General features: G+C 68.7%; 90 protein-coding genes and 3 tRNA genes (1 of these 93 running past the window's edge). 66 read left to right on the top strand and 27 right to left on the bottom strand.

Going from position 1 to position 93635, the window contains the following annotated elements; genetic code table 11:
* Positions 1 to 110: 110 nt before the first annotated feature.
* Together AB0M51_RS35260 and AB0M51_RS35255 are read right to left on the bottom strand one after the other, a co-directional pair.
* Entirely contained in the window at positions 111 to 788 is a 678-nt protein-coding gene (locus AB0M51_RS35260; RefSeq protein WP_363752366.1) for an alpha/beta fold hydrolase, read from the bottom strand.
* On the bottom strand, positions 785 to 1207 hold the full coding sequence (locus tag AB0M51_RS35255; protein WP_363752363.1) for a MarR family transcriptional regulator: 423 nt from the start codon (positions 1205 to 1207) through the stop codon (positions 785 to 787). The genes AB0M51_RS35260 and AB0M51_RS35255 overlap by 4 nt, the downstream gene beginning before the upstream one ends.
* Before the next feature lie 93 nt (positions 1208 to 1300).
* On the opposite strand from AB0M51_RS35255, the gene AB0M51_RS35250 reads away from it, so the two are divergent.
* Positions 1301 to 2191 (top strand): LLM class flavin-dependent oxidoreductase, encoded by an 891-nt coding sequence (locus AB0M51_RS35250; RefSeq protein ID WP_363752360.1) that lies wholly within the window; start codon positions 1301 to 1303, stop codon positions 2189 to 2191.
* A 22-nt stretch (positions 2192 to 2213) separates the two neighbouring features.
* On the opposite strand, the gene AB0M51_RS35245 is transcribed toward AB0M51_RS35250, so the two are convergent.
* A complete protein-coding gene (locus AB0M51_RS35245; RefSeq protein WP_344191448.1) occupies positions 2214 to 2753 on the bottom strand; it encodes an AAA family ATPase in 540 nt (179 codons plus the stop codon).
* Between the two features lie 84 nt (positions 2754 to 2837).
* Here AB0M51_RS35245 and AB0M51_RS35240 point away from each other — a divergent pair, with 84 nt between their 5' ends.
* Positions 2838 to 4088, top strand: coding sequence for a helix-turn-helix domain-containing protein (locus tag AB0M51_RS35240; protein ID WP_363752356.1), 1251 nt, complete (start codon positions 2838 to 2840; stop codon positions 4086 to 4088).
* On the opposite strand, the gene AB0M51_RS35235 is transcribed toward AB0M51_RS35240, so the two are convergent.
* Together AB0M51_RS35235 and AB0M51_RS35230 are read right to left on the bottom strand one after the other, a co-directional pair.
* On the bottom strand, positions 4050 to 4772 hold the full coding sequence (locus AB0M51_RS35235) for an isocitrate lyase/phosphoenolpyruvate mutase family protein (RefSeq protein ID WP_363752353.1): 723 nt from the start codon (positions 4770 to 4772) through the stop codon (positions 4050 to 4052). The genes AB0M51_RS35240 and AB0M51_RS35235 overlap by 39 nt on opposite strands.
* Positions 4769 to 5065, bottom strand: a complete 297-nt coding sequence (locus AB0M51_RS35230; RefSeq protein WP_363752350.1) for an antibiotic biosynthesis monooxygenase — start codon at positions 5063 to 5065, stop codon at positions 4769 to 4771. Before AB0M51_RS35230 ends, AB0M51_RS35235 begins: the two co-directional genes overlap by 4 nt.
* Before the next feature lie 161 nt (positions 5066 to 5226).
* Between AB0M51_RS35230 and AB0M51_RS35225 the strand changes: the two genes are divergently transcribed.
* Entirely contained in the window at positions 5227 to 6021 is a 795-nt protein-coding gene (locus AB0M51_RS35225; RefSeq protein WP_344191457.1) for a methyltransferase domain-containing protein, read from the top strand.
* On the opposite strand, the gene AB0M51_RS35220 is transcribed toward AB0M51_RS35225, so the two are convergent.
* Entirely contained in the window at positions 6004 to 6804 is an 801-nt protein-coding gene (locus AB0M51_RS35220; protein WP_363752347.1) for a TrmH family RNA methyltransferase, read from the bottom strand. The two genes, AB0M51_RS35225 and AB0M51_RS35220, sit on opposite strands and share 18 nt — an antisense overlap.
* Before the next feature lie 9 nt (positions 6805 to 6813).
* The gene (locus AB0M51_RS35215; RefSeq protein WP_363752344.1) at positions 6814 to 7881 is read right to left on the bottom strand and encodes a LacI family DNA-binding transcriptional regulator; all 1068 of its coding nucleotides are present in this window, start codon (positions 7879 to 7881) and stop codon (positions 6814 to 6816) included.
* Between the two features lie 222 nt (positions 7882 to 8103).
* On the opposite strand from AB0M51_RS35215, the gene AB0M51_RS35210 reads away from it, so the two are divergent.
* The 11 genes from AB0M51_RS35210 (at position 8104) to AB0M51_RS35160 (ending at position 22163) form a co-directional block, all read left to right on the top strand.
* On the top strand, positions 8104 to 9393 hold the full coding sequence (locus AB0M51_RS35210) for an ABC transporter substrate-binding protein (protein WP_344191463.1): 1290 nt from the start codon (positions 8104 to 8106) through the stop codon (positions 9391 to 9393).
* Between the two features lie 5 nt (positions 9394 to 9398).
* Positions 9399 to 10391, top strand: a complete 993-nt coding sequence (locus tag AB0M51_RS35205; protein WP_363752340.1) for a sugar ABC transporter permease — start codon at positions 9399 to 9401, stop codon at positions 10389 to 10391.
* Positions 10378 to 11259 carry a carbohydrate ABC transporter permease gene (locus AB0M51_RS35200; protein WP_344191467.1) on the top strand — a complete coding sequence of 294 codons (882 nt, stop codon included), beginning with the start codon at positions 10378 to 10380 and terminating at the stop codon, positions 11257 to 11259. Before AB0M51_RS35205 ends, AB0M51_RS35200 begins: the two co-directional genes overlap by 14 nt.
* A gap of 23 nt (positions 11260 to 11282) precedes the next feature.
* Positions 11283 to 12041: an SDR family oxidoreductase gene (locus AB0M51_RS35195; RefSeq protein ID WP_363752336.1), complete on the top strand. Its 759-nt coding sequence runs from the start codon at positions 11283 to 11285 to the stop codon at positions 12039 to 12041.
* A complete protein-coding gene (locus tag AB0M51_RS35190) occupies positions 12038 to 13879 on the top strand; it encodes a heparinase II/III family protein (RefSeq protein WP_363752333.1) in 1842 nt (613 codons plus the stop codon). Before AB0M51_RS35195 ends, AB0M51_RS35190 begins: the two co-directional genes overlap by 4 nt.
* A complete protein-coding gene (locus AB0M51_RS35185; protein ID WP_363752330.1) occupies positions 13872 to 15902 on the top strand; it encodes a hypothetical protein in 2031 nt (676 codons plus the stop codon). Before AB0M51_RS35190 ends, AB0M51_RS35185 begins: the two co-directional genes overlap by 8 nt.
* Positions 15903 to 16207: 305 nt before the next feature.
* Positions 16208 to 16552 carry a hypothetical protein gene (locus AB0M51_RS35180; protein WP_363752327.1) on the top strand — a complete coding sequence of 115 codons (345 nt, stop codon included), beginning with the start codon at positions 16208 to 16210 and terminating at the stop codon, positions 16550 to 16552.
* A gap of 31 nt (positions 16553 to 16583) precedes the next feature.
* Positions 16584 to 17636 carry a right-handed parallel beta-helix repeat-containing protein gene (locus AB0M51_RS35175; protein WP_363752324.1) on the top strand — a complete coding sequence of 351 codons (1053 nt, stop codon included), beginning with the start codon at positions 16584 to 16586 and terminating at the stop codon, positions 17634 to 17636.
* Complete coding sequence (locus AB0M51_RS35170; RefSeq protein WP_363752321.1) at positions 17636 to 18823, top strand: GDSL-type esterase/lipase family protein; 1188 nt, start codon at positions 17636 to 17638, stop codon at positions 18821 to 18823. Before AB0M51_RS35175 ends, AB0M51_RS35170 begins: the two co-directional genes overlap by 1 nt.
* Positions 18824 to 18850: 27 nt before the next feature.
* On the top strand, positions 18851 to 21160 hold the full coding sequence (locus AB0M51_RS35165) for a polysaccharide lyase 8 family protein (RefSeq protein ID WP_363752318.1): 2310 nt from the start codon (positions 18851 to 18853) through the stop codon (positions 21158 to 21160).
* Positions 21161 to 21182: 22 nt separating this feature from the next.
* Positions 21183 to 22163, top strand: a complete 981-nt coding sequence (locus AB0M51_RS35160; RefSeq protein WP_363752315.1) for an acetylxylan esterase — start codon at positions 21183 to 21185, stop codon at positions 22161 to 22163.
* Here AB0M51_RS35160 and AB0M51_RS35155 read toward each other — a convergent pair.
* Both AB0M51_RS35155 and AB0M51_RS35150 read right to left on the bottom strand, forming a co-directional pair.
* Positions 22126 to 23313: a hypothetical protein gene (locus AB0M51_RS35155; RefSeq protein ID WP_363752312.1), complete on the bottom strand. Its 1188-nt coding sequence runs from the start codon at positions 23311 to 23313 to the stop codon at positions 22126 to 22128. The genes AB0M51_RS35160 and AB0M51_RS35155 overlap by 38 nt on opposite strands.
* Positions 23314 to 23416: 103 nt before the next feature.
* Complete coding sequence (locus AB0M51_RS35150) at positions 23417 to 24415, bottom strand: LacI family DNA-binding transcriptional regulator (protein ID WP_363752309.1); 999 nt, start codon at positions 24413 to 24415, stop codon at positions 23417 to 23419.
* A 158-nt stretch (positions 24416 to 24573) separates the two neighbouring features.
* On the opposite strand from AB0M51_RS35150, the gene AB0M51_RS35145 reads away from it, so the two are divergent.
* The 4 genes from AB0M51_RS35145 to AB0M51_RS35130 are packed head-to-tail and all read left to right on the top strand — an operon-like array spanning position 24574 to position 29493.
* A complete protein-coding gene (locus AB0M51_RS35145; RefSeq protein WP_363752306.1) occupies positions 24574 to 26406 on the top strand; it encodes a beta-L-arabinofuranosidase domain-containing protein in 1833 nt (610 codons plus the stop codon).
* A gap of 2 nt (positions 26407 to 26408) precedes the next feature.
* Positions 26409 to 27719 carry an extracellular solute-binding protein gene (locus AB0M51_RS35140; protein ID WP_363752303.1) on the top strand — a complete coding sequence of 437 codons (1311 nt, stop codon included), beginning with the start codon at positions 26409 to 26411 and terminating at the stop codon, positions 27717 to 27719.
* Positions 27716 to 28660, top strand: a complete 945-nt coding sequence (locus AB0M51_RS35135; protein WP_344191492.1) for a sugar ABC transporter permease — start codon at positions 27716 to 27718, stop codon at positions 28658 to 28660. Before AB0M51_RS35140 ends, AB0M51_RS35135 begins: the two co-directional genes overlap by 4 nt.
* 2 nt (positions 28661 to 28662) lie before the next feature.
* Positions 28663 to 29493, top strand: a complete 831-nt coding sequence (locus AB0M51_RS35130; protein WP_344191494.1) for a carbohydrate ABC transporter permease — start codon at positions 28663 to 28665, stop codon at positions 29491 to 29493.
* Between the two features lie 11 nt (positions 29494 to 29504).
* On the opposite strand, the gene AB0M51_RS35125 is transcribed toward AB0M51_RS35130, so the two are convergent.
* Positions 29505 to 30713, bottom strand: a complete 1209-nt coding sequence (locus AB0M51_RS35125) for a TerC family protein (RefSeq protein ID WP_344191496.1) — start codon at positions 30711 to 30713, stop codon at positions 29505 to 29507.
* Positions 30714 to 30813: 100 nt separating this feature from the next.
* On the opposite strand from AB0M51_RS35125, the gene AB0M51_RS35120 reads away from it, so the two are divergent.
* On the top strand, positions 30814 to 31422 hold the full coding sequence (locus AB0M51_RS35120) for a TetR family transcriptional regulator (RefSeq protein ID WP_344191498.1): 609 nt from the start codon (positions 30814 to 30816) through the stop codon (positions 31420 to 31422).
* Positions 31423 to 31488: 66 nt separating this feature from the next.
* Entirely contained in the window at positions 31489 to 33003 is a 1515-nt protein-coding gene (locus AB0M51_RS35115; protein ID WP_344191501.1) for an FAD-dependent monooxygenase, read from the top strand.
* Here AB0M51_RS35115 and AB0M51_RS35110 read toward each other — a convergent pair.
* A complete protein-coding gene (locus AB0M51_RS35110; protein WP_344191503.1) occupies positions 32970 to 33533 on the bottom strand; it encodes an XRE family transcriptional regulator in 564 nt (187 codons plus the stop codon). The genes AB0M51_RS35115 and AB0M51_RS35110 overlap by 34 nt on opposite strands.
* 38 nt (positions 33534 to 33571) lie before the next feature.
* Between AB0M51_RS35110 and AB0M51_RS35105 the strand changes: the two genes are divergently transcribed.
* Positions 33572 to 34093, top strand: coding sequence for an N-acetyltransferase family protein (locus AB0M51_RS35105; RefSeq protein WP_344191504.1), 522 nt, complete (start codon positions 33572 to 33574; stop codon positions 34091 to 34093).
* A gap of 3 nt (positions 34094 to 34096) precedes the next feature.
* Here the strand turns inward: AB0M51_RS35105 and AB0M51_RS35100 are convergent, their stop codons facing one another.
* Positions 34097 to 34717 (bottom strand): M15 family metallopeptidase, encoded by a 621-nt coding sequence (locus AB0M51_RS35100; RefSeq protein ID WP_344191506.1) that lies wholly within the window; start codon positions 34715 to 34717, stop codon positions 34097 to 34099.
* 87 nt (positions 34718 to 34804) lie between these two features.
* Between AB0M51_RS35100 and AB0M51_RS35095 the strand changes: the two genes are divergently transcribed.
* Genes AB0M51_RS35095 through AB0M51_RS35085 form a run of 3 tightly spaced genes read left to right on the top strand, consistent with a single transcriptional unit; the run spans position 34805 to position 37104 of the window.
* Complete coding sequence (locus tag AB0M51_RS35095) at positions 34805 to 35467, top strand: response regulator transcription factor (protein ID WP_344191508.1); 663 nt, start codon at positions 34805 to 34807, stop codon at positions 35465 to 35467.
* Positions 35464 to 36552: a HAMP domain-containing sensor histidine kinase gene (locus tag AB0M51_RS35090; RefSeq protein ID WP_344191510.1), complete on the top strand. Its 1089-nt coding sequence runs from the start codon at positions 35464 to 35466 to the stop codon at positions 36550 to 36552. Before AB0M51_RS35095 ends, AB0M51_RS35090 begins: the two co-directional genes overlap by 4 nt.
* Before the next feature lie 42 nt (positions 36553 to 36594).
* Entirely contained in the window at positions 36595 to 37104 is a 510-nt protein-coding gene (locus tag AB0M51_RS35085) for a GNAT family N-acetyltransferase (RefSeq protein ID WP_344191512.1), read from the top strand.
* Positions 37105 to 37167: 63 nt separating this feature from the next.
* Here AB0M51_RS35085 and AB0M51_RS35080 read toward each other — a convergent pair whose 3' ends face one another.
* Both AB0M51_RS35080 and AB0M51_RS35075 read right to left on the bottom strand, forming a co-directional pair.
* Positions 37168 to 38139: a M23 family metallopeptidase gene (locus AB0M51_RS35080; protein ID WP_344191514.1), complete on the bottom strand. Its 972-nt coding sequence runs from the start codon at positions 38137 to 38139 to the stop codon at positions 37168 to 37170.
* Between the two features lie 669 nt (positions 38140 to 38808).
* On the bottom strand, positions 38809 to 39441 hold the full coding sequence (locus tag AB0M51_RS35075) for a DUF899 family protein (RefSeq protein WP_363752291.1): 633 nt from the start codon (positions 39439 to 39441) through the stop codon (positions 38809 to 38811).
* Between the two features lie 190 nt (positions 39442 to 39631).
* On the opposite strand from AB0M51_RS35075, the gene AB0M51_RS35070 reads away from it, so the two are divergent.
* The 3 genes from AB0M51_RS35070 to rpmG all read left to right on the top strand — a co-directional run bounded on the left by AB0M51_RS35070 (position 39632) and on the right by rpmG (position 40053).
* Positions 39632 to 39704: transfer RNA gene (locus AB0M51_RS35070), tRNA-Thr, on the top strand.
* Between the two features lie 44 nt (positions 39705 to 39748).
* Positions 39749 to 39822: transfer RNA gene (locus AB0M51_RS35065), tRNA-Met, on the top strand.
* A 63-nt stretch (positions 39823 to 39885) separates the two neighbouring features.
* Positions 39886 to 40053: a 50S ribosomal protein L33 gene (gene rpmG / locus AB0M51_RS35060; RefSeq protein ID WP_344191538.1), complete on the top strand. Its 168-nt coding sequence runs from the start codon at positions 39886 to 39888 to the stop codon at positions 40051 to 40053.
* A gap of 144 nt (positions 40054 to 40197) precedes the next feature.
* Here the strand turns inward: rpmG and AB0M51_RS35055 are convergent, their stop codons facing one another.
* The gene (locus AB0M51_RS35055; RefSeq protein ID WP_363752287.1) at positions 40198 to 40944 is read right to left on the bottom strand and encodes a (2Fe-2S)-binding protein; all 747 of its coding nucleotides are present in this window, start codon (positions 40942 to 40944) and stop codon (positions 40198 to 40200) included.
* Between the two features lie 70 nt (positions 40945 to 41014).
* Between AB0M51_RS35055 and AB0M51_RS35050 the strand changes: the two genes are divergently transcribed.
* From AB0M51_RS35050 to AB0M51_RS35010, 9 genes are all read left to right on the top strand, one after another.
* Complete coding sequence (locus AB0M51_RS35050; RefSeq protein WP_363752284.1) at positions 41015 to 41437, top strand: MaoC family dehydratase N-terminal domain-containing protein; 423 nt, start codon at positions 41015 to 41017, stop codon at positions 41435 to 41437.
* Positions 41434 to 41856 (top strand): MaoC family dehydratase, encoded by a 423-nt coding sequence (locus AB0M51_RS35045; RefSeq protein ID WP_363752281.1) that lies wholly within the window; start codon positions 41434 to 41436, stop codon positions 41854 to 41856. The genes AB0M51_RS35050 and AB0M51_RS35045 overlap by 4 nt, the downstream gene beginning before the upstream one ends.
* Positions 41853 to 42878: a UDP-N-acetylmuramate dehydrogenase gene (locus tag AB0M51_RS35040; protein ID WP_344191546.1), complete on the top strand. Its 1026-nt coding sequence runs from the start codon at positions 41853 to 41855 to the stop codon at positions 42876 to 42878. The genes AB0M51_RS35045 and AB0M51_RS35040 overlap by 4 nt, the downstream gene beginning before the upstream one ends.
* 87 nt (positions 42879 to 42965) lie before the next feature.
* Positions 42966 to 44267 (top strand): ABC transporter substrate-binding protein, encoded by a 1302-nt coding sequence (locus AB0M51_RS35035; RefSeq protein WP_344191548.1) that lies wholly within the window; start codon positions 42966 to 42968, stop codon positions 44265 to 44267.
* Positions 44267 to 45199 (top strand): sugar ABC transporter permease, encoded by a 933-nt coding sequence (locus tag AB0M51_RS35030; protein WP_344191550.1) that lies wholly within the window; start codon positions 44267 to 44269, stop codon positions 45197 to 45199. Before AB0M51_RS35035 ends, AB0M51_RS35030 begins: the two co-directional genes overlap by 1 nt.
* Positions 45192 to 46025, top strand: coding sequence for a carbohydrate ABC transporter permease (locus AB0M51_RS35025; protein WP_363752276.1), 834 nt, complete (start codon positions 45192 to 45194; stop codon positions 46023 to 46025). The genes AB0M51_RS35030 and AB0M51_RS35025 overlap by 8 nt, the downstream gene beginning before the upstream one ends.
* Entirely contained in the window at positions 46022 to 47401 is a 1380-nt protein-coding gene (locus tag AB0M51_RS35020; RefSeq protein ID WP_344191554.1) for a hypothetical protein, read from the top strand. The genes AB0M51_RS35025 and AB0M51_RS35020 overlap by 4 nt, the downstream gene beginning before the upstream one ends.
* 10 nt (positions 47402 to 47411) lie before the next feature.
* The gene (locus AB0M51_RS35015; RefSeq protein WP_363752273.1) at positions 47412 to 48332 is read left to right on the top strand and encodes a MurR/RpiR family transcriptional regulator; all 921 of its coding nucleotides are present in this window, start codon (positions 47412 to 47414) and stop codon (positions 48330 to 48332) included.
* A gap of 11 nt (positions 48333 to 48343) precedes the next feature.
* Entirely contained in the window at positions 48344 to 50554 is a 2211-nt protein-coding gene (locus AB0M51_RS35010; RefSeq protein WP_363752270.1) for an FAD-dependent oxidoreductase, read from the top strand.
* Here AB0M51_RS35010 and AB0M51_RS35005 read toward each other — a convergent pair.
* The 3 genes from AB0M51_RS35005 to AB0M51_RS34995 are packed head-to-tail and all read right to left on the bottom strand — an operon-like array spanning position 50551 to position 53182.
* Positions 50551 to 51201, bottom strand: coding sequence for a hypothetical protein (locus tag AB0M51_RS35005; protein ID WP_363752267.1), 651 nt, complete (start codon positions 51199 to 51201; stop codon positions 50551 to 50553). The genes AB0M51_RS35010 and AB0M51_RS35005 overlap by 4 nt on opposite strands.
* The gene (locus tag AB0M51_RS35000; protein WP_363752264.1) at positions 51198 to 51851 is read right to left on the bottom strand and encodes a 2'-5' RNA ligase family protein; all 654 of its coding nucleotides are present in this window, start codon (positions 51849 to 51851) and stop codon (positions 51198 to 51200) included. Before AB0M51_RS35000 ends, AB0M51_RS35005 begins: the two co-directional genes overlap by 4 nt.
* Positions 51848 to 53182: a hypothetical protein gene (locus AB0M51_RS34995; protein WP_363752261.1), complete on the bottom strand. Its 1335-nt coding sequence runs from the start codon at positions 53180 to 53182 to the stop codon at positions 51848 to 51850. The genes AB0M51_RS35000 and AB0M51_RS34995 overlap by 4 nt, the downstream gene beginning before the upstream one ends.
* Positions 53183 to 53447: 265 nt before the next feature.
* Between AB0M51_RS34995 and AB0M51_RS34990 the strand changes: the two genes are divergently transcribed.
* Positions 53448 to 53957, top strand: a complete 510-nt coding sequence (locus AB0M51_RS34990) for a hypothetical protein (protein ID WP_344191566.1) — start codon at positions 53448 to 53450, stop codon at positions 53955 to 53957.
* Here the strand turns inward: AB0M51_RS34990 and AB0M51_RS34985 are convergent.
* From AB0M51_RS34985 to AB0M51_RS34970, 4 genes are all read right to left on the bottom strand, one after another.
* A complete protein-coding gene (locus AB0M51_RS34985) occupies positions 53954 to 55324 on the bottom strand; it encodes a TrpB-like pyridoxal phosphate-dependent enzyme (RefSeq protein WP_344191568.1) in 1371 nt (456 codons plus the stop codon). The genes AB0M51_RS34990 and AB0M51_RS34985 overlap by 4 nt on opposite strands.
* Positions 55325 to 55387: 63 nt before the next feature.
* A complete protein-coding gene (locus AB0M51_RS34980; protein WP_363752257.1) occupies positions 55388 to 55987 on the bottom strand; it encodes a histidine phosphatase family protein in 600 nt (199 codons plus the stop codon).
* On the bottom strand, positions 55954 to 56988 hold the full coding sequence (locus tag AB0M51_RS34975) for an adenosine deaminase (RefSeq protein WP_363752254.1): 1035 nt from the start codon (positions 56986 to 56988) through the stop codon (positions 55954 to 55956). Before AB0M51_RS34975 ends, AB0M51_RS34980 begins: the two co-directional genes overlap by 34 nt.
* 82 nt (positions 56989 to 57070) lie before the next feature.
* Positions 57071 to 58264, bottom strand: a complete 1194-nt coding sequence (locus AB0M51_RS34970) for a pyridoxal phosphate-dependent aminotransferase (protein ID WP_344191574.1) — start codon at positions 58262 to 58264, stop codon at positions 57071 to 57073.
* Between the two features lie 279 nt (positions 58265 to 58543).
* On the opposite strand from AB0M51_RS34970, the gene AB0M51_RS34965 reads away from it, so the two are divergent.
* From AB0M51_RS34965 to rplA, 5 genes are all read left to right on the top strand, one after another.
* Positions 58544 to 58616: transfer RNA gene (locus AB0M51_RS34965), tRNA-Trp, on the top strand.
* A gap of 55 nt (positions 58617 to 58671) precedes the next feature.
* A complete protein-coding gene (secE, locus tag AB0M51_RS34960; RefSeq protein WP_344191576.1) occupies positions 58672 to 58914 on the top strand; it encodes a preprotein translocase subunit SecE in 243 nt (80 codons plus the stop codon).
* 512 nt (positions 58915 to 59426) lie between these two features.
* A complete protein-coding gene (nusG, locus tag AB0M51_RS34955; protein ID WP_344193506.1) occupies positions 59427 to 60146 on the top strand; it encodes a transcription termination/antitermination protein NusG in 720 nt (239 codons plus the stop codon).
* A gap of 12 nt (positions 60147 to 60158) precedes the next feature.
* Positions 60159 to 60590 (top strand): 50S ribosomal protein L11, encoded by a 432-nt coding sequence (gene rplK / locus AB0M51_RS34950; RefSeq protein WP_344191578.1) that lies wholly within the window; start codon positions 60159 to 60161, stop codon positions 60588 to 60590.
* A 76-nt stretch (positions 60591 to 60666) separates the two neighbouring features.
* Positions 60667 to 61389 carry a 50S ribosomal protein L1 gene (gene rplA, locus AB0M51_RS34945; RefSeq protein WP_344191580.1) on the top strand — a complete coding sequence of 241 codons (723 nt, stop codon included), beginning with the start codon at positions 60667 to 60669 and terminating at the stop codon, positions 61387 to 61389.
* Positions 61390 to 61472: 83 nt separating this feature from the next.
* On the opposite strand, the gene AB0M51_RS34940 is transcribed toward rplA, so the two are convergent.
* Positions 61473 to 62510, bottom strand: a complete 1038-nt coding sequence (locus AB0M51_RS34940; protein WP_363752248.1) for an alpha-hydroxy acid oxidase — start codon at positions 62508 to 62510, stop codon at positions 61473 to 61475.
* A gap of 229 nt (positions 62511 to 62739) precedes the next feature.
* Here AB0M51_RS34940 and AB0M51_RS34935 point away from each other — a divergent pair, with 229 nt between their 5' ends.
* Positions 62740 to 63861 carry a hypothetical protein gene (locus tag AB0M51_RS34935; RefSeq protein ID WP_344191585.1) on the top strand — a complete coding sequence of 374 codons (1122 nt, stop codon included), beginning with the start codon at positions 62740 to 62742 and terminating at the stop codon, positions 63859 to 63861.
* Here AB0M51_RS34935 and AB0M51_RS34930 read toward each other — a convergent pair.
* Positions 63851 to 64363, bottom strand: coding sequence for a hypothetical protein (locus AB0M51_RS34930; protein WP_344191587.1), 513 nt, complete (start codon positions 64361 to 64363; stop codon positions 63851 to 63853). The two genes, AB0M51_RS34935 and AB0M51_RS34930, sit on opposite strands and share 11 nt — an antisense overlap.
* 166 nt (positions 64364 to 64529) lie before the next feature.
* Here AB0M51_RS34930 and AB0M51_RS34925 point away from each other — a divergent pair, with 166 nt between their 5' ends.
* From AB0M51_RS34925 to AB0M51_RS34915, 3 genes are read left to right on the top strand one after another with little or no spacing between them, the layout of a single operon-like run.
* Positions 64530 to 65807, top strand: a complete 1278-nt coding sequence (locus AB0M51_RS34925) for a sensor domain-containing protein (RefSeq protein WP_344191589.1) — start codon at positions 64530 to 64532, stop codon at positions 65805 to 65807.
* Between the two features lie 13 nt (positions 65808 to 65820).
* Positions 65821 to 66468 (top strand): response regulator transcription factor, encoded by a 648-nt coding sequence (locus AB0M51_RS34920; protein WP_344193508.1) that lies wholly within the window; start codon positions 65821 to 65823, stop codon positions 66466 to 66468.
* Positions 66465 to 67163 (top strand): DUF4097 family beta strand repeat-containing protein, encoded by a 699-nt coding sequence (locus AB0M51_RS34915; RefSeq protein ID WP_344191591.1) that lies wholly within the window; start codon positions 66465 to 66467, stop codon positions 67161 to 67163. Before AB0M51_RS34920 ends, AB0M51_RS34915 begins: the two co-directional genes overlap by 4 nt.
* Here AB0M51_RS34915 and AB0M51_RS34910 read toward each other — a convergent pair.
* Genes AB0M51_RS34910 through AB0M51_RS34900 form a run of 3 tightly spaced genes read right to left on the bottom strand, consistent with a single transcriptional unit; the run spans position 67150 to position 70685 of the window.
* Positions 67150 to 67788 (bottom strand): bifunctional 4-hydroxy-2-oxoglutarate aldolase/2-dehydro-3-deoxy-phosphogluconate aldolase, encoded by a 639-nt coding sequence (locus tag AB0M51_RS34910; RefSeq protein ID WP_344191593.1) that lies wholly within the window; start codon positions 67786 to 67788, stop codon positions 67150 to 67152. The genes AB0M51_RS34915 and AB0M51_RS34910 overlap by 14 nt on opposite strands.
* Before the next feature lie 13 nt (positions 67789 to 67801).
* A complete protein-coding gene (locus tag AB0M51_RS34905; protein ID WP_344191595.1) occupies positions 67802 to 69382 on the bottom strand; it encodes a D-aminoacylase in 1581 nt (526 codons plus the stop codon).
* A 1-nt stretch (position 69383) separates the two neighbouring features.
* Positions 69384 to 70685, bottom strand: coding sequence for an amino acid deaminase (locus AB0M51_RS34900; protein WP_344191597.1), 1302 nt, complete (start codon positions 70683 to 70685; stop codon positions 69384 to 69386).
* A 132-nt stretch (positions 70686 to 70817) separates the two neighbouring features.
* On the opposite strand from AB0M51_RS34900, the gene AB0M51_RS34895 reads away from it, so the two are divergent.
* The 20 genes from AB0M51_RS34895 to AB0M51_RS34800 form a co-directional block, all read left to right on the top strand.
* A complete protein-coding gene (locus AB0M51_RS34895; RefSeq protein WP_344191599.1) occupies positions 70818 to 71780 on the top strand; it encodes a sugar kinase in 963 nt (320 codons plus the stop codon).
* Positions 71777 to 72511, top strand: a complete 735-nt coding sequence (locus AB0M51_RS34890) for an IclR family transcriptional regulator (RefSeq protein ID WP_344191601.1) — start codon at positions 71777 to 71779, stop codon at positions 72509 to 72511. Before AB0M51_RS34895 ends, AB0M51_RS34890 begins: the two co-directional genes overlap by 4 nt.
* 8 nt (positions 72512 to 72519) lie before the next feature.
* Positions 72520 to 72924, top strand: a complete 405-nt coding sequence (locus tag AB0M51_RS34885; RefSeq protein WP_344191603.1) for a RidA family protein — start codon at positions 72520 to 72522, stop codon at positions 72922 to 72924.
* A gap of 83 nt (positions 72925 to 73007) precedes the next feature.
* Entirely contained in the window at positions 73008 to 73817 is an 810-nt protein-coding gene (locus tag AB0M51_RS34880; RefSeq protein WP_344191605.1) for an IclR family transcriptional regulator, read from the top strand.
* Positions 73817 to 74998 (top strand): MFS transporter, encoded by a 1182-nt coding sequence (locus AB0M51_RS34875; RefSeq protein ID WP_344191607.1) that lies wholly within the window; start codon positions 73817 to 73819, stop codon positions 74996 to 74998. Before AB0M51_RS34880 ends, AB0M51_RS34875 begins: the two co-directional genes overlap by 1 nt.
* A 199-nt stretch (positions 74999 to 75197) precedes the next feature.
* On the top strand, positions 75198 to 75806 hold the full coding sequence (rplJ, locus tag AB0M51_RS34870) for a 50S ribosomal protein L10 (protein ID WP_344191610.1): 609 nt from the start codon (positions 75198 to 75200) through the stop codon (positions 75804 to 75806).
* A 64-nt stretch (positions 75807 to 75870) separates the two neighbouring features.
* Entirely contained in the window at positions 75871 to 76263 is a 393-nt protein-coding gene (gene rplL / locus AB0M51_RS34865; protein ID WP_344191612.1) for a 50S ribosomal protein L7/L12, read from the top strand.
* Positions 76264 to 76464: 201 nt separating this feature from the next.
* On the top strand, positions 76465 to 77412 hold the full coding sequence (locus tag AB0M51_RS34860) for an ABC transporter ATP-binding protein (RefSeq protein WP_344191614.1): 948 nt from the start codon (positions 76465 to 76467) through the stop codon (positions 77410 to 77412).
* A 115-nt stretch (positions 77413 to 77527) separates the two neighbouring features.
* Positions 77528 to 78301, top strand: coding sequence for an ABC transporter permease (locus AB0M51_RS34855; protein WP_344191616.1), 774 nt, complete (start codon positions 77528 to 77530; stop codon positions 78299 to 78301).
* Position 78302: 1 nt separating this feature from the next.
* Positions 78303 to 79133, top strand: coding sequence for an ABC transporter permease (locus AB0M51_RS34850; protein ID WP_344191618.1), 831 nt, complete (start codon positions 78303 to 78305; stop codon positions 79131 to 79133).
* Entirely contained in the window at positions 79130 to 80458 is a 1329-nt protein-coding gene (locus AB0M51_RS34845; protein WP_344191620.1) for an MCE family protein, read from the top strand. Before AB0M51_RS34850 ends, AB0M51_RS34845 begins: the two co-directional genes overlap by 4 nt.
* Positions 80455 to 81486: an MlaD family protein gene (locus AB0M51_RS34840; RefSeq protein WP_344191622.1), complete on the top strand. Its 1032-nt coding sequence runs from the start codon at positions 80455 to 80457 to the stop codon at positions 81484 to 81486. Before AB0M51_RS34845 ends, AB0M51_RS34840 begins: the two co-directional genes overlap by 4 nt.
* Positions 81483 to 82496 carry an MCE family protein gene (locus AB0M51_RS34835; protein WP_344191624.1) on the top strand — a complete coding sequence of 338 codons (1014 nt, stop codon included), beginning with the start codon at positions 81483 to 81485 and terminating at the stop codon, positions 82494 to 82496. Before AB0M51_RS34840 ends, AB0M51_RS34835 begins: the two co-directional genes overlap by 4 nt.
* Complete coding sequence (locus tag AB0M51_RS34830; RefSeq protein WP_344191626.1) at positions 82496 to 83683, top strand: MCE family protein; 1188 nt, start codon at positions 82496 to 82498, stop codon at positions 83681 to 83683. Before AB0M51_RS34835 ends, AB0M51_RS34830 begins: the two co-directional genes overlap by 1 nt.
* Positions 83680 to 84903 (top strand): MCE family protein, encoded by a 1224-nt coding sequence (locus AB0M51_RS34825; protein ID WP_344191628.1) that lies wholly within the window; start codon positions 83680 to 83682, stop codon positions 84901 to 84903. The genes AB0M51_RS34830 and AB0M51_RS34825 overlap by 4 nt, the downstream gene beginning before the upstream one ends.
* Positions 84900 to 86189 carry an MlaD family protein gene (locus AB0M51_RS34820; protein ID WP_344191630.1) on the top strand — a complete coding sequence of 430 codons (1290 nt, stop codon included), beginning with the start codon at positions 84900 to 84902 and terminating at the stop codon, positions 86187 to 86189. The genes AB0M51_RS34825 and AB0M51_RS34820 overlap by 4 nt, the downstream gene beginning before the upstream one ends.
* The gene (locus AB0M51_RS34815) at positions 86186 to 86677 is read left to right on the top strand and encodes a hypothetical protein (RefSeq protein WP_344191632.1); all 492 of its coding nucleotides are present in this window, start codon (positions 86186 to 86188) and stop codon (positions 86675 to 86677) included. The genes AB0M51_RS34820 and AB0M51_RS34815 overlap by 4 nt, the downstream gene beginning before the upstream one ends.
* A complete protein-coding gene (locus AB0M51_RS34810; RefSeq protein ID WP_344191634.1) occupies positions 86677 to 87327 on the top strand; it encodes a hypothetical protein in 651 nt (216 codons plus the stop codon). The genes AB0M51_RS34815 and AB0M51_RS34810 overlap by 1 nt, the downstream gene beginning before the upstream one ends.
* Before the next feature lie 278 nt (positions 87328 to 87605).
* On the top strand, positions 87606 to 91088 hold the full coding sequence (gene rpoB, locus AB0M51_RS34805; RefSeq protein ID WP_344191636.1) for a DNA-directed RNA polymerase subunit beta: 3483 nt from the start codon (positions 87606 to 87608) through the stop codon (positions 91086 to 91088).
* Positions 91089 to 91156: 68 nt separating this feature from the next.
* Positions 91157 to 93635: the 5' portion of a DNA-directed RNA polymerase subunit beta' gene (locus AB0M51_RS34800; protein ID WP_344191638.1), read on the top strand. It continues 1382 nt past the right edge of the window; the window shows 2479 of its 3861 coding nt (coding positions 1-2479); it begins with the start codon at positions 91157 to 91159; its stop codon lies beyond the right edge, outside the window.

Raw genomic sequence — 93635 nt, 5'->3', positions numbered from 1 at the left:
GGAAGTTAAGCCCTTCAGCGCCGATGGTACTGCGACCGGGAGGTCGTGGGAGAGTAGGACGCCGCCGGACATTCACACTGTTAAGGGCCACCCCCCACCGGGGGTGGCCCTTAACATTTCCCCAGACATCCACACACCGTGTGTGCGACCCGCCGGCCGTCAGGGGACGCGTCGCCCAGACCGCAGGTGCTGTGCGTCAATCCCTCGAACTCCAAGTACGTCACGCCGATCCCTTCGAGTACCGGCCGCAATCTGCAGAAGCGCCGGATCGCCGGATCGGCTGTTCCCATGTACGCCACCCGGCGCCCGGGATAGCACCTGAGCTCGTGATGCCAGTCGTACGACCGATAAGCCCGCCAGAACTCCAGGGCGGGCCGCGGCAGCCGCGGCTCCCGTTCCAGCCGCCGCATCTCCCCGTCGGTCAACATCTCGATCGGCGGCACTCCACCCATCACAAGCGCACTCGCCCGCTCCGTCGATCGCGCCACCATCGCCGCCATACAGGCCGTCTGTGAGAACCCCCAGACCCCGAACCGCTCGACGCCTTCCCGATCGAGTACGGCGATCACCTGCTCGCCGATGCTGCCGAAGTCGTACACGTCCGGTCGGTCGCTCGCCCCGAAGCCGACCGGGTGAACCTGGAAGACCCGGAACCGCTCCGCCAGGTAGTCACTGATCGCGTAGTCGAGCGGCCGGCGGTTGTTCTTCAGCAGCACGAGCGCCGCCCCAGAACCGCTGACCCGGTACGCGATTCGGGCGCCGGCCCGTTCGACGTACCGGTAAGTCACGGGAGGATGGACTGCAGGGCGGCGGTCACGGTGGCGCGGGTCCCCGCGGGGAGCGCGGCGGTCAGAGTGTTGATGCGGTCGACCACCGCGTCGTGGACCTGGTGGGCCAGCTCGAGACCGTCAGGCGTGAGCTCGATGCGGAAGGCGCGACGGTCGCCGGGAATCGGCGCACGGGCGACCAGGCTGCGGCGTTCCAGACGGTCGACCATGCTGGTGAGACTCGAGCGTTCGATGCTCAGGATGTGGCTGAGGTCGGTCATCCCCTGCGGCCCGGCGATCAGCACACACAACAGCCGGGCCTGCTGTGACGTCAGGCCGAGCGGCCGGCTGGTCTCGGCGTGCAGGTCCTGCAGCAGGTGCATCGTCTGCACCAGCGCGCTCGCCAGATGCGTGTCCTGAGCAGCCGTCGTCGTCACCATGCCTCCCATGGTAGTCCGTTGGACTAATAGTTTGCTGTTCTAAGTATCCGTGCTACAACTAGTTCGAACAGCAAACTATCTGAGGGAGTCGCCATGAACGTGCGGTTCGGATACGGATCGCCGGACTCGGTACAGGACGTCGCCGCAATCGTGCGGCTCGCCCAGCAGGCCGACGTCGACGGTCTCGACCACGTCAGCCTCGCCGACCACCCGTACGTCCCGGACATGCTCGACGGGTACGCCGCGATCGCCTTCATGCTCGGGCGGACCGAGCGGCTGTCGGCGTTCGTCAACGTCACCAACCTGCCGCTACGCCCTGCACCCGTTCTCGCGCGTACGGCGACCTCGCTGGCCGCGCTGTCCGGCGGACGCTTCATCCTCGGGCTGGGTGCCGGCGGTGCGTGGGATCGGATCACCACGATGGGCGTTCCCGAACTCCGCCCGGCGGAGGCGGTCGAGGCGTTCGAGGAGGCGATGCAGCTCGTCCACGGGCTGTCCGACGGTGGTACGCCGACGCCGACGAAGCACTACCCGATCGGCGCGCTCCGGCCGGCCGCCGTACCGGCACCGCCGATCTGGACCGGCTCGAACGGCCCGAAATCCCTTGCGGCCACCGGCCGGCAGGCCGACGGATGGATCCCCGGCCACGCCGCCGACTGGCTGAGCGACCGCTATCGCTGGTCCCGGCCGATCATCGACCAGGCGGCCTTGGCTGCCGGCCGTAAACCATCGGACATCGGCACGATCTACAACTTCCCCGGCACGATCACGGCAACCCCGCTCCGTCAGACCCGTGACGCCGAGGGGCGCTGGATCGGCGGCTCTCCCGCCCAGTGGATCGAGGAGCTGACCGACGCCGTCCTGAACCACAACGCCACCGGCTTCACCCTCTTCCCCCGCGGCACTGACCCGTACGAACTCCAGCTCTCCCGCTGGTCGAAGGACGTCGTCCCGGCCGTCCGCGCGGAGATCAGCCGGCAATGACCTCGTCCACCACGACCGGCCGTCAACGCGACAAGAAGGCCATGATCTGGTCGAGCGACGGCTCGGTGCTGGTGTCGACGGTGATCGCCGGGACCGGGAGATCCACCGACTGGAAGGCATTGTGGGTACGAACGCGCGCGTCCGCACCGATCTTCGCGTCCTCGTGGGCCGCCCGGCGGGGGTCGGACGCGGTCCGCGCGATGATCCGCTCGAGGGCGACCTCGGCGCTGGTCGTGCAGTGCACGATCCGGATGTCGGCGCGGCCGAGCAGCGGGCTCAGGCCCGGGTTCCACAGCCGGTCCTGGAAGGCGGCCTCCGCGACCACCGTCGTACCGCGTCCGACCAGCAGCCCGATCACGTCGAAGAACGTCGACAAGGTCCGCATCGTCAGCGGGTCGCCGGGGCCGGGCACGAACCCCGGGGTCGCGTGCGCCATGCCCTCCTTGATCTCGTCCCGGCAGATCGCCGGGCAACCGATCGCGGCCGCGATCCGGTGCGCCAACGTCGTCTTTCCCGTCCCGGGCGGACCACTCACCACGACCAGCATAGGTTTCGACTGCACTCGCCGTACCTTAGTCGCGACCGCGGTTACCCGGTGTAAAACGCGTGTCAGGAACTGTCGGTGCGGGTGCGTACCGTGTTTTCGGTGACGACGTATTCGGCGGTCCGGACGACCGGGATCTACTGCCGGCCGGGCTGCGGTGCGAAGCCGCTCGCGGAGAACGTCCGCACGTTCGAGCACCCCGCCGCGGCCGAGGCGGCCGGATATCGCGCGTGTCTGCGCTGCCGTCCGTACCGGATCGCCGGGACGGTTCCGGACGCGGCGCCCGAGTTGGTCTGCCGGGCCGTGCAGCTGATCATCACCGGGCTGCTGGACGAGGCCGGTGAGGCTGCGCTCGGTGCGCGGCTAGGGCTGTCGGTGCGGCAGCTGCGGCGGCTGTTCCACGAGCATCTCGGCGCCACGCCGGACCAGTTCGCGCGGTCCCGGCGGGCGCATTTCGCCCGTCGGCTATTGGACGACACCGACCTCGGGATCGCGGAGATCGCGTTCGCGGCCGGATTCGGGAGCCTGCGGCAGTTCAACCGGGCGATGCGGGAGGTCTTCCGGGCGTCCCCACGGGAGCTCCGCGAGCGTCGGCGTCGCGGCGATCGGCTCGCGGCCGACGGCGGTCTGGTACTGCGGTTGCCGTTCACGCCGCCGTACGACTGGCAGGCGATGTGCGACTTCCTCGGCGACCGGGCGATCCCGGGCGTCGAGTCGGTCGAGGACGGGGTGTACCGGCGGGTGGTCTCGCTGGACGGCCAACCCGGGATGCTCGAGATCGGCGCGGGCGGTGACGATCAGCTGCTGCTGCGGGCGCATCTCCCGTTCTGGGAGGGCGTCATCCACGTCGTCGACCGGGCCGCGCGGCTGGTCGCGGCGGATCGGGATCCGTTGTCCGCCCGCGAGCTGTCGGCGGCGGCTCGGGTCCTCGGCCCGCTCTCCGGGCAGGAGCGCACGAACGCCGCCGGACCCTCGGCGGCGTCGGCTGATGCTGCGGCGCTCGCCGGCGTCCGGGTGCCGGGAGCCTGGGCGCCGTTCGAGATCGCCGTACAGGCGGTGCTCCGGGACCGGCTGTCACCGGCGGAGGCGACGGACGCCCTGCACAAGCTGGTCGAGGTCCACGGCGTACCGGTTCCGGGCCTCACCCACGGCCTGACCCACGCCTTCCCCGGACCCGAGGCACTGACCTCCGCCCATCTCGTCGGCCCGCTCGCGACCGAAGTTGCTGAAGGCAACGTAATCCTCGAGCCGGCGGCCGGGCTCGTCCGGTCCCTCGAGACCGTGACGAGCAGGCCCGCCGCCCAGGAGATCGCCCTACGGCTCGAGGGTTTCGTAGGTGCCGCGCGTGAGTAGTTCCGTGGCCGCGGCCGTTGCCAGCGCGTACGCCGCGGACGTGATCGCCGGCCCGACGCTGATCCGCACCACGCCGGCCTCCGCGAGTTCACGCACGGACGGAGCGCCCGGGCCGACCATCACGTTGAGGGGGAGCGGCGATTCCTTCACCAGTGCGGCGATCGTCGGCAGGTCGACCACCCCGGGGACGAACAGCACGTCCGCGCCCGCATCGGCGTAGATCTTCGCGCGCTCGATCGTCCCGGTCGGGTCGCCGTACAGGTACGTGTCCGTCCGTGCGTTGATCACCAGTTCGTCGTCCACCGCCCGCGCCGCTCGGATCCGTTCGGCGTGCACCAGCGGATCGTCGAGTACCAGCGCCGTGCTGTCCTCCAGGTTCACCCCGGCGGCGCCCGCCTCGACGACCTCCCGCACCGTCCGCGCGACATCGCCGTACCCGGCCTCGACATCCGCCGTCACCGGTACGTCGACCGCGGCACAGACGGCCCGGACCGTCGCGACCGCGGTCGCCAGGTCGAGCCCGCCGGCGTCGTCCACCCCGTGCGCCCAGGCAACTCCCGCGCTCGTCGTCGCGATCGCCTGCGCACCGGCCGCCGCGATCGCCCGCGCTGAGCCGGCGTCCCACGCGTTCGGCAGCACGAGCGGGGGCTGGGCGTGCAGCTCGCGCAACCGCCGCGCGCTCACAGGCTCACCACCAGTTCGTGATCGACCTCGACGAACTCCACGATCAGCTCCGCGAACCGCCCCGCGATCAGCTCCCGGTACGCCGCCGACCCGGTGTGCGCGTCGTACGCCGCCTGGTCCGCGAAGTGCTCGACGAACAACAGGTAGTCGGGCGTCGCCGGATCCCGGTACACCCGGAACGACAACGTCCCCTCTTCCGCAGCCGGCCCGCGCGGCCCGAACTCCTCGACAATCGCCTCGGCGGCGGCCTGGTTGCCGTCCTTCAGCCTGATCGGAAACACCTTTGCCAGCATCACTGTCCTCCTCGGTGGTTTCCTCAAGGTTCGCCGGTGCGCGGCTGTTCGTCCGGCCATATTCGGTCATCGACGTCAGCTCATATGGTGAGACGATATGTCTCATTTGGCAAGACTCTGCGCTAGCGTGAGCACTGTTGGCGAAGGCAAAGGAGCCTGGGATGAACAACGTGTACACACACGGACATCATGAGTCGGTGCTGCGCTCGCACCGCTGGCGGACCGCGGAGAACTCCGCCGGATACCTGCTGCCGCACCTGCGTCCCGGGATGGCGCTGCTCGACGTCGGCGCCGGCCCGGGCACCATCACCGCCGACCTCGCTCGCCTGGTCGAGCCCGGCCGGACCACCGCGCTGGAGGCGAATGCCCCGGCGCTGGACATCACTCGGAAGGCGTTCGAGAACGTCGACGTCGACGTGGAGTTCGTGGTCGGCGACGTGCATGCACTCGAACTGCCCGACGACACGTACGACGTGGTCCACGCGCACCAGGTGCTGCAGCACGTCGCCGATCCGGTGCAGGCGCTGCGCGAGATGCGGCGGGTCTGCAAACCGGGCGGGATCGTCGCGGTCCGCGACTCCGACTACCACGGCTTCGTCTGGTACCCGGCATTGCCGGAGCTCGACGAGTGGATGGACCTCTACCAGCGGATGGCCCGCGCCAACAAGGGCGAACCGGACGCGGGTCGCCACCTGCTGGCCTGGGCGCATGCCGCCGGGTTCGAGCAGGTGGAGGCAACCACGTCCACCTGGACGTTCACCACCCCGGAGGACCGTGCGTTCTGGGGCGGCATGTGGGCCGACCGGATCCTGAAGTCCGCGCTCGCGGACCAGGCGCGCGCGGCCGGCGTACCGGAGGAGACTCTGGTCGCGATCTCACAGGCCTGGCAGACCTGGACGGCCGACGCCGACGGCTGGATCTCGATCCTGCACAGCGAGCTACTTTGCAGGGCGTGAGCGCTGCCGGGAGATCTCGTACAGCACCGCGGTCGCGGCGTTCGCGGCGTTGAGCGAACTGGCCGAGCCGGTGATCGGGATCCGCACCAGGTGGTCGGCCGCCTCCCGCCACGCCGTACTGAGCCCGGCCGTCTCGTTGCCGATCAGCAGCAGGACGGGCTGGGTGAAGTCGAAGTCGTAGACGTCGGTCGTGCCGTGCTCGTCGGTGCCGACCACCGCGACCGGCGACCGGCGTACCCACTCGAGCACCTCGCGATGCGAAGGCGCGCGGACGGCGGGGACCGCGAACAGCGAACCCGTCGTCGCGCGCACGGCCTTCGGGTCGTACACGTCCGCGGCGTGCCCGGTCACGATCACCCCGTCGGCGCCGAACGCGTCGGCGGACCGGATGACCGACCCGATGTTCCCCGGGCCGGTCGGCCGGTCGAACACCACCCCGAGGAAGTCCGGCCCGACCGGGATCCGGTCCAGGTCGTCGGCCGGAAGCGCGAGTACGGCGATCAGCTCGGGGTCGTCCTTCTCGCCGAGCTCGGCCAGCAGTTCGGGCGCCATCGCGACCCGCTCGACATCCGGCAGCCGCTGCAACAGGTCCGAAGCCCAGCGCGACAACGGCCGGGACGCGTCGTGAATGACGGTGTTGACCGGCCAACCGTTGTCGACGGCAACCGAAATCGGCCGGACGCCCTGAACCAGGAACTCGCCGGACCGCTGCCGCTTGGTCCGGTTGGTCAGTGACGCCTGCCAAACCTGGAACCTGGCGTTCCGCGTCGAGATCCGCTGCACAGCCTTACCCTACGCGGGCGCCGCCGTGGACTCGCGCACGATCAGCTCCGGACGGAACAGCAGGGACTGCCCTTGTGTCGGTCCGGAGTCGTCCAGCCGGGACCGGAGCTGTGCGAACGCGGCCGCGGCCATCTCCTTCATCGGCTGCCGGACCGTGGTCAGCGTCGGCGCGTACAGGTCCGCGAGCACGATGTCGTCGAACCCGACCACCGACACGTCCTTGCCGACCTCGAGGCCGCCGTCGCGCAGACCGCGGCAGACGCCGAGCGCGCACATGTCGTTGATCGCGACGATCCCGGTCGGCGGCTCCTCCAGCGCGAGCAGTTCGGCCGCGGCGGCGCGTCCCAGTTCGGAGGCCTCGACGTCGCCGAAGTCGTCGGCGTCACCCTTGACCGGTGCCCGGACGGACGTCGCCGGGTCGATTCCGACCTGCTCGAGTGCGGCCGTGAACCCGCGGTACCGCTCCTTGCGGTTCACACTCGCGAGCGCCCCGGACACGAACGCCAGCCGGCGGTGCCCGAGGTCGGTCAGATGCTTGGTCGCGAGCTGGCTGCCGATCGCGTTGTCGACGCTGATGCTCACCAGTGAGGCCGGATCGCCGGCCTGTGACGTACGGTCGAACGCCACCAGTTGCAGCCCGCGTTCCACCAGCGGCATCACGTGCTCGAGCGACGGCAGCGACGAGCACAGTACGACGCCGTGCACGCCGTCGGCCCACAGCTCCTCGATGTAGTCACGCTCGCGGCGAGGGTCGCGCTCGGAGTTGCAGAGCAGCACGTGGTACCCCTCGGCCAGCGCGGCGGACTCCAGGTGCCGGGCGAGCGCGCCCCAGAACGGGTTGCCGACCGACGGCACCACCAGTCCGATGGTGGTGGTCCGGCCGGTGCGCAGCTGCCGGGCGGCCCGGTTCGGGCGGTACCCGAGCTTGTCGATCGCGCGCTCGATCCGCTGCCGGGTCTCCGGCAGCATCCGGTGGTTGCGCCCGTTGAGCAGGTTCGACACCGTGCTCGGCGAGACGCCCGCCTCGGTCGCGACCTGCTGGATCGTCACCTCACCAGTTCTCAATTCACCGCCCACCCGCGCATTCTGTCACCCCGTGGCTCTGCCGTCTCGCAGTGCAACGATGCATCAGATTGAGTCTCCTGTCCAGTTTCAGTTGGTCGGCGGCGACCTCTTGACGGCCGACGAAATCCGTTCCTAGCATGCGGTGCATCGTTGCACCAGTCGTCTTGACTGAGTTGCTTCGAGCTGGTGCATCGATGCACCAGCCGACCTTCGCGGCACCACGAAAGGCGCGCCATGGAGTACACCCGCAGATCAGTCCTGACAGCCCTGGGGCTCGGCGCGGTCGCCGCCGCCACCGGGTGCTCCGCGTCGTCCGGCGGTAACAGCCAGGCGGCCGCGGACGGCCCGGTCGAAGGTGAGATCACGCTGCTCACCCCGCTGTTCGAGGGCAGTTCCGGCAAGCAGTTGCTCGAGGGCAAGCTGTTGCCGGCGTTCAAGCAGAAGAACCCGAAGGTCACCGTCAAGGTCGACTACACGAACTACAGCGCCCTGAACGAGAAGCTCACCACCAGCCTGGCCGGCGGTCTGATGCCGGACGTGGTGATGCTCGGCGTCGGCTGGATTCCGCCGTTCGCGCACAAGAAGGTGCTCGCGCCGCTGCCGGACGAGCTGGCCAAGCGGTACGACTACGAGGACCGCGTGCTCGAACCCTCCCGGTTCGAAGGCAAGCTGTACGCACTGCCGATGGTGCTGGACACCCGGATCGTCACGTACCGCAAGGACATGTTCGCCGAGGCCGGCATCAAGGCGCCGCCGAAGAACTGGGACGAGCTGCGGGCGATGGCGAAGGAACTGGCCCGCTCCGACGGTTCCGGGAAGCTGACGCGGGTCGGGTTCGACCCGTTCTCGATCGATCTCCGGCAGTGCTGGGAGACGTTCCTGTTCGCGAACGACGGCAACCTGTTCGACGAGAGCGGGCAGCAGGTGAAGTTCGACGACGACCGTGGTGTCGGGGCGCTGCAGCTGCTCCTGGACGTGATCAAGGACAAGTCCGCCGACTACTCGTTCAAGTCGTCCGCCGGTCAGCCGAGCACGCTGCAGCAGGGGCGGGCCGCGATGATGATGGCGAACAACTCGCTCTGGGTGCAGCTGCAGCAGCAGACCCCCGAGCTGCTGAAGGACGACAAGGTCGGCGCGTTCATCCTGGCCAACAAGGTCCCGGCGATGCTGCAGGGCGGCACGATGGTGTCCCGTTCGGCGTCGACCAAGCACGCGGCCGCGGCGCAGGCACTGGTCGAGTTCATGGGTACGCCGGAATCGATCCTGCCGACCGCCCAGCAGCGTGGCTCGGTGCCGGGCGTCCAGGACCTGCGAACCTCGGAATACGTGAAGGAAAACGGTTTCGTAAAGCTTGCCCTGGACAACATGAGCAAGGCCCGGTCCGAGGGCGGAACCGCTGCCTGGATGGAGATCCGGGAGAAGGTCAAGACCACGCTGGAGACCGCGGTGGTCGGCAAGAAGACCGCGAAGGAAGCGATCGACGACCTCGCGAACCTGAGCAAGGAAGCGATCTCCCGACTGTGAGCACCGTGTCGACCACCGAAGGCAAGTCTCTGTCCGGGTCCGGGGCCGGGCTCCGTTCGCGGTTCGGGTCCCGCCGCGGGTTGCCCGGCCTGCCCCCGCCGGCCGCGGCGCCTTCGACCGGCGGGAGCCTGGCCCGGTCGCGGCGGCGGGCCGGGCTGCTGATGGTCGCGCCCGCACTCCTGCACGCGCTGATCTGGATCGGCATCCCACTGGTCGCCGCGGTCGTGCTGAGCTTCACGTCGTACGACGTACTCACGCCGCCGCGGTTCACCGGGCTGCAGAACTTCCGTGATCTGTTTTCCGACAACGTTTTCCGCAGGGCCGTGCTGAACACCAGCATCTACACGTTCTTCACGGTCCCGGTAGCGATGGGGATCGCGCTGCTGATCGCGCTGATGCTGAACACCAAGCTGGCCGGACGGGCGATCTTCCGGACCGCGATCTTCATCCCGCAGGTCACCGCGACGATCGCGGTGGCGCTGGTCTGGCTGTGGATCTACGACCCGCGCGGCGGCCTCGCGAACGCCGTACTGTCGTTCCTCGGACTGGACGGGCCCGCCTGGCTGTCGTCGACGGACTGGGCGATGCCGGCGGTGATCGTGGTCGGCATCTGGCAGGGCATCGGGCTGAAGATGCTGATCTACCTGGCCGCGTTGCAGAGCCTGCCGGTCGACCTCTACGAGGCGGCGTCGGTGGACGGCGCGTCCAAGGTCCGCCAGTTCTTCAGCCTCACCCTGCCGCTGTTGCGCCCGGCAACGTTCTTCGTGTTCGTCACTTCGGTGATCGGGGCGTTCCAGTCGTTCGACCAGGTCTACATCCTGACCGACGGCGGCCCGGCGAACAGCACGACGATGATGACGTACGAGATCTACAAGTCCGCCTTCCGGGAGTTCCGGATGGGGTACGCGTGCGCGCAGAGCCTGGTGCTGTTCGCGTTGCTGCTGTTCCTGACCCTGCTGAACCGGCGGATCACCGGAGGTGACCGTGCCACCCGTTGACACCGTCGGGCGCGCCCGCGCCGGCCGGGTCGCGCTCTACCTGACGCTGATCGCGATCTCGCTGGTGATGATCGTGCCGTTCGTCTGGATGCTGCTGACCTCGGTCAAGACGCCCGGCGACATCGCCGCCGTACCGCCGCGGTTGCTGCCGTCGCACTGGGCCTTCGGCAACTATGCGGACGCGTTGCGCGCGGCGCCGTTCGCGACGTACGCGCGGAACAGCTTCGTGATCGCGGCGAGTCATACGCTGCTGAACGTGGTGATCGCGTCGATGGCCGGGTACGCGCTGGCCCGGTTGCGGTTCCGGGGCAGTTCGCTGATCTTCCTCGGGTTCGTCGGGGCGCTGATGATCCCGACGTACACGAAGATCCTGCCGGAGTTCCTGATCGTGCGGTTCATGCCGCTGTTCGGCGGGAACGACCTCCTGGGGCAGGGCGGCACCGGGTGGCTGGACACCTGGTGGGCGCTGATCATCCCGGGTGCGGTCAGTCCGTTCTCGGTGTTCCTGTTCCGGCAGTTCTATCTGGACCTGCCGGTGGAGCTGGAGGAGGCCGCGCGGCTGGACGGCCTCGGCGAGTTCGGGATCTACGCGCGGATCATGACCCCGCTGGTGAAACCGGCGTTCATCACGGTCGCGCTGCTCACCTTCGAGGGGTCGTGGAACAACTTCCTCTGGCCGCTGCTCGTGACCAAGAGCGACAGTCTGCGGGTGATCCAGGTCGGGCTGTCCGTGTTCCGCACCGAGAACGACACCCAGTGGGCGTTCCTGATGGCCGGGACGACGCTGGCCACCGTACCGATGGTGGTGCTGTTCCTGATCGGGCAGCGCTACTTCGTCCAAGGGTTCGCGAACGCGGGCATCAAATGACAATCACCTTAGGAGAACGTTCTATGGAACTGCAGGGGACACGCGCGCTGGTCACCGGTGCCGGGCACGGCATCGGCCGCGGCATCGCGCTCGGGCTGGCCGCGGCCGGGGCGGACGTCGTGGTGCACTACGGGACGTCCGCCGACGCCGCCGCGCAGACCGTTTCCGACATCGGGAAACTCGGCCGGAAAGCGATTTCGGTCGGTGCCGACGTGACGTCGACGGCCGACGTCGACCGGCTGCTCGACGAGGCCGTCGGATTCCTCGGCGGGCTCGACGTACTGGTCTGCAACGCCGGCCACCTGATCGGCCGGGTCAAGGTCGAGGAGATGACCGACGAGCACTTCCAGCAGGTGGTCGACGTCAACCTCGGCGCGACCTTCCGGACCACGCGGGCCGCGATCCCGCACCTGGCACAGTCGGCCAATCCCCGGATCATCACGATGGCCTCGCTCGCCGCGCACAACGGCGGCGGTCCGGGGTCGGTGGTCTACGCGGCGGCGAAGGCCGGGATCCGCGGGTTCACCAAGGGCCTGGCGAAGGAGCTCGGGCCGCGCGGCATCACGGTGAACTCGGTCGCTCCCGGGTACATCGCGGAAACCGCGTTTCATCAAACGTTTTCCACCGAGCAGGCACAGGCGAACATGGTCGCCGGCACCCCGATCGGCCGCGCCGGTCAGGTCGAGGACGTCGCGAACGCGGTTCGTTTCCTCGCCCTCCCCGCGTCCGGCTACCTCACCGGCATCACCATCGACATCGACGGTGGCACGTGGCCCCGATGAACCCACCGACCGAACGCGACGACCACCAGCCGCCCGCGACCCCGCCGCCTGTGAGCGGGGTCGGGCAGGAGGAGGTGCCGGCTAGCCCGCCGCCCGAGCGTGGGGCTGGGCAGGAAGACGTCCTGGTGGGTCCGCCGGCGGAGCGCGGAGGTTGGTGGCATGAGTATGTGTGTCCGGCGCACGGGGTCGAGTTGGAGCATGTCGGCTTCGCGTCCGGGGTGTTTCCGGCCGGCGGTGTCCCGTGTTCCTACGGCTGCCGGGTCGACACGCCGGCGGTCCGCGGCGCGTGGACGGTGCTGGCCCACCACTTCTGGGCCCGACGGATCCGCCTCCTCTCGTACGACGGCGCCGGCGCGGACCTGCTCACGTCGTACGCGCGGCTGTACCTCGACCTGACCAAGGAAGGCGAGCACGACCAGGCCCAGAACTGGATGCAACGCGGCCGCCTGTTCCATCAGGCACTCACCGACGCCGTGTGGGGCGTTCCCATCGCCCACGCGATCCGAACCCTCGCCACCCACCCCACCCACGCCTCTTCGACGCCCTCCACCTCGAACTCGGCTAGTGGACGGGGTCAGCTGGGCGAGACCTTGGGGATGCTCGACGACATGGTGGCCGGGGCGCGCCGGGCCCGGGACGCGATGGTTGCCCAGGACAAGTTCTCGTCGAACTACACCGCCTGGTTCAACGCCCTCGGCATCACCGCCGGCCAAGCAGCCGCCGCCCTCCGTGGAACGGAATGGGCCGGCGCCGACGAATGGCTGACCGGCGAGCACGGCCAGTTCGCCCACCTGGCCGCGTCCACCGGCGAGGACGGCTGGGAATGGGAGGGCAGCACGTACTACCACGGCTTCGTCCTGCGCGCGTACCTGCTGAGCCTGCGCGGCTGCGACCCGGCCACCGTCCCGGCCCGACTGGAGATGATGATCGCGGCGCTCGCCGACATCGCCACCTCCGGCGGCGTCCTTCCCGCCCTCCACGACGGCCCGTACCGCCGGGTCCCGCTCGCCCTCGAATGGCTCGAGATCGCAGCTCTCGCCCGCCAGTTCACGTCCGCCGTGGACCTCACCGCCGTCGCGACGCACGCCCGGGCGGAGGTCGGCGCGAGCTACGACGGCCTCGAGGACCGCTTCGACGGCTGGTTCAGCGGCCCGCCCCGCACGACCCTCGCGGACCGCGGACCCGACTCCACCTACGCCGTAGTCCGCACCGCCGGCATCCACGCGATCCTCGACCACGGCACGCACGGCGGATCGCACGGCCACCACGACAAACTCGCGCTGTACCTGTACGGCTCCACGACCCCCTGGCAGCCCGACCCCGGCCAGGTCCCGTACGGCCACGCCCAATGGCGTGCGCACTACAAGTCCGTCGTCTCACACCCGACGCTCCGCATCGACGGCCTCGAACCCGCCGAGGCGACGGGCGCCGTTTCCCGCAACGGAAACTCGATTTCCGCAACGGTTTCCGGCTGGTACGACGGTGTCCACGCAACCCGCGAACTGATTGCTGCCGACAACTACCTGCTCGACGTCGTCCGGGTGACGGCCGACCGCGAACGCGAGATCGTCCTCCAGTTCCGCCCCGACGTCGACCTGACCGTCGAGCTCGGCCCGCGCGCGACCCGCAGTACGTGGACCGGCGACGAGAAGCTCTACGGCTACCACCGCGGCGACGGCATTCCGGTCACCCGGCCCGGCCCCGGCCCGGCGGACGACCCGCAACGGACCCGGACCTGGATCGACTGGACGGTCACCGGTACGTCCGCGACCTTCTGCTCCGTGTACTCGACCGCCCCGATCGACGACGACCTCGCCGAGGTGATCACCGATGTATGACGTCCGCATCGACGAGCTGCGGAACGGCCTGGACGGACGGTACGCCGCCCAGTGGCGCCGGCTCCGTGAGCAGTGCGACTGGTACCGCACGCAGACCCCGCCGTCCGAGCACCCGTCCGCGAGCATCACGTACTTCGGCCCGGCCGCGGCGAATCTCGCACTCGCTTTCCGGCTGACCGGAAACGAGGGATACCGCGCCGAAGCCGCCCGCTGGATCTCCGCCGCGATCGGGTTCCCGCACTGGGGCAAGGCCCACATGCCCGACCACGACCTCGACGCCGGCTGGCTGCTGCACGGGCTCTCCCTCGCGTCGGGCTGGCTCGGCGACGACTTCGAGCTCGCCGCGGAACTGCGCGCCAAGCTCGAGTTGCAGGGAAGCCGGCTGTACGAGTTCGCCGTCGAGTCCGAGGGCTCCTGGTGGAGTTCGTCGTACTGGCAGAACCACAACTGGATCTGCTACACCGGGCTCGCCGCGGCCGGGTACGCGCTCGGACGTTCCGACTGGACCGAGCGCGCCAGGTCGAACTTCGCGACCGTGATCGAGTTGCTGCCTGCGGACGGGTCCGACATGGAGGGCGTCGTCTATTGGCGGTACGGCGTGCCGTGGCTGGCGACGTACCTGGATCTCCTGCAGGACCAGGAAGGGCTCGACTGGTGGAAACGCTGTTCCTTCCTGGCGAACACGTTTTCCTACCGGCTGCAGCAGTGTGCGCCCGGGTTCGAGGAGAACATCGACCACGGCGACTGCCACGACCGGCGGAGCGGGCACAGCGTCGCGCTCTACCGGAAGCTCGCGGCGGCGTACCGGATCGGCGAGGCGCAATGGCTTGCGGAAACCGTTTCCGAACGTTTCTTCTGGCGAGAGGCGTACGCGAGCGGTGTGAAGCCGGGCGTGATGCCCGAGGCGTACCTGGAACTGCTCTGGTACGACGACTCGCTGGCACCGGTCGATCCCGCGCAGAGCGCGCCGTTGTCGGCGTACTTCCCGGACCTCGGGCTGGTCACCGCCCGTACCGGATGGGACGACGAGGCAACGATGGTGTCGTTCAAGGCGGCACCGGGCGGCGGGCATCAGGCGTGGGAGACGTCGCACAAGCTGGATCGTGAACGCGGCTGGGACACGTTGAGCGCCGGGCATCATCACCCGGACTCCGGGTCGTTCGTGCTGACGTCACGGGGTGCGTTCCTGGCGGTGGACGAGGGGTACAGCAACCGCAAGCGGGCGGGGGACCACAACCTGATCCTGGTGGACGGGCAGGGGTTCGCGGACGAGGACCGGTACCACGTCTACAAGGGGATCCCGTACGAGCGCCAGGCGGAGATGGTCGACGTACTCGCCGCTGACGGCATGGCACACGCCACGGCCCGGATCGCTGCGATGTACCCGCCGGAGCTGGGCATCACGCGCCTCGACCGGACACTCGTCTTCACTCCGGGCGGCCGGGTCGTCCTCCTGGACCACTGCGCTGCCGACGCCCCGCGCGACTGGACGTTGCTGCTGCATGCGGACTGGCCGATCGAGTACGGCGAGGAGATCGCTCTGCGGTCGGGGTCCGCCCAGGCGTGGGTTCGGCTGCACACGTCGCTCGACGTGGAGCCCGCCGTCACCGAGGTGGAAGCCAACCCGACCTCGAGCACCCCCAGCCTCCGCCTGACCCGCACCATGCACACCCTCCGCGCCACCGCGCGCCAGACCACCACGGCAACCCTCCTCACCACGATCGAGCCGACCTCCGCCCTCCACCCAACTCCAGCGGCCGCTCGCTCTCTCCCCGTAACACGCGGCCACGCCATCACCTTCACCGACGAAACCGTGTTCCTGCCCGACGCCGCAGGCCGCCTGGACCCGCGTCCACCCGCAGCAGCTGGGCCGGCGGACGGTCAGGCCATTGCCGTTGGCGCCGACTCGCGCTCCCGAGCGGGCGGCGGCGCCCAGGCGGGCAATTGTGATGGTCTGGCGATCCGCGCCATCATCCAAACCCCCGGCCGTCGCATCACGATCCCGGCGGAGCACACACAATGACCGCCGCGTCCGCAGGCACTGCTGACCTCGCGGGAGCCGATCGGCCTGCGATGGCTGGACGGTCTGCCGTTGGTGCCTCGGTGGGGCGACGAGGGCTGGAGCTGTTGGGGTGGGTTGCTCAGCCGGCGGCGGCGGGGGTTGCCTTCGGGCTCTTGTGTTTGGGTGTAGTGACGTGGCTTCCGGCGTTGGCAGGGGTTGGGTTTGCGCTGGAGCGATGGCGGGTCGACGGGGACACGCGGTGCTTCACCGGAGTGTTCGTCGGTTGCCGTAGGTACTGGCGCCGGCTGCTGCCGCACTCGGCCCTGATGACCCTCGCCGCAGTGGTTGCTATCAGCAACTTGTCGTTCTTGGCCGGCCGCTCCGGCGTACTGGCCGTCGTCCTGTTCATGATCCACGTCGGCCTGCTGGCCGTCGCGGCCACCTACCATCTCGCGCTGGCCGTCGCCGCCGCCCGGAAACCGTCCGGTTCTGCCGCGGGATGGCGTCGTACGGCGTTCCGTCTCGCCTTCACCTCCGTCCCGCGTGGCACCGCGCTCCTCGGTGCCGCCATCGCCGCACCGGTCTTTTCGCTGGTGATTCCGGCAGGTCCGCTGCTCCTCGGCACCACCGTTCCGGTTCTGGTCGGCCTGCTCGTCGCCGACCGCGTATAGGCACCTCAACCGCCCTATCAGGAGGACAATCATGTCCAGAGCCGTCCCGATCCTGTTCCTCGGCCTCGCGCTGGCGCTGCCCGCAGTTCCGGCGCACGCCGCAACCGACTACTTCGTTGCCCCGTCCGGCAGCGACACCAACGCCGGCACGTCGGCGGGCACGCCGTTCGCCACGATTCAGAAAGCGCTTGATACCGCTCCGCGCGGCGCGACCGTGCACCTTGCCTCCGGCACCTACCTGCAGGATGTGGTGACCGTCCGCTCCGGGGTCACGATCACCGGCCCGTCGACGGCGGTGGTCAAGGGCGCCGGGAACTCGCGGATCGTCCAGGTGCAGCACGACGGCGTGACGCTGGACGGATTCACGATCGACGGGCTGCACGGTTCATCGTCGAGCATCGACGGGTACCGGGACAAGCTCGTGTACGTGATGAGCACGTCGCCCGGCGACGGCGTCGGCACGCTCACGATCAGGAACATGCGGCTGAAGAACGCCGGCAGCGAATGCCTGCGGCTGAGGTACCTGGTCACCAACGCCGACGTGCACGACAACACGATCGGGCCGTGCGGAGTCTGGGACTTCAAGTTCAACGACGGCGGCAAGAACGGCGAGGGGATCTACCTCGGCACCGCGCCGGAACAGCAGGGCGAGAACGGCGCGCCGGACGACCAGCCGGACCGCAGCCGGAACAACCGGATCCACGACAACACGATCGCGACGTACGGCAACGAGTGCGTGGATGTGAAGGAAAACGCCACGGAAAACGTTGTCGAGAACAATGACTGCAGTGAGCAGAAGGACCCGAGCTTGGGCGGCCTCGACGCACGCGGGAGCGGGAACACGTTCCGCTACAACACGATCCACGACAACACCGGCGCCGGTGTCCGCCTCGGCGGCGACACGGCAACCGATGGTACGGCCAACAATATCTACGGGAACGCGATCACGAACAACGCCGGCGGCGGTATCAAGTTCATGCGTACGCCGCAGGGCACGGTCTGCGGCAACACCATGTCCGGAAACACCGCCGGAAACTCGGTCGGAACGTACGGCGCCGACTACAACCCGACGGCAGCCTGCTGATGACGACACCGTCCCGGCGCACCATCCTCGCCGGAACGGCCGCGACCGCCCTTGGCGCTCTCCTCGGACGCACCGCCCTCGATACCTCGTCAACGGCAACCGGAGAGGCAGCCACCACACCCGGCACCATCCGGGCGGCGCGGCCGCGCTGGGTCACCAGTTGGGCGACCGCCCAGACGGCTCCGACTCCCACTGACCTCGACGCGAGCAGCGGCTTCACCAGAACCACGCTGCGGAACACACTCCGCCTCAGTGCCGGAACCGCCGCGGGTGCTTCCGGGTTGCGGCTGCGGTTCGCCAACCCGTTCGGCACATCGCCGATCGTCATCGGCCCGGCAACTGTTGCCGTCAGTTCGAGGCCGGAACGGCCGGTGCTCTTCGACGGCGAGCGGGAAGTGATACTCGCGGCCGGCGCGACCGTGGTGAGCGATCCGGTCGATCTCGTCGTACCGGACGGTGGAGATCTCCTCGTGACCACGTACCTCCCAGGGCCGACCGGTCCGTTGAGTTTCCACCGGAACGTGCATGCGACCGGATTCATCGGAGATCGTCCGACCAACTCGGTGTTCCTGCTCAACGGTGTCGACGTCGAAGCCAACGGACGTCCGACGCTCGCGGTACTCGGCGACTCGATCACCGAGGGCGTCGGTACACCCGACAACGCAAACCTCCGCTGGCCCGATCAGTACGCCGCCCGCTTCCGCCGCCGGCCCGCGGTGGCCAATCTCGGAATCAGCGGAAACCGTGTTCTGCTGGACGACGCGCGTTTCGGGCCGAGCGGGCAGTCCCGGTTCGACCGCGATGTGCTCGCCCTGCCGAACCTGCAGACACTGATCGTTTTCCTCGGCATCAACGACATCCAGCAGCCGCCGAGCCAGACCGATCCCCAACGGGTCCTGCGGGCCTACGAACAGTTGGTACGTCGCGCGCACGACCACGAACTGGACGTGGTCGGCGCGACGATCGGCCCGTTCAAGGGCTGGACCCGCTACACGCCCGAGCTCGACGAGGTCCGCAACAGCGTCAACGCCGTACTCCGCGAAGGCCGTCTCTTCGACGATCTGCTCGACGTCGACGCTGCCCTCCGCGATCCCGCTGACCCGGCCCGGCTCCGCCCCACCTTCAACAGCGGTGACGGCCTACATCCCAATGCCGCCGGCGCGAACGCCATCGCTCGTGCTCTGTGAGTCGTCACTCCTTCTGAGAGGACTCGTATGTCAGATTTCACCCTTCGTCGGCGCACCGTGCTCGGTGGTGCGCTTGGCGGTGCCGCGCTGCTCGCCTTACCCGCCCGCGGCTGGGCGAGCACCGGCACCGATGAACTTCGCCTGCGCTGGCAAACGCTGCTCACGGGCGGCCCGACGGTCGACCCGGCCGACCCGGACCTCGCGGTTGCGATCGCCCGGGTGGACCGGCTGGCACAGTCCGCTCTTGCCACGCTCGATCGTTCCGCGAACCGCACCACCCTCTGGCCCGACCTCGCAAGTACAACGCTTTCCAACCACGTCGCGTCGAGTTTCCGTCGCATCAAGCAGCTCGCGGTCGCCTGGGCCACCAACGGTTCGGTGTACCAGGGCAACGAGTCCGTCGCCGACGACATCCACGGCGCGCTCGAGTGGATGCACACCAACCGCTACAGCCCGACCCTCCCGCGGTACGACAACGACTACGACTGGGAGATCGGCGGCGCGTCCGCGTTCGCCGACACCTTAGTCCTGCTGTACGACGTACTCCCGGCCGACGTCCGTACGACGTACACGCAGGCGATCGACTACTACACGCCGGACCCGAACCTGTGGCGCGCGGACCGACAGATCGCGACCGGTGCGAACCGCGTCTGGATCGCCACGGTGGTGGCGACCCGCGCGGTCCTCGACGGCGACACCGCTGCGCTTACCCGGGTCCGGGACGCGATCAGTGATGTCGAGGGCAACGGCGCCAACAGCGTGCTGGCGTTCAACGACGCACCTGGCCGGGTCGACGGCACCGGCGAAGGCTTCTACAGCGACGGCTCGTTCCTCCAGCACTACAAGCACCCATACAACGGCGGCTACGGAAAAGAGCTCCTCGGCACGCTTTCCTCGCTGCTGTACCTGCTCGGCGGCACTGAATGGGCGGTCACCGATCCGGAGCTGGAGAACATCTACGGCTGGATCAACGACGCGTTCGATCCGTTGATGGTGCGCGGCGACATGATGGGCTCGGTCTGCGGCCGGGAGATCGCCCGCCCGAGCAAGCAGAACCATGCGGCGACCCAGACGATCATCGAGGGCACGATCCGGCTGATCCCGGCCGCGCCGGCCGAGCGGGCGGTCCAGCTGACCGCGCTGGTCAAGCAGTGGATCAACGAAGACGTTTTCCGAAACTTCCTGAAAGTGACCGATCCGGCGTCGCTCGTCGCCGCGCGTGGCATCCTCGCGTCGGCTGCGACCGCCCGCGGACCGCTGGTCCTGCACAAGCAGTACCCCCGGATGGACAAGGTCGCGCACCACCGCCCGGCGTTCACGATCGGGCTCAGCGCCTACTCGTCGCGGATCTACAACTACGAGTCGATCCAGAACGAGAACCTGCACGGCTGGCACCTGTCCGACGGGATGGTGCTGCTGTACGACGACGACCTCGGCCACTACTCCGGCGACTACTGGCCGACGGTCGACCCGTACCGGTTGCCGGGGACAACGGTCGACACCCGGCGGCTGGCCGACTCGTACGGTTTCCGCAGTACCAGCGAGGCGGACTGGGTCGGCGGTGTGTCCGTGCCGGGGCGGACGACTGGTGCCTACGGCATGGATCTGCGCGGGTACGGCACGAACCTGCGGGCATTGAAGAGCTGGTTCCTGGTCGACGACGTCATGGTGTGCATCGGCTCGGACATCACCGGCGACGGCGAGGTCGAGACGATCGTCGAGAACCGCAAGCTGCGCACCGGGAACGAGACCTTCACCTCGGCGCCGGGCTGGTGCCACCTCGAAGGCACCGGCGGATACGTGTTCCCGGACCGTACGCCGGTGCAGACGCTCCGCGAGGACCGGACTGCCACCTGGCGCGAGATCAACCTCAAGTACGGCACCGACGACGTAGTCACCCGTCCGTACCAGACCGTGTGGTTCGCCCACGGTACGGCGCCGGCCGGGCAGGGCTATTACTACGTCCAACTGCCGGCTGCGACGCTAGAGGAGACGAAAACGTTTGCCGGAAAGCTTCCGGTGCAACGGATTCGAGCGGACGGCACCGCGCACGCGATCCGCCTGCGCAACGTCCTGGCGGCGAACTTCTGGACCGCCGGCACGGCCGCCGAACTCACGGCCGACGGCCCGGCCTCGGTCGTGGTCGCCGGCAATTCCGTCGCGATCTCGGACCCGACGCAGACCCGCACCTCGGTCACCGTCGACCTCGACAAGCCGGGCCTGAACAGCCCCGTCACCGGCGACGGCGTAAGCGCCACCCGGCGCGACGGCGGCTGGCGAATCGTCGTCGACACCACCGACCGCCACGGCGCCGCCGCGGCTGTCACCTTCCACTGATCGCGAACGGAGAGGACTACGAATGCTCGTCGACATGCCGCTGGACCGGCTGCGGGAGTACCGCCCGGACCCAGAGGAGCCCGCGGACTTCGACGCGTTCTGGAAGCAGACGCTCGACGACGCGGCCGGACACCCGATCGACGCACGGTTCACGCCGTACGACGCCCGGCTGGCAACTGTCGAGGTCCAGGACGTGACCTTCAGCGGCTGGGGCGGGCAACCGGTGAAGGCGTGGCTCCTGCTGCCGCGCCACCGCACCGGTCTGCTGCCCGCGGTCGTGCAGTACATCGGCTACAACGGCGGCCGGGGGATTCCGTACGAGTGGCTGACCTGGAGCGCGGCCGGGTACGCGCACCTGGTGATGGACAACCGCGGCCAGGGCGGTGGAGGAAAAACGATCTCGGAAACCGCGGACATAGCGCCGGACGGCCACGGGTCGTCGGCGCCCGGGTTCCTGACCCGTGGCGTCGAAGACCCGACGAAGCACTACTACCGCCGGCTGATCACCGACGCGGTGCGGGCCGTCGACGCGGTCCGCAGCAGCCCGGACGTCGACGGCGACCGGGTTTCGGTCCTCGGCGGCAGTCAGGGAGGCGGACTCGCGCTCGCGGTCGCCGGTCTGCGCGCCGACCTGTCCGCGGCGATCGCCGACGTACCGTTCCTGTGCCATTTCCGGCGGGCGTCGCAGATCACCGACAACGGCCCGTACGCCGAGATCGCGCGCTGGCTCAAGGGCCACCGGTTCGAGGCGGAAACCGTGTTCGGAACGCTTTCCTACTTCGACGCGGTGAACTTTGCGGCCCGCGCGACCTGTCCCGCCTGGTTCTCGGTCGCGCTGATGGACAACGTGTGCCCGCCGTCGACGGTGTTCGCGGCGTACCACCGGTACGGTGGGCCGGCGGAGCTCGAGGTGTTCACCTACAACGGGCACGAGGGTGGAGCGGAGTACGACCTGCCACGGAAACTCAGCGCGCTCGCTTCCGTCTTCGGCCGCGATGTCTGAGCCGGACTGCACCCCAGAGCAGCAACGCGGGTAGCCACAGCAGCACCAACCACGGAAGCCGCCACCAGCCGGACGAGCCGTCGACCGCCGGCTGGTCGGTGGCGATCAGCGGCCGCGCGGACGCCGACCAGGCCAGGAACGCGTCGCCGATCGGTATCGCGCCGAACAGGTACCGCTTGGTCTTCAGGCCGGTGAACGGCAGCCCGACCAGCTCACCCGTCCGCGCCAGCCGGTCCGCCAGCGAATCGTGATGGACCCGCGCCGCACCCATCCCGACAACGGTTGCAGAAAGACTCATGCCCAGCACTAGAGGCCCCGAGTCCACGTCACCCTGCCCTGCGGTGCCCTCCGGGTACTCCCGAACCCCGAGCCCGGTGACGAACTTGTCCCTGAACAGCTGGTACTGCGATCGGGCGAACGTCGGATCGATGTCGACCAGAAAACGCTGGATCATCGCCTGGGACGAGCCGCGCGCAGCGGTCACCTGCGGCACAACCTGATGCGGCAGCAACCCGGTCGCCGGGTCCAGGTTGGTCTTCACGGTCGTCACCCAGTTCCGTGCGAGCTGCCCGAAGCGCGGCGCGACCACGGCGTCGTACAGCCGGAGGGACGCGATCGCGACGACCGAGTCGACCGGCCACGCCTGCCCCGGGTACGCCTCGAGAAACGGAGTTTCCGCGGTTCGGAAAGCGCTGGCGATCGCGACGGAGTCGCTGGTGAACCGGGAGCGGTCCGCCGCGTCCGACTGCCCGAGCGCGATCAGCCCGCCGCGCAACCAGTTCGACCAGCCGGCGTAGAAGACGCCGTACTGCGGCTTCAGCGACTTGTCGAACGGCGCTGTCCCGTCCGCCGAGTCGAGCCGGTCGAGCGCCCACCGCACCTGGATCGACGCGTCGGCGGCCCGCGCCGGATCGCTGACGCCGACCTGCACCCAGCTCAACCCGTACAGCACGTTCAGGAAGAAATACCCTTCCGGAAACTGTTTCTGCGCGTTTCGGTCCGCACCTTGCTCGATCTCCGTACGCAGGAACGCGAGCTGTTTCGGCACGCCCTGGGTGGGATCGGTCCACGGAAGGACCAGCCGTGCGGTGCCCACCCCTGCCACCACGGTGGCAATCACCGCCACGCCGATCACGAGCTTGCGCAGCACCTGGATCAATCTAGACGGTCTTCGGCAACGATCGGCGGACGAACGGATGACCATCCGGGTACTCGACCCGCCGATGGGGTCCCCGCCGGAAACGACGGGTGGGTCAGGTGCCGAGGGTGGACTCGCGGGTGATCAGGCGGGTGGGGAGTTTCAGGGGGCCGGGGCGGGGAGAGCCGGCGATGGCGTCGAGGAGGAGTTTGGCGGTGCGGCGGCCGAGCTCCTCGAGTTGCATGTCGACCGTGGTGAGGGGCGGGCGGCTGGCCAGCGCCATCACCGACCAGTTGTCGTACCCGGTGACCGCGATGTCGCCGGGGACCGAGCGGCCGAGCTCGCGGAGGCGGTCGCAGACGCCGCGGGCGATCTGGTCGCTGCCGCAGGTGATCGCGTCCACCTCCGGGTGGTCGCGGAGCAGTACGTCGACGGCCAGCCGGCCCCAGCGCTCGGTCCACTCGCCGTACAGCGGCGGCCCGGCGAACGTCGTACTCGCCGCCTCCTGGGTGGCCGCGGCGCGGACCCGGGCGCTGAGGTGGGACTCCGGCCCGGTGACGTGGGCGATCCGTTTCCGGCTGAGTGTGTGCAGATGCCGCACGGCGGCCGAGGCGCCGGCGTGGTCGTCGACGAGCACGGACGTGTCCGCGGGGTCGGTGGACGGGCTGAACGCATACACCACCGGGATCGGTACGTCGATCGGCTCCCGCGGCTCGACCCGGCGGCCGGTCACGATGATGCCGTCCACCCGGAGCGAGACCAGCGCCTTCAGATAGTGCTGCTCGCGGAGCGGGTCGTCGCGGGTGTCGCAGAGCACGAGCGCCATCTCGCCGGCGCTGAGCGCGTCCTCGGCGCCGAGCATGATCGGTATGCTGAACCGCCCCGAGCTGTCGGTGGTGATCAGTCCGACCGTGAAACTGCGCCCGGACGCCAGCGCGCGGCCGCGACTGTCCGGGATGAAGCCGAGCTCGTCCGCCGCCTGGCGGACCCGCTCGACGGTCGAGTCGCGCAACGGATAGTTCCCCTTGAGCGCCTTGGAGACAGTGCTCGCCGAGACCCCGGCCACGCTGGCCACGTCCTTGATCGTGGGTCGACGGGTGCTCCGTGACGCCATTTTCGCAACTCCTTTCCTGAGTTTCCGGCACAGTATCCCAAGCGTCGCGGACCGCCCGGAAGTTATCCACAGGTAAGGGTTGACCTGGCGACCTTGGGTGCCTACCTTCATCAAGGAAAACGTGTTCCGAAATTTCCTAAACTCAGGAGATACGCGCTATGACCTCTCGCAGCCCGGCCGCCACCAGCAAGGGCCGCAGGCAGCCCCTCGGACTCGGCCAGGTCAGCATCACCGGCGGCTTCTGGGCGCCGCGGCAGGCGCGGAACGGCGCCGACGCGATCCCCAGCGGCCAGGACCAACTGGAGAAGGCCGGCAACCTGCAGAACCTCCGGCTCGCCGCCGGCATCGGCGAGGGTGAGGCGATCGGCCCGGTGTTCGCCGATTCCGACGTCTACAAGTGGCTCGAGGCGGCCGCCTGGGAGTACGGGCGCAACCCCGACGACGAACTGCTCGGCCGGATCCGCGACCTGACCGCGGTGGTCGCCGCCGCGCAGCGCGAGGACGGGTACCTCGACTCGGTCGTCCAGCTCCGGTACGGCGACGAGGGCCGCTACCAGCAACTCGTCTGGAGCCACGAGCACTACTGCGCCGGCCACCTCATCCAGGCCGCCGTCGCGACGGTCCGCTGTACCGGGGAGCGCGAGCTGCTCGACGTGGCGATCAAGCTCGCCGACCACCTGTACGCGACGTTCGGCGACGGCAAGACGGTCGACGTCGACGGCCACCCGGTGATCGAGATGGCGCTCGTCGAGCTGTACCGGGAGACCGGTACGGCGACGCACCTGGAGCTCGCGAAGTGGTTCGTCGACGCCCGCGGTCACGGCATCATCGAGCGGCACGGGCACTCGCCGGCGTACTTCTCCGACCGGGTCCCGGTCCGCGAGGCGACCACGGTCGAGGGGCACTCGGTACGCGCGGTGTACCTGGCCGCGGGCGCTGCCGATGTCGCGATGGAGACCGGCGACACCGAGCTGCTCGACGCGCTGAAAGTGCAGTTCGACCACATGTGGTCGACCAAGACGTATGTGACCGGCGGGCTGGGCGCGCGCTGGGACGGCGAGGCGTTCGGCGACGAGTACGAGCTGCCGACGGACCGCGCGTACGCCGAAACGTGTGCTGCGATCGGTGGCATCCAGTGGGCCTGGCGGATGCTGCTCGCGACCGGCGAGGCGACGTACGGCGACGCGATCGAGCGGATGCTCTACAACGGTTTCCTGGCCGGGGTATCGCTTTCCGGAACGGAGTACTTCTACGTGAACCCGCTGCAGCTGCGCGGGGCGGCGTACCCGGACAACGGGCGCAGCCCGGCGCACGGGCGGCGCGGCTGGTTCGACTGCGCGTGCTGCCCGCCGAACATCATGCGGACGTTGTCCAGCCTGGACGGGTACCTGGCGACCAGCACCGACGACGCGATCCAGATCCACCAGTACGCGGCCGGCGTGATCAGGTCCGGCGATGTCGAGCTGACGGTCGACACGGCGTACCCGTGGGACGGCACCGTCCGCATCACGAGCGCCACGCCGGCCACGGTCGACCTGCGCATTCCGGCGTGGGCGGAGGGCGCGACGGTCAACGGACGGGCGGTCGACGCGGGAGGATACGCCCGGGCGGAGGGGACGGAGATCGAGCTGGTCCTGCCGCTCGACCCGCGGGTGGTGGGCGCGGATCCGCGGATCGACGCCGTCCGCGGATGTGTCGCGCTGGAGCGTGGGCCGCTGGTGTACGCCGTCGAGCAGGAGGACAACACGGCGAACGTCGACGATCTCCATCTGTTGCCTGAAGCACCTGTTGCTGAAGCGTCGGACCTGCTGGACGGTGTGACTGTGCTGAGAGCTCAGGGACGTGCCGGGACAGGACATCGACCGGGTTGGTCGTTCGTGCCCGGAGCGGATGACTCGGTCGGGGAGGCCGTCGAGGTGACCGCGGTTCCGTATTACGCGTGGGCGAACCGGGAGATCGGTGCCATGCGCGTCTGGCTGCCGCGGGCGTAGCGATGTTCACCCGGCGGAAGTTCCTCGGCCTCGGAGCCGCAGTGACCACGGCCGGCTTCGCGTCCAGCTGCAGCTCGGTGCTGCCCGAACCCGACGTCCAGGCGGCGGGGTTCGGGCAGGACTCGACCGGCACCGTGCAGGTGTGGTGCCGAGCGGCGACGCAGAGCGGTCTGACCGACCTGGTGAAGAAGTTCAACGCGTCCCAGCACCGGCTCACCGTCGAGCTGACGCCGGTGCTGGACGCGCAGTACGTGACCAAGCTGGCGACCGCGATCCGTGGCCGCAGCGTGCCGGACCTGGTCGACATCGACGACATCAACTCGATGCTGTTCATCTACCGCGATGCGTTCACGGACCTCACGGAACCACTTTCCGAACTCGCTTTCCGCGACAAGCTCAGCCCCGGCCACCTGCGGCTGGCGACCAAGGACAAGCGGGTGTACGGCGTGCCGTACCTGGCGGACAACTCGATGTTCTGGTTCAACACCGAGCTGTGCAACCGGGCGGACGTCGACCCGGACCAGGCCGTCGCGTCGTTCGGAAACCTGCTGGAAGCGGCCCGGAAACTCCGGAAACTCGGTGACGACATCTACGCCTGGAGCTTCCCGGCGAACAGCCCGGGCGCTCTCGGGTTCGTCGTCCAGCCGATGGTCTGGGCCGCGAAGACCGACCTGATCCAGGGCACGATCGGCAGTCAGTCCGGGCACATCGTCGGGAACGACGTGGTCCGGCAGATGCTCGAGCTGCACCGGCAGCTGTGGGTCGACGGCCTGGTACCGCGGGCGAACTTCTCCGACGACGCGTCCCGCTGGGGCAGCGACTTCCGGGCCGGAAAGGTCGGCATCTTCCCGTCCAACTACAGCGTGGTCGTTTCCGGATCCGATCCGGCGTTCCACAAGAAGGTGACGCCGCGGCTGCTGTCCGGGCCGGACGGCGGGTCCGCGTTCTTCGACGGCGGCGACAACATGTGCATCCCGCGCGGCGCGAAGAACGCCTCCGGTGCGTGGGAGTTCGTCCGGTTCGCGCTGGACCTGCCGCAGCAGATCGATCTGCCGGCCGGCGGGTACACACCTGTCCGGTCGGACGCGCGGACCGGCATGTTCGCCGAGAAGTATCCGCTCGCGACGTTGCCGCTCGAGCACATCGAGCAGGGATACGCACCGACAACGCTTTCCTACAACCTCCTCTACAACCAGCCGGATGGGCCGTGGTTGCAGATGTTCCGTCGCGCCGTGTTCGACGGCGAGCTGGAGGCCGCCATGAAGGAAGCACAGCAGAACTACGACCGCATCCTGCGTCAGGGGCAGGCATGAGTACCGGCGTCGAGGTCCGGAGCGCCCGGCCCGCGAACAGCGCCGGCAGGCCGCCACGCCGGATCGGCCGCGGCTCGCTCACCCATCCGTCGCGGACCGGCCTGTTGCTGGTCACGCCCGCGGTACTGTTCGTCGGCGTCTTCGTCCTGGTGCCGTTGGTCTTCGCGCTGGTGATCTCGCTGACCAACTGGCCGCTGATCGGGACGGTGAAGTTCAGCGGGCTGAAGAACTACACCGCGATCGTCTCGGACGCCGCGTTCGCCAAGTCCGTCCTGTACACGCTGCTCTACACGGTCATCGTGACGGGCCCGATCCTGGTGCTCGGCTACGCGCTCGCGGTCCTGGTACGCCGGAAACGCCGCGGGTCGACGCTGTTGCGAACCGTGTTCTTCCTGCCGTTCGTGGTCGGGCTGTCTACGCTCAGCTTCGTCACGGTCCTGGAGGCACAGCCGGAAAGCGGCATCATCAACGTCGTCCTCAAGGACCTCGGGATCACCGACGGTACGACGGCCTGGCTGGTGGACGGGCCGCTCGCCACCGGGCTGATCTGCGTCCTGGTCGTCTGGGCGGTGAGCGGTCTGACCATGATGCTGCTGATGGCCGGCATGCAGGCGATCCCGCGGGAGTACTACGAATCCGCCGAGCTGGACGGGGCCGGCTGGTGGAAGCAGGAACGCGAGATCACGATCCCGATCCTGCGCCGGACGATCGCGATGGCGGTGATCATCTCGGTGATCGGCTCGCTGCTCGCGTTCTCGCAGTTCTACATCCTCACCCGCGGTGGTCCGGGTACCGACACCACGACGGTTGTGCAGTACATCTACAACCGCGCGTTCGTCCAGTTGCAGCTCGGCGCCGCGACCGCGTTGTCGATCGTGCTGGTGATCGTGGTCGGCCTGGTCACCGCGGCCCAGTTCCGCCTGCTCCGGGAGAAGGACTGACGATGCGACTCAAGAACACGTTCTACGTGATCGGCGGCGGCGGTGCCTTCCTGGTCTTCGCCGTACCGTTGCTCTGGGCCCTCTTCCGGTCGGTGCAACCGAACGACGTGATCGTGGCGGCGCCGGACGCGAAAACGTTCTTCCACCTGACCTGGGACAATTTCCGGACTCTGATCGAGGGGCCGGGGAACCTGATCCGGGCAGTCGGCAACAGCCTGATCGTCGCCCTGAGTACCTCCGTGCTGACGATGCTGCTGGCGACGCTCGCCGGGTACGGGTTCGCGCGGTTCCGGTTCCGCGGCGGACCGGTGCTGTTCGCGCTCGTGGTGGTGTCGATGATGATCCCGTTCCAGGCGATCCTGACGCCGCTGTACCTGGAGATGAACGTCCTGCGGCTGACCGACAGCCTGCTCGGGCTGGTGCTGTTCTACACCACGGTGAACCTGCCGTTCGGCGTTTTCGTGATGCGGAACTCGTTCTCCTCGGTGCCGGCGGAGCTCGAGGACTCTGCCCATGTCGACGGTTGCGGAACTTTCCGAATGCTCGGTTCCGTACTTCGTCCGCTCATCACGCCGGGCGCTGCGACGGTCGCGTTGTACGCGTTCCTCGCGGCGTGGACGGAGTTCCTCGGGGCGTTGACCTTCCTGACCAAGGACAAGCTCTACACGTTGCCGGTCGCGCTGGTGAACGTTCAGGCCGGCGCGTACGGCGAGGTCAACTTCGGCTCGCTGGTGGCGGGAGCGGTGATCGCGATGATTCCGTGCGTCGTGCTGTACGTCGGGCTGCAGCGGTTCTATGTCTCCGGCCTCGCGTCGGGAGCCGTCAAAGGCTAGAAGGCCGGCTCTCAGAGGCTGGGCCGGATGACGTGGTCGGCGTGGGCGGTGGCGTGCGCTTCGCCGACCTGGCGGCAGAGGGCCATCAGATCTTCCTCGTTCAACACGTGCTGCTTGGCTTTCGGGCCGAGCTCGGTGATGTGGTCGCGGGCCCGCAGCAACCGCTGGAAGACCCGCTCCCGCTCCGCCGGGTCGTCGGTGTACTCGGGGTCGAGGTACGCGGTCGCGTCCCGGCGGATGTGGGCCATCGCTGTCTGCGTCCGGCCGCGGGTGCTGAACAGTGACGCGAAGATCGTGATCAGCAGCACGACCAGGATCACGGCCAGCGACAGGCCGGTGCTGATCTCGCCGACCTCGACGTGTTCGCCGTCGTTCACGAACGGCAGGTTGTTCTCGTGCAGGGCGTGCAGGATCAGTTTCGCGCCGATGAACACCAGGATCGCGGCCAGCCCGAACGACAGGTAGATCAGCCGGTCCAGCAGTCCGTCCAGCAGGAAGAACAGTTGCCGGAGGCCGAGCAGGCTGAACGCGGTCGCGGTGAACACGACGTACACGTTCTGGGTGAGGCCGAAGATCGCCGGGATCGAGTCGAGTGCGAACATCAGGTCGGTGGCACCGATCGCGACCATCACCAGCAGCATCGGCGTCAGCATCCTGCGCCCGTCGACCCTGGTGGTCAGCCGGTCGCCGTCGTACTCATCGGTGGTCCGGAACAGCCGGCGGGCCAGCCGGACGACCAGGTTCTGCGCCTGGTGTGACTCCTCGGTCTCCGGCTTGAGCATGTTCCCGGCGGTCAGCAGCAGCGCGATCCCGAACAGGTAGAACACCCAGGAAAACGTGTGCAGCAACGCGGATCCGACGAAGATGAACGCGGAGCGGGCGATCAGGCTGACCACGATCCCGACCAGCAGCACCTTCTGCTGGTTCTCCCGGGGCACCCGGAAGCCGGTCATGATGATCAGGAAAACGAAGAGGTTGTCGACCGACAACGCTTTCTCGGTGATGTACCCGGCGAAGTACTCCGAGCCCATCTGGGTCCCGCCGATCACCAGCGTGCCGAGGCCGAACAGGATCGCGATGCCGACGTACACCGCGGACCAGCCGGCCGCCTCGCGCAGCGTCGGCACGTGTGCGGAGCGGACGTGGAAGAAGTAGTCGAACAGCAACAGGCCGGCGATCGCCAGCAACGTCAGCACCCAGACCAGCGGGGACACGCTCATGTCCTAACCCAACCACGGCCGACCGCAGGGTCTGCCCACTTCCAACATTTTGCCTAAAAGGCATCTTTGCTCTTTAGGCAACTTCTGCTACCTTCGAGACATGGCCGAGGGTTTGCGGGAGCGGAAGAAGCGGGAGACGCGGATCGCCTTGAGCTGGGCGGCGGTCCGGCTCGCGGTCGAGCGCGGGTACGGCAATGTCCGGATCGAGGACATCGCCGCCGAGGCCGGGGTCTCGCTGCGGACCTTCCGGAACTACTTCGACAGCAAGGCGGACGCGATCGCGGCCCGCGAGGTCGAGCGCAGCCTGCGGATCGCCGAGGAACTGCGGGCGCGGCCGGCCGACGAGCCGTTGTGGGTGGCGATCCGCAAGGCGATCGAGTTGCACTTCGCGCTCGGCGAGGAGGGTCACGGCGGGCAGCGGCCGCCGGACGACAAGTGGCTCGCCGGGATCCGGTTGATGATGACCGAGCCCGCGCTCCAGGGTGCGATCGCCCGCGCGTACGCCCGGGTGGGTGACGAGCTCGCGGCCGCGGTCGCCGACCGGACCGGGACCACCGGGCTGTATCCGCGGCTCGTCGCCGAGGTCATCGGCGCCGCCCGGGCGGTCGTGATGGCGGAGTGGATGCGGGCCGATCCGCCGCGGTCGATCGCCGACCTGCTCGGCTCGGCCCTCGACCAGATCGAGGCCGGCCTGCCCGTCCCCGAATAACCGATGCAGCTACCTGACCCTGGCGAGCCGCCGGGGTGGTCAGGCATGCCCGAATGGAGGGGTCTTATGGACACGGATGTGGTGATCGCCGGAGCCGGGCCGAACGGTCTGATGCTGGCGAGCGAACTGCGGTTGGCCGGTGTCCGGCCGATCGTGCTGGAGAAGCTGCCGGAACGCAGTACGGTTCCGCGCGCGAACGGGTTGGTCGGCCAGGTCGTCCGGATGCTCGACCGCCGCGGGCTCTACGAGCGGTTGAGCGCGACGCCGGGAGCGCCGCAGCCGACGCCCGGTTTCGTGTTCGGCGCGATGCCACTGCGCCTGGAACTGCTCGAGGAGAACCCGGTCTACCTGCTCCAGGTGCCGCAGGTGCGAATCGAAGAGGTGCTGCAGGAGCGGGCGCTCGAACTCGGGGCAGAGATCCGGCGAGGGCACGAACTGCTCGGATTCACCCAGGATGCGGACGGTGTGACGGTGTCACTGTCCGGACCGGACGGGGAGTACCAGCTCCGGACCCGGTACCTGGTCGGCGCGGACGGCGCGCACAGCCAGACCCGGAAACTTGCCGGAATCGACTTTCCTGGCGTGACGAACGACTCGATGGTGTCCCGGACCGGAAGTGCCGCGGTGCCACCCGAATGGGTCGAGGACGGGCTGCTGAAGATTCCGGGGTACGGCGCTGTCCCGCCGTTCCTGCACCAGCGGACGGAGCGCGGGCTGTTCGTCTGGGCGCCGTTCCCGGGGCGGCTGCCGGGGATCAGCACGGGAGAGTGGGACACGCCGCCCGACGGTGAGATGACCTTCGAGGAGTTGCAGGCAAGTGCGGACCGGGTGCTCGGTGTCCACCTGCCGTTGGCCGTACCGACGGGTGACGGCGTCCGGCAGCTACGGCGGGTGGTCGGCGGAAACAGCCGGTTGGCGTCGCGTTTCCGTTCCGGCCGGGTGCTGCTGCTCGGGGATGCCGCGCATGTGCATTCGGCGATGGGCGGGCCGGGGCTGAACCTCGGCCTGCAGGACGCGGTGAATCTCGGGTGGAAGCTCGCCGCCGACGTGCAGGGCTGGGCGTCGCCGGGGCTGCTGGACACGTACGAGTCCGAGCGTCGGCCCGTCGGTGAGCGGGTCGTGATGCAGACCCAGGCGCAGTCCGCGCTGATTGCTCCGGGCAACGAGGTGACCGCGTTGCGGAAACTGTTCGGCGAGTTTCTGACCGACGCGGACAACGTGCAGCGGATCGCGAACCTGATGTCCGGCGCCGACATCCGGTACGGCGCCGGCGAGCATCCGCTGGTCGGTCGGTGGGCCCCCGATCTGCAGGTGGGCGACGTACCGCTGACCGAGCTGATGCGCTCGGGTCGACCGCTGCTCGTCGACCTGACACCGTCCGGAACGTTTTCCGGAACACGTGTTCCGGAGCAGATCGAGGTGCACGCCGCGCCGGGCGAGCAGCCGATCGCGCTGCTGATCAGGCCGGACGGGTACGTCGCCTGGGCCGCCGAGCAGGACGGTGACGCCGAGCGGGGCGGGCTACGGGACGCGCTCGAGCAGTGGTTTCAGCCGCGGCCCTTGACCAGCGCGACCAGGTAGCGGCACGCCGTCGTACCCGGATTGTGGAACGTCGTCGGGAGTGGTGCACCGAGCTGCAGACAGTCGCCGGTCTGCAGTTCGTGCACCTGCGATCCCTCGTGGAAACGCAGGTTTCCGTCCAGGATCCAGAGTTGCTGGTACTTGAAGATGTAGGCGTCGGCCGGGTACGAGACCGAGGCGCCGGGCGGTAGCTCGACTTCGACGAGTTCCAGCGGGCCGTCGGTCGCCGGTGACACCGCCCGCCGGCGATACCCGGTGGCCGGGTCGGTCCAGACCGGTTGATCGGTGGCTCGACGGAGCAACTCGTCGGTGTTCTCGGCGCGGGCGACCAGTTCGGACAACGTCATCCCCAGCGCACCGGACAGTTTTCCGAGCAGTACGGCGGTCGGCTGCGCCTCGCCGCGCTCGATCTTCCCGATCATCGCGCGCGAGACCCCGGACCGCTCCGCCAAGGCGTTCACGGACAGGTCTTGCGCGACCCGCGCGTGCTGCACGGTCGCGGCCAGAGAGCGAGACAGATCGTCAATCACGTTGCCACTATAGCGACAGTTGTGGCTACTATCGTGTCATGGTTCAGGTCAGAGACGCTTCGGCCGCGGACGCCGAAGCCTGCGCGGCGATCTACGCGCCCTATGTCACCGGCACCTCGATCACGTTCGAGCTCGAGCCGCCGACGGTTGCCGAGATGGCCGAGCGGATCACGAGGGCCGTCGCCACCCACGCCTGGCTGGTCCTCGAGGACGACGGCCAGGTCGTCGGCTACGCATACGGCGGCCCGATGAAGCCGCGCCCGGCGTACCGCTGGTCCTGTGAGGTCAGCGTCTATGTGAGTCCCAGCCACCACGGCAGGGGCGCCGGCCGCGCGCTCTATGAGGCACTCTTCGAGCGTCTCATCGCCCGGGGCTATCGCACGGCCGTCGCCGGCGTGACCCTGCCCAACGCGGCGAGCGAGGCGCTGCACAAGTCCTTGGGTTTCGAGCCCATCGGGGTCTACCGGAACATCGGCTGGAAGCACGACGCCTGGCACGACGTCGCCTGGTCCCAACGGCCCCTGTCCGAGCTTCCGGACCCGCCGGAAGAACCCCGCTAGTCACTACTTCTTCGTCGGGTCGGTCATCGGTGGGCACGAGTGGCCTGGCTCGGTGACGAGCTCGAAGTGCCAGATCTCGTTGGAGAGCGTCTGGCAGAGTCCGTAGCGGTTGCCCTTGCGGTTCAGCCAGTCGTCGGCGTCGGTGGGCCCGATGTCGACGGCGTGGCCGGTGACATGGTGTGACTCGTCCGGGTCGGCGACGTACTCCAGGGCCTTCTTCTTGCTGCCGTACTTGTGGATCGCCTTCTGCAGCAGCTCTTCCTGGTATTTCTTGCTGCGCCAGCCGGTGGTCACCTGCATCCGGATCCCGTCCGCCGTCATCGCGGTCTCGGCCTCCTGGACCGCCTTGCGGAGCGCGGGATCGAGCTTGGCGATCCCGGGCAGGTCGGTGTCGTAGGCCGACGTGTGATCGGGCAGAACACCGTCATCCGCGTTGGGTGGGCCCTTGTGCGCCGGGGCGGAGCCGGTGGAGCTTCCCGCGGACTTCCCGCCGGAGGAATGCGTTTCGTTCTGGGCGGAAACCGTTGTACAGGCGGCGACCGACAGACTGATGACTGCGGCAACGATCGCGAACCCGGCCAGCGCGCTCAGCCGGCGTTCACGACTGGTTCGTTCGGTGAGCATGCCGACAGTTCATCCGAGCGGATGTTGCCGGAACGTCTGGTGTTTCCGATACGTTTTCGATATCCGCGACCTGGTTCAATGGACGGTATGCGGGTGCTGGTCGTGGAGGACGAGGTCTATCTCGCCGAGGCGATCCAGGCCGGGCTGCGGCTGGAGGCGATCGCGGCCGATCTCACCTTCGACGGGAACGCGGCGCTGGCAGCGCTGACCGTGAACGACTACGACGTGGTGGTCCTCGACCGGGACCTTCCCGGGATCAGCGGTGACCAGGTCTGCCGCGAGATCGTTGCGCAGGGCCTCGGATGCCGGGTGCTGATGCTCACCGCGGCCGGCGACCTGGACGCCAAGATCACCGGGTTCGAGCTCGGCGCCGACGACTACCTGACGAAACCGTTCGAACTCCGCGAACTCGTGGTCCGGCTCCGCGCCCTGGTCCGCCGGCCGCTGGTCGCGACCCCGACCGTCATCGAGTACGCCGGGGTCCGCCTCGACCCGTTCCGCCGGGAGGTGCACCGCTTCGGGCGGTACGTGAAACTCACCCGGAAACAGTTCGCCGTACTGGAGCTGCTGATGACCGCGCGCGGCGGTGTGATCAGCGCGGAAACCCTGCTGGAGAAGGCCTGGGACGAGAACGCGGACCCGTTCAGCAACGCCGTACGGATCACGATTTCCGTCCTTCGGAAACGGCTCGGCGACCCGTGGGTGATCCACACCGTGCCCGGGGTCGGCTACCGCGTCGGGGAGAAATGAGCGGCGAACGGCTGCTCACCTGGCGGCCGCGACTGACCGTCCGGCTGCGGCTCACGCTGAGCTACGCCGGGCTGCTGGTGGTCTCCGGAGCAGTCGTCTCGTGCATCATCTGGCTGGTCTTCCGGATCGTCCCGAACTACCCGCTGACCGCCGCCAACCCGCGCGACCTGCGGGCCGGCCCGCCGCCGACGCGCGGCGAGATCCTCGACCTGGTGGTGAAGCTGTCCGCGTGGTCGCTCGGGTTCCTCGCGATCGTCGGGCTGGCCGGCGGCTGGTTGCTCGCCGGGCGGATGCTGCGGCCGCTGCAGGAGATCACCGCCGCGGCCCGGCGGGCGGCGAGCGGGTCGCTCGACCACCGGGTCGGGCTGACCGGGATCCGCGACGAGTTCACCGAGCTGTCGGACACGTTCGACGAGATGCTGGACCGGTTGCAGGCGGCGTTCGAGCAGTACCGGCGGTTCGCGTCGAACGCCTCGCACGAACTGCGGACACCGCATGCGGTGATGAAGACGATGCTCGAGGTGGCGCAGGCCGACCCGGAGCACCAGGACGTACCGGAGCTCGTGAAACGGCTGGCCGAGACCAACCAGCGCGGGATCGACATCGTCGAGACCCTGCTCAGCCTGACCGCGCTGGACAACCGGGAGATCGAGACCGATCCTCTGGACCTGGCCGCCGTCCTGCGGTCCGCCTGGCCGGCGCTGTCCGCGGAGGCGGCCGAGGCCGGTGTGACGCTGACCGCCGAGGTCTCCGAATCGGTTGTCGAAGGCAATGAGATCCTGCTGCACCAGCTGGTCACGAACCTGGTGCAGAACGCGATCCGGCACGGCGGCGGAACGGTTTCCGCACACGTTCTCCCGGGCCGCCTGGAGATCCGTAACGACGGCGACGTACTGGCCGCCGAACAGGTGCGGACCTTCGCCGAGCCGTTCGCGAAACGCCGGTACGGCGCCGGCCACGGGCTCGGGCTGGCGCTCGTCGCCCGGATCGTCGAGGTCCACCGCGGCCGGCTCGAGCTCACGCCGGAACCGGACGGCGGCCTGACCGCAACCGTTGTCCTGCCCGCGGCGAACCTGGACGGCTGATCCGGCAGGCAGTTGGCCCGGTCGAGGGGTGAGGATGGTCCGGTGACTGACGAGCGCCGTGCGGACGACCACCAGGTGACGGTACGACAGGCAGTCGAGGAGGACGACGCGGCGCTGCTCGCGATCGAGCGGGTCGCGTGGGACGCGTCGTCCGGGTTCCCGTCGTACGGCGAGACCCTGCAGGACACGTTCTTCAGCCGGAGCGGGCCGGAGGCGCATCTGGTGGCGGAGTACGACGGGGCCGTGGTCGGGTACGTCCGGCTGCAGGAGAAGTACCCGTTCCCGGAGGGTTCCGGCGTACTGGCGATCAACGGGATCGCGGTCGCACCCGAGGCCCGCCGGCTCGGCGTCGGCAACGCCCTGATGACCGCCACCACCGAGGAGGCTCGCCGCCGCGGAGCGCGCAAGATCACCCTGCACGTGCACGGCGTCAACGCCCCGGCGAGACACCTGTACGAACGCCACGGCTACATCGTCGAAGGCACCCACACCGCGGAATTCGTCATCGAGGGCGCCCCGGTGGACGCCCTCGACATGGCGAAGTTCCTCTGACGACCGATCACCGGCGAGGAGCTTCCAGAGCTCCGCTGGTCAGAGTAGGGGAAACGGCAGCGGCTACGGGTTGAGGCCGTGTTCGCGGAGCCAGGGTTCGGGGTCGATGGGGGAGCCGCCGCCGGGGAGGACCTCGAAGTGGACGTGCGGGCCGGTGGTGTTGCCGGTCATGCCGATCCGGCCGACCATCGAGCCGGCCTGGACCGAGTCGCCGACCGAGACGTCGAACTCGGACATGTGGCTGTACGACGTCACCGTGCCGTCGGCGTGCCGGACCTTCACCTGGCGGCCGTACGCGCCTTCCCAGTCGGCCTGGATGACCTCGCCGGCCATCACCGAGCGGACCGGCGTACCCATCGGGGCCGCGAAGTCGAGGCCGGTGTGGTTGTGCGCCCAGCGGCCGCCGGCCTGGTTGAACCGGGCGGTCAGGTGGTAGCCGGTGGTCGGCAGCACGATCTTCGGCGCCGCGGCGACGACGGCGGCCTGCTTGGCGGCCTCCGCCTGCTTCGCGATCGCGGCCTGCTTGGCGATCGCCGCGGCCTTCGCGACCGCTTCCGCCTTCGCGGCCGCGAGAGCCTTGGCGTTGTCGGCGGCCTTCTTCGCCGCGGCGGCCTTGGCGGCGGCCAGTGCCAGCGCCCGGCGCTGCGTCAGCGTCGCGGCTGCGGCGACCTGGTCCGCGTGCTGCTTGTTCGCGTTCGCCACGGCGGTCTTCTGCGCCGCGGCCAGTGACAGGTCGACCCGGGACAGGTCCCGGGAGCCGAGGTCGCGGCGGTCGATCCGGGCCGCGGTCAGCGCTTCGGCCTGCGCGGTGCTCAGCTGGGGTACGTCGTTCGCGGCGGCCGGGCCGGTTGCGGACGATGCGACCGCGACGGTCGTCGTCCCGGCAGCGGCCGCGAGCGCGGCGGTCAGACCGATCAGGTTGTTACGGCGAGTGAAACCGCGACGGGAGAACCGGTGCTTGGCCACCCGGCGCGAAGCAGCCGGGCGACTGGACGTCTGCCGATCTGCGTTCGGCGCGTCTTGGTGAGTGGGCACGAGAAGCCTTCCAGGGGAGGGAATCCGTCGATGAGGGGGTTCGACGGCTCAATGACCATAACGACGGGATCACGGACCGCCCAAACATCGGTCGCGAAAAGTTCAACGAAAACGAACACACTCCGTGAGGGACTCCTGTCGCCTGGTGGATGCCCGAGCGTGAGCGCAGTGGGCAAGAAACGCGCCGGATGCGTGACACGGATCACCCCGCGATTGGCGCGAAGCAGGCCCTTCGGACCGGTATAAGCGGTCCGGATATCGAGAGCTTTGCCGAAACGACACGAGCGACGAGATGTCGTCCTGGCCGGGGATGTGTCCGTGATCCTTGGGGCGGGTGGCGGCAACAAGCTGCACGAGTTACGTGAGCGGGAGATCCTCGGGCTGCGCTCGTAGGTCGGGTTCGTGTTCGTGTTCGAGACGTTCAACCTGTTCGCGCATCTGACCGTGCTGGAAAACGTTGCCCTTGACAACGAGGAGTTCGTTGCCCAGAGCCCCCGGGGTTGCGGGGGAGGAGATCCGCGTCTGCGCGTTCGTGAAGGCCAGGCTCCCGTGTCCCGACGTACGGGACCCTGGCCGGACTCCCGGTGGGCGAGACCGGGAGTCCGTTGAGACCTTCGTCGCGGAGGTCCTGCCGGTACTGCGTTCGGCGTACCCCGATCGCGTCCGGGATCAGCCGTACGTCGGCTCCTGCGGCCAGCCTTCGGGCGAGTCCTCCCACTCCTCCTGGCGGCCGTACGGAGCCAGGTCGCTGACGGTGGTGCTGAACAGCAGCCGGTCGACGCCGCGCTGGCCGGTCGAGTACGTCCGGTACACGGTGTCGCCGTCGCGGAAGAACATGTTCAGCAGGAACCCGCCGCCGGCGCCGCAGTCCGCGGAGAACGTCGTACCGGCCGAGGACGCGAACGGGATGTGCTCCCACCCCATCTGCTTCCAGTACCCGGTCATCTGGTCGAGCGGCATGTCGGAGACCGTCGCCCAGGCGATGCCGTTGGCGGCCAGGCCGGGGAGGTTGGCGACGTTCTTGGTGAAGTACGTGCAGCCCGGGCAGAAGTGGTCCGGGCCGGAGTGCATGAACTGGTAGAGCGCGAGCTGCCGGTGCTCGCCGAAGAGTTCCCGGAGCGTGACCGGGCCGTCCGGTCCGGCGAAGGTGTACTCGCCGAACTCCACCATCGGTAGCCGCCGGCGCTGGGCCGCGAGGCGGTCCTCGGCGCGAGTGGCCGCTTTCTCGGCCACCAGTAGCTCGGCTCGGGCCTGTTCCCACTCTTCGGCCGACACGATCGGGGGCATAGCTGTCTCGGACATGCTGTTCCTTTCGTAGGTCCTGCCCTGATGACGAAGCGGCTCCCGGGTTCTCGACATCGGATCCGGAAAATGGTCAGAACCACTGGTGCGGACCCGGTATGCTTTCCGGGACGGACTGAGGGGCCTGCACGGCGCTCCTGACTCGATTTCACATCGGGCCGGGGGACCGTGTAATCTCTCTCCTCGGCCCGCCCCTTTAGCTCAGTCGGCAGAGCGTCTCCATGGTAAGGAGAAGGTCTACGGTTCGATTCCGTAAAGGGGCTCTGAGAACGGCATCCCGTCTCCGGATGGGATGCTGAACTCATGCGGCGGGGTAGCTCAGGTGGTTAGAGCACACGGCTCATAATCGTGGTGTCGCGGGTTCGACTCCCGCCCCCGCTACCGACGCAGTATCTCGAGAGTGCGATCACCCAAGTTGCGTACTCATGACACGAAGAGGCAGCAGTGGCCAAGTCGACCGACATTCGCCCGAAGATCACGCTCGCGTGCACGGTGTGCAAGGAGCGGAACTACATCACCAAGAAGAACCGGCGGAACGACCCGGATCGTCTTGAGCTGAAGAAGTACTGCCCGCGCTGCAACGACCACACGGACCACCGCGAGACCCGCTGATCCCAGGTCCTCCCACAAGCCGCTCCGCACCGCCGGGGCGGCTTTGTGCTGTGCTCGCGAAAAGCAGGGGATGGTGGGCTCGCCCCGCTGATCTGCGCCGCTCCGGTTAGCTACCCCGCGCGGTCGGGGCGGGTTTGGTGGGTTTTAGGTGGTGAGGATGGGGCGGCCTGCTTCGTAGGCGGTGCGGCGGGTGGGTTTGGGGGTCAGGCAGCAGGAGCCGCAGAGGGTGCCGTTGGCGGCTTCGCTGGTGTAGTAGAGGCAGCACGTGTTCCGGAGGTAGACGAGCTTCCCGGCCGCCACCTCCACGTCACCCAACCGCGCCAGCCCACCGGGCGCCTTCGCCGCGAACGTCTGCCACCGCTCGAGCAGGTACGCCGGCTCCACCGTGACCTCCTCCCGCGTCGCCGCGCAGAACCCCATCGCGCACCCGGCCGCGACCCCGCCGTACACCTGCCGCAAACCTGCCCGGGTCCGCCGGTGCAGCTCCTCCGACAGCGGAAGCAGATGCTGCCGCAGTACGACGTCGTACAGCGTCTCCAGCCCGCCCGGCAGGAAGTCGGCCGAGCGTACGGCGACCGCCGCGATCCCGTGGCCGTCGTGCGGCCGGACCCACAGGTTCTGCGGGCGGATGTCCAGGACGTGCCCCTCGAGCGCCCACAGCAGCAGCGCGGCCGCCGGCGCCCGCCCGGCGTAGAACGAGATCATGCTGAGCGCGTTCGCATGCGCTGTCCGGTGGGAACTGGCCTCGTCGTCGCGCTTCAGCAGTTCGGTCAGCTCCGGGCTGCCGGGTTCGAGGATCCGGTCCACCCGCAGCCACTCGGAGCCCGTCGGCTCGCCGATCTCCACCCGGTACCGGGGCGCGTACTCCGCCAGCGCCGTCACAGCCGTCACGATCAACCTTCCGTCCGGAATCGTGGGCGGCGGAAACCCGCGCCATAGTCTGCCAGTAGGGTTAGCGGATATGACGATCGACGCCACGATGGTCGGCCGGAGTTACTCGGCCGCCGAGTCCTACCAGGTCGGCCGGGAGAAGATCCGGGAGTTCGCCGACGCGATCGGTGACGGTAACCCGGCGTACCGGGGCGATGACGCGATCGCACCGCCGACGTTCGCGTTCGTGATCGGCAGCCGGGCGCTCGAGCAGCTGCTGAACGACGAGGAGCTCGGCCTCCGGCTGGACCGGATCGTGCACGGCGCGCAGAAGTTCAGCTACACCCGCCCGATCAAGGCCGGCGACGAGATCGCCGCGACCGCCACCATCACCACCGTCCGCAAGGCCGGTCCCGTCGAGGTGATCATGTACGAGACCGCGCTGACCACCGTGGACGGCGAGCCGATCGTCACGTCGACGTCGACCCTCTCGCACAACCGGGCGGACGCATGAGCGAGCGAACGACGAGCAGAGTCGAGGTAGGCACCGAGCTTCCGCCGCTGAGCATCACGCTGCGGCGCGAGGATCTGGTCCGGTACGCCGGGGCCAGCGGCGACTTCAACCCGATCCACTGGAACGACCGGATGGCGGCCGCGCTCGGGCTGCCCGGTGTGATCGCTCACGGGATGCTGACGATGGCGTCCGCGGCCAGGGTGGTCACGGACTGGCTCGAGGACCCCGCTGACCTGGTGGAGTACGGCGTACGGTTCACGAAGCCGGTCGTCGTACCGGACGACGACAAAGGCGCGACGGTGACGTTCTCCGCGAAGGTGGACAAGGTCGCGGACGGTCTGGCCGAGATCGACATCACGGCGCTCGCCGGCGAGGAGAAGGTGCTCGGGCGCGCCAGGGCGGTCGTGCGGGTCCGGTGAAAACACACGTTTCGCTGGCCGGCCACACCACGCTGCGGGTCGGCGGGCCGGCCGACAAGTTCGTCGAGGTCACCACCGAGGAGGACCTGATCGCCGCGGTCCGGGACGCGGACGCGGTCCGGGAACCGGTGCTGCTGCTGTCCGGCGGGAGCAACGTGGTGATCGGGGACGACGGGTTCCGCGGGACCGTCGTGAAGGTCGCGACGTCCGGGATCCGGGTCGATGCGGACGCCTGCTCCGGCGCGATGGTGCACGTCGCGGCCGGGGAGGACTGGGACAGCGTGGTCCAGCGGGCGATCGCCGAGGAGTGGAGCGGCCTGGAGTCGATGTCCGGGATCCCCGGGCTGGCCGGGTCGACGCCGGTGCAGAACGTCGGCGCGTACGGGCACGAGGTCGCCGAGACGGTGGCGTCGGTGCGGGTCTGGGACCGCGTCGACGGCAGGGTGCGGACGATCTTCGCCGCGGACTGCGGGTTCGCGTACCGGAACTCCCGGTTCAAGGCGGACCCCTCGCGGTACGTCGTACTCGAGGTCGCGTTCCAGCTGAAGCTGGGCGACCTGTCGGCGCCGGTGGGGTACGCCGAGCTGGCGCGGGTGCTCGACGTGGAGCCGGGGTCCCGCGCGCCGATGACCGAGGTCCGCGAGGCCGTCCTCGGTCTGCGCCGGAGCAAGGGCATGGTGCTGGATCCGGCTGACCACGACACGTGGAGCGCCGGCTCGTTCTTCACCAACCCGATGCTCGACACGCCCGCCGAGGTCCCCGCGGGGGCGCCGCAGTGGCCGCAGCCCGACGGCCGCGTGAAGACCAGCGCCGCCTGGCTGATCGAACACGCGGGCGTCTCGAAGGGCTTCGCGATCGGCAACGCGGCGGTCTCCAGCAAGCACACGCTGGCGCTCACCAACCGCGGCCAGGCCACCGCCAAGGAACTCCTGACCCTGGCCACCCACGTCCGCGCCCAGGTCCAGCAGTCCTTCAACATCACCCTGGTCAACGAGCCGGTACTGGTGAACTGCTCGCTCTGAGCAGGCGCTGAAAAACTTTTGCACCGAGGTCTTCCCAAGGCTGGACGCGCTCGCTAATCTTTTGCGCAATCCGACGGGAGGTGAGTTGTGAGGCGCAAAAGATTTTCTCGGCGGGAGGTGCTCGCCGGGGTCGGCGCGGGGCTGGCTGCCGCCGTGGTGCCGGGGTGTTCCGGTGGCGGGGAGGGGCGCTCGGGCGCGCTGCAGGTGTGGGGCGGGGTGCCGGCGGCGTCGGGCCCGGCCGATGTGGTGAAAGCGTTCCAGCAGAAGTTTCCGCAGTACCAGGTGGAATACACGCGGTTCGTGAACGACGACCGCGGCAACCTGAAGCTGGACACCGCGCTCCAGGGTGGTGTCGACATCGACGTCTACTTCACCTACTCGCAGGGCGCGATGGCGCTGCGGGCCGGGTCCGGGCTGGCGGCGGACCTGACCGACCGGGTCGAGGCGGACCCGGAGCTCCAGGTGTTCCTCGACACCGAGAAGCCCCGGTCGTACATCGACAACGGCAGGGTGAAGGCGCTCGCCACCGCGCGCGAGCCGTTCTTCGTCCTGTTCAACGAGAAGCTCCGGCAGCAGGCAGGCGTCGAGCTGCCGCACGCGTGGACGATCGACGAGTTCCGCGCGACCGCGAAGAAGCTGACGACGGACAAGACGGTGGGGGTCTACACGATCCCGGACGTCGCCCGGATCGCCCTCGGCCCGAACTACTGGTACGACGGCGACCGATCGAACTTCGGCGACCCGCACTTCGAGCAGCAGTTCCGCCTGGGCCGCGAGATGATCGCCGACGGTACGGCGTTCCCGTGGACCGAGGTGCTGTCCCGGCACCTGGACGCGTACCAGCAGAACGCGTTCCTCGGCGAGGAGTTCCACCTCTGGTCGACCGCGCCGTTCAACCTGCGCTACCTGTACGACGGGAAGAAGTACCCGCACGACTTCAAGGTCGCGTTCGCGCCGTCGCCGACGGTGGACGGCAAGGACTGGAACGGCGGCTCGTTCAGCAACTTCATCATGATCAACCCGAAGTCGCCGAAGTTCGAGGCGGCCTGGGCGTTCGTGAAGTTCTGGCTGACCGAGGGCGCGACGCCGATGCTGAAGGGCGGCAAGATGCCCGCGCTCGGCAACGTCACCGACGACCAGATCGTGTCCGGAATGCTCGGAAAAGAGCCGGAAAAGTATTTCGACCTCGATTCCTTCCGCCGGGTCGTGCTGACCTCCGACCCGAAGCTCGCCACCGACACCCGGCTGACCGGGTTCCCGGAGATCACGCTCGCGGTCAAGCAGCAGCGCGACCTGTGCTGGATCGGCGAGAAGGACCCGGGCGTCGCGATCCGTGAGGTACGGCGGCTCGCCGACGCCGCGATCGCCCGGAACGAGAGGAGGCCCTGATGGCCACCGCCACGCTGGTGACGGCCGGTACGAAAGCGCGTTCCGAACCAGGCCGCGGGATTCGCCCGTCCGGCTGGATCGGCTTCCTGTTCGTCGCCCCGAACCTGCTCGGCGTCGTCGCGTTCACGCTGATCCCGCTGATCAGCGTCGTCGTCCTGGCGTTCACCGACTGGAACCTCGTCTCCGGTCTCGGCGGCATCACCTTCAACGGCATCGACAACTTCGTCGCGATCGCCCGCGACCCCGGGTTCTGGCACGCGATCGGCCTGACCCTGGTGTACGTCGTGGTGTCCGTCCCGCTGACGGTGATCCTCGGCCTGGGGCTCGGGATCGCGCTGAACCGGCCGCTTCCGGGGCGCGCCGTACTGCGGGCGATCTTCTTCCTGCCGTACATCGTGAACGTGGTCGCGGTCGGGATGACCTGGCTGATGCTGATGAACCCGAAGGCCGGCCTGGTCAACCAGGTGCTGGACGTGTTCGGGATCCGGCCGGGCTGGTTCGCGTCCTCGCACTGGGCGCTGCCGGCGCTGATCGTGATGGCGATCTGGGGCGGCGTCGGGTACTGCTCGCTGATCTACCTGTCCGCCTTGCAGGATGCGCCCCGGCAGCTGTACGAGGCGGCCGACATCGACGGCGCGTCGGCGTGGGCGAAGTTCCGCGTGATCACCTGGCCGTCGTTGCTTCCGACAACGATCTTCCTGCTGGTCACGCTGATCATCGGGGCGTCCCAGGGGTTCGGCCTGATCGCGTTGATCACCGCCGGCGGGCCGGGCGACGCGACCACCACGATCTCGTACTACATGTACCAGACGGGCTTCCAGTTCTACCGGTTCGGCTACGCGTCGGCGATCGGCCTGGTGACCTTCGTCGGCGTACTCGTGCTGACCTTGTTCACCTGGCGGGCGCAGCGCGGGAGGGCCCTCAATGACTAGACACAGCACGACCAGGTCGAAATGGGTCTGGGGCATCCCGTTGTGGATTCTCGCCATCGCTTTCCTGGCGCCGTTCGCGTGGATGATCTCGACCGCGCTGAAGCCGGACGTGGACGCGTACAAGATCCCGATGCAGTGGATCCCGCACCCGTTCCAGTGGGACAACTTCAGCACCGTGCTGAGTGGTGCGACCTCGGTGCTGCCGGCGTTCGGCCGCTCGGTGTTCGTCGCCGTACTGCGGGTCGCGGGGGAGCTGATCACCGCGACGATGGCCGGGTACGCGTTCGCGCGGATGTCGTTCCGCGGGCGGGACAAGCTGTTCCTGCTGTACCTGGCGACGGCGATCATCCCGGCGCAGTTGCTGCTGGTGCCCCGGTTCATCTACTTCCAGAAGCTCGGGCTGTACGACACGTTGTGGGCGTTGATCCTGCCCGGGATGTTCACCGTGCTCGGCACCTTCCTGATGCGGCAGTTCTTCGTCAGCCAGCCGTCCGAGTTCGCCGAGGCGGCCCGGATGGACGGCGCGAACGAGTGGCGGGTGTTCACCCGGATCTACTTGCCGTTGGCAACACCGGTGATGAGCGCGCTCGGCATCCTGGCGTTCGTCTGGTCCTGGAACGACTACGAGACGCCGCTGGTGCTGATCAGCAACCCCGACCGGTACACGCTGCCGCTCAGCCTGACCAACTTCGTCGACGAGCAGGGCCAGATCGCGCCGGGCCTGACGATGGCCGCCTCGGTGATCTCGATCGTGCCGGTGCTGCTCGTGTTCGTCGTCCTGCAACGGCGGTTCATCGCCGCCATGACCCATACGGGAATCAAATGACAACCAGCGTTTCCGGCGTTTTCCCGCATCTCGCCCAGGTCGGCGACTTCGGGCCGCCGCGCAGTGAACTCGGCGTCGGCTCGCTGATGCCGTGGAACGGGAAGCTCTACGTCCAGAACTACAACTCGCACAAGGCGGCCTCCGGCGGCGGCGTGAGTCTGCGCCGGATCGACGCCGACCTGTCGATGGAAACAGTTTCGGAAACCGTTGGCGTGGACGGGACGTACACGAACCGGTTCGTGCACTTCCCGACCTCGCGGCTGGTGCTCGGGCCGCACGTGATCACCGCGGACCACAAGATCGTCACGATCCCCGAGCTGCGGCCGCTCCGGGTCTGCGGTACGTCGCGGCACCTGACGAAGCCGGACACCCACGTCTACGTCCTCGCGATGGAGGGCGAGCTGTTCGAGCTCGACGTCACGACGTACGAGTGCACGCAGCTCTTCGACCTGAACGACGAGCTCGGCACCGACGGCGAGATGAAGGTGCACTACAAGGACTGCTACACGTCGTTCGGACGGCTGGTCGTCTGCTCGAACGAGTACTCCGAGCCGGAGTGGGCCGGCGACCGGTCGCGGGGCCGGCTGGCCGAGTACGACGGCACCTCGTGGAAGGTGCTGCGGGAGGACCCGTACACCGCGATCGGCGGGCGGCACGAGTTCGGCGGGACGATCTTCGCGACCGGGTGGGACCGGGCGTCGGCGATCCTCGAGGTGTTCACCGAGTCCGACCAGCGGTGGACGCGGTACCGGTTGCCGAAGGCGTCGCACTGCTTCGACCACAAGTGGCAGACCGAGTGGCCGCGGATCCGCGAGGTCGAGCACGAGCGGCTGCTGATGGACCACCACGGGATGTTCTACGAGCTGTCCCCGTGGGCGTACGGCGGCAGGATCTGGGGCGTGCGGCCGATCTCCACGCACCTGTGGGTGCTCGGCGACTTCTGCTCGTGGCGCGGCATGCTCGTCGCCGGCGCGGACAACGCCTCGCCGAGCCACGGGCTGAACCCGACGACCGCGGAACCGCAGTCCGGGTTGTGGTTCGGGAAGACCGACGACCTGTGGAGCTTCGGCAAGCCCGCCGGCTGGGGCGGGCCGTGGTGGGAGACACCGGTTTCCGCCGGCGTTCCGTCCGATCCGTACCTGATGACCGGCTTCGACGGGAAGTGCCTGCACCTGGAGAACTTCTCGGACACCGCGATGACGTTCACGGTCGAGATCGACTTCCACGGGCACGGCCGGTTCGGTGCGGTGGAAACGCTGACGGTCGAGCCCGGAAACGTGGTGTCACACGTTTTCCCGCCGGGTTTCAGCGCGCACTGGGTGCGGGTGGTGAGCGACACCGACGGTGTGGCGAGTGCCCAGTTCGTCTATACGTGACGATTACGGGATGGCAGACATGGAGAGAGCCGGTAGTCCTAGTCCGTTGCAGCTGGTCAAGCGGGCCCTGCCCGAGCTGAACGGGGCGATGCAGCGGGTCGCCGAGCACATCCTGGCGAACCCGGACGAGGTCGCGCGCGGCTCGATCACCAAGCTCGCCGGGGCCGCGCAGACCTCGGCCGCGACCGTGACGCGGTTGTCCACCCACCTCGGGTACGCCGGTTACCCCGCGCTCCGGGCCGCGCTCGCGATGGAGGTCGGGCGCGGCCTGGAGGCGGGCTGGACCAGCGACATCGGGCTGGCGATCGGCCCGGCCGACCCGCCCGAGCAGGTGCTGAACGTACTGGCGTCCACCCAGGCGAACGCGCTCCGGAACGCGCTGGCCGCGATCGACCTGGCCGCGGCCACCCGGGTCGCGGACGCGATCGCGGGCGCCCGCCGTACCCACATCTACGGCGAGTGGGGGGACGCGATCCCGGCGCGCGAGCTGTACATCCGGCTGCTCCGGATCGGCATCCCGGTGTGGTTCTTCGACGGCCCGAGCTCGTCGCAGATCGGCGCCGGGCTGCTCGGCGAGGGCGACGTCGCACTGACCGTGAGCCGCTCCGGGCTGGATCCGACCACGCTGGCGTTCGTCCAGCGGGCGAAGGCCGGGGGTGCGCTGACGGTCGCGATCACCGGCGTCGTCGACTCGCCGATCGGGCGGGACACGGACGTCGTCCTGGACACCGGGACGCTGAACGGCACCGCGTGGACCGAGTTCTTCGCCGGACGGGCGAGCGACGTACTGACCGCCGGGCTGCTGTTCGTGCTGGTGGCGCAGCGCGTCCCGGACCACCTCACCGCCAACCACCCGAACGGCCCGGGACAACCGGTCGTCCACCCGGACGCCGTCGTCCGTCCGGACATCTTCCTCCAACCAGACTCCTGAAAGGTTTGTGCATGCAGCAGCTCGAGGTCCAGTCCGATCTGACCGTCGTCGGCGGCGGGCTCGCCGGGATCTGCGCGGCGATCGGCGCCGCGCGGCAGGGCAGCACCGTGGCACTGGTACAGAACCGGTCGGTGCTCGGCGGCAACTCGTCCAGCGAGGTGCGGGTGTGGGTGTGCGGGGCGACCGCGCACGGCACCCAGAGCTTCGCGCGCGAGACCGGGATCATGGGTGAGCTGTTCGTCGAGAACCAGTTCCGGAACCCGCTCGGAAACCCGTATTACTGGGATCTCGTGCTGCTGGAAGCGGTCCGTGCGGAACCGCGGATCACGCTGTACCTGAACACCGACGTCCGTTCCGTCGAGGCGGACGGGGACGAGGTCCGGTCGGTGACCGGCTGGCAGATGGGGTCGGAGAAGGAGATCCGGTTCGTCAGTCCGGTGTTCGTGGACTGCTCCGGCGACGGGCTGGTCGGCGTACTGGCCGGCGCCGACTTCCGCACCGGACGGGAGCCGCGGTCGGAGTACGACGAGTCCTGGGCGCCCGACGTACCGGACTCGAACACGCTCGGCAGCACGATCCTCTTCTACAGCAAGGACGCCGGGGAACCGGTCCGTTTCGTGCCGCCGTCGTTCGCCCGGGACGTCACGGAAACCGCGATCCCGGAGCGCCGGGTGATCCGGACCGACCTGAATGGTTGCGCGTTCTGGTGGATCGAGTGGGGTGGCGAACTGGACGTCGTCGACGACAACGAGGCGATCCGGGACGAACTGCAGGCCGTGGTCTACGGGATCTGGGACTACATCAAGAACAGCGGCAACTTCGACGCGGACAACCTGACCCTGGAATGGATCGGGTCGGTGCCCGGAAAACGTGAGTACCGGCGTTTCCTCGGCGATCACGTGCTGACCCAGCACGACGTCCTCGAGCAGCGCGAGTTCGACGACCGGGTCGCGTTCGGCGGCTGGTCGATCGACCTGCACCCGCCCGGCGGCGTGTACGCGTCCGAGCGCGGCTCGAAGCACTGGTTCTCGGACGGCGTGTACCACATCCCGCTGCGTTCGCTGTACTCGCGGAACGTGCGGAACCTGTGGATGGCCGGGCGGAACATCAGCGCGAGCCACGTCGCGTTCGGGACCACCCGGGTGATGGCGACCTGCGCGGTGCTCGGCGAGGCCGCCGGGATCGGCGCATCCGTTGCCTTGCGCAACGGACTGACGCCGCGCGAGCTGGCGCACGACCGGTTCGGCCTGATGCGGACCGCGCTGACCCGTGCCGACGCGTCCGTCCTCGGCGTCGTCGACGACGACCCGGCCAACCTCGCCCTCTCCGCCACCGTCACCGCGTCCTCCACGCTCACCAGGCCCGCGCTCGAGGTCTCGTCCGGCACGCTGCCGCTGACCACCGACCTCGGCATGGTGATCCCGGTCGACCCGGCACTGGACGGTTTCGAACTGCTCGTCGACTCGAACGGCGGACCGCTCGCCGTCGAGCTCCACGACCCGGTGAAGCCGCAGAACTACCTGCCCGCCGAACTCGTCGACTCCTGCACCGTCGACCTGCCGGCCGGCGAGAAACGCTGGGTCCGGATCCCGCTGTCCTGGCGTCCGTCCCGTCCGTCCAACGCTTTCGTGGTGTTCCGGAAAACGCCGGACGTTTCCGTCCACACGGCGGCGACGGCACTCCCCGGCACCGTGCATTTCGCGCACCGCGATCCTGCGCCCGACGAGCAGTGGACCGAACAGTTCCGGGCCTGGAAACACATCCTCCCGCGCACCGGCCTGTGCTTCCGCCTCGGCGACACGACGGCGTACGCGCCGGATAAGGTCGTGGGCGGCTACTCACGCCCGTACGGCGGCCCGAACCTCTGGTCCTCCGAAGACCTGGCCTGGGACCCCACCCCCTGGCTCGAACTCAGCTGGCCCGAACCGGTCGAACTCTCCGAGATCGTGGTGATCCTCGACGCCGACGTCCAAGAGGACCTGATCAACCTCCACCACCACCGCACGCCCTTCGAGTCCCTTCCCACACTCCTCGCGGACTACACCGTGGAAGTCCGCAACGGAACCGGGCCGTGGCAACAGGTCGCCCAGGTCACCGACAACCACCACCGCACCCGGCATCACCCCCTGCAAACCCCCACCCGAGCCACCCACCTCCGCCTCACCGCCCAGCGGACCAACGGCGCCCCCAGAGCCCACGTGGTCTCGCTCCGCGCCTACTAATAGCGCCAGTCGAGCTCGTGCTCCTGCATCCAGTGCGCCAGAGGTTCGCCGGCTCTGGGTGACCTGGCCGCACCGGTCAGGAGGTCCGACAACACCTGGCTCGGTGCGGCCAGGCGTAGGCCGCTGGAGGTCTTGCGAGAGCGGGTGTAGACAACGTCGGATGCCGGTTCGGCGAGGACGATTGTTCTGTTCCTGGCGGGGACCAGTTCCCAGGTGTCGGCGGCCGCCTCGGCGTCCGGGGTGTAGATCACCGTAGGGCCGTCCGGGGTTTCCGGTTCCCAGTGTTGCGCTGCCTGGGTTCCGCTGAGTGCGTGGCGAACCGGATCGCCGGCGATGCGCTGGAGAAGGGGTGGAGCGCCGGGCTTGTTCCGCCAGTACGTGAGGCGAGCTTCGCCGCTGAAACGGAAGTCCTGGTTCCAGCGGCGGAGCAGTGCGAGCCAGTTGGGGACCGACACCACGCCGGGCGCCTGCCGCTCGACGAGTTCTTCCTGCTCGAGTAGGGCGATCACCGGACGGACCGCGGAGGCCTCGACACCGGTGGTCGTCACCAGGTCATGCGTTGTCCACAGGCTACGGAAGTCGAGCAGCGCGCGAATGACCAACGCCGCGCCGTCTCCGGACAACGAAGCGGGCGCGGTTGCGCTCATGACCCCGCTCCGGCGTCGTCGGCTGCCTGAGCTTTGCGACCGAGCGGCGCGGTAGCTCGCACCGTCCAGACGTACTGGTGGTTCTCCTGCCTCAGCTCGATCAGGCTGACGCCCGTGAGTTCGGTCGCGGCGGTCTCGCCGGCGTCGGCGTTCACGCGGAGCCGGAGGGGCTCGGCAGGAGCCTCCTTGTTCCAGTAGCCCAACGAGATATGAGGCTTGAGCTGGGGCAGCCTGGGGAGCGAATCGGTTCCCCAGACGTCCTGGATCGCGGCGCGAAGGTGGTCCTGGAGCCGACGCATCCGGTCGACCGGTGTGACTGGCAGTTGCAGGCTTTCGGCGTCGACGACGGCCGGCCCGACGCTGATCCCGAAGGGCCGGACGTAATCGAGCCGACGACGTACGGCCGTGACGATCAGTTCGAGATCCGACTCCGGAACCCGATCGGCGAACCCGACCCCTTGCATGGTCAGGTGCAGCAGCTCCGCCGGGACCGGCGAAATGCCGGCGAGCGACCCGATCAGGTGCTGATACGCGGCGTGCAGCTCGAGCAGCGCCGGGTCGCCCGGAAAGATGACGTGCCAGGTGTAGAAGGACCGCCCGGGACGCCAGTTCGGGTGCGAGCTCCAGTGATCCCGTACGTCGTCGCTCATCTCTGGTTACCTCTCGTACGAGCAGTGGTCGGACGGCCGGGAAGCCCCGGCTGCTGGGTGAACTCCACGATGCGGTCCCGCAGCAGGCGAGCCTTCGGGCTCCGTGCGTACGGTCCGGTGAGGACCGCCACCTCTGCGAGTCGTTGGAGCAGCGGCCGCACCCGATACTCCGGCGGCAGTTGGAGGACCGGCTCGGCTGCTTCCGACGCGCCGTCGAGTTCGCCCAGGAGGAGGCGGGCCTTCGCCTGTTGCAGCCGCGCCATGCGTTCGGAGCCGAGGTTGCGCACCGCGTATGGTGCGACCTCGAATTGGGCGACGCTGTGGTCGGCATGGTTCGCAGTGCGCTGCGCCTCGCCGAGCGCGAGGTAGGTGTCCGCCCAGAAGCCTTCGGCGCGTTCCGGCGTACACAGCAGCACACCGCCGGGCTCGGACTCCGCCGGACGGACGTTCAGCGTCTGGGCGATGTTGAGGAGTTCGCGGGCCTTGTCCGGGCGGTCCGCGCGCGCGAGGTCGACGGACGCCGCACTGGCAAGGAACAGCCGCGCCGTACCGGCCGCATAGCGCAGCCCGTCCTGGGCGTACTCGGCCGCACGGGCGAAATCGTCCTGCCAGAAGGCCGCGGTGTGTTGGGTCGCACGGATCCAGCCCCGGAGTACGTCGTGGTCCGCCGCCTCTGCGCAGGCCCACGCGGTACGGGTGTGGCTCTCGGCGATGTCGGGCCGGCCCAGGTCGACGGACATCCAGGCGAGCAGGGTGATCGCCCAGCCGGCGGCGGTGTAGAGGTCGCGGGACTGGCGGGGCGACTGGTTGCCGGCCAGCAGGGTGAACGTGCGGTCGCGAATCGCCCGGCTCTTGGCGAACAGGTGCCGGGTCGGGGTGCGGAGGTACGACTGGGCGATCCGCTCGATGTCCGCCTGGAGTTGCTCGACGGTGAGCTCGCCGACGTTGGACTCCTCGGCGTACGACAGCAGGGTGATCGACTCGTCGCCGGCGTTGACCACTTCGTCGTCGTGGCCGAGCATCGACGGCGGCGTCTGCTCCGGGTCGAACGTCGAGGCACCGGCCGGCGGGAAGAAGCCCAGTTCGTTGTCGGCGGCAACACGCAGGACGTGCCGCAGGCCGGAACGGTAGGCGGCACCCGGCCAGCGAACGGCGCCGCGTTCGAGCTTGGCGATGTAGTGGCCGTCGAGTTCGTACTTGACGTCGGTCGTCTCCCACAGCCAGGAGCAGATGGCATCGGCCAGCTCCCCGCGGGACATGTGTTCGCCCGGCGCGCGGAGTGACGGAGTGCGCTCGCGCGCTGCCCGTAACAAGTCGTTGGGCTCTGGCATGGCGGTAACTGTAAGGCGCCGAACACCCTCTGCGACGAGGAAAACCGAGGTTGTGGATGATCTGCCCCGGCATGCCCCGAGATGCCCCGAATCCCTGGGGAAAAAGGGGTTTCGCGGGTGGTGATGCGGAGATTGCAGCCCGCGTATACCGGTTCCGGGGCCGAGATCGGCTGGGGTGACGCTTGCTGAGCGTGAGCGAGGCGGGGCATCGCGGGGCATCCAGGGGAAGCCCCTCGGGGTGCGGGGTGCTGGTTAGAGTTGGCGGGTGGCCGAGGAAGCCGTTACTACGTTGCATGCCGAGTTGGCGCTGTTCGGGCGGGTGGAGGAAGGGTTCGCGCTGCTCGAGGTGTTTCTCGAGGTGGCGCGGGGGCGGTTGGGTGCGGTGGTGCTGGATCCGGTGGGGCTGCGGATGCCGGGGGAGATGACCGACGACCGGACGCTGGTGCAGAAGCTGATCGACGAGATCGAGCAGGAGTCGGTGGGGAAGGCGCGCGTGGCGGAGCGCGAGTACGACATGGACGACGAGCAGGCGCGGTGGGACTTCGTCCGGCTTGCGTACAGCTCGAACCAGGCGACGGTGTGGAGCCGGCGGCAGCGGACGACGTACTTCGAGGTGAGCGGGCGGGAGCGGGCGACGTACTGGCTGCCGGACAGTTTGAAGGCCGAGTACTTCGCGGCGTTGAGCGGGCGTGGGTGGGCCATCCCGGAGGGCTGGCTGACCGCTGTGGCCAGGCAGCCCAAACCGTGGTGGAAGCGCGGGTCGTGGTCCGGCTAGTTCAGGGCGGGGAGGCGGGTCAGGGCTGCGGCGACGGCTGACTGGATGTCGGCGTCGTCCCAGGTGCGGTCGACGATGGTGTTGGACAGGTAGGCGTCGTACGCGGCGAGGTCCAGGTGACCGTGGCCGCAGAGGGCGGTGAGGATGACCTTCTCCTCGCCGGACTCCTTGCAGCGCAAGGCTTCCTCGACCGCGGCGGCGAGCGCGTGGGTGGGTTCGGGGGCCGGGACGATGCCTTCCGTACGGGCGAACTGGACGCCGGCGGCGAAGCACTCGGACTGCGGCTTGGCGATCGCCTCGATCTCGCCGGTCTCGTACAGGTGGCTGATCAGCGGGCTCATGCCGTGGTACCGCAGGCCGCCGGCGTGGATCGGGTCCGGGACGAAGTCGTGGCCGAGCGTGTGCATCTTCATCAGCGGCGTCATCCCGATCGTGTCGCCGAAGTCGTACGCGTAGGTGCCCTGGGTCAGCGACGGGCACGCGGCCGGCTCGACGGCACGCACCACCGGGGACATCCGGCCGGCCCACTTCTCCCGCAGGAACGGGAACGCCAGACCGCCGAAGTTCGACCCGCCGCCGGTGCAGCCGACGATCAGGTCCGGGGTCTCGCCGGCCATCGCGAGCTGGATCAGCGCCTCCTCGCCGATCACGGTCTGGTGCAGCAGCACGTGGTTGAGCACCGAGCCGAGCGCGTAGTGCACCTCCGGGTCCTGCACCGCGGCCTCGACCGCCTCGCTGATCGCGATCCCGAGGGAGCCGGTGGACCCCGGGTCGGCGGCGAGGATCTGCCGGCCGGCGTCGGTGAGGTCCGACGGGCTCGGATGCACGGTCGCGCCGAAGACCTGCATCATCGTCCGCCGGTACGGCTTCTGGTCGTACGACGCGCGCACCTGCCAGACCTCGCAGTCCAGCCCGAACTGCGCGCACGCGAAGGCGAGCGCCGTACCCCATTGGCCCGCGCCGGTCTCGGTGGTGAGCTTCCGGACGCCGGCCTTCGCGTTGTAGTACGCCTGTGGGACCGCCGTGTTCGGCTTGTGCGAGCCGGCCGGTGAGACGCCTTCGTACTTGTAGTAGATGTGCGCCGGCGTATCGAGCGCCTTCTCCAGCCGATGTGCCCGGTACAGCGGGCTGGGCCGCCACAGCCGGTAGACGTCGAGCACCTCGCCCGGGATGTCGACGTACTGCTCCTGGGAGACCTCCTGGAGGATCAGGTCCATCGGGAACAGCGGCGTCAGGTCGTCGGGCCCGATCGGCTGCCCCGTCCCCGGGTGCAGCACCGGCGGCGGGGGCGTCGGCAGGTCGTGAAGCACGTTGTACCAACGCGTCGGCAGCTCGTCCTCTGGCAGCAGAATCTTCGTCGGCGTCATGTACGCAAAGTTATGCCCGCACCCCCGCCCCCACAATGACCCCAACCAGAACTCCACCAGCACTTACCCGGAACTCCCCAACCGCTCCACCACACCTGCCCGCACCCGATAGACCACGTCCGAGGGCTGCCGCGTATCGAGTGCCTCCGGCACGCCGAGCTGCCGCAACAGCATCCGCCCGATCATCTCGTGCGAGACGAGCAACGGCCGCCGTACGCCGAGCTGCTCGATCTCGGCCAGCACTCGCCCGGCGCGGACCTCGCCGTCCGCGTAGCTTTCCCCCTGCGGAAACCGGAACGCGTACTTGTCCTGCTCACGGACGGCCCGCTGCCCGGGCCACCTCGCGTCGATTTCCGTGGTCCCGAGGCCCGACCACAACCCGTGGTCGATCTCGGCCAGGTCGTCGATGACCTGGACGGCCAGGCTGAGCTCGCGGGCGATGATCGTCGCCGTTCGGTGTGCGCGGCCCAGCGGGCTGGTGAAGACGGCGTCGATCCCCTCGCCGCTGAGCAGTCGGCTGTTCCGGTTGGCCTGCTCGACGCCGGCTGGGGTGAGTGGGGAGTCCAGGCGGCCCTGACGGCGGCCGGCGACGTTCCACTCGGTCTGCCCGTGGCGGGCCAGGTAGGTCGTCAGGCGGGGACGGATGCTGGGGCGCCGAGCCATTCGTCGATCTCGGTGAGGAGGGACTTCTGGGTTGCGGGTGGGGCGGTGGAGGCGAGGACCGAGGAGCGGGCCAGGTCGGCCAGTTCGGGGTCGGTGAAGCCGTGGACGGTGCGGGCGGTTTCGTACTGCTCGGCGAGGCGGGAGCCGAAGAGGAGGGGGTCGTCGGCGCCGAGGGCGATCCGGGCGCCGGCCTCGTAGAGGCGGCGGAGGGGGACGTCCTCGGGACGGCGGTAGACGCCCAGGGAGACGTTGGAGGCGGGACAGACCTCGAGGGCGATCTGGGCGTCGACGATCCGCTTGAGCAGCTCGGGGTCCTCCGCCGTACGGACGCCGTGGCCGATCCGGCCGGCGCCGAGCTCGTCGAGGCAGGTGCGGACGGTGGCCGGGCCGCAGAGCTCGCCGCCGTGGGGTGCGGCCAGTAGGCCGGCGTTGCGCGCGATCCGGAAGGCCGGCTCGAACTCCGACGTCGTACCGCGGCGCTCGTCGTTCGAGAGGCCGAAGCCGACCACGCCGCGGCCGACGTACTGGGTGGCGAGGCGGGCCAGGGTGCGGGCGTCCAGCGGGTGCCGCGTGCGGTTCGCGGCGATGATCACCTGGACGTCGATCCCGGTCGACGCCGCCGCGTCCCGGGCGGCGTCCAGGACCAGGTCGGTGAACTCGGTGATCCCGTGGAAGCGGTTCGCGTACCCGGACGGGTCCACCTGGATCTCCAGCCAGCGCGAGCCGTCCGCCCGGTCGTCCTCGGCCGCCTCGCGGACCAGCCGGCGGACGTCGTCCTCGGTCCGCAGCACCGAGCGCGCGATGTCGTACAGCCGCTGGAACCGGAACCAGCCGCGCTCGTCGGCCGCCGACAGCTCCGGCGGCCAGTCGGTGCGCAGCGCGTCCGGCAGCCGGACGCCGTGCTTGTCCGCCAGCTCGACCAGCGTCAGATGCCGCATCGAGCCGGAGAAGTGCAGATGCAGGTGCGCCTTGGGCAGCACCCGCAGATCCCGCTGCGTCATCACAGAAGGTTACCGATCCACGGCGCCCGGAGAGAAATCGGACCTCCAGCACTCACCGAGTTGATAGTGGCCGGGGTCCATGTCAGCCGAGCAGTTTGGCGATTCGGGTGAGGCCCTCGGCCAGGTCGGCGTCGCCGAGGGCGTAGGACAGGCGCAGGTACCCGGGTGCGCCGAACGCCTCGCCCGGGACGACCGCCACCTCCGCCTCGTCCAGGATCAGGTCGGCGAGCTCCGCCGACGACGTCGGAGTCCGGCCCGCGATCTCCTTGCCGAGCACGCCCTTGACCGACGGGTACGCGTAGAAGGCGCCGGTCGGCTCCGGGCACTCGATGCCGGGGATCTCGTTGAGCATCCGGACCATCGTGCGCCGCCGCCGGTCGAACGCGACCTTCATCTCGTCGACCGCGGTCAGGTCCCCGGACACCGCCGCGAGCGCGGCCCGCTGGGCGACGTTGCAGACGTTCGAGGTCTGGTGCGACTGCAGGTTGGTCGCGGCCTTGACGACGTCCTTCGGGCCGATCATCCAGCCGACCCGCCAGCCGGTCATCGCGTAGGTCTTCGCGACCCCGTTCAGTACGACGGTCCTGTCCGCGAGCTCCGGCACCGCGACCGGGATCGAGGTCGCCCGGACGTCGCCGTACGTCAGGTGCTCGTAGATCTCGTCGGTGACCACCCACAGGTCGTGCTCGAGCGCCCAGCGGCCGATCGCCTCGACGGCCTCCGGGCTGTCGACGGCGCCGGTCGGGTTCGACGGCGAGCAGAACAGCAGCACCTTGGTCCGCGGGGTCCGGGCCGCCTCGAGCTGCTCGACCGTGACGCAGTAGTTCTGCGACTCGTCGGCGAGCACCTCGACCGGTACGCCGCCGGCCAGCCGGATCGCCTCCGGGTACGTCGTCCAGTACGGCGCCGGCAGCAGCACCTCGTCGCCCGGGTCGAGCAGGGTCGCGAACGCGTTGTAGACCGCGTGCTTGCCGCCGTTCGTGACCAGGACCTGGGACGCCTCGATCTCGTACCCGGAGTCGCGCCTGGTCTTGTCGGCGATCGCCTGCTTCAGCTCGGGCAAGCCGGCGGCCGGGCTGTACCGGTGGTTCTTCGGGTCCCGGGCCGCGGCGACCGCGGCCTCGACGATGTAGTCCGGCGTCGGGAAGTCCGGCTCGCCGGCGCCGAAGCCGATCACCGGCCGGCCGGCCGCCTTGAGCGCCTTCGCCTTGCTGTCCACCGCCAGCGTCGCCGATTCACTGATGGCGCCGATCCGCGCCGAGATCCTGGAACCCATACACCCATCCTGGCACCCGTCCGGCGCGGCACGAACCGGGTTTCACTGGTTGGCGTCCGGGAACACCCGGGGGGTGTGGTCCGTTGGCACGACGTGGAGGCTGTATGGTTCTCATCGCGGTGCGGCGCCCGGCCGGTAATCGGTACAGGGGTCGTGCGGGGAAGGGCCTCAGTTCGACCACGTGGCTCGGACCCCGTACACTTCTCTAGTCCGGGCGTTGATGGCCCTGATCCGGCATGCCCGAGATCAGGTCCGACGCGGCGTCCGGATGGATTGCAGAGGGCACTAGCTCAACTGGCAGAGCATCGGTCTCCAAAACCGAAGGTTGGGGGTTCAAGTCCCTCGTGCCCTGCAAATCCTGACCGGCGCAGGGCCGGTCAGGCCACCGCTAGCGAAAGAGGTAGGTCGTGACGGAGACGCGCACCCCGGCACCGTCCGGCGCCGGCAAGCCCGCCGAGGGCAAGCAGGGCAGGGGCCTGCTGCGCTTCTACCGGCAGGTGGTCGCCGAGCTCCGCAAGGTGGTCTGGCCCACTCGCAAGCAGCTGTCCACCTACTTCGTGGTCGTCCTGACCTTCGTGGTGTTCGTCATCGCGATCGTCTCGGTCCTCGACCTCGCCTTCGGCTGGGCGATGTTCAAGGTCTTCGGCTGAGGTACGCCGGCCACGACCAACTGTAGGTCCCGGGCCTCCCGGCCCGGCCTGAAACAGACAAGACCCCCGATGCACAGATGACGGAGTACGACGTGTCCGAGCGCGACGACGAGGTCCTCGACTACGAGGACGAGTTCGACGTATCCGACTCCGGCGACGACCTCGATCTCGACTTCGACGAGAACGCCACCGACGACGACCTGTTCGGTGACGACGACGATGACGACGACGACCCGTTCGCGGACCTCGACGACGAGGACGAGGGGGACGACGAGGACGAGGCCGAGACCGACGACGACGAGTACTCCGCCGACGACGAGGCCGAGACCCCGAAGCCGGACCAGGACACGTCCGACGACGAGCCGGTCGTGGTGGTCCCGGCGGCCGACGAGTCCGAGGTCACCGAGGTGGTGACCGCGGCGGACGTCGAGGACGCCGAGGAGGAGCTCGCCGACGAGACCGCGGAGACCGCGCCGCTGACCACCGCCGAGCCGGCCGTCGCGGCCGACGAGGTGGTCTTCTCGAGCGCCGGTGCCACGGACGAGTCCGACGACGCCGACGACGAGACCGACGTCGCGGAAGCGGAGCCTGAGCCGGAGCCGGAGGAGCCGGGCGACCCGCTCGAGGAGCTGCGCGCCCGGCTGCGGTCGCAGTTCGGCGACTGGTACGTCGTGCACACGTACTCAGGGATGGAGAACCGGGTCAAGGGCAACCTGGAGAACCGGATCAACTCCCTGAACATGGAGGACTACATCTTCGAGATCATCGTGCCGACCGAGGAGGTCGCCGAGATCAAGAACGGGCAGCGCCGGATGGTGAAGCGCACGGTGCTGCCGGGCTACGTGCTGGTCCGGATGGATCTGACCGACGAGTCCTGGTCGACCGTGCGGCACACGCCGTCGGTGACCGGCTTCGTCGGGAACAGCCAGAAGCCGGTCCCGCTCAGCCTCGAAGAGGTGGAGAAGATGCTCGCTCCGGCCGTCGTGGCGGCGGCCGAAGCGGCGGCAGCCGAAGCCGGTGCCGCACCCGCCAAGACCGCGGCCAAGAAGAAGGTCGAGGTCGCCGACTTCGGTGTCGGTGACTCGGTCATGGTGGTCGACGGGCCGTTCGCGACCCTGCACGCCACAGTCACGGAGATCAACGCCGAGGCCCAGCGGATCAAGGCCCTGGTTGAGATCTTCGGCCGGGAGACCCCGGTGGAACTCAGCTTCAACCAGATCCAGAAAGTCTAAGGACCCGACAGAATGCCTCCCAAGAAGAAGATCGCTGCCCTGGTCAAGGTGCAGCTCCAGGCCGGTGCCGCGACGCCGGCCCCGCCGGTCGGTACCGCGCTCGGTCCGCACGGCGTCAACATCATGGAGTTCTGCAAGGCGTACAACGCCCAGACGGAGTCCATGCGCGGCAACGTCGTACCGGTCGAGATCACGATCTACGAAGACCGTTCCTTCACGTTCGTCACCAAGACGCCGCCGGCGCCGGAGATGATCAAGAAGGCCGCGGGTCTGCAGAAGGGCTCCGCCGTTCCGCAGCGCGACAAGGTCGGCAAGATCAGCAAGGACCAGGTGCGCGAGATCGCCACCACCAAGATGCCGGACCTGAACGCCCGCGACATCGACGCGGCGATGAAGATCATCGAGGGTACGGCGCGCTCCATGGGCGTCGTCGTCGACGGCTGACCAGCACAACTTTTCACGCAGTAGTGGCAGGGCGAAGTGCCGCCCGGAGACCACACCCCAGAGAGGAACAGCAGTAATGGCACAGCGCAGCAAGGCTTACCGCGCCGCCGCGGAGAAGATCGACTTCGATCACCTGTACACGCCGCTGGAGGCGATCCGGCTGGCCAAGGACGCCGCCGGCAGCAAGAAGTTCAACTCCACCGTGGACGTCGCGATGCGTCTCGGGGTCGACCCTCGCAAGGCCGACCAGATGGTGCGCGGCACCGTCAACCTTCCGCACGGTACTGGCAAGACGGCACGGGTCCTCGTCTTCGCCACCGGCGACAAGGCCGAGCAGGCGAAGGCGGCCGGCGCCGACTTCGTCGGTGACGACGACATGATCAAGAAGGTGACCGACGGCTGGCTGGACTTCGACGCCGTCGTCGCCACGCCTGACCTGATGGGCAAGGTCGGCCGCCTCGGCCGGGTCCTCGGCCCGCGTGGTCTGATGCCGAACCCGAAGACGGGTACGGTCACCCCGGACGTGACCAAGGCCGTGTCCGACATCAAGGGCGGCAAGATCGAGTTCCGGGTCGACCGGCACGCGAACCTGCACTTCATCATCGGCAAGGCGTCGTTCGACGAGGCCCAGCTGGTGGAGAACTACAGCGCCGCGCTCGAGGAGATCCTCCGGCTGAAGCCGGCCAGCTCGAAGGGCCGCTACATCAAGAAGACGGTCTTCTCGACCACGATGGGTCCGGGTGTCCAGGTTGACCCCAACCTGACCCGCAACCTCGCCGAGGAGCAGGTCGAGGCCTGATCCCTCAGCATCCGAAAGCCCCCGCCACGGCGGGGGCTTTCTGCTGTTCGGCCGCCGAGTCGTGGCGATCGGCGGCGGTTCTGTCAGCGGGGTTCCGCGAGCAGGTCGGGGGTGAGAGCGGTCGGGTTCGGGGCGCCGGCCAGGCGCATGGCGTGGGTCAGTTCGTCGGTCAGGTCGGTCAGGAGGCGGGCTACTCCGGGGGTCGAGTCGACGGCGAGGGCCCAGAGGGCGGGGCGGCCGACGAAGACCGCGCGGGCGCCGAGGGCCAGTGCGGTGAGGATGTGCTCGCCGCGCCGGATGCCGCCGTCGACGTACACCTCGACGTTGCTGCCGGCAACGGCTTCGGCGACCTCGGGCAGCGCCCGCGCGGTCGGGATCGAACCGTCGAGCTGACGGCCGCCGTGGTTCGAGACGATGATGCCGGCGGCGCCGGCGTCGGCACATCGCTTGGCGTCGTCCCCGCGCAGGACGCCCTTGACGACGACCGGGAGACCAGTGCGTTCGGCGAGCCAGCCGATGACGTCCGGGTCCAGGTCGTCGGCCTTGGCGAGGTCGTCGTCCGACCAGTCGCCGGCGGGCAGGTTGGCGAGCAGCTGGCCGGGTTCCACCAGATCCCAGACGGTCTCGCCCTCGTCCTCCTTGCGGCCGACGACCGGGGTGTCGACGGTCAGTACGACGGCCCGCGCGCCGCCCGCGACCGCTGCGTCGAGCATCTGCCGGGTGAGGTCGCGGTTCCGGACGACGTAGATCTGCAGCCACCACGGCACGCCGGTGGCGCCCAGTTCGGCGAACGTCGAGCCGGCGTTGCTGGAGACGCCGAGCACGGAGCCGGCGGCGCTGACGCCACGCGCCATCGCGAGCTCGCCGTCCGGGTCGGCCATCCGCTGCATCGTCGACGGCGCCACCAGCACCGGTGTGGCGACCGGCGTACCGAGCACCGTCGTGCCGGGGTCGATGCTGGAGACATCGGTCAGCACGCGGGGCCGGAAGCGGTACGCCGACCAGGCCGCGGTGGCCTCGCCGACGCTGACACCGGCCGCGGAACCCTGCCGGTAGTAGCGGTGCACGGCCTCGGGCAGCTTCCCGGCGGCCGCGCTCTCCAGAGTGTCGATCCAGCGCATGCCGCCCATCGTCGCACCGTGCCCCGGTCGGCGGGAGCCTATTTTCCGGGCGGCGGCCCGGGTAGCACGGTACAGTTGACGGCATGACGCAGTACGGGCGGCGATTTCTGCGCCCCGGCCGGCACGACGGTGCCGACGGGGTGAGCTGCTGCTGCGCTCTCTCCTGAGGTGACCGCGGCCGACCGGGGTGGATCCCCCGTCGAGACCGTCATTTCTTGGAGAGCAACCCATGTCTGTCCTCACCGTTGAAGAACTGCACGCTGCCCTCGCGCTCCGCGACCTGAGCGATCCGGCCAAGGGCCCGCACGCGATCCAGCTCGTCGTCGACTCGATCCGGGCCGCGCTGGAGAAGGCCTGGCCGTACACCGAGACCTGGACCCGCCGCGACCATCCCGTCGTACCGCTGGCGGACAACTACGACAACCTCGGCTACGCGACCGATGCCGTCACCCGGGAGGCCCGCTACACGCGGTACGTCTCGGAGACCGAGGTACTGCGAAGTCACACGTCGGCGATGATCCCGCCGGCGCTCCGGGAGCTGGCGAGCTCGGAGACGTCCGACGTACTGATGATCTGCGCCGGCATCTGCTACCGCCGGGACTCGGTCGACTGGCAGCACACCGGTACGCCGCACCAGCTCGACCTGTGGCGGCTCAGCCGGAACGTCACGCTCGGCGAGCCGGAGCTGGAGGAGATGATCGCCCGCCTGGTGGACACGGTCCTGCCCGGTCAGACCTACCGGACCGTGCCGGCGGTGCACCCGTACACGATCCACGGCCGGCAGGTCGACGTACTGCTGGACGACCAGTGGATCGAGATCGGCGAGTGCGGGGTGGCGGCGCCGCACGTACTGCGGATGGCCGGGCTGGACGAGAGCTGGACCGGGCTGGCGATGGGGCCCGGCCTGGACCGGCTGATGATGCTGCGGAAGGGGATCCGCGACATCCGGCTGCTCCGGTCGACCGACCCGCGGGTGGCGGAGCAGATGCTCGACCTGCTGCCGTACCGGCCGGTCTCGTCGATGCCGCCGGTACGCCGGGACCTGTCGGTCGTAGTGGGAGAGTCGGCGGACGTGTCGGACGAAGTGCTCGGCGACAAGGTCCGGGCCGCACTGGGCCCGGACGCCGATGCCGCGGAGTCGCTGGAGGTGCTGGGTGAAACGTCGTACGACGACTTGCCGACGAGCGCTCGGGCGCGCCTCCAGATGACGCCCGGACAGCGGAACGTACTGGTCAGGCTGGTCCTGCGTCCGGTGGACCGGACCCTCACCGACGCGGAGGCGAACGTCCTGCGGGACAAGGTCTACCGCGCCTTGCACGAGGGGCCGGTGCTGGAGCTGATCAGCGCCTGAGCTCGCGGGCCGCCACCACGAACGCGCACACCGCGAGCGGCAGCTCGAGGAGCAGCGCCTCGGTCAGCGAGAGCGTGCGGTCGAACCCGGCGGCCGACGTGCTCACGTCGAACCAGGCGTCGGCGATCAGCAGCGTGCCGGCGGCCACCGCGGTCAGAACGGCGTGCCTGTTGCGTTTGTGCAGCAGGTACGCCGTGAGACCGGCGGCGATCGCGGTCGCGCAGTCGAGGCCGACCCAGGTCAGCTTCCAGTGGCCCGCCTCGTAGGTGCTCGGCAGGGTGGCCGCGAGGATCAGGCACCACGGCAGCAAGACGGCCGCGACGCCCGCGGCGACCATCGCGGCCAGGCCGCCCGGTGAGCGGCGAGCGCGGATCCGGCCGTCCAGCCGGCCGTCGGCGATGTAGTCCTCCAGCGCGTCGGCCACGCGGTCGTCGATCGCGTCACCGAGCTTCCCGTCCATGGCTCGCCCGATCTCTGTCGGGCTGATCGCTGTCGTCGTCATACCGTCAAGCCTTCCGGGGTACGCCTCCCGGCACAGTCCGGCCAGCCCACGAACGGGGGTGGGGATAACCCCCGGCGGGTTCCGTGGGCTGTCCTCATGCCGTCCGGCGCTGCCGACCACGTAAGTTGTGACCGCGAGCAGGCGCTGACACGGGGAGGTGATCCGGATGACGGCTGCGGCGAGTCCGGTTCCCCGGACGCCCTGGGGCCTCTGGCGGTCGCCGTACTTGTGGTTGGCAACTATCCATCTGCTCGGCGACACGGTGGTCGTGCTGACCTCCGGTCTGCTCGTGCTCGGCGCGACCGTGGTGGTGCTGGCCGGCTTCGTGCTGGCGCCGATCGGGATCCCGCTCAGTCGGTGGGCGAACCGGTGGGTCTACGACATCGCAGGCTGGGAACGAGCCCGGGCCCGGATCACCCGCGGCCAGGAGGTGCCCGCGCTGGTGCCGCCGCCGCGCACCGGGTCGACGATCGACGACGCGGTCCAGGCGGTGAAAGACCCGGGGCTGTGGCGGCAGTTGATCTACTACGTCATTCTGTTCTGGCTGGCGATCGGCTGGCTGTTCCTGGTGCCGTTCGCGTGGTCGGTGCCGGTGGTGCTGATCCCGTTGCCGGCGTACTACACGCACTTCGCGGCGGCGCAGGCCCAGCTCGGGCCGTTCGTCATCAACTCGACCATGCGCGCGTCGGTGGTGGCGGTGCTCGCGGCGCTGTTCCTGCTGTTCTTGTCGCCGCTCGTGATCCGGGCCGCCTCGTGGTTCGACGGGTGGCTGGTGAAGGAGCTGCTCGGGCCGTCGGAGACCGGCGTACTGGCCGAGCGGGTCCATCAGCTGGTGCAGAGCCGGCAGCAGGTGGTCGACTCCGTCGAGGCGGAGCGGCGCCGGATGGAGCGCGACCTGCACGACGGCGCCCAGCAGCGGCTGGTGTCGCTGGCGATGATCCTCGGCCGGGCGAAGAACCGGCTCGGGGACAAGGAGCCCGCGGTCCGGCGGCTGATCGAGGAGGCGCATACCGAGGCGATGCAGGCGATCGCGGAGATTCGGGACCTGACCCGCGGGCTGCATCCGCCGGTGCTCACCGACCGCGGCCTGGACGCGGCGCTGTCGGCGGTCGCGGCGCGCTCGCCGGTGCCGGTCCGGCTCAGCGTCGACGTACAACCCCGGCCGAAGCTGACGATCGAGTCGATCGCGTACTTCGTGGTGACCGAGGCGCTGGCGAACGTCGCCAAGCACGCCGACGCCGCGGAGGTGGACGTGCTGGTGGAACGGGAGCACGACGTACTGCGGGTCGTGGTGCGCGACAACGGCCGCGGCGGCGCGGATCCGGCGCGCGGCAGCGGGTTGCGCGGGCTGGCCGACCGGGTGGCCGGCGTGGACGGACGGCTGACGGTGGACAGTCCGCCGGGTGGCGGCACGACGCTGACCGCGGAGGTGCCCTGTGGCTGAGGAGGACGGACGGATGCGGGTCGTGATCGCCGAGGACTCGGTGCTGCTGCGGGAGGGCATCGTGCGGCTGCTCGAGGAGCAGAACTGCGAGGTGGTCGCGGCGGTCGGCGACGGCAACCAGTTGCTGACGGTCGTCGAGGAGCACCGGCCGGACGTCTGCGTGGTGGACGTGCGGATGCCGCCGACGTTCACCGACGAAGGGCTCCGGGCCGCGCTGGTGATCCGCGACCAGTACGCGGACGTCGGCGTGCTGGTGCTCTCGCAGTACGTCGAGGAGCGGTACGCGAGCGAGCTGATCGGCGGGAACCCGGGCGGTGTCGGGTACCTGCTGAAGGACCGGGTGGCGGACGTCGACCAGTTCATCGACGGTCTGCGCCGGGTCGCGGGCGGCGGCGCGGCGCTGGACCCGGAGGTGATCGCGCAGCTGCTGGTGCGGTCCCGGAAGGCGGATCCGCTGGCCGTGCTGAGCCCCCGGGAACAGGACGTTCTCCGCGCGATGGCGGAGGGTAAGTCGAACGCCGGCATCGCGCAGGCGCTGGTCGTCGGCGAGGGCGCGGTCGAGAAGCACATCAGCAACATCTTCCTGAAACTGCAGCTGTCCCCGACCGACGGCGAGCACCGCCGGGTGCTGGCCGTGCTCCGATACCTCGGGACGTCATGATGCTGACGAGAGCGCAGCGGACGATGCTGCTGGTCGGGGCGCTGCCGTTGCTGGCGGTGCTGATCGGCAGTGGCGCGGTGACGGTGAGCGTGATCAGAGGCAAGCTGCCGTACAACTACTCGGCCTCGTTCGCGCCGGCGACGTCCGGCGTAGAGGTCACGTCCGACCTGCCGACGCAGATCGAGGCGAGCTTCGACGGGCAGGTGCATGTCACCGTCGACGGGACGTACGCGGCGCGCCGGCCGGACGTCCGGGTAGTGACCGAGGGCGGGGTGGTCAAGGTCGACACAAACTGCCCGGATCGGCACTGCGAGGTCGCAGTGACGGTGGACGTGCCGGCGGCCGCCGCCGTCCGGGCGAAGGTCCAGAGTGCCTCGCTCAACGTTGACGCGGTGGCCGCGCCGCTGACAGTGGACGTCAGCGACGGCTCGGTGGACATGGCCCAGCTCCGCAGCCCGCGCGTGTCGGTGGACGCGCGGAGCGGCTCGATCTCGCTCCTCTTCGACAAGGCGCCGGACCAGGTGTCGGCCACCTCCAGCGAGGGCTCGATCACCGTGCAGCTGCCGCGCTCGACGACGTACGCGATCGACGCGGTCGCCGCGCAGGGGTCGACCAACCTGAGCGTGCCGAACGACGCGTCCGCCACGCACAAGCTGTTCCTGCGCAGCAGCTACGGGAGCATCACTGTGCAATAGCCGCGCAGAACGCCTTCGCCTTGTCGGTGATCGACTGCCAGTTGCCGGCGGCCACCTCCGCGGGGGCGACGACGTCCGTACCGGCGCTGACGGCGAGCGCGCCGGCGTCGAGGAAGTCGCGCGCGTTACCGGCGTTGACGCCGCCGGACGGGATCAGCGGTACGCCGGGGAACGGTCCGTTCAGGTCCTTGAAGTACTTCGGGCCGAGCTGGTGCGCCGGGAAGATCTTGACCGCCGCGGAACCCAGCGCCAGCGCGGTCATCACCTCCGACGGGGTGAACGCGCCGAGCACGGCCGGGACGCCGGCGGACCGCGCGGCCTCGGCGATCGCGCCCGCCTCGGGACCCTGACCCGGGGTGACCAGGAACTGCGCGCCGGCGTTGATCGCCTGGGTGGCCTGATCACCGGTCTGCACGGTGCCCGCACCGACGACCGCGCCGGTCTCGGACGCGGTGGCGGCGGCGCGCTCCAGGTGCCGGGGGAGGTCCGGCGTCGTGTAGGTGAGCTCGACGACGTGGATGCCCCCGGCAACCAGTGCGGCGCAGAGGTCGCGGGCGTCGGAGATCTCCGGGGCGCGGACGACGGTCAGCACCCGGTCGGCGCGGAGCAGGTCCAGGGTGTTCACAAGCAGGTTCCTTTCAGGAAGTTCGGCGGACAGCATGGCCGGGGCGGGCGTCGGTACGGTGGCCGTCGTCGATGACGGGTACGCCGTTGACCAGCACGTACGGAATGCCCTCGGCCGGTTGCCGGGGTTCGGGGAAGGTGGCGGCGTCGCGGACCGTGTCCGGGTCGAACAGCACCAGATCAGCGGCGTACCCGGTGCGGACCAGCCCGCGGTCGGTGAGCCGCAGCCGGCGGGCCGGGCGGCCGGTGAGGTGGTGGATGCAGTCGGGGAGGTCGAGGACGCCGAGCTCGCGGACGTACCGGGCGAGGTACCGCGGGAACGTGCCCCACGAGCGCGGATGCGGTTTGCCGCCGACCAGGATCCCGTCCGAGCCGCCGGTGTGCGACCGGTGCCGCATGATCGTCCGCACGTTCTCCTCGTGGCCGACATGCTGCAGGATCGACGTCGCGAGGTCGTCGGCCAGCAGGATCTCGTAGAACACGTCGGCGGCCGGCTTCCCGGTCCGGGCGGCGATCGCCGCGACCGTGCTGCCGACCGCGGACGACAGCGCCGGGTTGCGGACGCCGCCGATCTCGATCGTGTCCCACTCGACGACACAGCCGTGGCAGCCGTCGGTGCCGACCTGTTCGAGCTCGTACGTGATCTTCTCCCGCGCGGCCGGATCGCGGAGCCGGGCGAGCAGCGCGTCCGGCCCGCCCTCCGCGGTCCAGCTCGGCAACACTGCGGACAGAGTTGTTGCCCCAGGCAAGTACGGGTAGGTGTCGGTGGTGACGTCGACGCCGGAGTCGAGCGCGGCGTCGATCATCGCGACCAGCTCGGCGCCGCGGCCCGCGTTCGGCGCGAAGTTCATCACCGCGTGGGTCAGGTGCAGCGCGCAGCCCGAGCGGCGCGCGACCTCGACCATCTCGGCGTACGCCTCCAGCGCGCCGCGACCGTAGGACCGCTGGTGCGGCGCGTAGTACCCGCCGTACGCCGCGACGACCTCGCACAGCGCCACGAGCTCGTCGGTGGAAGCGAACATGCCCGGCGTGTAGGTCAGCCCGCTGCTCATCCCGACCGCGCCGTCCCGCAGCCCGTCGGCCAGCAACTCCTTCATCCGCGCCAGTTCGGCCTCCGTCGCCGGGCGGTTGGACGTGCCAACGACCATCATCCGCAGCGTGCCCTGCGGGACCAGGTACGCCGCGTTGCACGCGATGCCCTGGTCGAGCCGGTCGAGGTACCCGGCGACGGTCGACCAGGAGAAGTCGAAGTCGTCCGGCTCGCCGTTCCAGCCGGCGATCTGGCGGCGTACGACGGCCCGCGTCGGGTCGTCGATCGGCGCGAACGACAGCCCGTCCTGGCCGAGGACCTCCAGCGTGACGCCCTGGCTGACCTTCGCGGTGTGGTCCGGGTTCACCAGGATCTGCAGGTCCGAGTGCGAGTGCATGTCGATGAACCCGGGCGCCAGCACCAGCCCGTCCGCGTCGATCGTCCGGTCCGCCGCGGGCAAGTCGTTGCTGATCGCTACGATCCGCCCGCCGTCGACGGCGACGTCCGCGTGGTACCCCGGCGTACCCGAACCGTCGACGACCAGCGCGCCCGTGATGTTCAGCATCTCAGAAGAACGTCCGGACCAGGTCCACCACGACCGGGTCGGCGGCATCCGGGTCGTCGATCACCGGGATCAGCCCCCACTTGTCGAACGCCGTACACGGGTGCGACAGGCCGACCCGCAGCTCGTCGCCGATCACCACCGGTACCACACCGAAGTGCAGGAAACCGTGCTGGTCGTTGAGGTTCGTGACCTTCATGTCCGTGGCCGGCAACACCGGACCGTCCGCGGAGCGCGGGCGGATCAGCTGCGGCTCCGGCCAGTCCTGGTCGAACGGGAAGTCGCGGCGGCCGGCGTCGAAGATCGCCAGCCCCGGCTCGGGTTGCGAGGTGATCCGGATCCACCCGTGCATCGCGGCCACGAGCTGCTCGCCGTCGGTCCGCGGGTGCTCGCCGAGCGGCGACACCCGCCGGTACAGGCCGTCGTCGTGGGAGATGTACGCGCCGGACCGCAGTACCACCCGGGCGCCCTCGCCGGCTTCGGCGGCGAGGACCTTCGCGACCTGCTCGAAGTACTGGCTGCCGCCGGCGCTGACCACCGGTACGACGTCGGCGTCGTACAGCGGGCGCAGCCGGTGGTGCACGGAGGCCAGGTCGCGCAGGTACCCGCGGACCTCCTCGAGGTTGGCCTCGTCGACGCCGTGCCCGATCGCCCCCTCGTACCCGGCGACACCGGCCAGTCGCAGGGTCGACGCGTCGGCGATCGCCTGGCCGACCGCGAGCGCGGTCTCCGGGTCGCGGGCGCCGGTCCGGCCGCCGATGCCGCCGACCTCGACCATCACGTCGAGCGGACGGGCGTCCGGGCCGACGTACGCCGAACGCGCCGCCTCCATGATCTCGACGGTACGCACGGAGTCCGCCCACACCGAGACCTCGAACGACGGGTCGGCCGCCAGTTCGTCGGCGATCCAGCGCAGCTGCAGCGGGGAGATCACCGCGTTCGCGATCAGCACCCGCTGGACGCCGTACGCCCGGGCGACGCCGAGCTGGAACGCGTTCGCGAGCGTGATCGCCCAGGAACCGGCGTCGAGCTGCATCGCCCAGAGTGCCGGCGCCATCGTGGTCTTGCCGTGCGGTGCGAGCTCCACGCCGTGCCGGGTGCACCAGGTGGCGAGGGTGTCGACGTTGTGCCGGAGCCCGGGTGCCGAGAGCGTCATCAACGGTGTCGGCAGCTGCGACAGCCGCGGGCGGTCGGCCAGCACCTCTTTGACGGTCCGGCCCCAGAAACCCGGCGGCAGCGCCTTGTCCCGCCAGCTCACCTGCTGATCGGCAAGAGCGGCGACGGCGTCGGCATCGTAAGCAGGCATCAGACCCCCTGGGGTTGGGATTGCAGAATACGCAACGCTCATTGCGTATTCTGACTCGTCGGTTGTAGCATCGCGCCCGAAGTCGCGTCAACGCACGCCCCTATCCCATCACTTCTCCCGCAAGGAGTGCCGATGCCCGAGACGTCCGCGATCTGCCTGGGTGAGGCGATGATCATGCTGGCGGGCGGTTCCGGACCGCTGGCGGACGTCGAGGTGTTCCGGCGCTCGGTCGGCGGGGCGGAGTGCAACGTGGCCGGCGGACTGGCCGCGCTCGGCGTGCGCACCGGCTGGATCTCGCGGCTCGGCGACGACGGGTTCGGTCAGCACGTACTGCGGGATCTCGAGGCGCGCGGCGTCGACGTCGGAGGAGTGGAGCTGGACCCGGTCCGGCCGACGGCCCTCTACGTGAAGGAGTCGCACGGCGGGCGGTCCCGGATGCACTACTACCGGACCGGCTCGGCGGCTGCTGCCATGCAGCCCGCGTTCTTGGACCGGCCAGAGGTGCGCCAGCGGCTACAGCAGGCGAAGCTCGTGCACACGACGGGTATTACTGCGGCGATCTCTGCCAGCAGCTCGGACATGCTGGAGCGGTTGGCCACTGAGCCGCGGGAGTTCCTGCTGAGCGTTGACCTCAACTGGCGGCCTGTGTTGTGGCGGGAGCGCGACCCCGCGCCGTTGTGGCGGTTGTTGGGAGCCGCGGACATCGTGCTGATCGGTGCGGACGAGGCTGAGGTCTTTGCCGGCACCGGGGATCCGGACGAGCTGTACGAGCGGATCGGCGCCAAGACGCTGGTTGTGAAGGACGATTCGAACGCCGCGATCGTCCTGGAGCCGGCCGGGCGCACTGAGGTCCCAGCACTGTCTGTAGAGGTTGTGGAGACCGTTGGAGCCGGCGACGCGTTCGCGGCTGGGTTCTTGGCGGGGACCTTGCAAGGCCTTCCCGCGGTACAGCGATTGCGGTTGGGGCATCTCACGGCTGCGGCAGTGCTGACGGTTGCCGAGGACCACGCGCCGCCTCCTGGTGTGGCTGAGCGGGAGCGGTTGCTCAACGCGACGGACGCGGAGTGGGCGGCGACGAAGATCGGTGCGGCATGAGCCAGAGCCTGGCCAGAGCGCTGCAGATCCTCACCAGTCTCGGCGAGGGCGAGCGTTCGCTGGACCAGCTCGCCGGTGAGCTCGGCGTGCACAAGACCACCGTGCTGCGGCTGCTGCGCACCATGGAGGCCGATCGGTTCGTACGACGGGACTCCGCGCACAGGTACCGCCTGGGCTCGCGGTTGTTCGCTCTCGCGGATGTTGCGCGCGAGCAACACGTCGTACGGCAGGTTGCTGGACCGCATCTGCGGGAGTTGAACCAGAAGACCGGGCAAACGGTGCACCTGGCGGCGTGGGAGAACGGTGAGGTCATCTACGTCGACAAGCTGGACAGTGTGCGTTCGGTGCGCATGTACTCGCAGGTCGGCGTACCGGCAGCTCTGCACTGCACAGCGGTCGGCAAGGTATTACTGGCCGCACAGCCCAAGCGGCAGCGGGAGGCCATCGTCCAGGCGCTGGAGTACAAGGCCTACACGCCGAACACGATCACCGACCCCGACCGGCTGCGGGAGGAGTTGGCGACCACCAAGGAGCGTGGGTGGGCACAGGACCGGGCGGAACACGAGTCCTTCATCAACTGCATCGGCGCGCCGCTCAAAGACGCCACCGGGCGCGTCATCGGGGCCGTCTCGTTGTCCGTGCCCGACGTACTGCTGAACTATGAACAGGTGCTCGAGCTGCTTCCCGAGCTGCTCGCCACCGCCGAGGCGATCACAGCCGACTACAACTGAGAGGTGTCATGACCGACAAGAGCGCAGTCTCCACGACCGACGCGCCGCCACCGATGCCGGTGTTCTCGCAGGGCGTCCGCAAGGGCAACATCCTGCAGGTTTCCGGCCAGGGCTCGGTCGACCCGGCCAGCGGCGACTTCGTGTTCGCCGGTGACGTGAAGGGTCAGACCACCCGGGTGCTGCAGAACATCGAGGCGATCCTGAAGGCCGGCGGCGCGAGCATGGACGACGTGGTGATGCTGCGCGTCTACCTCACCCAGCGCGAGGACTTCGGCGCGATGAACGAGGCGTACGCCGAGTTCGTGTCGACCCGGACGCCGAGCGGCGTGCTGCCGTCCCGGACCACCGTGTTCACCGGGCTGCCGCTGCCGGACATGCTGGTCGAGATCGACGCGCTCGCCGTCCTGAGCTGAGCAACCCTCCGAAGCCCGGGCCCCGGTGGTCCGGGCTTCGGACTGCCTGGAACCTTTCCCGTATCGCGGGATATGGTTTCGCCATGCAGGAAGCGCGCGGATCGGTGCAGTCGATCGACCGGGCTGTGGCGATCCTGCGCTGTTTCGACGCGCGGACGCCTGATCTCGGGATCAGCGACCTGGCCCGGGCGACCGGGCTGTCGACGAGTACCGTGCACCGCCTGCTGCTGGCGATGCAGGAGAACGGGCTCGTCCGCCAGACGGCGCACCGGCGGTATGCGATCGGTCCGCTGGTCGTGCAGCTGGCACACAGCGGCGGGATTCCGGCCGGGCTGCGGGACGCCGCGCTGCCGGTGCTCCGGGCACTCCGCGATGACACGGGGGAGACCGCGGCCGTGCACGAGCTCCTGCCGTCCGGGCAGCGGGTGGTCCTCGACCAGGTCGAGAGCTTCCACCAGTTGCGCCGTACCTACACGGAGTTCGGGCTTCCGGTCTCGTTGCCGCTCGGTGCGCCAGGGAAGGTGTTGCTGGCGTTCCTGCCGTTCGAGCGGCAGGAGGAGGTGTTGAAGGGCCCGTTGGAGCAGGTGCAGCCGGCAACCATCACCGACCCGGCGGTGCTCGCGCAGCAGTTCGCGGATATCCGCCGGCGCGGGTTCGCGATGTCGCGGACCGAACGGACCGCGGGTATCTGCAGCGTGGCTGCACCGGTGTACGGCTACTCCGGTGAGATCGCGGGCTGTCTGAGTGTGTCCGGCCCCGAGATGCGGATGCCGGTCGAGCGGATGGAGGAGTTCGGGATGAGGGTCGCCGCGGGTGCCTGGTCGGTGTCGGAGTTGCTGGGCGCCACCCCGGCCGCCCGGGACCGCAGTACGGCGCTGGCCGGCGGCCGGTGATGTCACAGGCCCGCAGCCTTTGGAAGATCGCACCTGCCGTCTATCTGCCCGCCCTGCTGTACGGGATCGGGCAAGGCGCCATCGCACCGGTTGTCGCGCTGTCGGCCACTCACCGCGGTGCCTCCGTTGCTGTTGCCGGTCTGGTCGTAGCGGCTGCCGGGCTGGGCCAGGTGATCGGTGACATCCCGGCAGGTGCGCTGACGAACCGCATTGGTGAGCGCAAGGCGATGTTGGGCGCCACCGTGTTCGTGGCGTTCGCACTAGCTGCTTGTCTGGTCGTTCAGAACGTGTGGGGGCTGGCTGTCGCCATCGGCTGCACAGGACTCGCTGGTGCGGTGTGGGGCCTTGCTCGGCAGGCCTATCTGAGTGAAGCGGTCCCCATCGAGCTCCGGGCGCGAGCCCTGTCCACACTGGGCGGAGTACAGCGGATCGGCTCCTTCATCGGCCCGTTCCTCGGTGCGGGCGCGATGAAGTTCCTCGGTACGGACGGTGCGTACTGGGTGCACCTGGTGGCCGCCGTACTCGCCTGTGGCGTCCTGTTGAGCCTGCCGGACGTGGAGCACCGGCGCGGGCGAGGCCCTGTCGCCGCCGAGTCCACCTGGACCGTCATCCGCGACCACCTCCCGGTACTGCGGACCCTTGGTGTCGGGGCACTTCTTGTCGGCGCCGTACGCGCGTCACGTCAGGTCGTGATTCCCCTGTGGGCGTTGCACATCGGGCTGGATCCGCAGACGACGAGTGTGATCTTCGGACTGTCCGGGGCGGTGGACATGCTGCTGTTCTATCCAGCTGGGTCCGTGATGGACCGGCTCGGGCGGAAGTGGGTCGCCGTACCGTCGATGTTCGTGCTGGGGCTGGCGCACCTCTTGCTCCCGCTGACGCACACCACGGCCACACTGACCGCTGTCGCGTTGTTGATGGGGATCGGGAACGGCCTGGGCGCCGGGGTGATCATGACGCTGGGGGCGGATGCCTCGCCGCCGGTCGGGCGGGCGCAGTTCCTCGGGGCCTTCCGGCTCTTCGCGGATACTGGAAACGGCGCGGGGCCGTTGCTACTGGCGGGGGCCACGGCGGTGCTCGGGCTGGCGCCGGCGATCGTGATCATGGCGGGTACGGGATGGGCAGCCGCGACGGCGATGCACCGCTGGATCCCACCCCACCCACAGAACCGATTTGGCTAAATGCCTGTACACCAGGCACACTGGACCCTGCCGAAGACCGCTGGTCGTCACCTCCGGGTGACTGAAGGTCCCACTCAGGTGGGCGGCCCGCGCAGGTGACTTGGAAGTGACACAGTATGTTTCACACCCTTGCGCCTGCGCAGGGGTGTTTCTTCTTTTCAGGGGTCCGAGGCGTGGAAGCCGATAGAAGGAGACCCCCATGGCGAGGCCGGACAAGGCAGCCGCTGTCGCGGAGCTGACGGACGAGTTCCGTAGCTCCAACGGCGCCGTGCTGACCGAGTACCGCGGTCTCACCGTTGCGCAGCTCAAGCAGCTTCGAGTTTCGCTCGGTGACGACGTGAACTACGCCGTGGTGAAGAACACGCTGACCAAGATCGCGGCCAAGGACGCCGGCGTCGACTCGTTCGACAGCCTGCTCGAAGGCCCCTCGGCAATCGCCTTCATCAAGGGCGACCCGGTGGTTGCGGCCAAGGGTCTGCGGGACTTCGCCAAGGCGAACCCCCTGCTCGTCATCAAGGGTGGAGTGCTGGACGGTAAGGCACTCGGCTCTGACGAGATCAACAAGCTCGCTGACCTGGAGTCGCGTGAGGTCCTCCTCGCGAAGCTCGCAGGTGCGATGAAGGCGGCCCCGCAGCAAGCGGTGTCGCTGTTCGCTGCTCCGCTGTCGCAGGCCGCGCGCCTGTTCGCGGCGCTGCAGGACAAGCTGCCGGCCGACGCTGCTCCGGCAGCGGTCCAGGACGAGGTCCAGGACACGGTCGAGGCACCTGCCGAGGCGAGCACCGAGGAGACCGCCGCAGCGGACAGCTGAGGCATCTCACCGCAACACCCCACAGTGATCACCAAGCAACATTTTGTCAGGAAGGACCGCCATCATGGCGAAGCTCAGCACCGAAGAGCTCCTCGGCCAGTTCAAGGAACTGACCCTGCTGGAGCTGTCGGAGTTCGTTAAGGCGTTCGAGGAGGAGTTCGGCGTCACCGCCGCCGCCCCGGTCGCCGTTGCCGCTGCCCCGGCAGCCGGTGGTGCCGGCGGCGCCGCCGAGGAGGCTGCGGAGCAGGACGAGTTCGACGTCGTCCTCGAGTCGGCCGGCGACAAGAAGATCCAGGTCATCAAGGAGGTGCGCGGTCTCACGAGCCTCGGCCTGAAGGAGGCCAAGGACCTCGTCGAGTCGGCCCCGAAGCCGGTTCTGGAGAAGGTCGACAAGGCTGCCGCGGAGAAGGCCAAGGAGGCCCTCGAGGGCGCCGGCGCCACCGTCACCCTGAAGTGACCTCGATTACGTTCCGCTGCGGGACGTAACGAATGTGTTGAGAAGGGCGGCCCCTGATGGGGGGCCGCCCTTCGCGCATTTCCGGATGGTTACTATCGCAATCGCTTGACTTCCAGGGGTTACGCAAAACCGTACTCGTGCGTAACCTAGGCCACTGCCCCGTCGTTGGGGTGCAGCAGACATCCCGTGTGAGGAGGGCCGGTGGGCGTAGAGGTCCGCGTCGAAGGTCTCACCAAGTCCTTCGGCAGCCAGCTGATCTGGGGCGACGTCTCGCTGACGCTGCCCGCCGGTGAGATCTGCGTGATGCTCGGCCCTTCCGGTACCGGCAAGTCGGTCTTCCTGAAGACCCTGATCGGCCTGCTGAAGCCCGACAAGGGCCACGTGTACATCGAGGGCACCGACATCGCGACCTGCAGCGAGCGCGAGCTGTACGACGTCCGCCGGCTGTTCGGCGTGCTGTTCCAGGACGGCGCGATGTTCGGGTCGATGAACCTCTACGACAACGTCGCGTTCCCGCTCCGCGAGCACACCAAGAAGTCCGAGTCCGACATCCGCTCCATCGTGATGGAGAAGATGGAGATGGTCGGCCTGGTCGGCGCGGAGAAGAAGCTGCCCGGCGAGATCTCCGGCGGTATGCGCAAAAGAGCCGGCCTGGCCCGCGCGCTGGTGCTGGACCCGCAGATCCTGCTCGTCGACGAGCCCGACTCCGGCCTGGACCCGGTCCGTACGTCGTTCCTGAACCAGGTGATGATCGACCTGAACGAGGCGTTCAGCCCCACGTTCCTGATCGTCACCCACGACGTGAACACCGCCCGGACGGTGCCGGACAACATCGGCATGCTGTACCACCGGCACCTGGCCATGTTCGGCCCGCGGGAGATGCTGCTGTCCAGTGAGGAGCCGGTCGTCCGGCAGTTCCTGAACGCGCAGATGGTCGGCCCGATCGGGATGTCCGAGGAGAAGGACGCCGAGGAGCTCGCGGCCGAGGCCGGCCAGGAGCTGCCGCCGCTGCCGCCGATCCCGATCCAGCAGCTGCCAAGCAGCGGCATGCTCCGCCCGACCCAGCGTCCGCCCGGCGAGTGGTGCCGCGAGAACGGCGTCACCCCACCCCCGGGTTCGTTCGCCACATCGACGGTGGGGGCCAGGTGACTGTATTGAATGCCGCGCTGCCGCGCGGCGGGTCACGGGGCTCGACCTCCCGGTCTTCCCTCGTCGCTCCGGTCGCTTCGCTCCCTGCGCTCCTCGGTCCAGACCGGGAGGCCCCGTGACCGTTTCTGCCACCGCCCCGCTGAAGCATGCGGGGTCGCTGTTCGCTTTCGCCCTCGACACGTTTCGGGCGATGTTCCGGCGGCCGTTCCAGCTGAAGGAGTTCCTCCAGCAGGCCTGGTTCGTGGCCAGCGTGACGATCATCCCGACCGCGCTGGTCGCGATCCCGTTCGGTGCGGTGATCGCGCTGCAGGTCGGCGGGCTGATCAAGCAGTTCGGTGCGCAGGCGTTCACCGGTTCGGCCGCCGTCCTGGCGGTCGTCCGGGAGGCGTCGCCGATCGCGACCGCGCTGCTGATCGCGGGTGCCGGCGGTTCGGCGATCTGCGCGGATCTCGGCTCCCGGAAGATCCGCGAAGAGCTGGACGCGATGATGGTGCTCGGGATCGACCCGATCCAGCGCCTGGTGGTGCCGCGGGTGCTGGCCACGATGCTGGTCGCGTTCTTCCTGAACGGTTTCGTCAGCGTGGTCGGCGTGATGGGCGGCTACGTCTTCAACGTGGTCCTGCAGGACGGTACTCCGGGCAGCTACATCGCCAGCTTCACCGCGCTCGCGCATCTCCCCGACCTGTGGCAGGGCCAGGCGAAGGCGCTCGTCTTCGGCGCGATCGCCGCGGTCGTGGCGGCGTACAAGGGAGTGAACGCGGGCGGCGGCCCGAAGGGCGTCGGCGACGCGGTGAACCAGTCCGTGGTGATCACGTTCATGCTGCTGTTCGTCGCGAACTTCTCGATGACCGCGATCTACTTCCAGCTCGTCCCGCCGAAGGGGGCCTGACGTGTCGGCCCTGGTGGACACCCTGGTGAAGAAGCCGCTGAACTCGCTCGACAAGCTCGGCGAGCAGCTGGCGTTCTACATCAAGGCGCTGGCCTGGTCCGGCAAGTCCGTCACCCGGTACCGCAAGGAGATCCTGCGGCTGCTCGCCGAGGTGACGCTCGGCACCGGTGCGCTCGCGGTGATCGGCGGCACCGTCGGCGTGATCACGTTCCTGGCGTTCTTCACCGGCACCGAGGTCGGCCTGCAGGGCTACTCGGCGCTGAACCAGATCGGCACGTCGGCCTTCGCCGGTTTCGTGTCGGCGTACATCAACACCCGTGAGATCGGCCCGCTGATCGCCGGTATCGCGCTCGCCGCGACCGTCGGCTGCGGGTTCACCGCACAGCTCGGCGCGATGCGGATCAGCGAGGAGATCGACGCCCTCGAGGTGATGGCGATCCCGTCGCTGCCGTTCCTGGTCACCACCCGGATCATTGCCGGGCTGGTCGCCGTGATCCCGCTGTACGTCGTGGGCCTGCTCGCGTCGTACTTCGCCACCAGGCTGACCGTGACCACGTTCTACGGGCAGAGCACCGGCACGTACGACCACTACTTCCACCTGTTCCTGCCGCCCGGGGACGTGCTCTGGTCGTTCGGCAAGGTGCTGGTGTTCTCGGTGCTGGTGATCCTGGTGCACTGCTACCACGGGTACCACGCCACCGGCGGTCCCGCGGGCGTCGGCGTCGCCGTCGGGCGCGCCGTACGGACGTCGATCGTCGTCATCAACGTCGTCGACCTGCTGTTGTCGATGGCCATCTGGGGTACGACGACCACTGTGAGGCTGGCCGGATGACCCGACTCATTTCGCACAAGGTCTTGGGCGTCGCGTTCATCGGCGTCCTGGTGTTCCTGTTGTGGCTGACGTATGCGTTCTACGCCAAGGTCTTCGTCAAGACCGTGAACGTCGAGCTGAAGACCAGCCATATCGGCCTGCAGCTGAACGAGCACGCGGACGTGAAGCTGCGCGGGATCATCGTCGGCGAGGTCCGCAAGGTGTCCACGAACGGCGACGAGGCGACGGTCGACCTGGCGCTGAAGCCGGACCAGGTGGACGAGATCTCCGCCGCGGTCAGCGCCCGGATCCTGCCGAAGACGCTGTTCGGCGAGAAGTACGTCGCGCTGGTGCCGCCGAACGGCCCGGAGGGCGCGCACATCAAGGCCGGCGACGTGATCCAGCGGGACAAGACCGCGGTCGGCATCGAGATCGAGAAGGTGCTGAACGACGCGCTGCCGCTGCTCCAGGCGGTCGACCCGGCCGACCTGAACGCCACGCTGAACACGCTCGCCACCGCGCTGGAAGGCCGCGGTACCGAGATCGCCGGCACGCTGACCCAGCTGGACGCGTACCTGAAGAAGCTCAACCCGAGCGTCCCGAAGCTGATGGACGCGCTCGCCAAGCTCAGCCAGGTCTCGGACATCTACGGCGACGCGACTCCGGATCTCGTCCGTGCGCTGCGCAACCTGACCATCACCGGCAACACGGTGGTGGAGAAGCAGAAGCAGCTGCAGTCGTTCTTCGTCGACGTCCAGCAACTGTCCACCACCGGTGACGCGTTCCTGAAGGCGAACGAGGACCGGGTGATCCGGCTCGGCCAGGTCAGCCGCCCGGTGCTCGACCTGCTGGAGAAGTACGCGCCCGAGGTGCCGTGCTTCCTGCAGGTGATGACCGACACCACGCCGATCCTCAACGACACGTTCCGCAACGGCCAGCTGAACATCAACCTCGAGCTGATCACCAACCAGCCGACGCCGTACGAACCGAACGAGAAGCCGGTGTACGCCGACCACCGCGGCCCGACCTGCGTCGGCAAGAACTACAGCGTCCCCGGCGAGAAGCCCGGCCCGTACACGCAGCAGAACCCGGCGCCGTACGTGACCGGTGACGACGGCGTGATCGGCGACCACAACAAGAACCAGCGTTTCCCGGTGAACCTGAAGCTGAACAGCGCGATGCCCGGTGCCGCGATGGACACCCAGGGTGTCGGTACGCCGGCCGAGCAGCAGGTGATCGACTCGGTCGTCGGCCCCGCGATGGGCGTGCCCGCGAACGACGTACCCGACCTGACGACGCTGATCGTCGGCCCCCTCCTCCGCGGCGGGCAGGTGAACCTCCGATGAGCTTCTTCGACAAGAAGACGACGTTCGACACCGTCCGGCTCGGGATCTTCGTGGTGGTGACGACGATCGCGACCGCGCTGCTCGCGGTGACGATCGGCAACATCAGCTTCAACCCGACCACGAAGTACCGCGCGGTGTTCACCGACGCGGTCGGGCTGAACCAGGGCGACGACATCCGGATCGCCGGCGTCAAGGTCGGGCAGGTCGACAAGATCCAGCTCTACCAGGACAAACTCGCGATGGTGACGTTCAGCGTCGACTCCGACCAGGTGCTGGACACCTCGACGCACGCGACGCTGCGCTACCGGAACCTGGTCGGCAACCGGTACGTCGCGCTCACCGACGGCGTCGGCGGCGGCCCGCGGCTGAAGAAGAACGGCATCATCCCGAAGGAACGGACGACGCCCGCGCTGGACCTGTCGGTGCTGTTCAACGGGTTCAAGCCGCTGTTCACCGCGCTCACCCCGGCGGACGTGAACCAGTTCGCGTTCGAGGTGATCAAGGTGCTGCAGGGCGAGGGCGGCACGATCGAGTCGCTGCTGGCCAAGACCGCCTCGCTGACCACCACGCTGGCGAACGCCGACCAGGTGATCGGCGACCTGATCACGAACCTGACCTCGACGCTGCAGATCGTCTCGCAGCGGCAGCAGAACTTCTCCCAGTTGCTGGTCAACCTGCAGCAGTTCATCACCGGCCTGAGCCAGGACATCAACCCGATCCTCAGCTCGCTGACCTCGATCAACTCGCTGAACACCAAGACCGCCGGCCTGCTGCAGCAGACCCGGGTGCCGATCAAGGCCGACCTGGACAAGCTCCGCACGGTCGCGAGCACCCTCGACGACACCCAGTCGATCTGGGTGAAGACCCTGCAGTTCATGCCACAGAAGCTGAACACGATGACCCGGACCGCGTCGTACGGCTCCTGGTTCAACTTCTACCTGTGCAACTTCGACGGCAACGTCACGCTGCCGATCGGCACCCGGATCCCGGTTGCCTACGACAACAACTCGGCGAGGTGCAAGAAGTGAAGCCTTTCCGGGAGCAGAACCAGGTGACGATCGGCGTGGTCGGCCTGACCGTGATCGGCCTGATCATGCTGGCCGCGTTCAAGGCCCAGGACCTGCCGCTGATCGGCGGCGGCACGAAGTACTCGGCGCAGTTCTCCGAGGCCGGCGGGCTGAAGGCGAACGACGAGATCCGGGTGGCCGGCGTCCGGGTCGGCAAGGTCCGCGACGTGGTCCTCGAGGGCACCCACGTGCGGGTCGACTTCGTGGTCGACAAGGGCGTCAAGCTCGGCGACGAGACCGGCGCCGAGATGAAGATCAAGACCCTCCTCGGCCAGAAGTACCTGAAGCTCGACCCGGCGGGCTCAGGCCGGCTGAAGCCCGGTTCGGAGATCCCGCTGGACCGGACGATCTCGGCGTACGACGTGGTCGACGCGTTCACGGATCTCGCCAACACCACCGAGCGGATCAACACCGCGCAGCTCGCGAAGGCCCTGGACACGCTGTCGGCGACGTTCCAGAACACGCCCGAAGAGGTGCAGGCCTCGCTCGCCGGTCTGTCCAAGCTGTCCGAGAACGTCGCCAAGCGCGACGCCCAGCTGAAACTCCTGCTGCAGCACTCGAACGTGGTCACCAAGGTGCTCGCCGACCGCAACCAGCAGCTGATCAAGCTGATGAAGGACGGCAACAAGGTCTTCCAAGCGGTGCAGGCACGGCGCGCGCTGATCCACCAGTTGCTGGTCTCGACGCAGGCGCTGTCCGCGCAGATCACCGCACTGGTCCGGGAGAACCGCAAGGACCTCGCCCCGACCCTGCAGAAGGTGAACGCGGTGCTCGCGGTCCTCCTGCAGAACCAGAACTCGCTGGACGCCAGCCTCAAGGGCCTCGCGCCGTTCGTCCGGGTGTTCACGAACACGCTCGGCACCGGGCCGTGGTTCGACACGTACCTGCAGAACCTGGCGCCGGTCCCGGAGATCCCATTGCCCAAGGTGCTGCCCACCGGGCTGCCCCCGATCCTCGGAGGTGGCGGCTGATGAGGGTGAACGGGCTGTCCCGGCTGATCGCGGTGGCGGTGGTCCTGGTGATCCTCGCGGTCAGCGCGGTCACACTGTGGCCGAAGCCGAAGCGGGTGACCGCTACGGCGTACTTCCCGCGGGCGGTGTCGATCTACCCGGGGTCGGACGTCCGGATCCTCGGCATCAAGGTCGGCGAGGTGGAGAGCATCACGCCTGCCGGGCGTTCGGTCCGGGTGAAGTTCTGGTGGGACGCGAAGAACAAGGTGCCCGCGACCGCGAAGGCCGTGATCGCCTCGCCCTCGATCGTCGCGGACCGATACCTGCAGCTCACCCCGGCGTACTCCAAGGGCGCGGTGATGGCCGACGGCGCCGAGATCCCGCTGGACCGGACCGCCGTACCGCTGGAGCTCGACCAGATCTACCAGAGCCTCAACGACCTGTCGGTGGCGCTCGGCCCGAAGGGTGCGAACGACCAGGGCGCGCTGGCCCGGCTGCTCGACGTCTCGGCGAAGAACCTGAACGGCCAGGGCGCGAAGATCAACCAGACCATCACCGACGTGTCGAAACTGACCAGCACGCTGTCGGGGAACTCGTCGGCGCTGTTCAACACGATCCGCCAGTTGCAGACGTTCGTCTCGGCGCTGGCGGCGAACGACGCGCTGGTCAAGCAGTTCAACACGAACTTCGCCCAGACCACGACCACCCTGGCCGGTGAGCGGAAGGACCTGGGTACGGCGCTGTCGCTGCTGGCGACCGCGCTCGGCGAGGTCGCGACGTTCGTGAAGGAGAACCGCGGTCTGGTGAAGACGACCGTCTCCAGCGCCACGAAGCTGTCGGAGATCCTGGTCAAGGAGAAGGCTGCGATCGCGGAGGTCCTGGACACCGCGCCGCTCGGCCTCGGCAACCTGGCCCGGATCTACAACCCGCAGTACGGCACGCTGGACCAGCGCCTGAACGCCTCCCAGCTCGACGACCCCGCGACGTTCATCTGCTCGCTGCTGATCCAGGCCGGGCAGGGGATGTCGTCCTGCTCGGCGCTGAAGCCGGTGCTGGACGCGCTCAACAAGCTCACGAAGATCACCGGTCTGGCCGGCGGTGCCCCGGCCAGCGGCGGCCCGGCCGGTACTCCGTGGGCACCCGCGCCGCAGGCCCCGCTGAACCGCCCGGACCCGGTCGACCCGACGCTCGGGGGGCTGGTCAAGTGAAGCGCCCGCTGTCGTTCGTCGCCGGCGTGGCCGCGCTCGCGATGCTGCTCACCGGCTGCGACTTCTCCGTGTACTCGCTGCCGCTCCCGGGCGGCGCGAAGATCAAGGGGCCGTCGTACTCCGTCACCGTCGAGTTCGCGGACGTCCTGGACCTGGTGCCGAAGTCGTCGGTGAAGGTCGACGACGTCACCGTCGGCACGGTCGAGAAGGTGTGGCTGGACGGGTATGTCGCCAAGGTACGGATCCGGCTGCCGAAGAGCCTCGACCTGCCCGACAACACGCACGCCACGATCCGCCAGACGAGCCTGCTCGGTGAGAAGTTCGTGTCGTTGTCCCGGCCGACCGGGTCCGAGCAGCCGCACGGCAAGCTCGAGAACGGCGAGCTGATCCCGCTGTCCCGGACGACCAGCAACGTCGAGGTCGAGGAAGTCCTGTCGGCACTGTCGCTGCTGCTGAACGGCGGCGGCGTGGCCCAGCTGCAGATCATCACCCAGGAGCTGAACAAGGCCCTGACCGGCAACGAGCCGGCGATCCGCAGCGTGCTGACGCAGCTGAACATCTTCGTCGGGACCCTGGACCAGAACAAGAACCGGATCATCACCGCGATCAAGTCGGTGGACGCGCTGGCGAAGAAGCTGAACGCCCAGAAGGCGACGCTGGCGACCGCGATCGACTCATTGCCGAACTCGATCAAGGTGCTGGACCAGCAGCGGGCCGCACTGGTCAAGACGCTGCAGGCGCTGGCCACGCTGGGCAACACGGCGACCCGGGTGATCACGTCCGCGCAGGCGGACCTGGTGGCGAACCTGAAGTCGCTGTTCCCGATCCTGACCAAGCTGGCCGAGGCGGGGGAGAACCTGCCGAAGTCGCTCCAGTTGCTGTTCACGTACCCGTTCCCGGACCAGGCGGCCAACGCCGCGAAGGGCGACTACACGAACCTCGGTATCACCGTGGACGTGGACACCCAGAAGGCGCTGAAGAGCCTGATCGGGATCCAGCTCCCGACCGTCGGCCCCACCGCCATCCCGACCGGCCGGATCAGCCTCCCGATCCACCTGCCGACCAGCGCGGCCACGTCGGGGCCGAACGTGCCGGTGCCGACCGGTACCGCGACGACCTGCATCACGCTGCTCGGGCAGCCGCTGTGCTCGCCGAAACTCAACCGGTCCGGGTTCGATCCCGACCTGGCCCGGGCCCTGATGCCGGGAGCGGTCTCATGATCACCAGAGCGGTCCGGATCCAGCTGATGGTGTTCCTGCTGATCACCGTCGTCGGCGTCGCGTTCGTCGGCGCCCGGTACGCGCAGGTCGACCAACTGGTGGTGAACAAGAACTACACGGTGTCCGCCAGCTTCGCCGAGTCCGGCGGGATCTTCTCCGGCGCCGAGGTGACGTACCGGGGCCAGCCGGTCGGCCGGGTCGGCGAGCTCAAGCTGCTGCCCGACGGCGTCGACGTGAACCTGGAGATCGACAAGAAGTACAAGATCCCGAACGACCTGCTCGCGGTGGTCGCGAACCGGTCCGCGATCGGTGAGCAGTACGTCGACCTGCAGCCGCGGCGCGAGGGATCGCCGTACCTGCAGAACAACTCGAAGATCGCCCGCCAGGACACCGCGATCCCGATCGACACCACCGAACTGCTGCTGAACCTCGACCAGCTGGTGAACTCGGTCGACAAGCAGAGCCTGAAGACCACGGTCCGCGAGCTCGGCGCCGCGCTGAAGGGCAAGGGCACCGATCTTCAGAAGATCATCGACAGCTCCGGCAAGCTGATCGACGACGCGGACGCGAACGTGCTGCAGACCATCAAGCTGATCAACGACGGCGACACCGTGCTGGCCACCCAGGTGGCGAGCGGCGACGCGATCAAGACCTGGGCGAAGAACCTGGCGCTGCTGTCCGACACCCTGGTCAGCTCCGACACGAACCTGCGGACCGTCATCGACCAGGGCTCGCTGGCCTCCACCCAGGTCACCGGGCTGATCCGGGACAACAGCGCGGACGTCGCGGTGCTGCTCGGTAACCTGCTGACGGTGAGCGAACTGACCGCGGTCCGGCTGGATGCCGTCGAGCAGCTGATGGTGGTGTACCCGGCGGTGGCGATGGGCGGGTACGTCGTACCGGCGAAGGACCCGGGGACCGGGCACTACGACGCGCACTTCGGCCTGGTCGTCGGGCTCAGCCCGCACGCCTGCACGACCGGGTACGGCGGCACCGACAGGCGGGTCCCGCAGATCCTCACGAACACGCCCGCGAACACGAATGCCGGCTGTACGGCGAACCCGTCGAGCGGCGTGAACGTCCGCGGCTCGCAGAACAAGCCGGCGCCCTCGTCGCGGTACCTGAACCGGACCGGGTACGGCGTCGGCTACGACCCGGCGACCGGGCAGGCGGGCGGTACCGGCGGGATGCCGGACATCGTGCTCGGCTCGACCGGCGGACAGCAGGAGCTGCTCGGCAGCGACTCCTGGAAGGCACTCATCCTCGGACCGGTGACCGGCAAGTGATCGCACGGAACGGCCGGCTGTTGCTGGCCTGGGCGTTGAGCGTGCTGCTGATCGTGGCGCTCGCGGGACTGACCCTGTCGGTGGTGGCGCTGAGCAAGCAGCGCGCCGCCGCCGAGGAGCGGACCGGCGCGATGAAGGCGGCACGGCAGCTGGCGCTGGACTTCACGACGTACGACTACCAGACCTGGGACGCGGACTCGAAGCGGGTCATCGACGACTCCACCGGGCAGTTCAAGCAGGAGTTCCAGGCCGGGATCGACGCGGTGAAGACCGACGTGGTGTCGAACAAGGCGACCTCGAAGGGGGACGTGAAGGAGGCGGGTGTGGTGTCCAGCGACAAGGACTCCGCGCAGGTGCTGGTGATCGTGAACGCGGTGGTGACGAACACCGCGTCGACCACCGGGACCGAACGCCGGTACCGGATCAAGCTGGACATGGTCCGCGAGAAGGGCCGCTGGCTGACCGCCGACCTGCAGGTGGTGGGCTGATGCCGGCACGCAATCGCCCCCGGATCGCCGGCCAGCGCCGCCCCGCGAAGCCGGAGAGCGTCCAGGACGAGCGTCCGCAGGATGTGACCCCGGCCACAGCGGAGCCGGAAGTCACGCCGGTCGTCGAGCCGGTCGTACGGGAATCATCTACGGAGAGTGATCGTCCGCGCGGTCTGGGGAACCTGCTGACCGCCGCACTCGGCGTGGTCGTCGTTCTCACCCTGGCCGTCGCCGCCGTGCTCGGCGTCAAGGCCTGGCACGGCCGGCAGGCCGAGGACGCCCGGGACCAGGCCGCCGCGGCCGGCCGGAAGGCCGCCGAGACCGCGCTCAGCTACGACTACCGGCACCTGGACCAGAGTTTCGCCGCCGCGCGGGCGACGATGACGCCGGACTTCGCGGCGAAGTTCGACGAGACCGCGAAGGTGGCCGGCGAGCTCGCCACCAAGACCAAGGCCACGGTGAAGGCCGACGTCCGCGAGGTGGCGGTCCGCGACGGCGACGCCGACCGGGTCACGCTGATCATCTTCGTGAACCAGACCACCACCAGCACGATCACGAAGGGTAGTCCCCGGGTGGACCTGAACCGGACCCGGTTCACGATGGTCCGAAATGGCGACCGATGGCTGGTCCAGGAGATCGCCGGACTGTAACCTCTTCCTAACTCCGCACCAAAAGGACGCCGGGTGGCTCCCAAGGATGTCTGCACAGGTGATCTACCTGCCGCGGACCCCGGGTCGGTCCTTGACGGAGAGGGTGGTCCGACGGCAAACTGTTGGACCCCATTGGACAGGCTTGCCTGGATCATGTAACCTATTGCTTTGCGCTGCCTTTTCCCTCGCCCTCGTTCGAGTTGTCACTTGACTGGGGCGGCTTGGCGTGCGCTCCCAGCACCGAAGTGATTTTTTGCGAGCCCGTGGAAGGACGCCCCTTGGTCGCCTCGCGCAACCCCCAGTCCGACAGCATTTCCAACGTCACCGGCCCCCGCCGCATCTCCTTCGCGAAGATCTCCGAACCTCTCCAGGTTCCGGATCTGCTTGCGCTGCAGGTGGACAGTTTCGACTGGCTGGTCGGTAACGAAACGTGGCAGGCCCGGGTGGCCGCCGCCGAGGCCGAGGGGCGGTCGGACCTGTCCGGCCCCAGCGGCCTGGAAGAGATTTTCGAGGAGATCTCCCCGATCGAGGACTTCAGCGGCACCATGTCGCTGTCGTTCCGCGACCACCGCTTCGAGCCGCCGAAGAACACGGTCGACGAGTGCAAGGAGCGGGACGTCACGTACTCCGCGCCGCTGTTCGTCACGGCCGAGTTCATGAACAACGAGACCGGCGAGATCAAGAGCCAGACCGTGTTCATGGGCGACTTCCCGCTGATGACCCGCAAGGGCACGTTCGTGATCAACGGCACCGAGCGTGTCGTGGTCTCGCAGCTCGTCCGCTCGCCCGGTGTGTACTTCGAGCGCACCCCGGACAAGACGTCCGACAAGGACATCTTCACCGCCAAGATCATCCCGTCGCGCGGTGCGTGGCTGGAGTTCGAGGTGGACAAGCGCGACATGGTCGGCGTCCGCCTCGACCGCAAGCGCAAGCAGAACGTCACCGTCCTGCTCAAGGCGCTCGGCTGGACCGACGCGCAGATCCTCGAGGAGTTCGGCGACTACGAGTCGATCCGGCTCACCCTGGAGAAGGACCACACCTCCGGCCAGGACGACGCGCTGCTCGACATCTACCGCAAGCTGCGTCCGGGTGAGCCGCCGACCCGCGAGGCCGCGCAGGCGCTGCTGGAGAACTACTACTTCAACGGCAAGCGCTACGACCTGGCCAAGGTCGGCCGCTACAAGATCAACAAGAAGCTCGGCCGGGACGAGGCGCACGACCAGGCGGTGCTGACCGTCGACGACATCGTCGCCACGATCAAGTACCTGGTCGCGCTGCACGAGGGCAAGACCGAGCTGCCGGCTCCGCGCGGCGAGATCGTGGTCGAAGAGGACGACATCGACCACTTCGGTAACCGCCGTCTGCGTACCGTCGGCGAGCTGATCCAGAACCAGCTGCGCACCGGCCTGGCCCGGATGGAGCGCGTGGTCCGGGAGCGGATGACGACCCAGGACGTCGAGGCGATCACGCCGCAGACCCTGATCAACATCCGTCCGGTGGTCGCGGCGCTGAAGGAGTTCTTCGGGACCTCCCAGCTGTCGCAGTTCATGGACCAGACCAACCCGGTCGCGGGTCTGACCCACAAGCGCCGCCTGAACGCGCTCGGCCCGGGTGGTCTGAGCCGTGAGCGGGCCGGCTTCGAGGTCCGCGACGTGCACCCGTCCCACTACGGCCGGATGTGCCCGATCGAGACCCCGGAAGGCCCGAACATCGGCCTGATCGGCTCGCTCGCGTCGTACGGCCGGGTGAACGCGTTCGGCTTCGTCGAGACGCCGTACCGCAAGGTCGTCGACGGCCAGGTCACCGACCAGGTGGACTACCTGACCGCGGACGAGGAGGACCGGTTCGTCATCGCGCAGGCGAACGCCGCGCTGAACGACGACAACCGGTTCGCCGAGGAGCGCGTGCTGGTCCGCCGCCGGCACGGTGAGGTCGAGCTCGTGCCGGTCGACGACGTCGACTACATGGACGTCTCGCCGCGCCAGATGGTGTCGGTGGCGACCGCGCTGATCCCGTTCCTCGAGCACGACGACGCGAACCGCGCGCTGATGGGTTCGAACATGCAGCGCCAGGCGGTGCCGCTGATCACCTCGGACGCCCCGCTGGTCGGTACCGGCATGGAGTTCCGCGGTGCGGTCGACGCCGGCGACGTGGTCGTCTCCGACAAGGCGGGTGTGGTCAAGGAGGTCTCGGCCGACCTGATCGAGATCGCCGCCGACGACGGCACGTACCAGACCTACCGGATGGCGAAGTTCCGCCGCTCGAACCAGGGCACCTGCATCAACCAGCGCCCGCTGGTCGACGCCGGGCAGCGGGTCGAGATCGGTACGCCGCTGGCCGACGGTCCGTGCACCGACGAGGGCGAGATGGCTCTCGGCCGGAACATGCTGGTCGCGTTCATGACGTGGGAGGGCTACAACTACGAGGACGCGATCATCCTCAGCCAGCGCGTCGTGCAGCAGGACCTGCTGACCTCGATCCACATCGAGGAGCACGAGGTCGACGCCCGCGACACCAAGCTGGGCCCGGAGGAGATCACCCGGGACATCCCGAACGTCTCCGACGAGATGCTGTCCGACCTGGACGAGCGCGGCATCATCCGGATCGGCGCCGAGGTCACCACCGGCGACATCCTGGTCGGCAAGGTCACCCCGAAGGGCGAGACCGAGCTGACCCCGGAGGAGCGGCTGCTGCGCGCGATCTTCGGTGAGAAGGCGCGCGAGGTCCGCGACACGTCGCTGAAGGTGCCGCACGGCGAGGAGGGCACCGTCATCGGTGTCCGGGTCTTCGACCGCGACAACGGCGACGAGCTGCCGCCGGGCGTCAACCAGCTGGTCCGGGTGTACGTCGCCCAGAAGCGGAAGATCTCGGTCGGCGACAAGCTGGCCGGCCGGCACGGCAACAAGGGCGTCATCTCGAAGATCCTGCCGGTCGAGGACATGCCGTTCCTCGAGGACGGCACCCACGTCGACGTGATCCTGAACCCGCTGGGCGTGCCCGGCCGGATGAACGTCGGCCAGGTGCTGGAGACCCACCTCGGCTGGATCGCCTCCCGCGGCTGGGAGGTCGACCCGGAGAACGAGGAGGAGTGGGCGCAGCGGCTGATCAAGATCGGCGCCGGTGCGGCCGAGCCGATGACGAACGTCGCCACCCCGGTCTTCGACGGCGCCACCGAGGAAGAGGTCACCGGCCTGCTGTCCTCGACGCTGCCGAACCGGGACGGCGTCCGGATGGTCAACGGCCAGGGCAAGGCGAAGCTGTTCGACGGCCGTTCGGGTGAGCCGTTCCCGGACCCGATCGGTGTCGGCTACATGTACATGCTGAAGCTGCACCACCTGGTCGACGACAAGATCCACGCCCGTTCGACGGGCCCGTACTCGATGATCACCCAGCAGCCGCTGGGCGGTAAGGCCCAGTTCGGTGGCCAGCGGTTCGGCGAGATGGAGGTGTGGGCCCTGGAGGCCTACGGTGCCGCCTTCGCGCTGCAGGAGCTGCTGACCATCAAGTCCGACGACGTCGTCGGGCGGGTCAAGGTGTACGAAGCGATCGTCAAGGGCGAGAACATCCCGGAGCCGGGTATCCCGGAGTCGTTCAAGGTTCTGGTCAAGGAAATGCAGTCCCTCTGCCTCAATGTCGAGGTGCTCTCGTCCGACGGAAGCCGGGTCGAGATGCGCGACAGCGAGGAGGACGTCTTCCGGGCGGCGGAGGAACTGGGCATCGACCTGTCCCGGCGCGAGCCGAACAGTGTCGAGGAGGTCTGAGCGGGTTGCCGCTTGACATCAACAACCAACCCACTCAGACCACTTTTAGCAACGGGAGATAACACATCGTGCTCGACGTGAACTTCTTCGACGAGCTTCGGATCGGCCTGGCCACCGCGGACGAGATCCGCCAGTGGTCTCACGGCGAGGTCAAGAAGCCGGAGACGATCAACTACCGGACCCTCAAGCCCGAGCGTGACGGTCTGTTCTGCGAGAAGATCTTCGGTCCCACCCGGGACTGGGAGTGCTACTGCGGCAAGTACAAGCGCGTTCGCTTCAAGGGCATCATCTGCGAGCGGTGTGGCGTCGAGGTCACCCGCTCCAAGGTGCGCCGCGAGCGGATGGGCCACATCGAGCTGGCCGCGCCGGTCACCCACATCTGGTACTTCAAGGGTGTCCCGTCGCGGCTCGGCTACCTGCTCGACCTCGCCCCGAAGGACCTGGAGAAGGTCATCTACTTCGCGGCGTACATGATCACCGACGTCGACGAGGAGTCGCGGCACCGCGACCTGTCCTCGCTCGAGGGTCGCGTGGACGTGGAGCGCAAGCAGCTCGAGAACCGTCGTGACAACGACATCGAGCAGCGGATGAAGAAGCTCGAGGAGGACCTGGCGCAGCTCGAGGCCGAGGGTGCCAAGGCCGACGTACGCCGCAAGGTCAAGGAAGGCGCCGAGCGTGAGGTCAAGCAGCTGCGCGACCGTGCGCAGCGCGAGATCGACCGCCTCGACGAGGTCTGGACCCGGTTCAAGAACCTGAAGGTCCAGGACCTGGAGGGCGACGAGATCCTCTACCGCGCCATGAAGGAGCGGTTCGGCAAGTACTTCGAGGGCGCCATGGGTGCCGCCGCGATCCAGCGCCGGCTGGAGACCTTCGACCTGAAGGCCGAGGCGGACAACCTGCGCGAGACGATCAAGACCGGCAAGGGCCAGCGCAAGACCCGCGCCCTGAAGCGGCTCAAGGTCGTGACCGCGTTCCTGGCCACCAACAACAGCCCGATGGGCATGGTCCTGGACTGCGTCCCGGTCATCCCGCCGGACCTGCGCCCGATGGTCCAGCTCGACGGTGGCCGGTTCGCCACCTCGGACCTGAACGACCTGTACCGCCGGGTGATCAACCGGAACAACCGGCTCAAGCGGCTGCTCGACCTGGGCGCGCCGGAGATCATCGTCAACAACGAGAAGCGGATGCTGCAGGAGGCCGTCGACGCGCTGTTCGACAACGGCCGCCGCGGTCGTCCGGTCACCGGCCCGGGCAACCGGCCGCTGAAGTCGCTGTCCGACATGCTCAAGGGCAAGCAGGGTCGTTTCCGTCAGAACCTGCTCGGCAAGCGCGTCGACTACTCGGGCCGTTCGGTCATCGTGGTCGGCCCGCAGCTGAAGCTGCACCAGTGCGGTCTGCCGAAGGCGATGGCGCTGGAGCTGTTCAAGCCGTTCGTGATGAAGCGGCTGGTCGACCTCAACCACGCGCAGAACATCAAGTCCGCCAAGCGGATGGTCGAGCGTCAGCGCGCCCAGGTCTGGGACGTGCTGGAAGAGGTCATCACCGAGCACCCGGTCCTGCTGAACCGTGCACCAACCCTGCACCGGCTCGGCATCCAGGCGTTCGAGCCGCAGCTGATCGAGGGCAAGGCGATCCAGATCCACCCGCTCGTCTGCTCCGCGTTCAACGCGGACTTCGACGGTGACCAGATGGCGGTGCACCTGCCGCTGTCGGCCGAGGCGCAGGCCGAGGCCCGGATCCTGATGCTGTCGACGAACAACATCCTGAAGCCGGCCGACGGCCGTCCGGTCACGATGCCGACCCAGGACATGATCATCGGCATCTACTTCCTGACCATGCTGAAGGACGGCGTGAAGGGCGAGGGCCGGGCGTTCGGCTCGGTGGCCGAGGGCATCATGGCCTTCGACCGCGGTGAGCTGTCGCTGCAGGCGAAGATCACGCTCCGGCTGACCGGTTCGGCCGCTCCGGCGGACGCGGTCGAGCTGCCGGGCGGCGGTTTCAGCCTGGAGACCACGCTGGGTCGCGCGCTGTTCAACGAGGCGCTGCCGGCGGACTACCCGTTCGTCGACACCGAGGTTGGCAAGAAGCAGCTCGGCGGGATCGTCAACGACCTGGCCGAGCGGTACACCAAGGTCGAGGTCGCGCACGCGCTGGACGCGCTGAAGGACCTGGGCTACTACTGGTCCACCCGGTCCGGTGTCACGGTGTCGATCGACGACTTCAGCACGCCGCCGAGCAAGCCCGAGATCATGGCCCGGTACGAGTCCCAGGCCGAGAAGGTCCAGAAGCAGTTCGAGCGGGGTCTGATCACCTCGTCCGAGCGGCGGCAGGAGCTGATCGAGATCTGGACCGGCGCCAACGCCGAGGTCGGTAAGGCGATGGAGGAGAACTTCGCCAAGGACAACCCGATCTGGATGATGGTGCACTCCGGTGCCCGAGGCAACATGATGCAGATCCGGCAGATCTCCGGTATGCGTGGTCTGGTGGCCAACCCGAAGGGCGAGATCATCGCCCGGCCGATCAAGTCCAACTTCCGTGAGGGCCTGT

It is taken from the genome of Kribbella sp. NPDC051137, from assembly GCF_040682535.1.
In the GTDB taxonomy this organism is placed as follows: Bacteria; Actinomycetota; Actinomycetes; order Propionibacteriales; family Kribbellaceae; genus Kribbella; species Kribbella karoonensis.
The sequence above is the reverse complement of the archived record's forward strand: the minus strand, read 5'-3'. Positions and strand labels throughout refer to the sequence as shown.

Coding starts and splice junctions, on each gene's coding strand:
- AB0M51_RS35255 (WP_363752363.1), bottom strand. CDS start 1,207: ATGGTGACGACGACGGCTGCTCAGGACACGCATCTGGCGAGCGCGCTG.
- AB0M51_RS35250 (WP_363752360.1), top strand. CDS start 1,301: ATGAACGTGCGGTTCGGATACGGATCGCCGGACTCGGTACAGGACGTC.
- AB0M51_RS35230 (WP_363752350.1), bottom strand. CDS start 5,065: ATGCTGGCAAAGGTGTTTCCGATCAGGCTGAAGGACGGCAACCAGGCC.
- AB0M51_RS35225 (WP_344191457.1), top strand. CDS start 5,227: ATGAACAACGTGTACACACACGGACATCATGAGTCGGTGCTGCGCTCG.
- AB0M51_RS35210 (WP_344191463.1), top strand. CDS start 8,104: ATGGAGTACACCCGCAGATCAGTCCTGACAGCCCTGGGGCTCGGCGCG.
- AB0M51_RS35195 (WP_363752336.1), top strand. CDS start 11,283: ATGGAACTGCAGGGGACACGCGCGCTGGTCACCGGTGCCGGGCACGGC.
- AB0M51_RS35190 (WP_363752333.1), top strand. CDS start 12,038: ATGAACCCACCGACCGAACGCGACGACCACCAGCCGCCCGCGACCCCG.
- AB0M51_RS35185 (WP_363752330.1), top strand. CDS start 13,872: ATGTATGACGTCCGCATCGACGAGCTGCGGAACGGCCTGGACGGACGG.
- AB0M51_RS35180 (WP_363752327.1), top strand. CDS start 16,208: ATGACCCTCGCCGCAGTGGTTGCTATCAGCAACTTGTCGTTCTTGGCC.
- AB0M51_RS35175 (WP_363752324.1), top strand. CDS start 16,584: ATGTCCAGAGCCGTCCCGATCCTGTTCCTCGGCCTCGCGCTGGCGCTG.
- AB0M51_RS35170 (WP_363752321.1), top strand. CDS start 17,636: ATGACGACACCGTCCCGGCGCACCATCCTCGCCGGAACGGCCGCGACC.
- AB0M51_RS35165 (WP_363752318.1), top strand. CDS start 18,851: ATGTCAGATTTCACCCTTCGTCGGCGCACCGTGCTCGGTGGTGCGCTT.
- AB0M51_RS35160 (WP_363752315.1), top strand. CDS start 21,183: ATGCTCGTCGACATGCCGCTGGACCGGCTGCGGGAGTACCGCCCGGAC.
- AB0M51_RS35150 (WP_363752309.1), bottom strand. CDS start 24,415: ATGGCGTCACGGAGCACCCGTCGACCCACGATCAAGGACGTGGCCAGC.
- AB0M51_RS35145 (WP_363752306.1), top strand. CDS start 24,574: ATGACCTCTCGCAGCCCGGCCGCCACCAGCAAGGGCCGCAGGCAGCCC.
- AB0M51_RS35140 (WP_363752303.1), top strand. CDS start 26,409: ATGTTCACCCGGCGGAAGTTCCTCGGCCTCGGAGCCGCAGTGACCACG.
- AB0M51_RS35135 (WP_344191492.1), top strand. CDS start 27,716: ATGAGTACCGGCGTCGAGGTCCGGAGCGCCCGGCCCGCGAACAGCGCC.
- AB0M51_RS35130 (WP_344191494.1), top strand. CDS start 28,663: ATGCGACTCAAGAACACGTTCTACGTGATCGGCGGCGGCGGTGCCTTC.
- AB0M51_RS35125 (WP_344191496.1), bottom strand. CDS start 30,713: ATGAGCGTGTCCCCGCTGGTCTGGGTGCTGACGTTGCTGGCGATCGCC.
- AB0M51_RS35120 (WP_344191498.1), top strand. CDS start 30,814: ATGGCCGAGGGTTTGCGGGAGCGGAAGAAGCGGGAGACGCGGATCGCC.
- AB0M51_RS35115 (WP_344191501.1), top strand. CDS start 31,489: ATGGACACGGATGTGGTGATCGCCGGAGCCGGGCCGAACGGTCTGATG.
- AB0M51_RS35105 (WP_344191504.1), top strand. CDS start 33,572: ATGGTTCAGGTCAGAGACGCTTCGGCCGCGGACGCCGAAGCCTGCGCG.
- AB0M51_RS35100 (WP_344191506.1), bottom strand. CDS start 34,717: ATGCTCACCGAACGAACCAGTCGTGAACGCCGGCTGAGCGCGCTGGCC.
- AB0M51_RS35095 (WP_344191508.1), top strand. CDS start 34,805: ATGCGGGTGCTGGTCGTGGAGGACGAGGTCTATCTCGCCGAGGCGATC.
- AB0M51_RS35090 (WP_344191510.1), top strand. CDS start 35,464: ATGAGCGGCGAACGGCTGCTCACCTGGCGGCCGCGACTGACCGTCCGG.
- AB0M51_RS35075 (WP_363752291.1), bottom strand. CDS start 39,441: ATGTCCGAGACAGCTATGCCCCCGATCGTGTCGGCCGAAGAGTGGGAA.
- AB0M51_RS35050 (WP_363752284.1), top strand. CDS start 41,015: ATGACGATCGACGCCACGATGGTCGGCCGGAGTTACTCGGCCGCCGAG.
- AB0M51_RS35045 (WP_363752281.1), top strand. CDS start 41,434: ATGAGCGAGCGAACGACGAGCAGAGTCGAGGTAGGCACCGAGCTTCCG.
- AB0M51_RS35030 (WP_344191550.1), top strand. CDS start 44,267: ATGGCCACCGCCACGCTGGTGACGGCCGGTACGAAAGCGCGTTCCGAA.
- AB0M51_RS35025 (WP_363752276.1), top strand. CDS start 45,192: ATGACTAGACACAGCACGACCAGGTCGAAATGGGTCTGGGGCATCCCG.
- AB0M51_RS35020 (WP_344191554.1), top strand. CDS start 46,022: ATGACAACCAGCGTTTCCGGCGTTTTCCCGCATCTCGCCCAGGTCGGC.
- AB0M51_RS35015 (WP_363752273.1), top strand. CDS start 47,412: ATGGCAGACATGGAGAGAGCCGGTAGTCCTAGTCCGTTGCAGCTGGTC.
- AB0M51_RS35010 (WP_363752270.1), top strand. CDS start 48,344: ATGCAGCAGCTCGAGGTCCAGTCCGATCTGACCGTCGTCGGCGGCGGG.
- AB0M51_RS35005 (WP_363752267.1), bottom strand. CDS start 51,201: ATGAGCGCAACCGCGCCCGCTTCGTTGTCCGGAGACGGCGCGGCGTTG.
- AB0M51_RS35000 (WP_363752264.1), bottom strand. CDS start 51,851: ATGAGCGACGACGTACGGGATCACTGGAGCTCGCACCCGAACTGGCGT.
- AB0M51_RS34995 (WP_363752261.1), bottom strand. CDS start 53,182: ATGCCAGAGCCCAACGACTTGTTACGGGCAGCGCGCGAGCGCACTCCG.
- AB0M51_RS34985 (WP_344191568.1), bottom strand. CDS start 55,324: ATGACGCCGACGAAGATTCTGCTGCCAGAGGACGAGCTGCCGACGCGT.
- AB0M51_RS34980 (WP_363752257.1), bottom strand. CDS start 55,987: ATGGCTCGGCGCCCCAGCATCCGTCCCCGCCTGACGACCTACCTGGCC.
- AB0M51_RS34975 (WP_363752254.1), bottom strand. CDS start 56,988: ATGACGCAGCGGGATCTGCGGGTGCTGCCCAAGGCGCACCTGCATCTG.
- AB0M51_RS34970 (WP_344191574.1), bottom strand. CDS start 58,264: ATGGGTTCCAGGATCTCGGCGCGGATCGGCGCCATCAGTGAATCGGCG.
- rplK (WP_344191578.1), top strand. CDS start 60,159: ATGCCTCCCAAGAAGAAGATCGCTGCCCTGGTCAAGGTGCAGCTCCAG.
- rplA (WP_344191580.1), top strand. CDS start 60,667: ATGGCACAGCGCAGCAAGGCTTACCGCGCCGCCGCGGAGAAGATCGAC.
- AB0M51_RS34940 (WP_363752248.1), bottom strand. CDS start 62,510: ATGCGCTGGATCGACACTCTGGAGAGCGCGGCCGCCGGGAAGCTGCCC.
- AB0M51_RS34935 (WP_344191585.1), top strand. CDS start 62,740: ATGTCTGTCCTCACCGTTGAAGAACTGCACGCTGCCCTCGCGCTCCGC.
- AB0M51_RS34930 (WP_344191587.1), bottom strand. CDS start 64,363: ATGACGACGACAGCGATCAGCCCGACAGAGATCGGGCGAGCCATGGAC.
- AB0M51_RS34925 (WP_344191589.1), top strand. CDS start 64,530: ATGACGGCTGCGGCGAGTCCGGTTCCCCGGACGCCCTGGGGCCTCTGG.
- AB0M51_RS34920 (WP_344193508.1), top strand. CDS start 65,821: ATGCGGGTCGTGATCGCCGAGGACTCGGTGCTGCTGCGGGAGGGCATC.
- AB0M51_RS34915 (WP_344191591.1), top strand. CDS start 66,465: ATGATGCTGACGAGAGCGCAGCGGACGATGCTGCTGGTCGGGGCGCTG.
- AB0M51_RS34905 (WP_344191595.1), bottom strand. CDS start 69,382: ATGCTGAACATCACGGGCGCGCTGGTCGTCGACGGTTCGGGTACGCCG.
- AB0M51_RS34900 (WP_344191597.1), bottom strand. CDS start 70,685: ATGCCTGCTTACGATGCCGACGCCGTCGCCGCTCTTGCCGATCAGCAG.
- AB0M51_RS34895 (WP_344191599.1), top strand. CDS start 70,818: ATGCCCGAGACGTCCGCGATCTGCCTGGGTGAGGCGATGATCATGCTG.
- AB0M51_RS34890 (WP_344191601.1), top strand. CDS start 71,777: ATGAGCCAGAGCCTGGCCAGAGCGCTGCAGATCCTCACCAGTCTCGGC.
- AB0M51_RS34885 (WP_344191603.1), top strand. CDS start 72,520: ATGACCGACAAGAGCGCAGTCTCCACGACCGACGCGCCGCCACCGATG.
- AB0M51_RS34880 (WP_344191605.1), top strand. CDS start 73,008: ATGCAGGAAGCGCGCGGATCGGTGCAGTCGATCGACCGGGCTGTGGCG.
- AB0M51_RS34875 (WP_344191607.1), top strand. CDS start 73,817: ATGTCACAGGCCCGCAGCCTTTGGAAGATCGCACCTGCCGTCTATCTG.
- rplJ (WP_344191610.1), top strand. CDS start 75,198: ATGGCGAGGCCGGACAAGGCAGCCGCTGTCGCGGAGCTGACGGACGAG.
- rplL (WP_344191612.1), top strand. CDS start 75,871: ATGGCGAAGCTCAGCACCGAAGAGCTCCTCGGCCAGTTCAAGGAACTG.
- AB0M51_RS34845 (WP_344191620.1), top strand. CDS start 79,130: ATGACCCGACTCATTTCGCACAAGGTCTTGGGCGTCGCGTTCATCGGC.
- AB0M51_RS34840 (WP_344191622.1), top strand. CDS start 80,455: ATGAGCTTCTTCGACAAGAAGACGACGTTCGACACCGTCCGGCTCGGG.
- AB0M51_RS34830 (WP_344191626.1), top strand. CDS start 82,496: ATGAGGGTGAACGGGCTGTCCCGGCTGATCGCGGTGGCGGTGGTCCTG.
- AB0M51_RS34820 (WP_344191630.1), top strand. CDS start 84,900: ATGATCACCAGAGCGGTCCGGATCCAGCTGATGGTGTTCCTGCTGATC.
- AB0M51_RS34810 (WP_344191634.1), top strand. CDS start 86,677: ATGCCGGCACGCAATCGCCCCCGGATCGCCGGCCAGCGCCGCCCCGCG.